The 97,329-nt window shown below is 40.7% G+C and carries 79 protein-coding genes, 3 tRNA genes, 1 rRNA gene, 1 pseudogene and 1 riboswitch (2 of these 85 running past the window's edge); of the genes and pseudogenes, 61 read left to right on the top strand and 23 right to left on the bottom strand.

Going from position 1 to position 97,329, the window contains the following annotated elements; translation table 11 throughout:
• From ACQV1I_RS21215 to ACQV1I_RS21165, 11 genes are all read left to right on the top strand, one after another.
• Positions 1–843 (top strand): 23S ribosomal RNA (locus ACQV1I_RS21215); it begins 2,086 nt to the left of the window's first position.
• Positions 844–898: 55 nt separating this feature from the next.
• Positions 899–975 (top strand) — tRNA-Arg (locus ACQV1I_RS21210).
• 9 nt (positions 976–984) lie between these two features.
• A tRNA-Pro gene (locus tag ACQV1I_RS21205) sits at positions 985–1,061 on the top strand.
• Positions 1,062–1,070: 9 nt separating this feature from the next.
• Positions 1,071–1,153, top strand: a tRNA-Leu gene (locus tag ACQV1I_RS21200).
• 162 nt (positions 1,154–1,315) lie between these two features.
• Positions 1,316–2,977 (top strand): dynamin family protein, encoded by a 1,662-nt coding sequence (locus ACQV1I_RS21195; RefSeq protein WP_116334668.1) that lies wholly within the window; start codon positions 1,316–1,318, stop codon positions 2,975–2,977.
• 11 nt (positions 2,978–2,988) lie between these two features.
• Positions 2,989–4,971 carry a dynamin family protein gene (locus ACQV1I_RS21190; protein WP_116334669.1) on the top strand — a complete coding sequence of 661 codons (1,983 nt, stop codon included), beginning with the start codon at positions 2,989–2,991 and terminating at the stop codon, positions 4,969–4,971.
• 168 nt (positions 4,972–5,139) lie between these two features.
• Positions 5,140–5,343: a cold-shock protein gene (locus tag ACQV1I_RS21185; RefSeq protein WP_018673725.1), complete on the top strand. Its 204-nt coding sequence runs from the start codon at positions 5,140–5,142 to the stop codon at positions 5,341–5,343.
• Between the two features lie 130 nt (positions 5,344–5,473).
• On the top strand, positions 5,474–6,673 hold the full coding sequence (locus tag ACQV1I_RS21180) for a M20 metallopeptidase family protein (RefSeq protein ID WP_116334670.1): 1,200 nt from the start codon (positions 5,474–5,476) through the stop codon (positions 6,671–6,673).
• 56 nt (positions 6,674–6,729) lie between these two features.
• The gene (locus ACQV1I_RS21175) at positions 6,730–7,569 is read left to right on the top strand and encodes an alpha/beta hydrolase (protein ID WP_201747424.1); all 840 of its coding nucleotides are present in this window, start codon (positions 6,730–6,732) and stop codon (positions 7,567–7,569) included.
• Positions 7,570–7,802: 233 nt separating this feature from the next.
• Complete coding sequence (cimA, locus tag ACQV1I_RS21170) at positions 7,803–9,425, top strand: citramalate synthase (RefSeq protein WP_094700803.1); 1,623 nt, start codon at positions 7,803–7,805, stop codon at positions 9,423–9,425.
• A 118-nt stretch (positions 9,426–9,543) separates the two neighbouring features.
• Positions 9,544–11,661 (top strand): S9 family peptidase, encoded by a 2,118-nt coding sequence (locus tag ACQV1I_RS21165; RefSeq protein WP_116334671.1) that lies wholly within the window; start codon positions 9,544–9,546, stop codon positions 11,659–11,661.
• 78 nt (positions 11,662–11,739) lie between these two features.
• On the opposite strand, the gene ACQV1I_RS21160 is transcribed toward ACQV1I_RS21165, so the two are convergent.
• The 4 genes from ACQV1I_RS21160 to ACQV1I_RS21145 all read right to left on the bottom strand — a co-directional run bounded on the left by ACQV1I_RS21160 (position 11,740) and on the right by ACQV1I_RS21145 (position 17,818).
• On the bottom strand, positions 11,740–11,970 hold the full coding sequence (locus ACQV1I_RS21160) for a DUF1128 domain-containing protein (RefSeq protein WP_018673720.1): 231 nt from the start codon (positions 11,968–11,970) through the stop codon (positions 11,740–11,742).
• Between the two features lie 32 nt (positions 11,971–12,002).
• Positions 12,003–14,495 (bottom strand): DUF3656 domain-containing U32 family peptidase, encoded by a 2,493-nt coding sequence (locus tag ACQV1I_RS21155; protein WP_116334672.1) that lies wholly within the window; start codon positions 14,493–14,495, stop codon positions 12,003–12,005.
• Positions 14,496–14,992: 497 nt separating this feature from the next.
• Complete coding sequence (ade, locus tag ACQV1I_RS21150) at positions 14,993–16,753, bottom strand: adenine deaminase (RefSeq protein WP_094700800.1); 1,761 nt, start codon at positions 16,751–16,753, stop codon at positions 14,993–14,995.
• A 156-nt stretch (positions 16,754–16,909) separates the two neighbouring features.
• Positions 16,910–17,011: riboswitch (purine riboswitch) on the bottom strand.
• Between the two features lie 201 nt (positions 17,012–17,212).
• Positions 17,213–17,818: a TetR/AcrR family transcriptional regulator gene (locus tag ACQV1I_RS21145; RefSeq protein ID WP_094700799.1), complete on the bottom strand. Its 606-nt coding sequence runs from the start codon at positions 17,816–17,818 to the stop codon at positions 17,213–17,215.
• A gap of 169 nt (positions 17,819–17,987) precedes the next feature.
• Between ACQV1I_RS21145 and ACQV1I_RS21140 the strand changes: the two genes are divergently transcribed.
• From ACQV1I_RS21140 to ACQV1I_RS21100, 9 genes are all read left to right on the top strand, one after another.
• Positions 17,988–18,476, top strand: a complete 489-nt coding sequence (locus ACQV1I_RS21140; protein WP_094700798.1) for an N-acetyltransferase — start codon at positions 17,988–17,990, stop codon at positions 18,474–18,476.
• 189 nt (positions 18,477–18,665) lie between these two features.
• Entirely contained in the window at positions 18,666–19,415 is a 750-nt protein-coding gene (locus tag ACQV1I_RS21135; protein WP_116334673.1) for a GTP pyrophosphokinase, read from the top strand.
• A complete protein-coding gene (pepV, locus tag ACQV1I_RS21130) occupies positions 19,402–20,853 on the top strand; it encodes a dipeptidase PepV (RefSeq protein WP_116334674.1) in 1,452 nt (483 codons plus the stop codon). The genes ACQV1I_RS21135 and pepV overlap by 14 nt, the downstream gene beginning before the upstream one ends.
• A gap of 151 nt (positions 20,854–21,004) precedes the next feature.
• A complete protein-coding gene (locus ACQV1I_RS21125; RefSeq protein ID WP_094700796.1) occupies positions 21,005–22,486 on the top strand; it encodes a DEAD/DEAH box helicase in 1,482 nt (493 codons plus the stop codon).
• A 149-nt stretch (positions 22,487–22,635) separates the two neighbouring features.
• Entirely contained in the window at positions 22,636–23,394 is a 759-nt protein-coding gene (locus ACQV1I_RS21120; protein WP_026315325.1) for a hypothetical protein, read from the top strand.
• Positions 23,395–23,581: 187 nt separating this feature from the next.
• Positions 23,582–24,019: a MarR family winged helix-turn-helix transcriptional regulator gene (locus ACQV1I_RS21115; RefSeq protein ID WP_018673711.1), complete on the top strand. Its 438-nt coding sequence runs from the start codon at positions 23,582–23,584 to the stop codon at positions 24,017–24,019.
• A complete protein-coding gene (locus ACQV1I_RS21110; protein ID WP_116334675.1) occupies positions 24,016–24,675 on the top strand; it encodes an HlyD family efflux transporter periplasmic adaptor subunit in 660 nt (219 codons plus the stop codon). Before ACQV1I_RS21115 ends, ACQV1I_RS21110 begins: the two co-directional genes overlap by 4 nt.
• A 10-nt stretch (positions 24,676–24,685) precedes the next feature.
• Positions 24,686–25,909, top strand: a complete 1,224-nt coding sequence (locus tag ACQV1I_RS21105) for an efflux RND transporter periplasmic adaptor subunit (protein ID WP_116334676.1) — start codon at positions 24,686–24,688, stop codon at positions 25,907–25,909.
• Between the two features lie 12 nt (positions 25,910–25,921).
• Positions 25,922–27,556 carry a DHA2 family efflux MFS transporter permease subunit gene (locus ACQV1I_RS21100; RefSeq protein WP_094700793.1) on the top strand — a complete coding sequence of 545 codons (1,635 nt, stop codon included), beginning with the start codon at positions 25,922–25,924 and terminating at the stop codon, positions 27,554–27,556.
• Between the two features lie 192 nt (positions 27,557–27,748).
• Here ACQV1I_RS21100 and ACQV1I_RS21095 read toward each other — a convergent pair whose 3' ends face one another.
• A complete protein-coding gene (locus tag ACQV1I_RS21095; protein WP_116334677.1) occupies positions 27,749–28,528 on the bottom strand; it encodes an AIR synthase related protein in 780 nt (259 codons plus the stop codon).
• A 31-nt stretch (positions 28,529–28,559) separates the two neighbouring features.
• Positions 28,560–29,261: a class I SAM-dependent methyltransferase gene (locus ACQV1I_RS21090; RefSeq protein ID WP_116334678.1), complete on the bottom strand. Its 702-nt coding sequence runs from the start codon at positions 29,259–29,261 to the stop codon at positions 28,560–28,562.
• Between the two features lie 185 nt (positions 29,262–29,446).
• On the opposite strand from ACQV1I_RS21090, the gene hppD reads away from it, so the two are divergent.
• The 4 genes from hppD (at position 29,447) to ACQV1I_RS21070 (ending at position 34,727) form a co-directional block, all read left to right on the top strand.
• Positions 29,447–30,538: a 4-hydroxyphenylpyruvate dioxygenase gene (gene hppD, locus ACQV1I_RS21085; RefSeq protein WP_116334679.1), complete on the top strand. Its 1,092-nt coding sequence runs from the start codon at positions 29,447–29,449 to the stop codon at positions 30,536–30,538.
• Between the two features lie 229 nt (positions 30,539–30,767).
• The gene (locus ACQV1I_RS21080; protein WP_104033237.1) at positions 30,768–32,852 is read left to right on the top strand and encodes a carbon starvation CstA family protein; all 2,085 of its coding nucleotides are present in this window, start codon (positions 30,768–30,770) and stop codon (positions 32,850–32,852) included.
• A gap of 315 nt (positions 32,853–33,167) precedes the next feature.
• Complete coding sequence (locus ACQV1I_RS21075) at positions 33,168–33,380, top strand: CstA-like transporter-associated (seleno)protein (RefSeq protein ID WP_018673702.1); 213 nt, start codon at positions 33,168–33,170, stop codon at positions 33,378–33,380.
• Positions 33,381–33,881: 501 nt separating this feature from the next.
• A complete protein-coding gene (locus tag ACQV1I_RS21070; RefSeq protein ID WP_035312295.1) occupies positions 33,882–34,727 on the top strand; it encodes an inositol monophosphatase family protein in 846 nt (281 codons plus the stop codon).
• 303 nt (positions 34,728–35,030) lie between these two features.
• Here the strand turns inward: ACQV1I_RS21070 and ACQV1I_RS21065 are convergent, their stop codons facing one another.
• Positions 35,031–36,146 (bottom strand): FUSC family protein, encoded by a 1,116-nt coding sequence (locus ACQV1I_RS21065; RefSeq protein ID WP_116334680.1) that lies wholly within the window; start codon positions 36,144–36,146, stop codon positions 35,031–35,033.
• A 357-nt stretch (positions 36,147–36,503) separates the two neighbouring features.
• On the opposite strand from ACQV1I_RS21065, the gene ACQV1I_RS21060 reads away from it, so the two are divergent.
• The 5 genes from ACQV1I_RS21060 to ACQV1I_RS21040 all read left to right on the top strand — a co-directional run bounded on the left by ACQV1I_RS21060 (position 36,504) and on the right by ACQV1I_RS21040 (position 39,933).
• On the top strand, positions 36,504–36,923 hold the full coding sequence (locus ACQV1I_RS21060) for a hypothetical protein (RefSeq protein WP_018673698.1): 420 nt from the start codon (positions 36,504–36,506) through the stop codon (positions 36,921–36,923).
• A 66-nt stretch (positions 36,924–36,989) separates the two neighbouring features.
• A complete protein-coding gene (locus tag ACQV1I_RS21055; protein WP_236645867.1) occupies positions 36,990–37,646 on the top strand; it encodes an AEC family transporter in 657 nt (218 codons plus the stop codon).
• Positions 37,603–37,938, top strand: a complete 336-nt coding sequence (locus ACQV1I_RS21050) for an AEC family transporter (RefSeq protein WP_236645868.1) — start codon at positions 37,603–37,605, stop codon at positions 37,936–37,938. Before ACQV1I_RS21055 ends, ACQV1I_RS21050 begins: the two co-directional genes overlap by 44 nt.
• A 327-nt stretch (positions 37,939–38,265) precedes the next feature.
• Positions 38,266–38,892, top strand: a complete 627-nt coding sequence (locus tag ACQV1I_RS21045) for a YitT family protein (RefSeq protein WP_018673696.1) — start codon at positions 38,266–38,268, stop codon at positions 38,890–38,892.
• A gap of 171 nt (positions 38,893–39,063) precedes the next feature.
• Positions 39,064–39,933 carry an ABC transporter ATP-binding protein gene (locus ACQV1I_RS21040; RefSeq protein ID WP_018673695.1) on the top strand — a complete coding sequence of 290 codons (870 nt, stop codon included), beginning with the start codon at positions 39,064–39,066 and terminating at the stop codon, positions 39,931–39,933.
• Positions 39,934–40,089: 156 nt separating this feature from the next.
• Here the strand turns inward: ACQV1I_RS21040 and ACQV1I_RS21035 are convergent, their stop codons facing one another.
• Positions 40,090–40,851, bottom strand: coding sequence for a DUF3050 domain-containing protein (locus ACQV1I_RS21035; protein ID WP_094700785.1), 762 nt, complete (start codon positions 40,849–40,851; stop codon positions 40,090–40,092).
• A 306-nt stretch (positions 40,852–41,157) separates the two neighbouring features.
• Between ACQV1I_RS21035 and ACQV1I_RS21030 the strand changes: the two genes are divergently transcribed.
• The gene (locus tag ACQV1I_RS21030) at positions 41,158–41,979 is read left to right on the top strand and encodes a stalk domain-containing protein (protein WP_094700784.1); all 822 of its coding nucleotides are present in this window, start codon (positions 41,158–41,160) and stop codon (positions 41,977–41,979) included.
• Between the two features lie 61 nt (positions 41,980–42,040).
• Here the strand turns inward: ACQV1I_RS21030 and ACQV1I_RS21025 are convergent, their stop codons facing one another.
• Both ACQV1I_RS21025 and ACQV1I_RS21020 read right to left on the bottom strand, forming a co-directional pair.
• Positions 42,041–42,172 carry a DUF418 domain-containing protein gene (locus ACQV1I_RS21025; protein ID WP_268878076.1) on the bottom strand — a complete coding sequence of 44 codons (132 nt, stop codon included), beginning with the start codon at positions 42,170–42,172 and terminating at the stop codon, positions 42,041–42,043.
• Between the two features lie 95 nt (positions 42,173–42,267).
• The gene (locus ACQV1I_RS21020) at positions 42,268–43,464 is read right to left on the bottom strand and encodes an MFS transporter (protein ID WP_116334681.1); all 1,197 of its coding nucleotides are present in this window, start codon (positions 43,462–43,464) and stop codon (positions 42,268–42,270) included.
• 154 nt (positions 43,465–43,618) lie between these two features.
• Here ACQV1I_RS21020 and ACQV1I_RS21015 point away from each other — a divergent pair, with 154 nt between their 5' ends.
• The 7 genes from ACQV1I_RS21015 (at position 43,619) to ACQV1I_RS20985 (ending at position 51,666) form a co-directional block, all read left to right on the top strand.
• Positions 43,619–44,014, top strand: a complete 396-nt coding sequence (locus tag ACQV1I_RS21015) for a hypothetical protein (RefSeq protein WP_116334682.1) — start codon at positions 43,619–43,621, stop codon at positions 44,012–44,014.
• The gene (locus tag ACQV1I_RS21010; RefSeq protein WP_018673690.1) at positions 44,015–44,230 is read left to right on the top strand and encodes a YqgQ family protein; all 216 of its coding nucleotides are present in this window, start codon (positions 44,015–44,017) and stop codon (positions 44,228–44,230) included.
• Between the two features lie 183 nt (positions 44,231–44,413).
• The gene (tkt, locus tag ACQV1I_RS21005) at positions 44,414–46,420 is read left to right on the top strand and encodes a transketolase (RefSeq protein ID WP_116334683.1); all 2,007 of its coding nucleotides are present in this window, start codon (positions 44,414–44,416) and stop codon (positions 46,418–46,420) included.
• Between the two features lie 329 nt (positions 46,421–46,749).
• A complete protein-coding gene (locus tag ACQV1I_RS21000; RefSeq protein ID WP_116334684.1) occupies positions 46,750–47,646 on the top strand; it encodes an EamA family transporter in 897 nt (298 codons plus the stop codon).
• A gap of 166 nt (positions 47,647–47,812) precedes the next feature.
• Entirely contained in the window at positions 47,813–48,382 is a 570-nt protein-coding gene (locus ACQV1I_RS20995) for a DUF4269 domain-containing protein (protein WP_116334685.1), read from the top strand.
• Between the two features lie 116 nt (positions 48,383–48,498).
• The gene (locus ACQV1I_RS20990; RefSeq protein WP_116334686.1) at positions 48,499–51,054 is read left to right on the top strand and encodes a transglycosylase domain-containing protein; all 2,556 of its coding nucleotides are present in this window, start codon (positions 48,499–48,501) and stop codon (positions 51,052–51,054) included.
• Between the two features lie 264 nt (positions 51,055–51,318).
• Positions 51,319–51,666 (top strand): hypothetical protein, encoded by a 348-nt coding sequence (locus ACQV1I_RS20985; RefSeq protein WP_003334785.1) that lies wholly within the window; start codon positions 51,319–51,321, stop codon positions 51,664–51,666.
• A gap of 182 nt (positions 51,667–51,848) precedes the next feature.
• Here the strand turns inward: ACQV1I_RS20985 and ACQV1I_RS20980 are convergent, their stop codons facing one another.
• The 3 genes from ACQV1I_RS20980 to ilvD form a co-directional block, all read right to left on the bottom strand.
• Positions 51,849–52,181: a hypothetical protein gene (locus ACQV1I_RS20980; RefSeq protein ID WP_018673684.1), complete on the bottom strand. Its 333-nt coding sequence runs from the start codon at positions 52,179–52,181 to the stop codon at positions 51,849–51,851.
• Between the two features lie 466 nt (positions 52,182–52,647).
• Positions 52,648–53,322 (bottom strand): tRNA (guanosine(46)-N7)-methyltransferase TrmB, encoded by a 675-nt coding sequence (gene trmB, locus ACQV1I_RS20975; protein ID WP_116334687.1) that lies wholly within the window; start codon positions 53,320–53,322, stop codon positions 52,648–52,650.
• Positions 53,323–53,475: 153 nt separating this feature from the next.
• Entirely contained in the window at positions 53,476–55,149 is a 1,674-nt protein-coding gene (gene ilvD / locus ACQV1I_RS20970; RefSeq protein WP_018673682.1) for a dihydroxy-acid dehydratase, read from the bottom strand.
• Positions 55,150–55,378: 229 nt separating this feature from the next.
• Here ilvD and lepB point away from each other — a divergent pair, with 229 nt between their 5' ends.
• The 9 genes and pseudogenes from lepB (at position 55,379) to ACQV1I_RS20925 (ending at position 68,696) form a co-directional block, all read left to right on the top strand.
• Positions 55,379–55,897 (top strand): signal peptidase I, encoded by a 519-nt coding sequence (gene lepB, locus ACQV1I_RS20965; RefSeq protein ID WP_094700776.1) that lies wholly within the window; start codon positions 55,379–55,381, stop codon positions 55,895–55,897.
• A gap of 308 nt (positions 55,898–56,205) precedes the next feature.
• Complete coding sequence (locus tag ACQV1I_RS20960; RefSeq protein WP_438769752.1) at positions 56,206–57,189, top strand: DMT family transporter; 984 nt, start codon at positions 56,206–56,208, stop codon at positions 57,187–57,189.
• A 204-nt stretch (positions 57,190–57,393) separates the two neighbouring features.
• Positions 57,394–57,876: a PaaI family thioesterase gene (locus tag ACQV1I_RS20955; RefSeq protein ID WP_116334688.1), complete on the top strand. Its 483-nt coding sequence runs from the start codon at positions 57,394–57,396 to the stop codon at positions 57,874–57,876.
• Positions 57,877–58,022: 146 nt separating this feature from the next.
• Complete coding sequence (locus ACQV1I_RS20950) at positions 58,023–58,232, top strand: ATP-binding cassette domain-containing protein (RefSeq protein WP_236645869.1); 210 nt, start codon at positions 58,023–58,025, stop codon at positions 58,230–58,232.
• On the top strand, positions 58,232–58,579 hold the full coding sequence (locus ACQV1I_RS20945) for a hypothetical protein (protein ID WP_236645870.1): 348 nt from the start codon (positions 58,232–58,234) through the stop codon (positions 58,577–58,579). Before ACQV1I_RS20950 ends, ACQV1I_RS20945 begins: the two co-directional genes overlap by 1 nt.
• Before the next feature lie 475 nt (positions 58,580–59,054).
• Entirely contained in the window at positions 59,055–66,071 is a 7,017-nt protein-coding gene (locus tag ACQV1I_RS20940; RefSeq protein WP_116334689.1) for a non-ribosomal peptide synthetase, read from the top strand.
• Positions 66,072–66,308: 237 nt separating this feature from the next.
• Positions 66,309–67,178 (top strand): annotated as a pseudogene (locus ACQV1I_RS20935) (ABC transporter transmembrane domain-containing protein).
• Positions 67,165–67,908, top strand: coding sequence for a UMP kinase (gene pyrH, locus ACQV1I_RS20930; protein ID WP_094700773.1), 744 nt, complete (start codon positions 67,165–67,167; stop codon positions 67,906–67,908). The pseudogene ACQV1I_RS20935 and the gene pyrH overlap by 14 nt, the downstream one beginning before the upstream one ends.
• A 179-nt stretch (positions 67,909–68,087) precedes the next feature.
• Positions 68,088–68,696 (top strand): HD domain-containing protein, encoded by a 609-nt coding sequence (locus tag ACQV1I_RS20925; RefSeq protein WP_116334690.1) that lies wholly within the window; start codon positions 68,088–68,090, stop codon positions 68,694–68,696.
• Between the two features lie 59 nt (positions 68,697–68,755).
• On the opposite strand, the gene ACQV1I_RS20920 is transcribed toward ACQV1I_RS20925, so the two are convergent.
• On the bottom strand, positions 68,756–70,108 hold the full coding sequence (locus tag ACQV1I_RS20920) for a hypothetical protein (protein ID WP_116334691.1): 1,353 nt from the start codon (positions 70,106–70,108) through the stop codon (positions 68,756–68,758).
• 328 nt (positions 70,109–70,436) lie between these two features.
• On the opposite strand from ACQV1I_RS20920, the gene ACQV1I_RS20915 reads away from it, so the two are divergent.
• The 3 genes from ACQV1I_RS20915 to ACQV1I_RS20905 all read left to right on the top strand — a co-directional run bounded on the left by ACQV1I_RS20915 (position 70,437) and on the right by ACQV1I_RS20905 (position 74,829).
• On the top strand, positions 70,437–73,472 hold the full coding sequence (locus tag ACQV1I_RS20915) for a DNA translocase FtsK (protein WP_116334692.1): 3,036 nt from the start codon (positions 70,437–70,439) through the stop codon (positions 73,470–73,472).
• Positions 73,473–73,510: 38 nt separating this feature from the next.
• Positions 73,511–73,915, top strand: a complete 405-nt coding sequence (locus ACQV1I_RS20910; protein WP_094700769.1) for a hypothetical protein — start codon at positions 73,511–73,513, stop codon at positions 73,913–73,915.
• Positions 73,916–74,085: 170 nt separating this feature from the next.
• Positions 74,086–74,829, top strand: coding sequence for an IclR family transcriptional regulator (locus ACQV1I_RS20905; protein ID WP_094700768.1), 744 nt, complete (start codon positions 74,086–74,088; stop codon positions 74,827–74,829).
• Between the two features lie 70 nt (positions 74,830–74,899).
• On the opposite strand, the gene rsgA is transcribed toward ACQV1I_RS20905, so the two are convergent.
• From rsgA to moaD, 4 genes are all read right to left on the bottom strand, one after another.
• Entirely contained in the window at positions 74,900–75,964 is a 1,065-nt protein-coding gene (gene rsgA, locus ACQV1I_RS20900) for a ribosome small subunit-dependent GTPase A (protein WP_094700767.1), read from the bottom strand.
• Positions 75,965–76,338: 374 nt separating this feature from the next.
• A complete protein-coding gene (gene acnA / locus ACQV1I_RS20895; RefSeq protein ID WP_116334693.1) occupies positions 76,339–79,056 on the bottom strand; it encodes an aconitate hydratase AcnA in 2,718 nt (905 codons plus the stop codon).
• 159 nt (positions 79,057–79,215) lie between these two features.
• Positions 79,216–80,244 carry a ThiF family adenylyltransferase gene (locus ACQV1I_RS20890; RefSeq protein WP_116334694.1) on the bottom strand — a complete coding sequence of 343 codons (1,029 nt, stop codon included), beginning with the start codon at positions 80,242–80,244 and terminating at the stop codon, positions 79,216–79,218.
• 39 nt (positions 80,245–80,283) lie between these two features.
• A complete protein-coding gene (moaD, locus tag ACQV1I_RS20885; protein WP_094700764.1) occupies positions 80,284–80,988 on the bottom strand; it encodes a molybdopterin converting factor subunit 1 in 705 nt (234 codons plus the stop codon).
• A gap of 255 nt (positions 80,989–81,243) precedes the next feature.
• Between moaD and moaC the strand changes: the two genes are divergently transcribed.
• A complete protein-coding gene (gene moaC / locus ACQV1I_RS20880) occupies positions 81,244–81,732 on the top strand; it encodes a cyclic pyranopterin monophosphate synthase MoaC (protein WP_116334695.1) in 489 nt (162 codons plus the stop codon).
• 84 nt (positions 81,733–81,816) lie between these two features.
• Here the strand turns inward: moaC and ACQV1I_RS20875 are convergent, their stop codons facing one another.
• The 3 genes from ACQV1I_RS20875 to ACQV1I_RS20865 form a co-directional block, all read right to left on the bottom strand.
• Positions 81,817–83,457, bottom strand: a complete 1,641-nt coding sequence (locus ACQV1I_RS20875) for a YcdB/YcdC domain-containing protein (protein ID WP_116334696.1) — start codon at positions 83,455–83,457, stop codon at positions 81,817–81,819.
• Positions 83,441–83,980 (bottom strand): RNA polymerase sigma factor, encoded by a 540-nt coding sequence (locus ACQV1I_RS20870; protein ID WP_116334697.1) that lies wholly within the window; start codon positions 83,978–83,980, stop codon positions 83,441–83,443. The genes ACQV1I_RS20875 and ACQV1I_RS20870 overlap by 17 nt, the downstream gene beginning before the upstream one ends.
• Before the next feature lie 76 nt (positions 83,981–84,056).
• Positions 84,057–85,529 carry a YcdB/YcdC domain-containing protein gene (locus ACQV1I_RS20865; RefSeq protein ID WP_116334698.1) on the bottom strand — a complete coding sequence of 491 codons (1,473 nt, stop codon included), beginning with the start codon at positions 85,527–85,529 and terminating at the stop codon, positions 84,057–84,059.
• 391 nt (positions 85,530–85,920) lie between these two features.
• On the opposite strand from ACQV1I_RS20865, the gene ACQV1I_RS20860 reads away from it, so the two are divergent.
• From ACQV1I_RS20860 to ACQV1I_RS20830, 7 genes are all read left to right on the top strand, one after another.
• Positions 85,921–86,391: a MarR family winged helix-turn-helix transcriptional regulator gene (locus ACQV1I_RS20860; protein ID WP_018672695.1), complete on the top strand. Its 471-nt coding sequence runs from the start codon at positions 85,921–85,923 to the stop codon at positions 86,389–86,391.
• Positions 86,366–89,497: an efflux RND transporter permease subunit gene (locus ACQV1I_RS20855; protein ID WP_116334699.1), complete on the top strand. Its 3,132-nt coding sequence runs from the start codon at positions 86,366–86,368 to the stop codon at positions 89,495–89,497. The genes ACQV1I_RS20860 and ACQV1I_RS20855 overlap by 26 nt, the downstream gene beginning before the upstream one ends.
• Positions 89,498–89,518: 21 nt before the next feature.
• Positions 89,519–90,760, top strand: coding sequence for an efflux RND transporter periplasmic adaptor subunit (locus ACQV1I_RS20850; RefSeq protein ID WP_438769746.1), 1,242 nt, complete (start codon positions 89,519–89,521; stop codon positions 90,758–90,760).
• A 155-nt stretch (positions 90,761–90,915) separates the two neighbouring features.
• On the top strand, positions 90,916–92,091 hold the full coding sequence (locus ACQV1I_RS20845; protein ID WP_116334701.1) for a pyridoxal phosphate-dependent aminotransferase: 1,176 nt from the start codon (positions 90,916–90,918) through the stop codon (positions 92,089–92,091).
• 190 nt (positions 92,092–92,281) lie between these two features.
• On the top strand, positions 92,282–92,518 hold the full coding sequence (locus ACQV1I_RS20840; protein WP_018672699.1) for a helix-turn-helix transcriptional regulator: 237 nt from the start codon (positions 92,282–92,284) through the stop codon (positions 92,516–92,518).
• A complete protein-coding gene (locus ACQV1I_RS20835; RefSeq protein ID WP_018672700.1) occupies positions 92,512–92,805 on the top strand; it encodes a hypothetical protein in 294 nt (97 codons plus the stop codon). The genes ACQV1I_RS20840 and ACQV1I_RS20835 overlap by 7 nt, the downstream gene beginning before the upstream one ends.
• A 260-nt stretch (positions 92,806–93,065) precedes the next feature.
• Positions 93,066–93,539 (top strand): hypothetical protein, encoded by a 474-nt coding sequence (locus ACQV1I_RS20830; protein WP_116334702.1) that lies wholly within the window; start codon positions 93,066–93,068, stop codon positions 93,537–93,539.
• Between the two features lie 175 nt (positions 93,540–93,714).
• On the opposite strand, the gene ACQV1I_RS20825 is transcribed toward ACQV1I_RS20830, so the two are convergent.
• Both ACQV1I_RS20825 and ACQV1I_RS20820 read right to left on the bottom strand, forming a co-directional pair.
• Positions 93,715–94,557 (bottom strand): family 1 encapsulin nanocompartment shell protein, encoded by an 843-nt coding sequence (locus tag ACQV1I_RS20825; protein ID WP_094700754.1) that lies wholly within the window; start codon positions 94,555–94,557, stop codon positions 93,715–93,717.
• A gap of 26 nt (positions 94,558–94,583) precedes the next feature.
• Positions 94,584–95,231: an IMEF encapsulin system ferritin-like cargo protein gene (locus tag ACQV1I_RS20820; RefSeq protein ID WP_116334703.1), complete on the bottom strand. Its 648-nt coding sequence runs from the start codon at positions 95,229–95,231 to the stop codon at positions 94,584–94,586.
• A 288-nt stretch (positions 95,232–95,519) separates the two neighbouring features.
• Between ACQV1I_RS20820 and ACQV1I_RS20815 the strand changes: the two genes are divergently transcribed.
• From ACQV1I_RS20815 to ACQV1I_RS20800, 4 genes are all read left to right on the top strand, one after another.
• Positions 95,520–95,807 carry a DUF2325 domain-containing protein gene (locus tag ACQV1I_RS20815; RefSeq protein WP_003334818.1) on the top strand — a complete coding sequence of 96 codons (288 nt, stop codon included), beginning with the start codon at positions 95,520–95,522 and terminating at the stop codon, positions 95,805–95,807.
• A 110-nt stretch (positions 95,808–95,917) separates the two neighbouring features.
• Positions 95,918–96,067, top strand: coding sequence for a hypothetical protein (locus ACQV1I_RS20810; RefSeq protein WP_176452410.1), 150 nt, complete (start codon positions 95,918–95,920; stop codon positions 96,065–96,067).
• Between the two features lie 322 nt (positions 96,068–96,389).
• The gene (locus ACQV1I_RS20805; protein WP_116334704.1) at positions 96,390–96,878 is read left to right on the top strand and encodes an Lrp/AsnC family transcriptional regulator; all 489 of its coding nucleotides are present in this window, start codon (positions 96,390–96,392) and stop codon (positions 96,876–96,878) included.
• A gap of 110 nt (positions 96,879–96,988) precedes the next feature.
• Positions 96,989–97,329 carry the 5' end (the start) of an ABC transporter substrate-binding protein gene (locus tag ACQV1I_RS20800; RefSeq protein ID WP_116334705.1) on the top strand. It continues 1,207 nt past the right edge of the window, so only the first 341 of its 1,548 coding nucleotides appear in the window; it begins with the start codon at positions 96,989–96,991; its stop codon lies off the right edge, out of view.

Genomic DNA, 97,329 nt, shown 5'->3' with positions numbered 1-97,329 from the left:
GAAAGACCCCATGGAGCTTTACTGTAGCCTGGTATTGAAACTTTGTGCATCATGTACAGAATAGGTGGGAAGCTGTGAAGCGAGGGCGCCAGCCTTCGTGGAGCTGTCGTTGGGATACCACCCTTGATGTACGGAGTTTCTAACTTGCCGCCCTTATCGGGTGGAAGGACCATGCCAGGTGGGCAGTTTGACTGGGGCGGTCGCCTCCTAAAGAGTAACGGAGGCGCCCAAAGGTTCCCTCAGAATGGTCGGAAATCATTCGTAGAGTGTAAAGGCACAAGGGAGCTTGACTGCGAGACCTACAAGTCGAGCAGGGACGAAAGTCGGGCTTAGTGATCCGGTGGTTCCGCATGGAAGGGCCATCGCTCAACGGATAAAAGCTACCCTGGGGATAACAGGCTTATCTCCCCCAAGAGTCCACATCGACGGGGAGGTTTGGCACCTCGATGTCGGCTCATCGCATCCTGGGGCTGAAGTAGGTCCCAAGGGTTGGGCTGTTCGCCCATTAAAGCGGTACGCGAGCTGGGTTCAGAACGTCGTGAGACAGTTCGGTCCCTATCTGTCGCGGGCGTAGGAAGTTTGAGGAGAGCTGTCCTTAGTACGAGAGGACCGGGATGGACGCACCTCTGGTGCACCAGTTGTCACGCCAGTGGCACAGCTGGGTAGCTATGTGCGGACGGGATAAGCGCTGAAAGCATCTAAGCGTGAAGCCCCCTTCAAGATGAGACTTCCCATAGCGCAAGCTAGTAAGACCCCTCATAGACGATGAGGTTGATAGGTTCGGTGTGGAAGTGCAGTAATGCATGGAGCTGACGAATACTAATCGGTCGAGGACTTATCCACATTGCCTTTATGCTGACTTTCATTATCTAGTTTTGAAAGAACAATTATTTTTTTTGTGCCCTTAGCTCAGCTGGATAGAGCGTTTGACTACGAATCAAAAGGCCGGGAGTTCGAATCTCTCAGGGCACGCCATATTACTAACGGGAAGTAGCTCAGCTTGGTAGAGTACTTGGTTTGGGACCAAGGTGTCGCAGGTTCGAATCCTGTCTTCCCGACCATTTAAATATGCCGGTATGGCGGAATTGGCAGACGCGCGCGACTCAAAATCGTGAGGGAAACCGTGGGGGTTCAAGTCCCTCTACCGGCACCATACATAATCAAAGCCTCGAGACGATGTTATCATCTGTCTCGGGGTTTTTTCCATATAGACGAACTGTATACTTATAAAAATATTCGCACATATAGATTGAACCTGTGGTGGTAGTATGGTACATTCGGTCATGGTAGAGTCATTAAGATGGAGGAATTACACGTGATTGGATATACGGAAGATATAAAACAAGGAAATAAGAAAGCATTACAACAACGAATGGAGCAGCTAGGTCATGTGGCATTGCTGATGCGCCGAAATGGCGATGAGGCGCAAGCACTAAAAATAGAACAACTTGTAGCAAAAGGGAATGCAGAGGAGATGAGCATTGCTTTTTGTGGGCATTTTTCTGCGGGAAAATCTACAATGATTAACACGATACTTGGACAGGAACTATTGCCTTCTAATCCAATTCCAACAAGTGCAAATGTAGTCAAGATTCGTGGTGGACAGCCTGCTGCTAATGTTTATACCCGACATAGCGGAATCCTTCATTTTGATCCACAAACGAACTTAGAGGAGTTAAAAAAATTCGCTGTAGATGGTGACCAAGTAGAATGGGTAGAAATATGCTATCCGGGATTGTTTCTTGATGAGAAATCAAGCTTATTGGATACACCTGGCATTGACTCCACAGATGCCGCACATAAAGTAGCCACAGAATCTGCTTTGCACTTAGCAGATGCAGTTATATATATGATGGATTACAACCATGTGCAGGCAGAGGAAAATTTTAACTTTACTAAAATGCTTACAGATCGCAATAAGCCTGTCTATCTTGTCATCAATATGATTGATAAGCACGTTGAATTTGAACTGGATTTTGATGATTACAAGGAGAGCGTAGAAGAAGCATTCGCTACATGGAATATTAAGCCAGATGGAATTTTCTATACAACGCTAGCTGAACTAGATCATCCTGAAAATCAATATGATGAATTCCGAGAAAAATTGATTAGCCTATATCATCACCGTACAGAATTGCTGATAGACAGTATTATACATGCGTCTCTTGCTTTAATTGAGGAGCATATTCGCTTTTTACGTCATGCTAATCAAGCACAGCTTGAAATAGTAACGGAGCAAATAGATAAAGGCTTATCAGCTCTAGAAGAGAAGGGGTTCCATGTAACAGATGAAGAGGGCCTGATACAATTACTTGCCTCGACTGAAAAAGAATGGACTCATTTACAACAAAATAAAGAACAAGCTTATGAGGAAATGGAAAAGGAGCTAAGCAGCTTATTACAAAATGCTCGCTTAACCTACTATAGTACTAATCAGGCAGCTGAAGCTTATGTAGAAACACGCAAACCAGGCTTTAAGATAGGTCTCTTCTTCACAGCTAAAAAAACGGAAGAAGAGCGACAAGCAAGGTTACAAGCTTTGTTTAATGACGTAGCAGAAAAGGTAGCAGGTAATCTAGACTTCCACTATAAACAACTGCTATTAGCCTTTGCTGATCGTTACAACGTTCGTGACGAAGCTTACAATCGTGCTGTTCATGCTAATCAGATCGAGCTTACCACCGATTGGCTTTCTTCTCTAGTAAAAGAAGGAGCAGGAACTAGTGAGTATGTCATGAATTTCTGTCAGGATATATCCGATAGCATTAAAGCCAAGTATCGAAAACAAGGCCTATCATTCATAGATCAATTACATTCAAAACTGGCAGAACAAATGATTGCTGAGGAAGGCAAGGTAAAAGAACGATTGGATGAATTAAGGATATTGCAACAAGCGTTCAAGCAACAGAAATCTTACTTCGACCAAGAAACGAACACAAAACAAGAACTCACATCGTTGTTATCAGGGGACATATAAAGGAGACCATTATGAACCAAGTAAAACAGATGTTACGTGCAGGTGCAGGTCAATTACGTCATGCAAGCGAGTTAATCAATCAGATTACTGGGTTAAAACAACAAGCGCAAGCAATGACAGAGCGTGCGCAACGCATGGAGGAAAATCGATTTACAGTTGCTTTATTCGGTGCGTTTAGTGCAGGTAAATCCTCCTTTGCCAATGCATTAATGGGAGATATGGTATTACCCGTTTCTCCCAACCCTACTACAGCAGCTATTAATAAAATTATGCCACCGACCGAGGTATATCCACATGGAACCGTGCGTGTTGTACTAAAATCACAGGAATCGATTGAACAGGATGTTCTGCGCTCGTTAGCAGTGTTCGGTAAGCATGCGCATGATTTGACTAGTGGATGTGAAGCGGTGTCTTCCATCGATGTATCAGACATAGCTCCAAATGCCAAGCCCCATTACACCTTTTTGAAAGCGGTAATAAAAGGCTTACCAGAGATCGAGAATCATCTTGGACAGGAGCTGTTGGTAGATGAAAAAGAGTTTAAAAAATTTGTTGCTAAAGAGGAAAAAGCCTGCTTTGCCGATTATATTGAGCTGTATTACACGTGTCCGCTGACGGAGCAGGGAATGGTATTAGTAGATACACCAGGAGCTGATTCTATCAATGCCAGACACACAGGCGTGGCCTTTGAATACTTAAAAAATGCAGATGTAATTTTATTCGTGACGTATTACAATCATGCATTTGCTCAAGCTGATCGAGAATTTTTATTGCAGATGGGGCGGGTAAAGGATACGTTTGAGTTAGATAAAATGTTCTTTATTGTCAATGCAGCCGATTTGGCACAAAATGATGAAGAATTGCAAGACGTTCTTACGCATGTAGAGAAAAACCTGTTATCCTGTGGTATTCGTCATCCGCGGATTTATCCGGTATCGAGCCAGACTGCATTGCTTGCACATATGCATAAAAATGGGAAGCTCACCTCCTCGTCGGAGAAAATTTATCGACAGCGTTCAGGTGTTGGTGAGAGTGAAGCATTACCTGATTTTCAAACAGGGTTGAAATTATCAGGTCTGGACAAATTTGAACAGGATTTCTTACACTTTACGATAGATGGTTTAGCTCACATGGCTGTAGCCGCAGCTGAGGGAGAGATTAACCGTGCTCGCACGATCTTAGCAGAGTTTCTAGACTTATCACAACAAGGAGAGACTGTCAGGGAAGAGCGACGTGCACATCTTGAAGAGGAAAGATCGACTGTAATACAACGCATACAAGCGGCCCAAATAAGCTCAATTTCTCGTTATATGGAACAGGAGAGAGTTGAACTTCTATACTATGTAAAGCAACGACTATTTTTACGGTTGCCGGAGTTATTTAGTCAAGCATTTAATCCCTCCGTCTTAAAAGATGACGGGCGCAATCTAAAGAAAACCGCTCAAGCATGTATGGATGACCTGCTTCGTTTCATTGGATATGATCTAGCACAAGAGATGCGTGCTACTTCTCTTCGCTTAGAAAAGGTATTGCACAAGGAAGGAAATAAACGCGTCCAGGCTTGGCAGCAGGATGTGAAGGAAACCTTTCATGGATTGTTACTTGCTCCATATACTCAACAACAGATTGAAACACCAGTAGTACCTGAGAAGATGAAAGAAGTATCCGTTCAGTACTTTCAACCTGCCTTACAAGCTTTTAAAAACCCACGTGACTTCTTTGAAGGGGAAGGCAAAGGGAAAATGCGAGAGATGTTAGAAAAACTATTGCAGGAACCAATAGATCAGCAACTTGCTTGGGGAAACCAGATTTTAGAAGCTGTGTTCACCAAAGCTGTAGAGGATATGTGGCAAAAGGAGCAGGCCAAAGTGGAAGAGCAAGTGGATGAATACGTGAACGGTTTGCTGGCAGCGCTAGATAGTAATATAGATATAGCCAAGCTTCAAGCGGTACAGGCAGAGCTTCTTAGCATTTCAACAGAGTCTGCAAGCTAACCGGTATTTATCAGGTAGAACATTAAAGTTCAACCCTAAAGAATACTGTTCTTATAAAGACGTGATAAAAATTCTTACTTTCCTACAAGCATTTGGGGAGATGCCTGCATAACATACCAAGAAAGCATTTGTTGCTTTACTGATTGATGGTAAGGGAGGCATCTTTGTATGCAAGGGAAAGTAAAATGGTTTAACAAAGAAAAAGGGTATGGATTTATTGAAAGGGAAGACGGTACGGACATTTTTGTTCACTATACTGGTATTAACGGTTCAGGATTCCGTAATCTAGAGCAGGGTGAGCAAGTAGTGTTTGATATCGTAGAAGGCCAGCGGGGTCCACAAGCTACCAACGTCGAAAAAAATAATCAATAATGCTACACATAAATCACGACTACTTTTGCCTTTCCGGGCTTAAGTGGTCGTTTTACTTTTTTATAAGTCTTTCCCAATGTTCTTTGGTTTGTTATCATCAGAAAAAAGAGACAAAAGAGGAGTAATTGCTATGACCAATCAAGTTGTAATGCCTTTAGGTGCATATTTGAAGGAATGCTTTACTCAAATGGTGGATTGGCGCCGTCACTTACATCAATATCCTGAGCTGTCGTTTAAAGAAGAGAACACACCTGCAATGATTGCTCGCATATTAAGAGAAATTGGCCTAGATCAAGTGCGTGAAAAAGTAGGAGGTCGTGGTGTCGTCGGAACTCTGGTTGGAGGAAAGCCAGGTAAAACCGTTGCGATTCGTGCTGATTTTGATGCATTGCCGATTCAGGATCAAAAAGATGTCGAATATAAATCAAAGATTCCAGGTGTCATGCATGCATGTGGACATGATGGTCATACGGCAGGTTTGTTAGGACTTGCTAGTGTTTTAGCCCAACATCGTGAAGAGATTCCTGGTACTATCGTATTCTTGTTTCAATTTGCTGAGGAAGAGAACCCAGGTGGGGCAACCTATATGGTGCAAGACGGAGCTATGGATGGGGTAGACGCAGTATTTGGTGCGCATCTTTGGGCGGATTTCCCATATGGTAGTGTGGGGATTGCACCAGGTCCAGTTATGGCTAATGCTGATGATTTTACTATTCAGATTCAGGGTAGAGGTGGGCATGGTGCTATTCCACATCAAACAGTTGATTCTATTGTAATCGGATCACAGATTGTCAATAACATTCAAACGATTGCTAGCCGCAATGTGGACCCATTAGAAAGTGTTGTTGTGACGATTGGAACCTTCAACGCTGGAGATAACTTCAATGTGATCGCTGATTCTTGCAAAATGACCGGAACCCTACGTACGTTTTTACCAGAAGTCCGTGATTTGAGTGAGCGACGGTTAAAAGAGATTGTGGAAGGTACAGCTGCTATGATGGGAGGAACAGCCGTTTTAGACTATGACAGAGGATATCCTGCCGTTATTAATACAGCAGAGGAAGCGGAGTTGGTACGACAAGCGGCTATGTCCGTTGTTGGAGCGGAGGGCCTTATACCTTTAAAACCGACTATGGGTGGAGAAGATTTTTCGTACTACTTGCAAAAGGCACCAGGAGCTTTCGTTTTTATTGGAGCAAGAAATGAAGAGATTGGAGCTTGTTATCCGCACCATCATCCGCGTTTTGATATTGATGAGAGAGCCATGCTTGTAGCCGCAGAAGTATTGGGACGGGTAGCATTAGCTTTTTTACACGATCATCAGGCGTAATGAGGTAGGATGGATAAAAAACGTTTTATATAACAAAAAGGCGGGTGGGAGTTATTATGCAAGAAGCTTTTGTGTTACCTCTTGAAGACTCTTTTGTGATACGTGGAGATGTGCATACTACAGCGGCACCAGGAGAAAAACAGCCTGTACTGATATTTTGTCATGGATTTAAAGGTTTTAAGGATTGGGGAAGCTTTCCTTATGTAGCAGACGCCCTGGCCACAAAAGGAGTGACAGTCGTCCGCTTTAACTTTTCAGCAAACGGAGTCGGGGCGAGCCTGACTGAATTTGACGAGCTAGAAAAGTTCGGAATCAATACCTATGCCAGGGAACTCGCTGATCTACAGGTACTTATGAACGCGATTCGGGGCCGTGAACTACCTTTGGCAGAGCATTTTGATACAGAGCAAATCTTTGTGATGGGACATAGTAAAGGTGGGGGGGATTCTATTCTATTTGGTGCTGATCATCCAGCTATTAAGGGAATTATTACATGGAACGGTATTGCCAACGTAAATTTATTTGATGAAGAATTACGACAAGAATTAAAAGAGAACGGCATAGCTTATATGATAAACGGACGAACTAAACAAAAAATGCCGATTACGTCTGAGGTAATTGAGGATGTCGATCAGAATGTAGAAGCTTATGATTTGGTGAAAAAAGTCTCTCAGCTTGATAAATCTCTCTTGATTATACAAGGTGAGAAGGATTCTGGACGTTTAGTACACGGAGCTAAACGATTAAAAGAAGCTTATCCGAAAGCAATTTTGCACTGGATTAGGGAAGCGGACCATGTAATGAATACGAGACATCCGTTTACGGGAACGAGTGCAGAATTAGAAGAAGCGATTGAAGTTACTTCTCAATTCGTGCTTCAAAATACTCAACAGTAATGAAATGATAGGGGAATCAGCGTTACATGTATTGTTCGCGGGTTCCCCTACAAATTTCCTTGCATTTTTAAAAATCTTGCTCTATTCATTCACATGTCGATGATGTTTCCGATAAATGCCTTTTGTTAGCTCTTTTGCTTATGATATACTGATAGGCAAAATAGAAGGCTTGGATTGGAGATTGATTTTTTAGAAAAATCAAAATAAATATAGAGGATGGAGAGGGATTAGTCATGAAGGTGAAAAAAATCTATCTGTACGATACAACCTTACGGGATGGTACCCAAGGAGAGGGAATCAGTCTATCTGTGGAGGATAAAGTTAAGATCGCTGTACGTCTGGATCAGTTTGGAATCGACTATATTGAAGGTGGTTGGCCGGGGAGTAATCCTAAAGATATGGCTTTTTTCCATCGGATGAAAGAGGTAGGGCTAACGCATACAAAACTGACAGCCTTTGGTAGCACTTGTCGACCAAATATACAAGCTTCTCAAGATGATAATTTACGCGCAATTCTGGAAAGTGGTGTGTCTGTAGCCTCGATTTTCGGAAAAGCCTGGGATTTACATGTTTACGAGGCCCTAAAAACCACGTTAACTGAAAATCTACGTATGATTCATGATTCTGTGAGTCATCTACATGAAAATGGGCTAGAAGTTATGTTTTTAGCAGAGCACTTTTTTGATGGATATAAAGCAAATGCTACATATGCATTGGATGTACTAAAAGCAGCAGAAGCAGCTGGTGCAGACTGGATCGTTTTATGTGATACAAATGGTGGAACGCTTCCTCATGAAATGAATGAGATTGTTACTCGGGTAAAGGAGGCCTGTAGTAAGCCGATTGGAATTCATCCTCACAATGATTGTGAGTTGGCAGTGGCAAATGTGATAGCTGCAGTTCAAGCAGGTGCAGAGCAAGTCCAAGGAACAATGAACGGGATTGGTGAGCGATGCGGAAATGTAAACTTAGTTTCTGTTATTCCCAATCTACAGTTGAAATTGGGATATCATTGTGTACCTGAAGATCGATTAAAGCAATTAACCGGTATTTCTCGCTATGTCGCTGAAATTGCGAACATTACGTTGCCAGTCAACCAACCGTTTGTAGGTAATAGTGCTTTTGCTCACAAAGGTGGTATTCATGTAAGTGCGGTTATGAAGAACACAAGTACTTATGAGCATATCGAACCGGAAGTTATCGGGAATCGCAGACGAATTCTTGTTTCGGAGCTATCAGGACAAAGTAATCTAATAGCAAAAGCAGAAGAATTACAAATATGTTTTAATGGAGAAAAATCAGTGTCAAAAGAAGTAGTACAGCGTCTGAAGGACAAAGAGTACGCTGGTTACCAATACGAGGGTGCAGAAGCTTCCCTTACCCTCATGCTTTTACAAGCATCGGGAGAGGAAGCTGAGCTGTTTCAGTTAGAATCCTTTAAAGTATTTATGGAAAAAAAGTCTGATAAATCAATTGTCTCTGAAGCGATGGTCAAGTGTAATATCAATGGTCAAACCGTACATACGGTAGCAGAAGGAAATGGACCGGTTAATGCACTAGATAATGCATTGCGAAAGGCATTAGAGCAACACTTCCCGACTCTTAGCCACATGCATTTAAAGGATTATAAGGTACGTGTTCTCGATGAGAGTGAAGCGACATCAGCTAAAGTACGGGTGCTGATTGAGTCCATTCATCAGGGAGAGAGCTGGAGTACAGTGGGAGTATCAACGAACGTGATTGAAGCTAGCTGGGAAGCACTTGCCGATAGTATTCGCTATTTATTGTGGAAACAAGGGGCAGAAGCTCTTGAACTGGAACGGGAAGAAGTACGGGTAGGCATTGTTAATCATTAAAAAGACATCTAAGACACGGCCTATTGTTTTTGCGTATGTCGTGTCTTTTTATACATAAGATGTTTGAAAAGTAAATGTGTGGCGTGTAACTAAATAGGGGACATGAGGAGGAATGAATATGGTGACCAAAAAACGAAAGATGACTGCGGAAGATTTGTTGCGTTTTGAATGGTTGGAGGATCCACAAATATCTCCTGATGGGAATAGTGTAGTATATATCCGAAGAACAATTGATTCTAACGGAAAATATATTTCCAATTTGTTTATACGTTCTCTAGTAGGTTCAGAAGAACAGCAGTGGACTTTTGGTAACCATCGGAATTCTTATCCGCGCTGGTCACCAGATGGTAATTGGATTGCATTTGAGTCAGATCGTTCTGGAGAGACACAGGTTTGGTTACTTTCCATAAATGGAGGAGAAGCACGTCAATTAACAAATAACAAACACGGTGCTGCAAAGCCGATTTGGTCACCAAATAGTGAAAAACTGTTAGTTCAAGTAAGGTTATCTCCAAATGAAACGCTACATGAAACACAGGAAAATGTGGCTACATCTCCTGATACTTCACCACATAGCTCTTCTCATGCTAAAACACCATACATAGCTACCTCATCGACGATTACAGATAAAGGGAGCAATAGTAAGTCTGAACCAGAGAGAAACGAAATCAGCTCGTCACCTGTATTACAAGGTAAGCCAGTCCTACAGGTGGATTATATTCGATATAAATCAGATGACGCTGGCTTGTGGGATGGAAAGTATAGTCAATTAGTATTATGTGATCGAAAAAGCGGTCAATTACGTCAAATCACTAATGAAGAGCAGGATCATTCAATGGCTGCCTGGTCACCAGATGGCAGGCAGATCGCGTGTTGTGTTACGGAGCGCAAAAGTGAGCGATTTTATCCTACCTGCGATTTATGGATTCATTCAGTAGAAGACAGCTCTTGGCAGAACTTGTCTGGTTCAACGGGAACGTTTATGTTTCCAACCTGGTCACCAGATGGCAAAATAATAGCGTGTGTAGGCTACGAGCGGGTGTTTGAACAGGAAAAATTAATGCATGTTTGGCATTTTCAGTTAGATACAGGAAATCGACGTTGTTTGACTGAAAAGTGGGATGTACACTTTTCAGATGCAATGGTTGGTGATATGCGTAGTGGACATATCAATCCAGGTGCTGTTTGGCGTGCAGATGGTCAAGGCAACTATATCACTGTTTCGGAACAAGGTAGAGTGAGTCTTCATTATATATCGATCACTGGAGAGAATATTCCCCTTGTAAGCGGAGAGCATCATGTGTATGGATGGACTCTTCATAGCAAGAGCAGTAAGGCTGTCGTGGCGGTAAGTGATCCTTTGACTCCTGGAGATCTATTTTGCATTGATATGAAAAAAGGAGAAAGCAAACGGCTAACAACAAGTAATCAGTGGTTAAAAGAAGTGGAGTTATCCAGTCCTGAGATGATTACCTACCAAGCGGAAGACGGATGGGAGATTCAAGGGTGGATGCTAAAACCGGCTTTTTACAAAACAGGTGAAACCTATCCACTTCTATTAGAAATTCATGGTGGACCACATACGATGTATGGTTATACATTTTTTCACGAGCTTCAGTTCTTAGCAGCTAAGGGCTATGCTATTTTGTATACGAATCCGCGAGGGAGCCACGGATACGGTCAAAAGTTTGTCAATGCGGTTCGTGGTGATTATGGAGGAAAAGATTATCAAGACTTGATGAACGGGGTTACTTATGTGTTAAGTCATTACGATTATCTAGATGAGCAACGGATGGGGGTAACTGGTGGTAGCTACGGTGGATTTATGACGAATTGGATTGTTGCACATGATAAGCGTTTTAAAGCCGCGGTGACTCAACGCTCCATCTCAAACTGGGTTAGCTTTGCAGGGGTAAGTGACATTGGATATTATTTTGCAAAATGGGAAGTCCATGGTGATTTGGTTACGGACCCAGATAGGCTATGGCAGCATTCTCCTTTGCGCTATGCTCAAAATGTTCAAACTCCTTTACTTATTTTACATGGTGAACGTGATTATCGATGCCCGATTGAACAGGCAGAGCAATTTTTCACTGCTATTAAACAGCATAAGAAAGCCCTTGTACGCCTTATGCGTTTTCCAGATGCAACACACGAATTATCACGAAGCGGTGACCCTGGGCATAGAATTATCCGGCTACAAGCGATTGCCGGATGGTTTGACGAATATTTATAATGTATACAAAAGGACCACATCACTCGGAATGTGGTCCTTTTGCTGTGTCATAATGTGTCAGCACTATTTTGCTACATTCTAATCTGTCTTACGCATGCTACCTAACTCTTCGACAATCGCGGTCATTTCGTTAACGCTAAAGCTGGTTTTCTTTTGCACCATGTTATATAGATATAACAGGTCTTCATAGCTATCCATTTTAAAATCCTCAGGACGCATTACTTGGGTATTCGCCATGTTTAGTTTGCTTTTAATTCCCTCGATAATGACAGTCAGGTTTTCTAAAGTCGCTTCTTGCAAATTGCTCATGCTCTACTCTCCTTTGTTTTCATCTGTTTTGTCTATTTGGTTAGTTGTCCGCGTGTTACACCAAGCTGGTTGGTTGCTTTTAATGTCTTCCATACTTTTGTGCCGGAAATCTCCCCGCGTAGAGCTTTGCGGTATAAGTGAATCACTTCTTGTACGCGAGAAGGTTCTTCCTCTAAAAATTCTATGCGATAAGCCCCTACTCCTAATCGTTTAAATTCTGGCAAATATTCGGCGCCGGATTGGTCAATCGCATTATAGACCGTATTGCGGCAACCCGTATCTACACGGACTGGGTGAGAGAAGCCAACGCGATCTCGCAAGGAAGCACGTGATGTTTCACAAGGAGTACCACAATTCGTGTGATCTGTTCCTTCACTCATTAATGTACAATAAATGCAATGCTCGGTATGGAACATTGGCAAATGCTGATGAATAACTAGTTCTAGTGGCGAGGCATCTGTATGTTCAAGCATGTCGACCATCTGTTGAATATTTAAGTCATAGGATGGTGTGATGCGCTCAAGTCCATAGCCCATGAACAACTCAACAGCTTTATGATTAGCAATATTCAAAGAGAAGTCACCGATTAATGGGATATCTATTTCATCACGACGCGAAAGATAGTAGTACAAGGCTCCTGTGTTACGGACTAGAATCGCATCAGGCTTACTTTTTGCAATAAGAGCCAGTACGCCATTTTCATCCGGCATATGAATACGCATAGTAGCAAGCGCAATTTTTTTCCCGTATTGATGTGCCAATTTCACTGCCTGCGGATATTGCTTTACAAACTCGAAGTCTGCATAAATAAAGTCAACATCGGTCTGTGCTGCTGCTTCTATCTGTTCCAATGAACGACAGAGCACAGTCAGTAGTGGATGTGCTACTGGTTGATTGTTTGACACGGTAGCATAAACGTCTACTTGACTTTTTTGATAAACAGGCGGTTTACGGCGAAGATAAAGCAGTTGCTCGCTTGCTTCACGGCGCATCCGGTTCAGTTCGCTGACAGGAATGATAACCTCGCCTTCCAAGTCTAATGAGAGACGATCCTCCGGCAGATGGAACAAGGTACCTCCTAGTCTGCTAAATTGATCATATAAAGAGGCCTGAGTCATTGGTCGCTTCATCGCTTGTTCTAAAGGCATAGTAGAAGCAATCGTTACCGCATGATTAGCTTGCTCATCAATCCACACGGTTTGCAGTGGTTCTCCTACACGTCCAGAAACGTGGAGAGCCACTGGGAACGTAGCATAAGGCTTTTCAGTCTCAAAGGTTTTACGCAGACGTTTGTTCAATTCAGGATCATTTGTTTTCCACACTCGATCGCCTACATGGATACGACCTAGCTTCACATCATTTCGACCCATGACAATTTCATATAAACCTTCCTGTACCTGACCTTCTACTTTATCACCATGCACTAAAATATCGTAGACCCGACCACCCTCTTCTTTTTGAGTCGGATCACCTGCATCAAATACGATGCCATCACCACGTTTTAATGGAGAAGTGACTTCTACTAGGAGTGCGTGCTTTAACACCTTTTTTACTGTACCCAGGTAAACACCGCGGCTTTTCGGGAAGCTTCCGTCTAATAATAGGCGGTTATTTGTTCCTTCCAGAAAACCATGGGTGAATCCTCGTGAAAAGCTTTGTTGTAGCTCACGGATCTCATCCTTGTTTGGCTTAGCGTTGTTTCCAGCGAAATATCTGTCGATTGCTGCTCGATATTTGCTAACTACATTGGCCACGTATTCTGGTGTTTTTAGACGTCCTTCAATTTTAAAGGAAGTGACTCCTGCCTCAATTAATTCTGGTATGATTTCAATCGCGGCTAAATCCTTCGGAGAGAGTAAATAAGCGATGTTACCCATCTCTTTTTGGACTCCATCTACCATTAAATCATAGGGCAGACGACAGGCCTGTGCACATTCACCACGGTTGGCAGAGCGACCGCCCCACATTTCTGAGGTAAGGCATTGACCAGAGTAAGAGACACAGAGGGCTCCGTGTACGAATACTTCCATCGGTAGTTTTGCCTTTTCACCGATTTTCTTAATTTCTTTTAGAGAGTTTTCACGACCCAATACAACTCGCTCCATGTTATATGGTTTGGTAAACTCTACCGCTTCTGGAGAAGTGATGGTCATTTGAGTAGAGCCATGAATAGGGAAGTCGGGGCTGATTTCCCGGATTAATTTTACCAACCCTAAATCCTGCACAATTACAGCATCTACACCGGCGTCGATACAGGCATCGATTAATTCTTTGGCATCTTGTAATTCATTTTCAAAGACAAGAATGTTGAAGGTAAGAAAGCCCCTCACCCCATACATATGCAGATAAGCCATAATCTCAGGTAATTCTTTCATTTGAAAGTTTTCGGCACGAGCACGTGCATTAAACTTCTCTACACCAAAAAAGATGGCATTTGCTCCGTTGGCAACAGCGGCTTTTAGACAATCCCAATTACCTGCAGGTGCTAGCAATTCAATATCTTCTCGTCTAATCTGATTCTTCACGAATGGTAACCCTCCAAACAAATATGACGCTCTTTTTAATAGGATGTAGATGCTTCTTTATAAAAGAGCAATTATAATAGCAAAACAAGTCATGTAGTAAAAAACAGACATTTGCTTTGTAATCGTAAGGCAAATGTCTTTGAGTCTGCGATATTATCGTTTCTTCAATAGGTAATAGATTTATTTTGCCCACATTCTAATAGGGCTTAGACAGGCACAAATCTAGTAATATAGAAAAAATCTCTATCCTCCATCATAGGAGAAGATAGGTTGAGTCGCAAGAAAAAGATGTGCTAAAGAAGAAATTGGTCATCGTTACTTCGTGTGATCATGAACTCTACTGATTCATTCGGCAAAATATAACATAAATTTACATTTTATTCACTTTTTTGTTTGTAATTTGTGGTAAACTTAGTATGTTGATGGTATATAGTAAAAAAGGAACAACGGCTCATAATCACCTATTGTTCCTTCATCTATTCATCCTACTTTATTTATTACTTCATCACTAGTTCACGTTCATCAACAGATACGTCCATGTGTACAAATTGCTTCACATCAAAAAGTCCCATGTCAGTCAGCTTCAATGTAGGGATGACTGGTAGAGCTAGAAAGGAAAGCGTCAGGAATTGAGAGAACTCCTGAGATGCACCAATACGAAGTAATGCTTTGTCTAACTGATCGAGTTCTGCCATTACACGTTCAGCAGGACGTCTTGTCATTAAGCCAGCAATTTCTAGAGAAAGGGAAGCTAAAACCTTTCCATTTTCAACAATGACAAGCCCACCCTGCATCTCTTCTAGTGTTTTAATCGCAGTTAGCATATCCTGATCGTTGGTTCCAACGGTAATAATGTTATGGGAGTCATGGGCAATCGTGGTAGCCATTGCACCTGATCGTAGGCCAAAGCCTTTAACAATTCCTACTCCGATATGACCTGTTTGGTGATGGCGCTCCACCACAGCCATTTTCGCTAAATCACGGTCGATCGATGTCTGGAAGAATCCGTTGGCGATGTCTACGTCTTCAATCAGATGCTCGGTTACAATGCTATTAGGAATTACACCGATGATATGGGCTTTTTTCTTAGTAATAGGTAGTTGAAGCTCTCGTTCGGTCACTGGTGTTATACGTACACTATTGGTGATCGTAGCTGGTACATTTGCAGGAGTAGAGATATTTCCTTCGTAACGGCCGTTTTTTGCTACCTGCTTACCATTTTTCCACACATCGGTAATACTTACTTGTTCTAGGTTGTCCATTATAACTAGATCAGCTATATAGCCAGGAGCAACGGCACCTTTTTCTGTAAGACCATAGCATTCAGCAGCGGTAAGTGTAGCCATGCGAATTGCCGTAATTGGATCAACACCACATTGGATAGCCAGACGTATGCTGTAATCTATGCTTCCTTCTTTAAAGAGATCATCTAAATGCTTATCGTCAGTACAGAATAAGCAACGTGCTGCTGTGCGTTCATTAACTACTGAAATAAGATTCTTCAAGTCTTTGGCAGCAGATCCTTCACGAATGAGTAGATACATACCTAATTGAAGGCGTTCCTTAGCATCTTGTAAGGTTACCGCTTCATGATCTGTCCGAATTCCTGCTGTCATATATACGTTAATAGCGTCCTTGGAGAGCCCAGCGAGATGTCCATCCAATTTTTTACCATGTTGTCTGGCATCAGCGATTTTTCGAACCATATCATCACTACCGCTCATGACAGCTGGATAATCCATGACCTCAGCTAGGCCAAGCACACGGGGGTGATGATAAAAGGGAGCAAGATCTTTGGCATACAGCTTCGCACCTGAGTGTTCAAAGGAGGTAGCAGGTACACAAGAAGGAAGCATCACATACACATCAAGGTCAAGTCCTTCTGATGCATCTAGCATGTATGAAATACCAGCGGCACCTGATACATTGGCAATCTCGTGAGGATCGCAGACTACAGTAGTAACTCCATGAGGGAGAACAATTTCGGCGAACTGAGTAGGTGTTACCATAGATGATTCAATGTGAACATGCCCGTCGATGAAACCCGGGGCGATGTATTTACCTCTAGCATCCCAGACATCTTTACCTTCATAGGCTCCGATTCCAATGATCATACCATCTGTAATGGCTACATCTGCCTCAACAATCTCTCCAGTAAAGACATTTATGATTTTACCATTCTTAATAACCAAATCAGCTTTAGCGTGTTTGGAGGCTGCTTGGATACGTTTTTGTAGGGCAGAAGGTTGAATGTTCATTTGAATCGCTCCTCTAGTAGTTATAGTTATACATAACGAGAAAAACCCCAGGAATCGACCTGGGGCTCTATGAACACGAAAACACATGATAAGACGTGAAGGAAGTAGTGTATTTTGTTATAGGTATAACAAAATACACCGCTACATAATTCGCAGTCTTACTTGTATCATCCGCGTAGTCAGGTTATTTACGGTAACCCGGTAGAGACTTATAGGCCATATTCCTATGATTATACGTGGCTATCATTTTTATTTTCATAAGGGTGTTGATGTCTTTTTTAAGAAAGATATTGTTTTGTATTGTAGTAGCACATGAAAGATAAGTCAATATAAATTATGATTCATTTGAACAAGAGAGCTATTGGAAGGGGGTGTAACTATTTGGTACCTAAAATGTAGAACATAAACAAACCGGCTACTAGAAGGCTTCGGTAACCGGTTCACTAGAAAGAACTATTCTTATGATTGCGTAGACACATCTAGACCTTCAAATACAATTGAGACCTTCTCTTCCATGATTTCTTCCAAAGGCCAGCCACCATCGCTACGTACCCAATCATATAAGGCATTGTAATAGATGTTTTCCAGCATATTGGCTGCAATTAATGGATTAATTTTACTTTTCAGTCTCCCTTTCTCTTGAGCATCTTCAATTAAATCAGCAAATAATTCTCTTAGCTCAAAGTACATATTTTTCTTTTCGGATTCCAGAACTTTACGATGCTTCATAGAGGATTCAAGCAGTACTTTCAAAAAATCGTAATTCTGTATATTTACTTCGTTTAAGATTTTATAAATGCGTAGGACGCGTTGTTTACAACTCTCGCCAAAATCCCACTCTTCGCGCCTATCTTCAATTTCCTGTAAGCGTTCATAGCCCCAATTGGCAAGAATCGCTTCTTTTGAGGTGAAATGTAAAAAAATGGTTCCGCGTGCCACATCCGCTTCCTCGGAGATCATATCAATCGTAGTCGCTTCAAAACCATGTTCTTTAAACAATTTAATAGCAGCATTAAAAATACGTTCCTTTGTTTCGCGCTTCTTGCGCTCTCTGCGAGTAATCAAGCTAACACCTCCTGGTAGAAGTATATCATAATCTTGCTAACTCACTAGGGAATCGTCAAGAAAATTGTGCCATTATTTAAATAAAAAACACTTTACGAGTGGCTTAGTTAGAATGTATATTTATTATTAATAATGAATTTTTATACATTATGAGTGGAGGAGTAAAACCATGAGTATGACAGGTACACTGGTAATTCGCCATGCAACTATACACGATGTAGACCAAATGTTAGAAATTATCAATCATTTCGCCGCGAAAGGATTAATGCTCCCCCGTACCAAGCTGTCCATTTGTGAACATCTACAGTCCTATATCATCGTGCACGATGGGCAAGGAGTAATGGGAATGGGTGGCTTGCATATTTTGTGGGAGGATTTAGCAGAGATTCGCTCACTTGCTATGGCTGAACGTGCGCAGGGAATGGGGATTGGCAAGAAGCTTGTTCTCGCTTTGGTGGAAGAAGCAAGAAAATTAGGGATACGTCGAGTGCTGTCACTAACGTATCAGGTTGAGTTTTTTCACAAATGCAGCTTTCAAATTGTTCAAAAAGAAGCCTTGCCGCAAAAGGTATGGAAAGATTGCATCAACTGCTCCAAATTACCGATGTGTGATGAAATTGCTATGGTACGCATCTTAGAACCAGCTGAATATGAATAAAAAAGAAGTAAAGCGGGAAGAATGTGCCAGACCTTATGGTGGCAGCGTTTTCCTGCTTTTTCACTCTTAGGGTGAGAGTGAATAATTTTATGGGTTTACATAATGTTGAAAGGGCTTTCAAAAGCAGGATATTCCGTAGTACCTGTTGAATAAATATAAGGACAAGGAATCCAAGTCGGAGGGAAAAACGTGCAAAAAATGGATTGGGACTTGTATCTAATGCCTTATGAGCAAGCTGTGGAGGAATTAAAAGTTAAATTAAAAAATATTCGTAATGAATTTAAAAGACGGAAAGTTCACTCGCCAATCGAATTTGTTACCGGTCGAGTCAAATCAATTAATAGCATTTACAACAAAGCTACTCGTCTACATTTTCCTATCAACGAAAATATTGCATGGGAAATTCGAGACATTGCTGGATTAAGGATTATTTGCCAGTTTATCGATGATATATCGTTTGTCGTAGATATGCTACGTGAACGCAAGGATATGAAGATTTTTCTGGAAAAGGATTATGTGACACAGCCTAAAGAGACGGGATACCGTGGCTACCATCTAGCAGTGGAGTATCCGATCATGACCATAGACGGACAAAAAACCATACCTGTTGAAATACAAATTCGGACGTTAGGCATGAATTTTTGGGCCACGATTGAGCATTCCTTACAATATAAATACGAAGGAATTATTCCAGAAGACATCAAGCTACGTCTTGTCGAATCAGCCAAAGCTTCCTATACGCTAGATAACGAAATGAATAAAATTCGTGATGAGGTTAAAGAGGCTCAGATTGAATTTACTAGGAAAAAGGAGTCCCCGATTGATCCACTACTTAGCATTGTTGAACTTGATTTAGATGTAGACACCGAATCGGTCTATTTTGATGAGAAGCAAATCGCGCTACCAGAAGACAAGGAGGAAGAAAATGAGCACAATTAATTGGCAAAAAGAAGTAGAGAAACGAAAAGACGAATTAATTGCCACTACACAGCGATTTTTGCAGATCGATAGCGTGCTGGACCCAGATACGGCGGGGGAAGGAGCTCCATTTGGCAAGGGAGTTCAGGCAGCATTGCAATTCGCATTGCAAACATGTGAGGATGCAGGTATGACGATCAGGAATATCGATGGATATGCTGGTCATGCTGAATTTGGACAGGGTGACGAGTGCATTGGTGTTTTAAGCCACGTAGATGTAGTACCACCGGGGGATGGTTGGACTATTCCACCGTTTGCAGCAGATATCATCGAGGGAAAAATAATGGCTCGTGGAGCTTTGGACGATAAAGGCCCCGCTATGGCAGCTATTTTTGCCGCAAAAATGATCAAAGAGCTTGAGCTACCACTTCAGAAACGGATTCGACTTATTTTTGGAACGGATGAGGAGTCGGGCTGGGAATGCGTGAAACGTTATTTTGAATCAGAGGAAATGCCGACAATGGGCTTTACTCCTGATGCTGACTTTCCGCTCATTTATGCTGAAAAAGGATTAACTCATCTGGTTTTACGCCAAACGAATGAAAACTTTGAACAATTGATGAATCAGTCCCCTCTGAAAGTTAGCCAAGAAGGAACCACACAGCTTCTCTCCTTCCATGCTGGTATGCGTGTGAATATGGTACCAGAGATGGCAGAAGCAGAGCTAGCTTGCCCGCCCGAACAAGTAGCGGCATGGACCGAAGCATATCAAATTTATTTAGAAAAAGAACAGCGTCGAGGTCATATTACTCAAACGGATACAGGTGTAGTGTTCAGTTTGCAGGGAGTTTCGGTTCATGGTATGGACCCAGCAAAAGGGGTAAACGCAGGAGCCTATCTAGCTCAATTTTTACAAAAATGCGATTTGGACGTGCGAGGACGCGCATTTGTTGACTTTATAGCGACTTATTTGTTTGAGCAGCATGATGGCGAGGCATTTGGGATTAACGCAGATGATCAGGAGATGGGATCACTTACGTTGAATCCTGGTATTTTTCACTATGTAGCTGGTGAGGACGTACGTTTCGATCTGAACATTCGCTATCCACATTCCATTTTGTTTGAACAATGGAAGCGGAGGCTTGAACAAGTCGCAGCTGAACATGGCTATCTGTTAGAAATCATTACTCATAAAAAGCCACATCGTGTAGACCCAGCTCATCCCCTAGTAACAACTTTACAGCGAGTCTATACGGAACAGACTGGTGAAAAGGCTGAATTGTTAGCAATCGGCGGGGGGACATACGGGCGCGCTTTAGATGTTGGTGTTGCATTTGGTCCACTATTTCCTGGTAGACAGGATACAGCTCATCAACGAGATGAATACCTATTAGTAGAGGATTTATTGAAGGCTACGGCAATATACGCACAGGCAATTTTTGAATTAGCGAAAAACTAAGCCATATCTTTCTTGTCTTTTAGGAAATACTTATATTACTATAGAGAAAGTGTCTTCTAGGACAAACATGAGCGAATAGGCTGGTAGATCCAGAAATTAGGTAGTAGACTGGATTAGACAGTACGGTTTTCGTTAAGAAGGAAGTGAAAAGATGGCTAAGTTCGAACAATTTGGTTTACGACCGGAGATTATGCAGGGGATTTCCGACCTGTTTTATAAAGAGCCCACAGCTATTCAAGAAGAAGCAATTCCATTGATTATGGAAGGTAAGGATGTCATCGGACAAGCTCAAACTGGTACTGGTAAAACAGCAGCGTTTGTATTGCCGATCCTCCAAAAGCTACAGGATGGGAAAAAGGATATTCAGACATTGATCCTTACCCCAACCCGTGAGCTATCTATTCAGATTGCAGCTGAAATTGAGAAGCTAGGCAAACACCTTAATGTGAGTGTTTTATCCTTGCATGGCGGTACAGATATTGAGCGTCAAATGAATAAGTTAAAAGGCACTGTTCATATCGTAGTGGGAACTCCAGGGCGTGTGCTTGATCATATGCGCCGTGAAACACTACACTTTGGTCGCATCCATACTTTGGTATTGGATGAGGCTGACAAGATGCTAGAGATGGGCTTTTTAGAAGATGTGGAAAAAATTATCGTCTCCACGCCAAGTAGCCGACAAGTTCTGCTATTCTCTGCGACAATGCCGGATTTGGTGAAAAAGCTGGGACAACGATTTATGAACCAACCGCCACATATCAAAATTGAATCAAAGCAAAAAACCGTTGCTAATATCACACAAGAGTACTATGTAATCAACCAAACAGATAAAATAGATGCACTTCTTGATCTTATCGAGGTCACTAAGCCATTCCTAGGTATTATTTTTGCTAACACACAACAGCGTGTAAAGATTTTAACGTCACGTTTACAAGAGGCTGGCTATGATGCCAAGGCACTATATGGTGATTTGTCTCAAAAGAAACGCGAAACCCTGATGAAGGATTTTCGGAAGATGAAATTCCAATTCCTTGTAGCTACCGATATTGCTGCCCGCGGACTTGATGTTGAAGGGGTTACTCATGTATTTAACTACGATATCCCGAGCGATGTAGAAAGCTATATTCACCGTGTTGGACGTACAGGTCGTGCCAATCAGCTTGGTAACTCTATTTCTTTTGTGACTCCACGCCAAAAAAGCGTTATGGCTCGCTTTGGTTCTGCGACAAAGGCGGATATTGAGGAAAAATTACTTACGCATACTCGTCACTTGGATGCAGGTCGCAAAGCTCGTGCAGCGGAGCGAGAAAAGCATTATACAGAGCTGAAAACAGAGAAGAAGAAACAGGAGCAAATTGAGATAGCAGAAAAAGAAGCTCCATTAAAAAAGGCTCTTGTGAAAAATAAACAAGTAAAGCCAGGTTATAAACGCAAGCTGAAGCGTGAAATGGAAGAGTGGAAAACACAATACGAACGGAATCAAAAGCGTGAAGAAGGAAAGAAATCTGCTAAAGCAAACAAAGGTAAAGCAAAGGGTCGCTCAGGAGGACAGTCGTCGGCTGGTCGTCCGGGGCAAGCGCCAAGCAGACCAGGACAAGCACCAAACAGACCTGGTAAACGATTTAGCAAATAAGTTTCTTTTGCAGATCAGATAAAGTAGGAGAACGTAATAGAGAAGCTCTTTTCCTATTTATTTAATGGGAATAGGGCTTCTTTCTGTTACAGAAAAGGATTTTGACGAATTGTGGCGAAATCTATCGGGTGTAGAGTGAGGTGAAAAGCATGAAAAACTCCCGATCAGAAAGACATCGAATGCGCCGCCGAGCTGATCGAGATGTAAGCCGATTTTGGATTATGGGCTTCATCTTTAGCTTAATAGTGTTATCCGTCGAATTTTTTGTTACCATACCTGCTGAAGCAAAGTGGCTGTTAGAAATGGAAATGGTATTGTTTAGCGCCAGCTTTACATTACTTGCTTTTTATCTGCTGGGTTTAACCTTTGTTTTTTCAAAACAAGGTGAAGCTGGTGGTGTTAACCATCAAGTAATTATTTATGTGTGGTTGGGAGCTATTTTGTACCATTTGTTTGTACTAGTAACCAATATGACCAATCAGCATGTATATAAAGCAGGGATTATTCTTTTTTTAGGCCCTCTATTTTTAACGATTTACCATTTTATTACGTACCTGTCTGCTTTGCTTCAAGCACGACGTGATGAAGAACAAACATCGGTAGCCGCTTTGGAAAGATCCGCCTATCAACTTATCAGTGAAGCAACTAAACTGTATGAAGAGATACGAAAGCTCAAAACTGAATTTCCAGAAGTAGAACAGATGCTTAATGCCAATCAATTTGCACACAAGCTCGAAAAATATACGCTTGAGATGCAACACTATTTACAAGTTGATTCGTTCCAACGAAGAGATTTGGAGTTTCTGGAAGGGCATTATCTATTCATCGAAAATATTTTAATCATTGTGAAGCAGCACCCTGGTATTGCAGAATCACGTAAATATCTAGCACGAGAAAGAGTGCTATAACCCGAAGAATGGACCATGTTCATGAGGTCCGTTTTTCGGGTTTTTTTATTGAAACTCGGTAAAATGCATTTTTATTAAAAAAATTTGTTGCATAAAAGTTTTCCCTATCCTATATTATTTCGTGTACGAAATTTTCGAGTGCGAAATAATATTAGTGATCGCGAATATATGTAAGAGGTGATATGAGGTGCCTAAAGGGCTGATCATACGTGATGGGGTAAGACAACTTAATAAAATCATCGGGATGATGATTACACAGGAGCTTAGCGAGGTAGGAATTACAATGCCTCAGATTAGTGTGATGCGCAAGATTAAGGATGGACCTATGACGATTGGCCAATTAAGCAAGGACCTCTATCTCTCTTGCAGTACGGTTTCCGGGATAGTCGATCGCTTAGAGAGGGAGGGGTACATCGAACGTGTGCGAGATACTGCTGATCGGCGTGTAGTCTGGATACACATCACAGATAAATTTGAGGAGATGGCTAATTCCATCCCGGTGATGCAAAAGGAATATTTTACAGAACTAATAAAGGACTTATCGGAAGAAGAGATAGACAAAATCACCGATGCCCTGCAACTGCTCATTAGACAATTTGAGAAGAGGATTGAGGAGAGAACATGAAAAAGAAATTTATTCTATATACCATACTGCTGCTTATGGTTGTAGCAGGTGGAGGAATCGGTTATTACTACTGGTACCAAGGTACTCATTACGTTACTACAGAAGATGCTCGTGTTGCAGGTGACACGTATCGTGTGATGCCACGGATATCTGGCAAAATAACCTCGTTAGACTTGTCAGATGGTCAAAGCGTACTAGCTGATCAAATTGTGGGTCAACAGGATACAACAAATATCGCTGGCAACATGTTAGATAATGCTACTCTGCGTGCTCCCATTACTGGTACGGTGTTAAAAGTAACGGCTAAGAGTGGAGAAGTGGTAGCCCCTGGTCAGTCCGTTGCAACTATTGTTGATATGAATAAGCTCTATGTGTCAGCCAACATTGAAGAGACTGATTTAGGCCGTATCCACCTGGGGCAAAGCGTTGAATTTACCTTAGATTCATTTAAAGGTCAGACATTTACAGGACAGGTCTCAGAATTGGGAACAGCAACAGCCTCTACGTTTTCCTTATTACCTGCAACTAGCACAAGCGGTAACTTTACGAAAGTGACACAGCGAATACCAATTAAAATTTCTATTGGCGATAAACAAAACAGCCGCATTTTGCCAGGTATGAGTGCTGTGATTAAAATTCATTTGAAAGGGAATTAGGGTGAAGAGTATGAATAAAACACAAAAAGGGATAGCAGGTACTTTTGCCATTATGGCGTTGTTGCTCGGTGGCTGTAGCAACAATAGTGACAATGAAGCAGCAAATGCTCCAATTGTACAAACGATGAAAGTTGTAGGTACTACGAACTCGTCTGGGTTGATGGCATCGGGCAAGATTAATCCCGATCAACAAGTTCAGGTGGTTTCCAAATTATCTGGTCGAGTAGCAAATGTCAACGTAAAAGAGGGCGACCGTGTCAAAAAAGGAACGGTGTTAGCGACTCTCGAAAACGCTGAGCTAGTACAACAAGTACGTCAAGCAGAAGCTGGCATTGTAGCGTCTCAAGCCAAATTAAATGATACCAAAGCGGGTACACGCCAACAGGATTTAGATCGACTAAACAGTGCCTTACAACAGGCAAAAATGGGCTGGGATGTCGCCCAAAAATCATATGATCGCATGAAAGCTTTATTTGATACAGGGGCTTTGCCTCAAGCTGATTTGGATAAAGCAGCACTTGCATTAGAACAGGCTAAATCAGGGTATGAACAAACAAAAGCACAGCTTGATTTAGCGAAAGCAGGCGCAACCTCCAATTCTATAACAGCTTTGCAAGCGGATGTAACACGTCAAAAAGCTGGTTTGGATTTAGCTAAAACAACATTATCTAATTCAACGATCACATCACCAATCGACGGAATGATTGCGATTCGTAATATCGAGCCAGGAGAGATGGCAGCGCCTAGTATCCCACTAATGACCATCGTCAACATGGATACAGTGGTAATAAAAGCAAGCGTTCCTCAAGAACAAGTAAACCATTTGAAAAAGGGACAGACGGTACAGGTTGTAGTAAATAAGGATAAGAAAATGGAAGGAACCATTGATTTTATCAGCCCTGTTTCTGATACAAACAGTACGACGTTCCCTGTTAAAATCCGAGTGAAAAATGATGGTTCGCTATTAGCTGGAATGATTGCTGAGGTCTATTTTGGTACAGATACTACACAAGTAGCCACAGGGGTGGAGATTCCAAAAAGCTCTGTTATTGAGCAAGCTGGTAAAAAATTTGTTTATAAAGTAGATGGAAATATTGTTCACATGACTCCTGTTGAAGTAACAGAAAAAAATTCTGATTGGTTATATGCGAAATCAGGTGTTACCGCTAACGATCAGATTGTTACACAACCAGCTAACGATCTGCAAGACGGTAGTCAGGTTCAGGTAAACTAGGAGGCGATCAAATTGTCTGCTTCTAACAACAAGGAGAATGCTTCCTATAAATGGTTGGCATTGGCTGCTATTGTAATGGGTACATTCGTGGCTGTCTTGAATAACAGTTTAATTAACATTGCCCTACCTAAGTTAGTAGCTGTATTTGGTTCTACTACTGACACCATTCAATGGGTTCTAACAGGGTATATGCTTGCTTCTGCGGTTGTTATCCCGATGAGTGGTGCACTTGGAGATAAATTTGGCTATAAGCGAGTATTTGTAACCTCACTTGCTTTATTTACGATTAGCTCTACGTTTTGTGGATTTTCATGGAACGATAGTAGCATGATTTTCTTCAGAGTGGTGCAAGGATTAAGCGGTGGTTTCATCATGCCGATCGGGATGTCTATCATCTACACGATTATGCCACGAGAACAAATCGGGACAGCACTTGGTTTGTGGGGGATTTCTGCGATGGTAGCACCTGCTGTCGGCCCTACGCTAAGTGGGTACGTCATAGAGTATTTCAACTGGCGCTTTCTCTTCTTCATGGGTGTACCAGTAGGGGTTTTAGCGGTAATCATGAGTAGTATTATTTTAAGAGAAACACCGCTGAAAAAGGATTTAAAATTTGATTTTCCCGGTGCCATCTTGTCTATCATTGGTTTTGCTTCGTTATTGCTCGCCTTATCAAAAGGGCAATCAGAGGGTTGGACGTCATTGTATATCGTTAGTCTATTATTTGTGGCCGTGTCCAGCTTAACATTACTGGTCTATGTAGAGTTAACTACTGAGCAACCGTTGATCGAGTTCCGTATTTTAAAGAATGGAACATTTTCGCTTAGTTTGTTGATTGTTAGTTTTCTTACGATGGGAATGTTCGGTGGTATTTTTATGATGCCGTTGTATATGCAGAACATCCAAGGCTTATCCGCCATGCAGACAGGTCTTCTCTTGATGCCACAGTCAATTGCCATGGCATTAATGATGCCGATAGGTGGTAAATTATTTGATAAATTTGGTGTTGTCCCACTTGGATTGATTGGATTGACGCTTGCGGGTATAACTACCTTCGAGCTTCAGCAATTAGCTCAGGACACCCCTCATCGTTGGATTGATGTGTTATTAACCATTAGGGGATTGGGAATGGGACTATGTATGACACCTCTTTCTACGGTTGGGATGAACGCCATCGAGAAGTCGATGGTTGGTCGTGCTTCTTCCTTATCTAATCTGATTCGTCAAGTGATGGGCTCCTTTGCCATCGCTATTTTGACAGCACTAATGAGTAATCGGCAAACCTTCCATGCTGTGCGAATCAGTGAAAATGTGCAAGCGACCAACGATACAGCTAATCAAATGATGAGTATGCTATCAGGAGTATATGCACAAAGTGGAGTGGATTCTGCTACCTCAATGGGAGGCGCCTCTGCTATACTGGCAGGTTTGATTCAAAAAGAAGCCTTCACGAGAGGGATTGCAGACACCTTTATGGTATCAGCGTTACCAATCCTTCTATCCATTCCATTGGTGCTGTTTTTCCTAAAAAAGCGAAAAGCACCAGATGATGTAGTGGTAGCAAAAAGAGCTCCTATTGATAAGCCAGAAGGAGAGTCACCACAAAACGTTTCATCTACAGCAGGTACCTCACCAGTGGATGGATAAATGTACATGCTCTCTACCTCAGTTAGCCTTGGCTGGCTGGGGTCTTTTTTTGTACAAACGCAAGGAGAGAACAGCCCCTTCTAGAGTAGAAAGTAGCTGTTCTCTCCTTGTGTTTGTTACAGTCCATTGCTCTGTACTTGCTGGACACTTGTTTTCTTACATATACAATGCCTTCACGCTGTCCCTTTTACTTTATTCAAGAATAGCTAAAACATGTACAGGACAACGTAATTGGTTTCGAAATTCTTCAAGTAGGTCAGCTGAAGCTGAAAAAATCACACATGTAGAAGGTCCACCGGATTCCTCTAAATCAAGAGCGGGAGGAGTGGTGAGACGATATGAAAGCGAGGCACTTTTTGCTAGCTGCTCCATTTCATAAGCAATGCCTTTTGAACCAACGGGCAATAGATCATGAACACCGGGATGAGCACGTAGGTGGATCAGGTCAGCTAGGGAAAGCATCTCGGGATCGTCTAATCTAACCTCATGCTTAGGGCCGCTTTTTGGAAGGCCTGCACACATGATAGCTTCTCTCGGTTGGGCTGTTCCTGGGGAAAACTGTGATTGCTGTACTAGCCCGAGCACGGTTATTCCAACTCCTGTCTGCATGGTTGGAATGTTCTCCTCCGTACTTCCTGTAAACTGGATATCCTCTGTGACGCCTGCTTCTTTCGCATATTCCTTAATACCACGGAGAATTTCTTCACCGTAGCCCTCGAACTCTACTGATAGCGTATCGCATATCATAAACGGAGAGGCTCCACAAGCAATCAATTCAAATAGTGGCACACGAACAGCAAACCGTCCCAACATATCAGGTGCGATTTGGACAATATCTTGTGGTTTGGTGCCGATGCCGCCATCTGAATCGCATGCGATAACAATGCTTTGTGCTTCATTGATCCGAAATAGCGTCAGATCACGTACCTTTTGCAAATGGTGTAATGGATTTGTGAGATAGGGTACTCGCATAGCTGGCTCCTTTACAAAATGGATTATCTGTTTATTGATGTGAGTGCTTACGCAAAGCAAGTAAGGTTACAAAACTGACTGCTTCACGTAATTCCATGCTCAGGGAATCGGCAAGGTCAGGAGGAAAATCATCTTTATACACATGTGATTCCTTTTGTAAGCAAAATCCATTCTCTTGCGCTAACTGTTTTGCTTCCCAGGGCATGATTGTATTCTGGATAGCGGCCTTTCCATACAAACGTGGATAGCTATGTGCCCGCGGGCCTGCTGTGGGTCCCAATACCCCCAGTAGTAACAATCCGTTTGGTTGCAGGATGCGTTGAAATTCCTGAAGGACAAGTAAGGGAGAGGAAGTGAACTCCATCGCGTTAATAGACAGGATGCCTGCAAAGGTTTGGTCTGAATATGGCGTAGCAGAAATATCTCCCTCCATAAATTGTAGCGAGGTAGAATCAGAAAGTCGTCTGGTTTGCTGTGTGGCATAGGCTATCATTTCTGAGGAAATATCCAAACCTGTTACGTTATACCCTACAGAGGCTAGCTTGAAGCTAGCATACCCATCACCACAGCCAGCATCCAGTATTGGACCTGTGTGGTGGGCAGGAAGAAGCTCTGTAAATAAAGGCAGGATCGTTTTGCGACTGCCCTGATCCCACATTCCCTTACTACGCTCATGCCAATCACCAGCCATTTGATTCCACTGTTGTGAGACAAACGTATTCCACTCTTTCATCGCACTTCGCCCCCTTCAAATATCCCTGTTACTATCATAACTGATGGAGTAGGTAGACAGAAGACTATTATTGATACTACATGAAAGCGTTTAAGCGTTACTTCATATTCTTGCATGAAAAAAACAGAACATGTAATCTCAAATAAATAGGTTTAAAAATTCAGAATAATCGGAGGTTGAGCGGTGTGAGCGTAAAAGACTTTTTCCCCATTCAGGATTGGGACTATGTTGAGTTGTATGTAGGAAATGCGAAGCAGGCAATGTACTACTACGCAAAGGCATTTGGATTTGAGCCATATGCTTATCGTGGTTTGGAAACAGGGAGTCGAACTCAAGTCTCTTATGCGTTAAAGCAAAATCACATTCGTTTGGTGTTGACAGGAGCATTAGAACCAGATCATCCGATTACTGATTTCATTAAGCTTCATGGAGAGGGAGTTAAAGACATTGCCCTTCGCGTAGAAAATTGTGAAAAGGCTTACCAGGAGGCTATTTCTCGCGGAGCTACATCTGTAATGGAACCTACTGAATGTAGCGATGAACATGGAACGATAAAAAAAGCAACGATTGCTACTTATGGAGAAACCGTTCATTCCTTTATTGAACGTAAAGATTACAAAGGAGTATTTTATCCAGGCTTCCAACCTTATCAAGCTCCGTTTGCCTGTCAGGGTGCAGGTCTAATTGGAATCGATCATATGGTAGGAAACGTAGAAGTTATGGACGAATGGGTTGGGTTTTATGAGAAAGTCATGGGCTTTACGTCTTCCCAAAACTTCAGCGATGATGACATTTCTACTGAATACTCTGCGCTCATGTCCAAAGTTATGCAAAACGGTACTGGGCGAATTAAATTTCCGATTAACGAGCCTGCGGAAGGAAAACGCAAATCACAAATTCAAGAGTATCTGGAATTCAACAAAGGGCCAGGGGTTCAACATATTGCTGTATTAACCAATGATATTTTGACAACTGTTTCGCAATTAACGGCAAATGGTGTTGACTTTTTAAGTGTACCTGACACGTATTATGAGGATTTAGTGGAACGTGTAGGGGTAATTGAAGAGGATATAGAAAAATTAAAAGAACTAAGAATTTTAGTAGATCGTGATGATGAAGGCTACTTATTGCAATTGTTTAGTAAGCCAGTAGTAGATCGTCCGACACTATTCTTTGAGATTATCCAGCGTAAAGGTAGTCGTGGTTTTGGAAATGGTAACTTTAAAGCATTATTTGAAGCACTAGAGCGAGAGCAGGAGTTGCGTGGAAACCTATAATGATCCGATAAATGAATAAGTAAGGAAGCCAACTTCTCATTACATATGAAAAGTGGCTTCCTTTTTTATAATCAGCTATTTTTTGAAAAAAATGTATATTATGCTAAAAAAAGCTTTCCAGCCGATCTACAAGTAAGGTATCATAAATAAAGATTCTAGTTATTTTGTTAAAAATCAGATAATTTAGATTATTAGTATGCGTCTTATATTCTGAAAGGAGGAGCACTTTATGAAGCGAAAGATACTATCCATTATTATGTGGACAGTTATTTCTGCATTAGGAGGCATTGGATTTGGTGCGTTGGCTTTATCAAAAGGGGAACAAGTAAGTTCCTTCTGGTTATTAACGGCAGCTTTATGTACATATGCAGTAGGTTATCGATTTTACAGCCGTTTTATTGCCCGTAAAATTATGGGGTTGGATGACAGACGAGCTACTCCTGCTGAATTACATAATGATGGCAAAGACTTTGTGCCAACGAATAAATGGGTTTTATACGGACATCACTTCGCGGCGATTGCGGGTGCAGGACCATTAGTAGGACCTACATTGGCAGCTCAAATGGGGTATTTACCCGGTACAATTTGGATTATTGTTGGGGTTGTATTGGGAGGAGCGGTACAGGACTTTATTATTTTATTTGGTTCGATGAGACGAAATGGAAAATCATTAGGTCAGATTGCTAAAGAAGAAATTGGACCTATTGGGGGCGTCCTGGCAATGATTGGGATACTAGCTATTATGGTTATTCTCATTGCCGTATTAGCACTTGTTGTTGTTAATGCTCTCACTCATTCACCGTGGGCAACCTTTACGATTGCCATGACGTTACCAATTGCTATCCTGATGGGATTGTATATGAGGTATTTCCGACCTGGAAGAGTGCTAGAGGCCTCTGTTATCGGAATTGTACTTTTGTTTGCATCCCTGTATTTTGGACAAGCAGTAGCAGAGTCACCAACCTGGGCACCATTGTTTGATTATGAAGGAACGCAACTTGCTATCATGATTATCATATATGGTTTTATCGCATCTGTTTTACCGGTTTGGTTTTTATTAGCTCCACGCGACTATCTCAGTTCCTTTTTAAAAATCGGTACAATAGCTTTTCTTGCCATTGGTATCATCTTCACATTACCTAATCTACAAATGCCAGCTTTAACAAAATTTATTGATGGCACTGGCCCAGTATTTACTGGAAACCTTTTCCCATTCCTTTTTATTACGATAGCTTGCGGTGCCATCTCCGGCTTTCATGCCTTAGTCGCTTCTGGTACAACACCAAAAATGATTATCAAGGAAAGTGATGCACCATTAATTGGCTATGGGGCAATGCTGACTGAATCTATGGTTGCTATTATGGCGTTGATTGCAGCCTGTGTATTAACACCAGGACTGTATTTTGCAGTGAATGCACCTACCTCAGCAATAGGAGCTGATGCAGTAACAGCGGCAGCTACTATTACCAACACGTATGGATTCCCTGTTACACCTGAGCTATTAACGGAAACAGCTAAAGATGTAGGCGAGACGAGTATTTTATCTCGAACAGGGGGAGCTCCTTCCTTCGCTTTGGGAATGGCACATATCTTTTCAGGGTTTATCGGTGGAAAAACCTTTATGGCCTTTTGGTATCATTTTGCTATCTTGTTTGAGGCAGTTTTTATCTTAACTACCATTGATGCTGGAACGCGTGTTGGACGCTTCATGGTACAGGACATGCTGGGTAATGTGTTTCCGAAATTAAAACGTATGGATTACCTCCCCGGTAACCTAATCGGGTCTGCTGCTGTGACAGCTGGATGGGGCTACTTTCTGTATCAAGGGGTTATCGATCCATTGGGTGGCATTAAAACACTCTGGCCATTGTTCGGTATTGCTAATCAAATGTTAGCGGCAATTGCTTTTGTAGTTGGTACCACACTCATTATTAAAATGGGCAAGGCTCGCTATGCTTGGGTTACGCTATTTCCAATGGCATGGCTTTCATCAGCTACCTTATATGCGGCTTGGCAAAAAATTTTTTCTAATGATATTACGATTGGATTCTGGGCGCATGCGAATAAATTTAAGGAGATTTTAGCGTCAGGTTCTTTGCCAAAAGGGGTAACATCGGTTGAAGCGGCAGAGAAAATGATTTTTAATGATAGGGTTGATACCATTGTCTGTGCGATCTTTTTGATTATTACAATCGCCATTATAATTGATGGGGTACGTCTGTGGCTCTCTATTGCGAATGGAAAGAAATACGAGCTAAAAGAGGAACCCTTTGTGTTAACCAAGCGTGATCATAAAGGAGATCTACTCGCTTAGCTAGAAAATAAAAAAGCCGAAAACCGCTCACGGGCTGGTTTTTGGCTTGTACTTGTCTTCAAAGGCTTGTTGCCAGTCCGCTTTCAGAACTGTTCAAAAAATGTTGTGAAGGAGAACTGTAGGGGTGCGTTTTAACGCAGTTTGGGATAAAGTTCTACACTTTAGGAACACGAAGCGGACTGACAACAAAACTAAGAGATTGTTCAATCTATATCATAAAACAGTCTCAATAAAGAAATCTATATTTTTAACCAAGAAACTTTAATTCATATAGAGAATTGTTTTTAATCTGTTGAAAAGGTGAGGGGTGTGGCAATGCGAAAGAAAATAAGACACTGGAAACGCCGATTCAAAAAAGTTCGTTCCATCATTAAAACGATTTTTGGTATGCCAGATTATGATCGTTATCTGGAGCATTGGTATAAGACACACGGTGCTCCCGGAATCTTTCCTATGACAGAGAAGGAATTTTATCTTTTTGCTTTAAAAAACAAATATGAGAGCGGCGAAATGAATCGTTGTTGTTAATGGAACAAAGGCTATGTAGCAAAGGGGGTGCTACATAGCCCTATTTAATTTTATTCCAGAAAGAATTCAGGAAGAGATGAGCCTGGATCTCATCTTTGTTTAATACTTCTACATAGGAAAATCTATTGTTAGTAAGTAGATGGTTATCGCCAAACCAATTGGAGGTTACGCAATTACGGATTCGACAGCGAATACCCTGCTGGTGTAAAAACGTATATAATTCAAACGCTTCCCATTCTGGCCCCTCGTAGACCATGTGATATCGATAAGAACCTATCATGTCCGTTATTTTCAGGCTACTAAATAATACGACAAGCAAAATAAAAAAGGTCAAATGTACATCACTTCCGTTCTTATTATGTCGAGGATTTGAGATGATATGACTAGTGTAGCATTTGTGATAGATAAACTATTCGTAGTCGCTGTTTTGGAATGTAAGGTGTAGGAGATAATGAAATATGATACACTAAAGAAAATTGGATGGGTTGGGTGGCGATATCTTTGCAACCGAATGAACTGGAACAGTGGAAAGAATTGGCGATCGCATGCGCCAAAACAGCCGGTAAGTTAAGTTTAGAGAAAATGAATCAGCCCTATGAAGTGAATTATAAAACCTCTGCCTCTGATTTAGTCACAGCTGTAGATGAAGAAGTAGAGCAGATGGTTATTGATATGATCCTCAAGCAATATCCTGAGCATGGTATTTTGGGAGAAGAAAATCGTTTTCAGGGCAAGGCCCCTTCTGAATATGATACCTTGTGGATAATTGATCCTATTGATGGAACAACTAATTTTGTTCATCAGCAAATTAATTTTTCTGTTTCAATTGCGGTGTATCATAAAGGAGAGGCAGCTGTAGGCGTCGTATATGATCCATCCCGTGATGAGTTGTTTTATGCAACCAAAGGTGGAGGGGCCTATTTAAACGATCGACAGTTACGTCTACACCGACAAGTAAAATTAGAGGAAGCCTTACTTTGTACCAGTGTATTTTGGAATAAACGAGCTGAACAGATAGGCATCGATGTTATTTTCAAAGAGTTGGCTGGTAAAGTTCGTGGGATGCGCTTGCTAGGAAGTGCGGCTTTAGAGCTATCTTACGTGGCAGCAGGAAGACTGGATGGTTACGTCAGCTTGCAATTGAACGCATGGGATTTTGGGGCAGGCAAGCTCATCATTCAGGAAGCGGGCGGTACTGCTACAACTATGGAAGGCAAAGAACTTCCATACGATGCCAAAAGCAGTGTAATGGGTTGCAACCCGACCTTTTATGAAGAATTACAACAATTTATTCGTAGTAATATGAACCTTATTCGTTCCGCACAAGATGTGGAGGATCATACATAGGTATTTTTCCTTAGCAATCTGCCTTTTTTTCGCTTTTCTACGCTCTTATCCAAGCATCACATGACCAAAATTCATAGGGTACTAGCAGGAGTTTGTGAGTCCATGCATTCTCCGCTACTAGACCGTGAGAAGGAGGAAGGATCATGGGATGCGGTAGAAGAGGTGGTATATTTGGCTTTGGTGGCAGCTTTTTATGGATTATCATTTTTATTGTAATATTGGTGTGTTTCTGTGACGATTAATCACACGTAGTTTGCAGAAATAATGAAGCCTTACCCGTTTTGGGGTAAGGCTCTTTTTCTACTATGCTTTGTATGCGTACATTTGTTGACGGCGCTTGTCATCGCAGTCTTTGGAAGCGGTGGATGACTCCCATACATGAGCAGAATACTCCATCTCAACGATCATACGATTTATTTCTGCGTACAGACAGCCAACCTCTCGTAAAGAGGAGATACCAGCTGTCTCTATCGATGTGACGAACTGTTGAGATTGTTGTTGTTTTATCCTGTATAACAGACTCATTAACTCCTGATGAGCCTCTGTGGACGGATTTGCAACAAAGGCACCATATGTCGAAATGGCGGCACTAGCATCAAGCAAAGGTTGGTCAAGAGTATGACGGAGAGTGGGGAGATATTTTAATTCCTGAGCAGTATATAAGATACTACATATAGAGATCAGCATCTTTTGAACGGAATCAATTTGTTGTTCCAGATGATAGAGTGTGTTAAGGTCTTTCCGACAAAATACATTATATTTTAGGCTTTTTTTTGCATGTACTAATGAAGCTTCGAGTTCATTATTCCATTTTAAAAGAGAGGCAGGTTCTACTATGGGAGTATCTGTTTTACCAGAGTGACTATTTAATGCAGTTGCCATTATTGCTAATGTATGAGCTAATTGCTTACATGACTCGGCGTGTTTCCTTTGAACTGTAGGAACATAGTTCTCCGGCCGAATAACCATTTGAATAAAAACGGCCACGAGCGCTCCAATAATGGTTTCTAAAATCCGGCCAGTTGAATAACCTTGCATTTGCTGAAAGGTCATTACCATCACAGAACTAACGCCGATTTGTGAAATAATCTGTGGATTCAGGCGTAGAGCGGTAGCTGTGCCCATACCTACCAATAGAACAAGAACGAGACCTAGTATCCCATTTTCAAAGTGAGGAAGAATAATAATACTAGAGATAACTCCTCCAATGATGCCAATTACGCGATAAATCCCCTTCTCCAGAGTATCTGCAATGGTAAGTTGCATGGTTAATACCGCAGCAAGCGGAGCAAAGTAGGCAAAATGATTGCCAAACAATAATGAGGCGATCAACAATGACAAGCCGGATGCTAATACGGTTTTACACACATGAAACGTGAGACCAAAGCGAGCGCACCAATTCAAACTGCGCTGCACCATGGAACTCACCTCCTCGTTTTTTCTAAGCTGTTTTAGGTGTTCATTACAACCATCATGGTAAACCAAAAATGTTGATAGGAAGGCTTATAATTTTGACAGATTTCCGATAAAGTTCTTTTTTTCACAATTATAAAGGTTTGTTTATAAATGAAAGCGAATACATTTACAAACAAGTGACACATTCACATTTTTGTACAGGAGAGCTTGTTCTGATATGCTAAAATGAAGGATATCTTTTGACAGCTAAATAGATGTAAAAATAGGCAAAGTAGAGTTATTATCTTTTACTGATGTTGGATTATTTTGAACAATATTATTTTTATAAGCTTGAACATAATTGAAAAAGGGGCGAGGCGATTGAACGATTGGCGCATGTACACGGATGAACGCAAAGAGGAAAGAAAACATGTGTCTTGGCATGAGGTACTCAGAGAAATTGCGAGTTTGGATGGGAAAATGAGAACGTTGGTACATGCTGCCTATGGTGACCATGTTGATTTGGTTGTGTCAGGCGGTGATGAAGGATACGTCTTAGTTCAATGGAAAGAGTACGCACGTGACATCAGACATTATGTACTAACGACGAAGCAGGTTGATGTGGAAGTAACGGGCCGAATCATAACAGTAGAAGGAGAAGGGCTCCCAGTACCGGCTGATTGGGCTATTTCACTTGAACAAGCCATACCCTTGCTTGGGGATTTATTGCAAACCTGCGAACAAAAAGAAAACGCAGATTTGCAATGGTTATTACTTGAGACAGAATCTGGGCAAATGTGATGGGGGAATCAGGCATAATCTTTGATTTTCGCCATACTATTGTAGTGTAACAGGAGGGAAATTCGATTGGCCCTTGCACCGTTATTCTCATCTGTGGGTATGATGGCTGTCATTATTGGAATAGGGGCAATGATCGGTCGGATGAAGCCAGTCACTGCTGATGCTCGTCAATTATTGATTACCATTATTATCAACGTAGCTGTTCCATGTATTATACTCAACGGAATTTTTCACACTCAGTTGAACCAGCAACTCTTGAATCATATTTTCCTCATCTTTTTTATTGCTGTTGGTCTAAGCTGTTTTGGAATGCTTCTTGCTTTTTTATTTGCAGTCCTATGTAGCGTGCCTATGAATAAGCGGAAAGAATTTTCCTTTATCGCTGGACTTGGCAATACCGGATTTATCGGTCTTCCTTTGTGTGTTGGGTTGTTTGGGCCGACAGGAGGACTGCTAGCGGCAATCTATGATGCTGGTCTTGATCTGGTACTCTGGACTGTCGGAGTTATGGTTCTAAAGGGAAAAAATGGATTTACATGGAAAGATCTGAGTAGCATCGTGAATATTCCAATGGTGGCTATTGTAGTTGGAATGGTTTTTGCATTGATGGAATGGCAACCGCCAGAGATGGTTAAAAATTCTTACCGCTATGTTGTCTTCTATAGCTGCACCCTTAGCAATGCTGTACATCGGTTTATTAATTCCAGATCTGGTAGTACGTAAGCAACAAACGACGCGAGCACTCCCGATTTTAAGTCTATCTATGATTGTTAAGCTTTTCTTGTATCCAGTCATTGTTGCTGGCCTACTTTGGAGCTTTCACTTAGCGACAGAGATTACCCAAGTAACTTTGGTGATGGCAGCAATGCCTACCATGACGCTAGCCTCCATGTTATTTGCCAAATATGCGGCTGATGAAGATTTAGGAGCGATGGCGACGGTTAGTTCAACGATTATCAGCTTGGTTACCATTCCTTTAGTCGTTATGTTAGGTCAATTTATCTTGTCTGTATAACTTTTTTAAAGTACGTAATCATGAATAAAAAATATAAAAAAAGAGCCTAAATTACCACCTGCTTGATTCATGAAGTGATTTTTATGTTATAATGGAATTGTAACTTTACAATGAAAGGATCGGATAGTGATGTTACCGCGAAGGACAATCTGGAAACGGTTTGATCTCTCAGACACGTAGCGTAGTAGTTAGAGCGTTCCACTCTTGACCTGTGAACACTAACTACGAAAGAGAGATGCTTTATGATACAAACAAGCGATCCTGACAGGACCTGCTTCGTAGTTAGTGGAGAAAGTGACTAACTAACTACGAAAAGGGGAAGCCTCGATGAGGACAAAACCATACCAACAAACCTTCATGATTTTACTGGGAACTTTTTTATTGGCCTTTAGCTATTACCACATCAACTTTCAGAATAATTTAAGTGAAGGTGGATTTGTGGGGTTATCATTACTTGGAAAATACGCTTTTGATTGGTCGCCGTCTATTACCATGCTAGCATTAGACATTCCAATCATTTTAGTTGCAATGATGATCAAAGGACGTAAGTTTTTGATTAATACCATTGTAGCAGCGACATCTTTTTCCTTTTTCTATGAGCTATGTGAGCGTTTCTCGCCGCTAGTATTTGACTTTAGCAATGCCATGTTGCTCGCAGTCTTATTATCTGGAATCAGCACGGGCTTCGGTCTGGGATTGGTTCTTAGATTCGGGGGAGCAACAGGTGGAGATGATATTTTATCTCTATTCATAAGTAAGTGGACGGGTATGTCAGTAGGTACCGTTTTATTAATATTTGACGTACTTGTGTTGCTGCTTTCGTTATTTTTCTTACCAGTACCTCAAGTCCTGTATACACTTTTAGCAGTCTCAATCGCTGGTAAAGTGGTTACATGGACCTACGAATACGGTACAAAAGAAAAACAAACCAAGCTGGCGCACAGTGCAGCGTAAAGAAAAACCAGTTAATAAGGTGAATGTTAGTCTGCTAGTCAGATAACAATGACCCTGTTAATTGGTTTTTTTATAGAAAATGTTTGACAATGATAATGAGAACCAATATCATTTTAAGGGAAGGTATTATATTTCAGGATATTATAGCGTGACATCGAAAGGAAGATGATCATGGTTCGCTTACATACACAGCAGTTAAACATAGGTTATAACGATAATCTAATTGTAGAAGACTTAAACATATCGTTACCAGATGGAAAAATCATTGCTCTGGTCGGTGCAAATGGATCAGGTAAGTCTACCATTCTAAAAACGATGGCACGTCTTTTGAAACCGAAAAAAGGCGGAGTATTCTTGGATGGTAAATCCATTCACCAACAGGATACCCGTAAAGTAGCCAAGGATTTAGCTATTCTGCCGCAAAATCCAGTAGCTCCTGATGGACTTACTGTAGAAGAATTGGTTTCTTATGGACGCTTCCCTCATCAGAAGGGCATGGGAAGTATGACGCCTGAAGATAAAAAAATTGTGCAATGGGCATTGGGAGTTACTGGTATTGATGAATTTGCTACAAGAGGAGTCGATCAGTTGTCAGGTGGTCAACGTCAACGTGCATGGATTGCTATGGCGTTAGCGCAACAGACGGATATCCTGTTCTTGGACGAACCGACCACGTTCCTTGATATGGCTCACCAATTAGAAGTATTACAGCTACTAGCTAAATTAAATACAGAAGAGAAGCGTACGATTGTTATGGTTGTTCACGATCTGAACCATGCTACTCGTTATGCCGATCATGTTATTGCTATTAAAAAAGGAAAAGTAATGGCCCAGGGAACTCCCGCTGAGGTCATGACGCATCAAATGCTGTGGGATGTATTTGGTATTGAAGCTGACATTATTCCAGACCCTCGTAGTGGTGTGCCGCTGTGCATTCCCTATGGGTTGGCTACTGGAAGTGCTTCTGGTAAGCCAAAGAAAGATAGTGGTATTTTAGAGCATTCAAATGAAGAGAGCTCTACCTTGGCTGTAGCTCGTTAAGATAAAAGTTCATCAAGAGAATATAAAAAGCAAAGAGCTTGTTACCTCGAAAAAGTGAAGAGGTGGCAAGCTCTTTTTTAGTGAAGGGATTATCCTTTAGGTCATTTTCTCATGACACCGTTGGGGAGTACGAGAACCTTTTTAGGATTTTTTTCATTATTTTTGAATATCTGCTAGGACACCATCCCATAAGGAAATGCGGCTGTTGAGAGCTTGTATAGCTGTTGCTTCTGCTTCTTTCCATTTTTGGTCATCTTCTTTACAAAGAGAAGCTAGAAGTTTTTCAGCTAAAGGTCCATGTTCATCTCCATCTAGTTCAATGTGACGGTTTAGATAATACAGGAGGCAAGCAGGAGCTTCTCCTTTGGCAGTCAGTTCTTGTACAAGTACCTGAAACATGTCTGGTATAATATCTTCACGACCAAAGAAAAAAGCAGCACAAACCTCGTGAGTTCCTCCCTCTTTAGCCAAGTGAAGGGTTTGTTTTACAAAATGCTGTACACTGTGAGGAGCGTTGCATAATGCTAGAGCTTCGTCAGGAGTGGTACCACTTTCAAGCAACGTAAGGAAACGCTCAATTTTAGATGTATCAGCTCCGACTTCCTTCATAGCTTGCAGGTACAGCTCAAAATGGCTGGTAAATCCGCCATTGCCATCTTCATCAGTCTCTTCCCCGAGCACAATTTCGTTTATGAAACGAGCATATTCAGCATGAGGAGCAGGAAGCCAAGGGACACTTGTGCAAGTTACGTCCAGTTGTAAACGTTTTAATAAACTCATAAAATCCCATACAGCGAACACATGGTGTTCCATAAAGGTACGAACGCGTTCAGGTGTTTGCATAGCAATAGAGATTGGATGAGAAATTAACTGTTGGCGTACCACGTCAACCTGTGGCATAGACATAAGTGTAGTCATATGAAAACTCCTTTGTTATCGAGCTTATTTGGTCAAATCTTTTTTGGTACTATAATTATCTCATAAATAAAAATTGGAAAAATAGCCGTGTGATAATTGTCACTCATTTGCCTTATTTGCGTAATGATTAGGTAAAAATTGTGGGTAAATACTAAATATCAGCTTGTAGAGAAGAAAAAAGATATTGATAAGTAGGAAAGAAAATGAAACATTATGGGAAATCTGTAAGTCAAACAAGTAACAAAGAAAAATGAACAAAGTAAAAATGACGTAAACGATGAAAAAAAGCGAAGGGATTGAGTACAAATGTTACGAAAAACGACAGTAGTAGCCGTGATGGGGCTTGCACTTGTAGGATCAGCTATACCAGGTATGGCTCAAGTAACAGTGAAGCCGGTAGCCACTTCTCTTATGATAAATCAGCAGAAGGTAATCAAGCACTCACCATTGATTAGTGTTAACCAACGAACAATGATTAGCCTACAGGAATTAAGTAAATTAACAGGCGGTCAGTTAACAGGAAAAGCAGGGGCTTATGAATTGAAAGTGAAAGAAAAGTCATTGGTCTTTCAGACGGGAAAATCTTCTGTTTTAGTAAATGGAAAAGAACAAAAAGTAGAAGAAGGAGCCGTGGTATATCAAGGCAAGGTGTATGTGCCTCTACGCTGGACAATGGAATCCTTATCTGCACAAGTAAAGTGGGATGGAAAAACGGATGAAATCCAGGTTACAAATCTACCCGTGGTTCAGGGAGAGCAACCTGCTTCTGCATTTCAGACACTGACGGAGGAGCAATTAAGTGTAGAGGAAAAAGCCTTTGTAGAAAGCGTTAAAGGAGAACGTGGGGTTCATCAACAGGGTGATTTGTACGTGATTGCATATGGTGAAGCTCCTAATCCTGGATATGGTTTAGTTATCGATCATACTGAACAAAGCTGGGAAATGTTAAAAGTATATGTAAAACAGACCAAACCAGATGCTAATAAAATGTATCCGATGGTCATTAGCTATCCGTATGTAGTGGGTAAGATCAGTACGCCACCTTATACAACGGTCACGTTCTGTGATGTAGATACAGGTAAATTGCTATTTGAAGGAGAAAAGAGCACCCCTCAGAAAGGAAAGTAAGATATGTCTGAGGGTAACGTTTGAGAGAAACTTTATAATAGTCAAAAACGCATCCGAATTCTCAGGATGCGTTTTTACTGTTACGTTTTATCAGTGATGTAAATTGTCCATATGTCAAGACACGCCAGCCCCATTCCAGTGGACCCATAGTAAAGATCGACAGCCATAGGTAGCTTACAAAATATCGATCCAGCTTACCTTAAGCTTACAGGTTTGTAAGCATAAAAAAGGAACCAACTGGTTTATTCCAGCTCGTTCCTTTTTTTATGTATACACGATATGAATCGGTTACTGAGAGGCGGGAGAGTACGCGTCGGCTTCAGATTCGGGCTCTGGTTCTGGCAGGTGATGCACTCTTCCTAAATAAACCGCCAAAAGACCAAAGCACAATATGCCACTGATTATGAAGGGCATGCTATGTGAGAAAGTAAAGAGCCATCCAGCTAAAATGGGACCTGCAATTCTCCCCATAGTATCCATGGCGCTCATGTTACCAGATGTAGCTCCTTGACCGTCGGGTGTACGTTGCGAAATCATAGCGGTATTGGTGGTTCGCATCATCCCTTGTCCTAGACCAAATAAGCAAAGGGTAAGCGCAAATTCTAGGAAAGTAGAAGCTAGCAGCACACAGAAGAATCCTAAAACGTAAAAGAATATCCCTGTAGCAAGCAATTTTGATTCACCAAATCGCTTTACTAATTTGCCAATGCCGCCTTGCAAACTAGCAGAAATCAAACCCATGATAAGGAACATATAGCCCATGTCTTTGGAGGTCAGACCAAATTCATATGATATGTATAAGGCAAAGACCGTCTCCATAGCTGCAAACGCAAGCGATGTAACCAGCATGATCTGATACAATAATCCTAGGTTACTAAAAATAGCTCCCAATGAGCTGGTAGGTTTTTTCTTGAGGTATGTACCTCTCTTTTCTTTTGGTAAGCTCTCAGGAAGTAAAATCCATGTAAAGATCAGAGTAATAAAAGCTAGTACACCTGAAACGAAGAATGGTAGTGACAAGCTAATATCTCCTAGGATACCGCCAAGTGCTGGACCGAATACGAAGCTTAATCCTACACCTGCTCCTACAATTCCCATCCCTTTAGCTCGTTCCTTAGGAGGGAAAATATCAGCGACCATTGCAGTAATGGTTGGGATACCCGCAGCAGAAGTAATCCCAGCAAGTACACGATAAAACAGCATTTCGTAGTAGTTGGTTGAAAATCCAAACAGGATAAAGCTAGCGGAAAACCCAAATAAGGCTAAAAGGATAAACGGCTTTCGTCCATGTCGATCCGATAAGCGTCCCCAGATGGGAGCAAATATAAATTGCATGATATTGTAGCTGGCAGACAATATCCCCAATTGCGTCGTGGTCGCACCAATTTTAGTAACGAAAAAAGGTAAAATGGGGATAATAATTCCAAAGCCAAGCATCATTAAAAAGATAATGCTAAAGAGAAGGAAGAGATGTTTCTTTTCCACAGGAAAAACCTCTTTTCTATACAATCAAAAAGTTCAAGCTACTCTCCACCATACGAAATGGAGGGAAAGAAGTCAAGGCGAGAACTGGGGGCTGATGCAGTTGACATGTTATAATGAAGGTACCTGTAAGTAAGCAAAAGGAGAATGAATATAAATGGCCAGTAAGATGTTATATTATCTCGCAGCAGAAGAGGACCATTGGTTAGATGAGCTGTTAGATTATTTCCCTGTTATGAATGCAACGGTACCTACTAAGAAGACGCTTCAAATGATAGAAGAGCAAATGAAGGCAGGCGAAATTACTCAGTCTGTTCTTGTTATCAATGTTACCGGATTAGAAGAGCGTCTACCTGCTTTACTGGAAGAATATCGAAATCTTGACTATGTGCAAAAGCAACCTCTTTACTTAGTAGGCATAAAAGAGGGAGAAGAGGAACAGTGGAGAAATAATTACCCACAGGCGAAAATCATTGCTATCACCGGTTTCTTGGTCGAATTTGACTTTGAAGCGGTATGCCGAGAAATGGAAGCTGATTTGGGAGGGAAATAAATGAGCGATAGGAATACTTTTAATCTTCCTGAGTTTTTACGTCGTTTTCAGATCATGATTTATACCGGAGATCCGCTGGGAGATTGGTTGATGATTGAAGATGAGGTACGTGATCTATTGACATCTAAAGTCATTGATAAAGAGGAGTTTTCTCTTGCGATGAAAGAGATAGATAAGCGTAAAAGAATATATGCAGATGAAAACCAGTCAAAATAAGAAGGAGCGGCCTGATTACCTTCTCATAAAATAGCTAGTTATGCAACACACTAACCTAGCATGTAATTATAGGTATTGTTACGTTCATAGAAAATACTCTGTTTTTGTAAAGCGCTTTTACTCTATTAGCTTTTCCTATGTTATAATCACACTGCAGTTACTTGTAGGGGGGAATTAACCGTAATGACTACTCAACAAATGAATGTAGATCAATTGGCAATCAATACTATTCGTACATTATCAATCGATGCTATTGAAAAGGCGAATTCTGGACATCCAGGGATGCCAATGGGATCAGCGCCTATGGCACACGTGTTGTGGAGCCGTTTTATGAAAGTAAGCCCGAAAAATCCATCATGGATTGATCGTGATCGCTTTGTATTATCTGCTGGTCACGGTTCTATGCTGTTGTATTCTATGCTACATCTAATGGATTATGGCGTAAGCATGGATGATTTGCGCAACTTCCGTCAATGGGGAAGTAAAACGCCTGGTCACCCTGAATTCGGCCACACTCCTGGTGTAGATGCAACAACAGGTCCATTGGGACAAGGAATTGCGATGGCTGTTGGTATGGCGATGGCTGAGAGACATTTGGCGGCGACATACAACAAAGATGACTATGAGCTAATTAATCATTTTACATATGTTATCTGCGGAGATGGAGACTTGATGGAAGGCGTTTCTTCTGAAGCTTCTTCTCTTGCGGCTCATCTTAAACTAGGTAAGATGATTGTACTTTATGATTCTAATGATATTTGTCTAGATGGCGATTTAAGCCAATCCTTCACGGAAGATGTAGCTGCACGTTACAAAGCGTACGGCTGGCAATATATCCGTGTAGAAGATGGAAACAATGTAGATACTATTGAAAAAGCCTTGGCTGAAGCACGTACAGATTTGGATCGTCCAACACTGATTGAAGTGAAAACAACAATTGGTTTCGGTTCTCCAAATAAAGGCGGCAGTAGCTCCAGTCACGGTGCTCCACTTGGTACAGACGAGGTTGTTTTAACAAAACAAGCGTATGCTTGGGAGCATGAAGCATTCCACGTACCTCAAGAGGTAAAAGAGTACTACGCTTCTCTAGTAGAGGCGGGTCAACAGAAGGAAGCAGAATGGAATGAGCTACTATCGGCTTATGAAAAGGCTTATCCGGAACTAGCTGCTCAATTTAAAAAAGCAAGTAATGGTGAGGTATCCGAAGATTTTGATGCAGACCTACCAACTTACGAAATCGGTAGCAAGCTAGCGACTCGTGCGGCTTCCGGTAACGCAATCAATGGTTTGGCAAAACGTATGCCTAACTTAATTGGTGGCTCCGCTGACTTGGCACACTCCAACAACACTTTAATTAAAGGTGCTGGAGACTTCTTGCCAGGGTCTTATGAAGGGCGTAATCTTTGGTTTGGTGTTCGTGAATTCGCTATGGGTGCGGCTCTAAATGGAATGATGCTACATGGTGGTGTGAAAGCTTTCGGCGGTACGTTCTTTGTCTTCTCTGACTATGTTCGTCCAGCAGTGCGTCTATCTGCTCTAATGAAACTACCTACCACATATGTATTTACTCATGACTCTATTGCAGTTGGGGAAGATGGACCAACTCATGAGCCTATTGAACATCTAGCTGCTTTCCGTGCCATGCCGAGCCTTACTGTTTTGCGTCCTGCTGATGCACATGAAACAAACGAGGCTTGGCGTTATGCGGCTATTAGCAAAGACGAGCCTATTGTACTAGCTTTAACTCGTCAAAACCTGCCTATCTACCAAGAGACCAAAGATTTGGCTCGCGAAGGTTTAGCTAAAGGTGCTTATGTTTTAAAAGAGGCATCTAACGGTGAACCTCAGGTTGTATTGATTGCTACAGGTTCCGAGGTATCCTTGTGCATGGAAGCACGTGAAAAATTAGAAGCGGAGGGTGTGCCAACTCGCGTAGTTAGTATGCCTAGCTTTAATCTATTTGATCGTCAACCTAAAGAGTACCGCGACTCTGTTATTCCTCCGCATGTTAAAGCGCGCGTTGGTGTAGAGATGGGTTCTTCACTAGGTTGGGAACGCTACACAGGTGATCATGGAGCAATTATTGCTATTAACCAATTTGGTGCTTCTGCTCCTGGTGATATCATCATGAAAGAATATGGCTTTACTGTAGAAAATGTAGTGAAAACAGCACAAAGCTTAGTAAAATAAGAAAGATCCTCTCGTTACTAAAAGCCTCCTCTATTTGACTAGAGGAGGCTTTTGACGTGATTCTGCCCATTAATTTTAAAAGTAGTGAAAGCTTTTATCCGACTTTTCGCACCTTTTATCATTGACTTTTATTCATACTCTTCTTAAAATAAGTGAGGAGCTTTTTATTACATTGATGAGAAACTTGCTTGTAGAACTACATGTAAGTGGCGAAATTTTCAAAAGAGATGATAATAGCTGCATTTCTTTTTTTCGTTCGCCCCCTATCCGTTGGATGGGGGGTTTTGTGTTTGCCAAAATAGATGTAAGAAGAAAGGAAGGCAACAAGAATGCTTAAATATGCTCTGTTGGTTTTTTTAGGAGCTTGTAGCTATGGAGGCTTGTCGACCATTATTAAGTTAGGTATGAAGGAAGGCTTTCAGGTAAGTCAGCTCGTAGGAAGTCAATTTTTTATTGGATGGTTACTGCTAATCATTCTTACACTGTTGTTTAATAGAAAGCGTGTGTATTTACGCTCCATTTTGCAATTGATAGTAGGTGGCTTCGCCTTAAGTGGTACCACAATCTTTTATAATTTGTCTGTAGCCCAATTACCTGCGTCTATCGCGGTTGTCCTATTATTTCAGTTTACTTGGCTTGGTGTTTTATTAGAAGCTATTGTTGATAGGAAAAAACCTAGCAAGGAAAAGGTTTTTTCTATTGTTGTATTGCTTACGGGAACAGTTCTTGCAGGAGGATTACTAGATCGTGGATTTGAATCACTTACGTTAGCGGGTACAGTATATGGCTTATTATCGGCGATTACTTTTGCACTCTATATTTTTGCGAGTGGTCGATTGGGGCTGGATGTTCCTGTTTTTACGAAAAGCTTAACTATGGTGACAACAGCTGTGATTGTTGTATTCTCAGTTTTTTCACCAACTTTTTTAGTAGATGGAACTTTGGGACAGGGTTTGTGGATGTATGGCTTGGCATTGTCTTCATTAGGTATTATTATTCCCGTTGTCTTTTTCTCTGTAGGTGTACCAAAAGTCGGTTCTGGATTGGGGACGATTCTTGGTGCAGCAGAATTACCTGCCGCAGTTATTGCTTCTGTAACCGTATTAGGAGAACATGTAAGCATGTTACAATGGAGCGGTATTTTGCTAATTTTACTGGGAATTATTGTTCCTCCCATTATGCTAAGTAAGCAACAGACACGGCATGCTAAGGCTGCTGTTCATTAAAAGAAAGTAAATGATATATTCTGAAGCTTTTTTTCTTCACTAGATGAGCCTGTAAATGATCTTCTTTTGGCAGGAATTGTTTGGTGCAAAACAGCCACTTTATACTATCATGGTAGAGTGGCTGTTTTGTATCTGTGGTTCAATTTTGGAAAGCAGGTGAATATACATGATACATCTAGACAAGCCAGACTATTTACAAACAGGCACTGAACGACAAAAGCAAGCATTTATTGTGTTACAGGAGCTTGATTTGTACAATCAGTTATCTATTTACGATCCAGTGCTAACAGGGACGATTCCACTTGGAATTGATATAGCGACAAGTGACCTTGATATTATTTGTCAGGTGGATCATTCTGAGATTGATCAGTTTACTCAGCAGGTTGTAAATATGTATGGAGATTGTGCAGATTTTCAACTGGAGTTTGTAGATGAATTACGAGGAGGAAGAGCCATCGTTCTATCATTCTCATATCAAGAGTGGCCAATTGAAATCTTTGGTCAATCTATCCCCGTACGATTGCAGAATGCGTATCGACATATGATTGTTGAAGGACGAATGCTACAGTTGGCAAAGGATTCGGCACGTGCTGATATTCGATTTTTGAAGGAGCATGGATATAAGACGGAGCCTGCTTTTGTTCACTATTTTCAACTGGGTGGCAATGATCCCTATGAGCGTTTGCTACAGCTTTACGACTGCACAGACAGCCAACTATTGGAGATAATGAACTGATCAAAAAGAACCGAGGTCAGGTACTAATTAGATGCTGCATATTTTCGGGTCAGAAACTTTTTTTTGACTTAATCGTCTAAAAAGGTGGAGAGAGGAAAGAAATCTGGAGGTAATGTATGGCTCAAGCCAAGAAGAAAAAAAAGAAAAAACAAGTAAATAAATGGATATTGCTTATCATTGGATTTGCGGTCTTTTTAATTTTATCCGTCATCGGAGGTTACTTCGCCCTCTTATATGCGGGTGGTAAAATGGTTGATATGGATGAAAATAAATTAAAAGACATTAAACTGGAAGCAACCAAAATTATTGATGTGAATGGTAAAGAACTATCAAAATTGTATGTTCTAGAAGATCGTGAATACGTCACAATCGACAAAGTGCCTGAAAAGTTGGTGCAAGCATTTGTGGCTGTAGAAGATAGACGCTTTTTTGACCACAATGGTGTAGATATGATCCGAATCGGTGGAGCGATTTGGAAGGATATTCGAGCGGGTAGTGCAGTAGAAGGAGCAAGTACAATAACCCAGCAGCTAGCGAAAAATGTGTTTCTCTCCCACGAAAAAACATTCTGGCGAAAAACGAAAGAGGTTAGTATTGCAATTAACCTAGAGAACAGATTCACGAAAGATCAGATTATGGAAATGTATCTAAATAAAATTTATTTAGGTCATGGTGCTTATGGAGTAAAGGCTGCTGCTAATCTGTATTTTGGCAAGGAAAAGGCGGAACACTTAGATACTCTAACTACGGCTGAAATTGCCCAGCTAGCAGCGATTCCGAAGGGCCCTTCTATCTATTCACCATTTAAGAATCCGACGAAATCAAAAGAACGTCGTGATACAATTATTCGCTTAATGGCGGAACAAGGAATCATTACAGTGCAGGAAAAAGAAATGGCTCAACAAGAACCTCTTCCTGTTGAGAAGTCCATTGGGGGAAATAAGGCGTATCAAGCTTTTCTTGATTACGTAGTTGATGAGGCCGAAGAACGTTACGGTATTGCTGAAAATGAACTATATAGCGGAGGATATCAAATCTACACTACGCTAAATACGAATGTACAGGATGCAATGGTGAAGAACTTTGCTAATGCTAAGAACTTCCCGAAGGATGGGAAAACGAATCAGGTCGAAGCCGGAATGGTAGTCGTCGATGCTAAAACTGGTGGTATTGCTGGTATTGTAGGTGGTCGTAACTATGTGCATAAGGGCTGGAATAATGCGTTAAGCTTGCATCAGCCTGGTTCATCCTTTAAACCACTAGCTGTTTTTGCACCAGCATTAGATACGGGTAAATGGCATGCAGGCTCTATGTTGAGTAACAAGCGTCAAAGCTTTAATGGCTATGAACCAAGAAACTGGAATAACCAATACAGCGAGTCTATACGTTTGGATAAAGCTGTCCAGATGTCACTCAATGTTCCTACCGTCTGGTTGTTAAATGAAATTGGAATCGATACTTCATTGAAGTATATCAAGGATTTCGGGATTTCACTTGATCCAACCGATCGTAATTTATCGATTGCATTGGGTGGTTTGCATAAAGGAACGTCACCATTGCGGATGGCACAAGCCTATACGGCATTTACAAATGGCGGTAAGGTAAAAGAAGCTTATGCCATTGATAAAATTAAAGATCTCAGAACAGGAAAAGAAGAGACTAGACCTGTAAAAGAAACACAAGCTATTTCACCTAATGCGGCTTGGGAAATGCACGAGCTACTACGTAATGCTGTTCAAAGCGGTACAGGTACGAGTGCGAAAATGAAAAATTGGCCTGTAGCAGGTAAAACGGGAACCACACAATCAGCCTTAAGCTCAAAGGCAAATAAGGATGCTTGGTTTGTTGGTTACAACCCAAGATATATTGGCTCGATTTGGATGGGCTTCCCGAAAGAGGATGAAGGCCACATCATGTATGATGGAAGCAGTAAGACGGCACACATGTTTAGCGTCATTATGCAAGATGCATTAAAGAATGAAAAACCAATGGATTTTGAACGACCAAATGGAGTAAGCGACCGCCAAGAGGTTGAAGAGAATCAAGAAGTAGAAACCACGCCACCTGCTCTTTCCGTTCGACTTACAATTGAAGGATCTCAACCAGTAGCCTTATTAATGTGGGATGATGCCAACGAAAAAACGACGGGTTATGATGTGATGCGCTATTTGAATAATCCTGAGTCTGCTGAAAAGGTATCATCTAAACAAGGTGGCAAAACCTTTGTTGATCCGGTTAAGGAAGGTGTCTTATACAAATATTTTGTTGTACCTTATGATGAAAATGGTAACCCTGGAAGCCCATCTAATATTGGTGAAGTAAGTACCAAACAGTTAGAAGAGCTTCTGCAAAATGGTGAAAATCAGCATGAGGAGAACAATAACGGAGATAACAATAATTCAACGGATGGTGATCAATCTCCGAATAACGGTTCAAGTGGATCTGCTGAGCAAGAAGGCAATGGCAATGGCAATGTCGATAACGGTGAAAATAGTAATTCGACACCTCAGGGTTTACCAAATGGTAATAACGGAGGAAATAATCAAGACAACGGACAAGGAAATGGTTCTTCAGGCAATGGTGTTGATCCCAATGCTAATAATCAAAGACCAGCCGATATTCCAGATCCTAATCAATCAGTTGATCCCTATCAACAAGGAACGGGTAATTAACAAGAACCCTGGAATTAACTTATATAGAAATATGAATGTAAAAAGGTAACGAACAAAGATCTGAAAAAGGCAACCGGAACATAGGTCGGTTGCCTTTCTTCATAGGCAGGATATACTGTTGCATTTCATATAGTTAGATTGACAAGATTATGACTATTTTCACAGACTACAGTGCGTGTTAGAATGGTGATATAAGTTTTGTTGGTAATTCGGATGATGATTTACATACAACGAAACTGTAAATGGAAAACTGGAGGGATTCATGTGTCTACCTTTTCTCAAAAGGATTTGCAATCTTACTTCCAGGAAAAACTGGAACACGCGAAAGTTCACTTTGAACGGGCTCTTGACTGTAAACATACAGAGTTTGATGATTTGTATCCATATATGAATGAACAGCCGCAATTTTTCTGGTATAAGCGATATGTGGCTTGGTCAGAGCTGCTAACGGTGGTGAAGATGGCTGAAGAGCTTCATGTAGAATGGAAAACCTGTTTTTCAGCCAATCAGATCGAGTTTATTGAAGGGCGTGTCCTTCAAGGCAAAGTATTGGATCATTGGCACCCGGAAGAGGAAAGAGAAGTTGAAGAAGTAAGTCAGCTAGAAGAATAAGCAGAATAGCTGTACAGCTCATAGAGGAGTTATATAAAAAAACGCGTAGAAATGATGCTATGCGTTTTTTTATTTTTTGTATGGTGGTACATATGATAAAAAAGAGCCCCCAACAAGTGGGGGCTAATGACCAGTTTTTATTAAAAAGAGGGTGAAAAAGAGAGAATATTTACAGCATGTAATTATCCGAAAATTACTGTGCTATTAAAAACTTCACCTTTTGTTTCAGTTTGATTACCGGTTGCTGGCGCATTTGTTTCTGTTACTTGAATAGGAGCAGAAACTGGAGCAAAGATAGAGAAATTTACTACTTCACCTTTTGTAGTGCTACTAGTAAATTCAGTTGGCATAATAACAGATGCAGGTGCAACTGTTTGTGGTGCTACTTGAACGTTAAAAAATGATTGTGGTGCCATTGTTTCGTTTTTTGTTGCGTTCTCCTCAGCAGCGAATACAGAAGACGCAGAGAATGCACAGGCTAGTACAGTCATACCTAAAATTAGTTGTTTTTTCATAGAGTCCACCTATCCTTCCAAAGTACATATATTTTTGTATTGACCAGTCAGCACAAAAGTCCTTCAGCAATTATTATTTTACTCTTTTTATTTGATTTGTAAAGTAGTTATCTGCTGAAAAAGTGCTGTTCAATAAATTTCAAAATTTTGTAAATTATATAACTCGTCATATATTATAAGTAATTAATGGAAAATATATACTATATAAAACTAGATAACAAATAAATACTTGGATTTTTATTGCTTACTTAGGAAATTTTACACTAATTTTGAGAAAATGAAACAGTTTTAATGCAAAAAAGTGTAAGCAACTATTCCCAATTTATTAGTTGTTTTATTTTTCAGATAAATAGAATCGGTATATCATTATATGTGGAATATTTTTGACATTATGGTGATCATATACAAAAAAGCAACCATTCAGAAGAATGGTCGCTTCGTTCAGTGATTTATACGGTAAGTCAAGCTATTCGTCTGTAGACAGGCGATTCGTGGGTGCAACTGGTTTACAAAGAGCCTCCGTGCGGAAGATACGTTGTCCACGATTGGAAAAACGTTCTTCATATTCTGTCATCACATTAGCTGCGGCTTGTTCAGATGAATGAAGATCAAATGAGATATGACGTAATTGAAACAATTCGTTAGCGAATTGATTTAGAGAGAATTCAAACAGATTTTGATTATCCGTTTTTAAATGGATTTCTCCGTCTTGTTTTAGCACAGCTCGATATTGACGCAAAAAGGAAAAATGCGTCAGGCGGCGTTTACTGTGGCGTTTTTTAGGCCATGGATCACTAAAGTTTAAATAAATCCGGTCTAGTTCTTTTTGCTCAAACAGTTCTGTAATTTTGAATGCATCAAATTGAACTAATTTTAGATTAGGAATTTCCTTTTGTTCCGTACGTTGGGCTGTGCGATACAGCACTTCTGCTTTTAACTCGATAGCGATAAAATTGATTGAGGGAAAGCGAGCTGCTAATGTGTTAATAAAACGTCCTTTACCACTACCAATCTCAACATGAATAGGATTGTTATTGCCAAAGCAGTCTGACCATTTCCCCTTATATTGGCTAGGATTATCTACATAGGTTGGAAATTGGCGCAGCATATCTTCTGCACCTGGGATATTGCGTAAACGCATAAAAACCTCCTTGCGAGCATTTGCGATCATCTGGGGTCTAACTCTTCTACTTTATTATGCATGGACGTTGGTTTCAAGTTAATTTTGTTGCCATTCTGTTTGTTTAGGATAAAAAGAAGGCCCCCTTTTGAAAGGGGAGCCCGAGTATCAACGTTAGATTTTTAATACTCCACCAGTTGATGCATTGGTGACTAGCTTAGAATATCGAGCTAGATAGCCCGTTTTTACTTTTGGTTCAAATCCTGTCCAGCTTTCTTTGCGTTTTGCCATTTCTTCGACAGAAATTTCTAGCTGTATGGTACGTGCTTCCATATCTATGCTGATGATATCTCCGTCGTGGACAAATGCAATCGGTCCTGCTTCAGCAGCTTCGGGTGAAACGTGACCAATACTGATACCACGAGAAGCACCCGAGAAACGTCCATCTGTTACTAGAGCAACCTTAGTACCAAGCCCCATCCCGACAATCTGAGAAGTAGGTGCAAGCATTTCTGGCATACCTGGACCACCCTTTGGTCCCTCATAACGAATAACTACAACATGTCCTTCTTTAATTTTTCCATTCGCGATGCCTTCTAAAGCTTCTTCTTGAGAGTCGAAGCAAATAGCTGGCCCCACGTGCTTTTTAATGGAAGAATCCACGGCTCCTGTTTTAATGATGGAACCTTCTGGGGCTATATTGCCAAACAGAACAGCAAGTCCACCACGTTCACTATATGGTTGCTCAAGAGAATGGATAACAGCTTCATCTAAGATTGCTGCTTCAGCTACATTTTCACGTAGTGTCTTACCTGTTACAGTAATGCGATCAGGATGCAAAATTCCTTCTCGTTTCATTAGTTCCCGTAAAATTGCGGACACGCCACCAGCGTTATGGCAATCCTCGATATGATAATCGGAGGCAGGGGCTAACTTGCATAGATGAGGAGCGCGTTCAGCTACCTGATTGATTCTTTCAATCGGATATTCAAAGCCAGCTTCATGGGCGAGGGCTAATGTGTGCAGAACGGTATTTGTAGACCCACCCATCGCCATATCTAAAGCGAAGGCATCATCTAGTGCATCCAGTGTCACAATATCGCGCATTTTGATGTCATGTTTAATCAAATTCATCAGCGCACTTGCAGTAGATTTAACTAGTTCACGACGCTCAGGTGAAGTAGCCAAGATGGTACCATTTCCTGGTAGGGCAATTCCCAAAGCTTCAGCCAAGCAGTTCATCGAATTGGCTGTAAACATGCCTGAACAGGAGCCGCAGGTTGGGCAACCGTATTGTTCTAATTCCAATAGCTTATCATCATCAATTAGGCCTGCTTGGTGGGCTCCTACGCCTTCAAAGACGGAAGACAAGGAGATCGAGCGTCCATCGCTCGTTTTTCCTGCTTTCATTGGACCACCTGTGACGAAAATCGTTGGAATATTAACACGTAAAGCTCCCATAATCATACCTGGTGTAATTTTGTCACAATTCGGAATACAAATTAAACCATCAAACCAATGAGCCGAAACTACCGTTTCTAAACTATCAGCGATCAATTCTCGGCTTGGTAAAGAATAACGCATCCCGATATGACCCATGGCAATTCCATCATCTACTCCAATTGTGTTAAACTCAAAAGGAACACCGCCTGCCTCACGGACGGCTTCTTTTACAATCTTACCAAACTCTTGCAAATGGACGTGGCCAGGAATAATATCTATATAAGAGTTGCAGATGGCAATAAAAGGTTTATCGAAATCCTCTTCTCGTACACCTGCTGCTCGTAGTAAACTCCGATGTGGAGCTCGGTCAAAACCTTTTTTGATCATATCGCTTCTTTGTCTCATGTCGCCTATCCTCCAGTATGGTTCAGATATCGTAAGAGTTATTTTAATGTGGGAATGAAGCCCTACGACAACACCCTATCCAAGTATTTTCACTATTGTAGCACTACACGAAAGCATGAAACAAGCAAAATGATCTGAACATTTGTTCATTTCGGACATGAGGAAAAGTGACAAAGAGTGAAATCGACTGAGTCTGTTTCACGTATACTTAAGAGGAGGGATATTTATCATGAAAAAATTACCAAAATGGATTAGAGAGTGGTTACCCATAATAGCAATTGCTCTAGTGCTGAGTTTTACAATTCGTACGTTTGTGGTCCAAGCAGTTTATGTTCCATCTACGTCCATGGTTCCTACTTTGCAAGTGAATGATCGTCTTTTCATTGAGAAAATATCCAACCCAGAAAATTTCCAATATGGCGATATTGTTGTGTTTGCTCCCCCTATACAGGGAAACAAGGATTTGTTTATTAAACGCTTAGTTGGAAAAGGGGGGGATACCATCGAGGTGAAACATGGTTTCTTGTATCGTAATGGTGTAAAGATAGAGGAGCCTTATTTAAAGGAAGCAATGAATTATGATTTCGCTCCTGTGCATGTCCCAGCAAATCACTACTTCTTTTTGGGAGATAATCGGAATGGTAGTTTTGATTCTCATTTATGGCCAACACCATTTGTTGAAAAAAAAGCAGTGATAGGTAAGGGTATCTTTTTATACTATCCGTTTAGTCATATGCGAATCATGTAAAAAAACATGTTGAAACAGAATGGAAAGCTCGTGAAACAGTAACTTATTTCGCGGGTTTTATTTTTGTTATTTAGGTATAATTATTCATTATTATGTATATATAATTCACTTAAATCTTATTTTATACGTGCGTAAACGTTGTAATAACTCAATACACAAACGCTTTTGTGTATGAAAGCAATGAATAAACGCCTAATTTTTAAAAAATTCAGATATACCTAAAACAGCGTTTCTTAGTGATACAATAACAACGGAACAAACATGATTGTAACAAGTTCTACATATTTGATGGAAGGACGGGAATCAGATTGGGTACTCAAGGTATAAAAATTAATCGAATCGTCTATTTGATTCCCCTGCTAGCTACTTTGTTATGGGGAAGTAATTTTTTAGTTGGAAAAAATATTTTACATCATGTACCGCCGTTTACCCTTGGATTTTTACGTTGGTCTTTTGCTCTTATCGTACTATTACCTTTTACATGGAAATCATTGTGTGAAAATTGGGAATTTTATCTGAAATTTTGGAGAGAAATATTGATAATGGGCTTTTTGGGAATTGCTTTATTTACGGGACTGGTATATTGGGGCATGGAGCATACCAACACGGTAAATGCATCTTTACTTTCATCTTTATCGCCAATCTTTATCACTATCGTAGCTTACTTTATGCTACATGAAAGAATTAATAGCAACCAAATAATTGGCATTCTTTTATCGTTGCTGGGAGTTTTGTGGATTGTTAGCAAAGGACACATTGGAACCTTTGCTGACATACGACTAAATAATGGCGATATCGTGTTGATATTGAGTAATGTCTTAATGGCCATTTATTCTGTTATGTTGCGTAAAACAGCGGATCGGTTACCAGGCTTGATTGGGTTTACTCTGATTGTCTTTGCTGGTGTACTTACTTCCGTACCATTGATGATGGTGGAAGTAAGCTTTCGTCCCGTTCAATTATTCCTATGGGAGAATCTATGGTCAATTGCATACTTGGGTATCTTCTTCATCGGTAATTGCTTTCTTTTGCTGGACCAAGACAGTCCACTTTTTAGGACCAACAAAAGCTTCACCGTTTATGAATTTAGTACCGGTTTTTGCTACTATGTTTGCTGTGTTGTTTTTGAGAGAGGAACTGCTCTTTTCTCAGATTGTAGGTGGAGTGCTCGTGCTCTTGGGTGTCTACTGGTCATCGCGCCCGAAAAAGAGTCTTGTACCAATTTCAAGCACGAATCCGCAAGTTCAGGAGTTAAAATATTAACCTTGCATGCATATAGGCAATGCATTTGAAACTATAATATAGTTATCCCAAGGAGGCGGTCTTGATCCGATTCATATCGGAAACAGATTGCCTGTTTTTCTTTTCAGGGATAGGATTACCCATGTTTGGATATGTCAGCTTTTGTTTCTACTTCTTTTTTTGTATGATCGTAGAAGGTTATTACCCTATATTTCAAAATGTCAGGATAGTATTAGTAAAGGGGGCTTTATTAGATGCAGGAAGAGTGGCAACAAATCATGACGGAGGGCACGGATGAGGAACGAGAAATTCTTCGTTTAGCCATACAAGCAATTAAGCAGAAGCGTGAGCGGAATAGTGCTTATCTATCCGGTTTCTTAGGATTACAAGGAACTTTTATTGATGAAAGAACCTATCAATTTGAAATTCCGATCACTCCATATATGCATAACTCCCTAAAGATTGTTCACGGTGGTGTTACGGCAACGTTAATTGATAACACGATGGGGTCTCTGATAAATAAAGTAATGGCCAAAGAGGGGAAGGCTGCTGTTACGAGCGATCTGCAAATACGGTATGTACGCCCCGGTAAAGGTAAGAAGCTAACATCAGTTGCTAAACTGATTCATAAAGGTGGATTAATGGCCATAATGGAGGGATCTGTCTATGACGATCAGGAGCGTCTCATTGCACATGGTACTGGAACCTTTGTCATTATTGATCGGGGAAGAATCTAGCGAACCTAAGGTGAAATCGGGACATATTACATCGTAATGGAAAAAACCATTGGATGATGTCGTTTTACAACGCGGGATGGACAAGGTATTAAATCATGTCACTTTGTCAGTCGGGGTTGGGCAACTAGCCGCTGTAGTGGGAACAAGTGGTTCTGGGGGAAAGTACGTTATTAAAAGCGCTACTAGGGTTTTATCCCCCTGCGGAAGGCGATATATATTTCTTTGCTAAAAATGCAAAAACTCACACTCTCACGCAGGTGAGAGAATTGATAACATACGTTCCACAAGATCCGCATTTATTTGAAGGAACGATTGAAGAGAATATTAGATTTGGGATTTATTCTGGGGTTGCCTGATGGATACAAAAGCTCCTATCGTTTTATTTGATGAGCCTACGTCTGCTCTAGATTCACATTCTGAATCATGTGTTCGTGACGCGATCCGCTCATTAAAGGATCAACGTACCGTCATGATCGTAACGCATCAAATGCAAACAGCAGAGATAGCAAATGTCATTTTCGTGATGGAGCAGGGTTCTATCGTGGATCATGGGACACCTGATGAGATGAAAGTGAAAGAGGGACCATACCTGCGTTTATTTGCAGGGGAAACCACTTCTGACAAAGCAATCTCTATTCATTATTATAGTACGGTCAATAGCATCTTGGACTTTTTTAGCATGAATTTACAGAAATACATATAAAAGTTCACAAATTTTACAAACACTTAAATGGAAGAATAATGCTAATATGTTATAGCGAGTCGTAAATGTTTATTTTTTCATAAAATATATTATTGTGGAATATGTGATTTAGCTTTTACAGTGAGGTCAAAGGTTTTTTGCTGCAACAATATGTCACTCACATCGAAAAGGAGGCCAAGTATGATCGCATACAACCGCTTCAATTATCCTTGAGTAAAAGAGGTGATGGTAAAATATTTGATAGATTCATAAACAAAAAATCTTTTCTCACATCATGCTGATTCCTCTGCATAAAGTACCGTCTTTCCTCAAGCGACTCCCTACATCTCTAGACATAACTCTCATAAATCTTAGATTAACGTCATCTATCCTAACATACAGTCAAACCTTGCAACATGCCGATAGCATCTACATAGTAAGCAATCATAGTATTTTTTTATAATAAACTATAATTTCTAACAAGAGGTGCAGCAATATGAATAAGGATTTGCTTCAATTATTTTCGTTGACTCAGCCTCAACAAAGGATTTGGTACTCCGAATTACTTTATCCAAATACGGGTGTATCGTCGATTTCATTGACAATTAAAATGAAAGGTAATATAAGTCTAGGTGCCTTGCAACAAGCTCTAAATATGATTATGTTCCAGCACGATGCCTTTCGGATTAAATTGACAGCTCAAAATGGCTATCCTCAGCAATATGTGGAGGAATATAGCGAAAAATCGTTCGAATGTTTAGACTTTTCAGGTGTTGATGGAGAAGCTCAGGCATTAAAGTGGCTGGACCAGCACAATCGTACACCATTTGAACTTCTACATTCAGAATTGTATCAATTTATCATTTGCAAGATTAGCGAGCAAGAATATTGGTACAATGTCAAAATTCATCATATTGTCTGCGACGGAATCTCTGCAAGAATGTTCATCAATCAAGCGAACAAATACTATTCTCAGATTGCAAATGATGAGCTTCCAGAAATAACAGAAAATCATACTTATTTCGACTTTATACAAACGGAGCAGGACTATGAAAAATCGGATCGCTATCAAAAGGATAAATCGTATTGGGTAGATAAATTTAGCACCTTACCCGAAGTGATAGGGTTTAAATCATATAATCCTCTTACCTTAAGTACTGCTGGAAAAAGAAAAAATATTATCTTAGAAGACCGTTTGTATTATAACCTGTATGAGTTTTGCAAACAAACAAACAGTAGTATGTTAACAGTCTTTATGACTGCGTTGTACATCTACTTGCATAAAAAGACAACACAGAACGATGTTTCAATTGGTACATTCTATGCGAACAAAACAACCAAAAAGGAAAAAGAAATGCTAGGAATGTTCGTTAGTACAGTGCCAACACGGGTATTCGTTGATCCTGAGATGGATTTGCTTTCATTATTGAAAGTCGTATCAAAAGAGCAGATTTCGATCCTACGCCATCAAAGATTCCCGTACAATCAAATGATGGAAGATTTACGAGAAGCACATCAGTATAAGGACCTTCAACGTCTCTTTGGTGTTTCTGTACAGTACCGTGCTATGAATTATTCGCAGTATGAAAATGTTGAAATTGAAGTTGATGAGAATTTTTGTGGAGACGTCATTAATGATTTTGAAATGAATGTGATTGAATTAGATAATCAAAAAATTCTGTTTCAACTAAATTATCGAGCACAGTTGTTTACAGAAATGGAGATGGAACAACTAATTCAACAGTTCTTTACCATTATTGAAACAATCATTCATCATCCTACATCAAAAATAGCGGACATATCCCTGCTTCGAGAAGAAGAGAAAAATATGATTATATCTGAATTTAATAATACGGTAATGGAATATCCGTGCGAAAAGCTGATTCATCAGCTATTTGAAGAACAAGCAGCACGTATACCAGATCAGATAGCTGTCATTTGCGAGGGGGAACAACTTTCTTACCGGGTACTGAATGAAAGAGCGAATCAGTTAGCGCGAAAGCTACGTTCTGAAGGAGTAGTAGCTGATCAATTAGTTGGAATCATGGCAGAACGTTCATTAGAGATGATGATTGGAATTTTTGGGATTTTAAAGGCTGGCGGTGCATATATGCCGATTGACCCGGAATTTCCAGAGGAAAGAATCCGCTATATGCTAGAAGATTCAAAAGCAAAACTACTCTTGGCCCAGCACCATTTGTTGGAGCGAGTGACTTTTGCTGGGAAGATAGTAGATATAAATGACGCTCAAAGCTATCACCAAGATGGTTCGAATTTGGAAGCGATAAATGGTCCGAATCACTTAGCCTATGTTATTTATACATCAGGATCTACAGGGAAGCCTAAAGGAGTTATGATTGAACATCATTCAGTTATAAATCGACTGATGTGGATGCATGCAAAATACCCTATTTCATCCGCTGACACCATTATGCAAAAAACAGCGATTACGTTTGACGTATCAGTATGGGAGCTATTCTGGTGGTCGATGGTGGGCTCCAAAATGTGCCTTTTACCTGTAGGAGGAGAAAAGAACCCTGAGCAAATCTTAGAGACAATAGCCGAACATCGCATTACAACAATGCATTTTGTTCCTGCGATGCTGCACGCTTTTCTGGATTATGTTGAACAACAGCCAAGTAAGTTGGTAGAGGAAAAACTACAGTCTTTACGGCAGGTTTTTGCAAGTGGTGAAGCATTGCCACCACAGCATGTTGATAGATTCCGTCGAGCAGTTTCCTCCGTGTGTGAAGCTAGATTAATCAATTTATACGGACCAACGGAAGCTACTGTCGATGTTACGTATTTTGATTGTGATACAGATGAGGAACTAGCTGCAATTCCGATTGGTAAACCTATATATAATACTCAACTATACATCGTCCAGGCTGATTCTGAGAACCTTCAACCAATTGGGATAGCAGGTGAGTTATGCATTGCTGGTGTTGGTCTAGCAAGAGGGTACTTGAATCGACCGGATCTTACGGAAGAGAAATTTGTGAAAAATCCGTTTGTCGCGGGAGAACGAATGTATAGAACAGGGGACTTAGCAAGGTGGCTACCAGATGGAAATATTGAATATTTGGGCCGAATTGATCATCAAGTAAAAATCCGTGGGGTTAGGATCGAACTTGGTGAGATTGAGTCACAAATGCGTAAGCTTGATGGTCTAAGAGAAGTAGTCGTTGTAGCGAAGGAAGATCAAGCGAAGGAAAAATTCCTCTGCGCATATATGGTTACGGATAGAGAGGTAAGTACAGCAGAAATACGTGCCCATTTAACAACTCAGCTACCGATCGCGATGATTCCTACTACGTTTATTTCACTTGAAGCGATGCCATTAACTGCAAATGGAAAAATTGACAAGCGATCGTTACCAGATCCAGACAATTCTTTGCTTGCTAACACAGAATATGTGGCTCCTCGAACACAATTGGAAGTACAACTTGCTACTGTCTGGCAACAAGTTTTAGGGGTTGATCGAGTTGGAAGTAAGGACGATTTCTTCGCATTAGGTGGTCATTCCTTACGGGCTATGATGGTTATATCTCAAATGCACAAAGAGTATCAAATGGATATTCCTTTACGTGTCCTATTTGAAAAACCAACGATCGAAGAAATAGCCCAATACTTGGAGAGCGAGCGCACGAAGCAGATCATTTCGATCCGACCTGCTACAAAGCAAGATTACTATCCGGTTTCAGCAGCACAACGAAGAATGTTTATTCTTAACCAGTTTGATGGGATAGATATCAGCTATAACATGCCTTCTATCATGCTACTGGAAGGAAAACTTGATCTGGTAAAACTAGAAACCGCTTTTAAAGGTTTAATCAACCGTCATGAGAGCTTGCGTACATCCTTCGAGGTAGTAAATGGTTCTCCTGTACAGAAAATCCATGCAGTAGTTGATTTTGCAGTCGATTATCAGGTATCTGTTGAAGAAGAGCTGGAAGAAATCATTGATGAGTTTATCAAACCATTCCAGTTAAATATGGCACCATTGCTTCGCGTCAAGCTTGTTCAAACCCGATTGGATCGTTATTTGTTACTAGTAGATACGCATCACATTATTTCTGATGGAGTATCATCTGGGATCATCATCAGCGAATTGGTGGAATTGTATCAAGGGAATACGTTACCAGAGCTTACGATTCAATATAAGGATTTTTCTGAATGGCAACATGAACAGTCTCAGACGGATTTGTATAAAAAACAGGAAGACCACTGGGTTCAAACATTTGCAGATGAAATTCCTGTGTTAAATCTACCGACAGATTTTCCGAGACCAAATACACAAAGCTTTGACGGAGATGTAATCACAAGAGGAACTGGCAAAGAGCTTATGGAAGGCTTGTACAAGATAGCTGCAGACACAGGAACCACACTTTATATGGTCTTGTTAGCCGCATATAATGTACTTCTTTCCAAATATTCTGGTCAAGAAGATCTGATTGTGGGTACACCGGTTACAGGTCGATCGCATGTTGATTTACAGTGCACTGTTGGGATGTTTGTCAATACATTGGCCATACGAAATAAACCAGCTAGATCAAAATCATTTAGAGAGTTTTTAATAGAAGTAAAACTAAATGCATTACAAGCTTATGAGAATCAGGATTATCCATTTGAAGAGCTAGTGGAGAAACTGGAGCTACAAAGCGATGTAAGCAGAAATCCAATGTTTGATACCATGTTTACTCTCCAAAACAGAGGGGAAGATTCTATTGAATTAGATGAGCTACGGTTTATTGCCTATGAAAGGGAAAATAAATGGAAACACTCTAAATTCGATATCACCTTTATCGCTACAGAAGAAAGAGATCAAATCATGATTGGTGTGGAATACTGCACCAAATTGTACCGTCAGGAAACAATAGAACGCTTGACGACAAATTTCCTTCAGATTATAAAAGCGATCGTAGATAATCCTGAAGTGAAGCTAGCTACTATTGAAATATTGACGAATGCAGAAAAAAATCAGCTTTTACAAGAGTTTAATAACACAGAAAGAAAGTATCAGCAGGATACAACGATTCATCAGCTTTTTGAAGAACAGGTAAGAAAAACATCAGATCAGGTAGCACTTATCTGGAACAAGAAGGAGTTGACTTATCAAGAGCTAAATGAAAGAGCCAACCAATTAGCTCGTACGTTACGTAATAAAGGAATCGTTCCCAATCAACTAGTAGCTATTATGGTAGATCGTTCCGTAGAAATGATTGTTGGTATCATGGGTATCTTGAAAGCAGGAGCAGCCTATGTCCCTATTGATCCAGCTTATCCTACGGAACGTATTGAATATGTCTTAGAAGATAGCGGTGCTGTTCTTTTACTGACCCAGTCGCATTTGTTCAATGGATTAGCAGTTAATATGGTGAGGCTAGATTTAGATGAGGAGCAAAATTATGTAGTTGATGGAACCAATCTCACAGTTGTGAACCAACCAACTGACTTGGCATATGTAATCTATACTTCAGGTACAACTGGTAAACCAAAAGGGGTCATGATTGAACATCATTCCATCGTGAACTGCCTGCAATGGAGAAGAGACGAGTATGCATTTAATCCAAAGGATAAAGCTCTACAGATTTTCTCATTTGCTTTTGATGGATTTGTAGCTAGTTTGTTTGCTCCTATGCTTGGAGGGGCCACTTCGATCTTGCCAAGGGAAGAAGAGGCAAAAGATCCATTTGCACTACGAAAATTGATCGCCTCTGAATCAATCACTCATTACTATGGTGTTCCAAGTCTGTTTCATGCAATTGTGGATAGCGCTACAGCAGAGGATTTACACCAATTACGTTGTGTCACTCTTGGAGGAGAAAAATTATCACCACAAATTGTCCAAAAGATTAAACAAAAAAATCCTGCTATTGAGATTAACAATGAGTATGGACCTACGGAGAATAGTGTAGTTACGACTATCCAAAGAGCAATTGGAGTAGATCAAGAGATTACAATTGGTCGACCGCTAGCCAATGTAACTGTCTATATTGTTAATAATGAGCATCATTTACAGCCTATAGGAGTAGTAGGGGAGTTATGCATAGCAGGTCGTGGACTGGGTAGAGGTTATTTAAATCGACCAGAATTAACAGAAGAGAAGTTCGTTGCTAATCCATTTGTACCTGGGGAGCGCATGTATAAAACGGGTGATTTGGCCAAGTGGCGTCCAGATGGCACGATAGAATATGTTGGTCGGGTAGATGAACAAGTCAAAGTACGAGGTTTCCGAATTGAGATAGGAGAGATCGAATCTACCATTCTTCAGTATCATGGAGTTGGGGAGGTAGTGGTTACTGCTCAAGAAGATCAACATGCACAGCAATATTTATGTGCGTACTTTGTAGCTGAAAAGGAAGTTGTACTGGCTGATCTGAGAAAATTTGTTTCCAAGGAACTCCCAGCCTACATGGTTCCTACTTACTTCGTACAGCTTTTAGAACTACCTACTACTGCTAACGGAAAAGTAGATAAGAGAGCATTGCCAAAGCCTGAGAACGTCGGCGTTGCAGCAAAAGAATATATTGCTCCTAGAAACATGGTAGAGGAACAATTGGCTGCTATTTGGCAAGAAGTATTAGAAGTAGAAAAAATTGGCATCACCGATCATTTCTTTGAAATCGGCGGACATTCCTTAAAAGCAATGCTACTCATATCAAAGGTGTATGAGTACATGCAGGAAGAGTTGCCTCTACATTTTGTATTCCAGCATCCAACGATTGAAAAAATGGCAGAGTTTATTTTGCATAAGCAGTACGAGCAAAACGCGGGTCACCCGATTCTACTAAATAAAGAAACAAATCGACCTGTATTTAGCTTTACACCGATTGCAGCCCACAGTACCTTCTATCAAAAGCTTGCTGAAGAAGTCCACGACATTTCTTTATATAGCTTTGACTTCATAGAAGAAGACAATCGCATTGAGCAGTACGTCAATGCAATTACTCAGATCGATTCTGAGGGTCCGTATACTTTGATGGGGTATTCCTCTGGCGGTAACTTAGCTTTTGAAGTAGCTAAAGTATTGGAAAACCAAGGAAGACAGGTGTCCAGCATTATTTTATTTGACTCCTATTGGAAGGATAAAGCAATTGAACAAACGGCTACTGAAGCAAGAAAAGAAATTGGAGCCTATTTTAAAAAAATAGCAGAAAATAACGAGCTGTTTAATATGACAAAAGAGGATCTAGAGCAGTTCATAACTAACGATTTTATCAAACAAAGTTTTTTTCAAAACATGTTCAGTTATCTGATGTTCCATAATCAATTGGTAAATAGAGGTAATATAAAGGCCGCTATTCATCTCATCCAAGCAGAATGCGAGCAAGGAAACGTAACAGCCTATGAGGCTGAAAAATGGAATGAGGAAGTGTGGGCACGGGCATCTGAACGATTTATAAACTATCGTGGCTATGGAGATCATCCGAGGATGCTTAGCGGAGAACAAGTTACTAAAAATGGCTCCATACTCAAAGAGATTCTCCAAGAGTTTTTTGTCCTGAAGTAAATGTTGTACCGATGAAAGTTTAGTTTCCGTGATTTCCCCTATAAAGATTCTTGTTTGTAGGGGAAATCACTATTTATCTTTTCGAGAAGAGCAGCAGATGAATTTTCAAAAACAAGAGCAAACCCCCCCCTCAAAAAACCTGTATTCCAGTGGGTATTTACACGTGTAAGACCATATCGTTTTTGGGTTTTTCTCTGTATCGTTACTTCTCTGATCGTAGCGACAATCGAAATTTGGATGGGAATCTTAATTAGAACGATGGTAGAAAATACAAATGACTATCAAAAGCTAGTAAGCTTTGCTACCTTGATTTTAGGATTAACGATTGTCGGTTTTATTTCAAAATATTTCATAAAATATTCTGCTGTAAAATTTAGCGCAAATGCTCTACGAGATTTAAAAAATAATGTTACCTATCATATAGAAAAAATGCCTATTTCCGCCATTGAAAAATATCATACAGGAGATATTACCTCGCGTTTAACAAACGATGCCACGTTATTACAGAATTTTTTGCAACAACATTTCTATCAAATTTTTTATATGCCGGTTATTTTTGTTGGAGCCCTTTGTTTGCTAGTTTCCACTAATTGGAAGTAAGTTGTATTAAGTATCTCAATTTTGCCAGTAGCCATACTGATTATGGGTGTTTTGAGTAAACCTTTACGAAAATATACAGAAGAACTACAAAAGCATTTAGGAAAAGCTAATTCAATAGCCCAGGATACTGTTTCAGGTATACATATGGTAAAAGCTTTTAATCTAGCGGATGTGCTATTTGAGAAATATTCATCTACTATGGCTATCGTTTTGCAAAAAGGAATTTTGGTAATGGATGTGGCAGCTGGTGTATTGATTGCACAGGAGGCTGGAGCGAATATGACTGGTTGGTGTGCAGAAGCTTTTACATATGAAGCATACCATCCTGAACGTCTAGTTAGTATGATTGTAAGTGGGGGGACATTGCAAAATGAGCTATGCAATATGATGCGAGATTATTTGTTAGTTATTTTTTTCTTGAAAAGATTGCCAAAACCCCTAATTTCTGATTACAATACGAAAGGAATTCTTCCACAAACTAAGGGGGAGAGCTATGCCAAGATATAAGCGTGTATTGGTCAAATTAAGTGGTGGGGCTGTAGCTGGAGACAAGGGCTTTGGTTTTGAACCAAGTAAACTGACACACATTGCGGATGAAGTAGAGGCGCTGTTACAGTTAGGCGTGGAGGTAGCTATCGTCATTGGTGGAGGCAATATTTTTAGAGGGAATATGGCTAATGAATGGGCTATTGGACGAGTGGAAGCAGACAATATCGGGACGATGGCAACCGTTATTAACAGTCTGATGCTCCGAGGTGTGTTGAACAACAGAACAGATCATGAGGTACGTGTGATGACTGCTAATCCAATTAATTCAGTTGCAGAGCCTTATATTCGTCTGCGAGCGATGCATCATTTAGAGAAAGGACATGTCATTATTTTTGCTGGTGGAAATGGTCAGCCTTATGTCACGACAGATTATCCTGCTGTCCAACGAGCATTAGAAATGGAAGCAGATGCGATCCTAGTTGCAAAGCATGGTGTAGATGGAGTGCTCAATGGAGACCCGCGTATTTTGGCAAAAACAAAGCTGTATGAATCGCTTTCTTATGATGATGTGATTCGCCAAGGATTGAAGGTAATGGATCAATCTGCCATCATCTTGGCCCGTGACTATGCTCTACCTATCCATGTCTTTAATTTTGATAAAAAGCATGTAATGAAGCGGATTTGTGAAGGCGAAAATCTAGGAACACTGGTTTCTGACCAGGTTGAAACAGTACTTTCGTCTCATTAAAAAGGAAAGTAGGGACTTTTACCGAATCTCTCTTTAATAAAGGAAAGAAGAACCTCCTGTATATAACGGGAGGTTTTCCTACACTTCCTTTTAATGAATGATATTATAAGCAAGAAAAGTTTAAATCATCTGTAAAAAATACAGCGCTTACAACCAGAAAAGGTAGAGGGGAGAAGAACATGAATTTGAATCAAACAGGAGTACGAATTGAACAGCAGCTCCAATTTTTAAGAGAAATTGATCAAATGAAACATATCTACCGACAGACCTTACTATTGAATGGCTCTAGGCGTGAAAATGACGCCGAGCATTCATGGCATGTAGCGATGTTAGCAACAGTTTTACAAGAGCATGCTAGTGATACAGTGATGGATTTGTTACGAGTGCTAAAAATGCTATTATTGCACGATATTGTGGAGATTGATGCGGGGGATACATATGTGTACGATGATCCGGGGAATCTTGACAAAGAAGTACGAGAACAAGCTGCTGCCGAAAGAATCTATGCCTTATTACCTAAGGATCAGGAATTGGAGTTTAAGGGGTTGTGGGAAGAATTTGAACAAAGAATTACCCCGGAAGCCCGATTTGCTGCCGCTCTTGATCGATTTCAACCCCTGTTGTTTAATTACTACACAGAAGGGGCTACCTGGAAAACCAATCACATTACTAGGGAGCAAGTGATTAAGAGAGTGAAACAACCGATTCAGGAAGGCTCTGAATCACTCTGGACATATGCCGAAGAGTTGATTAACAGTGCGGTAGAAAAAGGATATCTACTTGCGTAATATACCAAGAAAGACCGTAGAGGAATGGCTCTACGGTCTTTTCTTACATAAGCTACTTATTATTTTGTTTTTGTTTCAGGAGTTTTTGGTTTTGCCTCAGGAGTTTTTGGTTTTGCTTCAGCAGCTTTTTCTTTAGCTTGTTCTGCTTTTTCTTTTGCCTCTAATGCTTCCATTTCAGCTTCTAATTTTTTCATTTCTTCTTCTTGTGCTTGTACTTCTTTAATGATTTTATGGAAGAAGCCTTTTTCATCAAAGTTTTTGAGCGCATCTTTATCTTTAGCTAGATCGGAGAAGTTGATTGCATCATTTTTGCCAGGAACTACGAATGGTGTTGCTTTACCAAAGTTCCATTGGTAGCTATCGCCAATAAAACCAAACGTAATTGGAGTTGCATCTTTATCAGTAGCTTTTGGATCTTTCATGGTAACATCAACTGTTACAGTAGAGCGTACCGGTAATTTATCTTTGTCGATCCAGTAGTCTAGTTTTAATTTCAGGCTTTGTAGTCCGCCTTCTGTTTTAGCTAGTTCTACTAGTTTTTCTGGGCTATTTTCTTTTTCGAAATCAGCAATGCCGACTTTTGCAGCAGCTACCATTAGGTCTACTTGATCTGTAGCTTGTTTACGATATTCTTCGTCTTTCAGAAGAGTTTTCTTAGCCTCAATAGCTTGATCAGAGAACTTGGTAGCCATTGTGGTCAAATCAATCGCGAAAGAGCGAACTTCTGGATTAACAGTTGCATCTTTTGCAATGTAGTAAGCTAATTCAATTAGGTTTTTCGTATCAAGCTCAACTGTCAAGTGAGTTGCTTTTAATTCCTCACCATTTGGTAATTTAACAGTTTCTTCGCCTTTGCTTTTTACAGAAGAGCCTTTAAAGTCAAAGCCTTTGATATAACTGTTAGCGAATTTCATTGAGAGTTTGTTTACATCTTCGCTAAATTTTTTCAATAGTGCTGGATCTATGTTAGCTGAATCAGCCAATTGCATATCTTGTGCATATTTCAAATATTTCTTATCGACAGGAGATTTCACGTAGATATCTTGCTTATCAACAATCATTTCAAGAGATGCCTTGTCTTTACTTTCCCATACTTTGTGGTCACGTAAAGCCTTATCATTGTTTAGAGTCATTGTTAATTTAGCACTTGTCGTGTCGGCTTGAACGCCTTCAAACGAAATGCCTTCTTTCACACTTTCCAGAATTCCTACTTGTTCATCTGTTAATGTCTTTTGTTTTTTCAAAACTTCATCAAAATTACCAGTTAGTTTAAAGGAACCAGCAAGATTGTAGCTTCCTTTATCCAAACTATTCACGGTTGCATCTCTAAGCATCGCTCCATCGGTTGAGCAACCTGTCATTACTAAAACAGATGACGCCAGTACAGCAGCTCCTACAGTTGTTTTCTTCATAAAAAAAAGCACCTCTTTTCAAATTGGGTAGTCTTGGATGAATATTCTAGGTTGGAAAATAATTTCCTTCACATGGTTATACGCATGAGAATCCAGATGGTTTCGAAATTTGTTCAAAAAATTGAATTGACGCCTCTCTTTGCACAATTCGTGATAAAATGGATAATGTACCCTTCTGTGCAGCATAGGAAGCAGAAGGATGAGGAATAAAGTGATTCCTCAATATCGCTTCTCTGAAGTTTAGCGGGAAAAGCAGCCAGTTACATAGTGGAAAAGGACAGAAAAGCCAGCTTTTCTAAATTAAGAGAGGAAGAGAGGACTAGTAGAGATGGCTAGTTTGTTTGAACGTCTAAAGAAATTTTGGCAAGAGATGATGGAAGTAGAGGTAGAAGTAGAGGTAAATGAGCAGGGCGATAATCGGGAAGCTAAACACGTTCCTATAGATGAAGAGCAACCGATAGAATTTGTTAGCCGTCAAGCGAGGCAGACTTCTTCTACGAAAGCGCGCACCAAAAATATTTACCCACGCAATCATAACGAGCAGGAGCTAAACGAGTTCATGGAAAGAACACGTCCGCGATTCTTCCGGTTTCCTGTAGTATCAGACGGTGAATTTGAAAAACAGAGGAAAAGCAAAAGGCATTTGACTGATATGGCTTCTGATAAAATGCCATCGCAGTATCAACGAAATCAACAAAAAAGTGAACAGGGCCTGTGGGATTCAAGAGAAAGTAAGAACAATACAGATTATCTTTTCACGCAACAGGAACGAATTGTTTCTGAGTCAGAAGGTCGTCAGAGATGGAAAGAAGATTCTTTAGAACAACCTATTACAGATAGCTACTCGCGCCGAGGGCAACAGAAGGAGCCAGATTCTCGATACAGTAGACCTGCTCAAGCTACTTATCAAGAGGGGCATACTGCTAGCTCTACTTTAAAGGAAGATTATAATCAGTCTGAGCCATACAGACCCAAAAAACCTTTTGCACCCACAGAGCTGTTCTCTCCGATCTACGGGAAGATTAAAGAGGGAGATAACACGGTTAAAAGTGAGCAGGTTCGACAAGCTCGAATTAACGAGGACGGGCAGATCGTGATTGTAACGGTGGGAGAATCGGTTCAGGAGGAAAACCACCAGGAGCAAGAAAAGCTAGAAATCGATTCTTTGAGAGAGCAGGCTGCTGCTTTGGCAGCTCAACGATTACAAGCAGCAAGGCAAGGGAGAATGCCTGAGCTAAGCGTAAAAGAGGAAGTACAGCGTACAGAGCCAAAAGCGTCAGAGGCTGTTAGTAAACCAGAGATAATGGAGCAAGCTCAGCCAGAAGCGTCAGAAGCTCCTGTTAAACCAGAGATAATAGAGCAAGCTCAGTCAGAAGCGCCAGAGTTTGCTGTTAAACCAGAGGTAATGGAGCAAGCTCAGCCAGAAGCGTCAGAAGCTGCTGTTAAACCAGAGATAATGGAGCAAGCTCAGTCAGAAGCGCCAGAAGCTGCTGTTAAACTAGAGATAATGGAGCAAGCTCAGTCAGAAGCGCCAGAGATTGCTGTTAAACCAGAGGTAATAGAGCAGGCTGAGCGATATAAGCCAGCTGTCTCTAACGAACTCGTAGATATAGAGCAACAGGAGCATGTACACGACTTTTCAATACCGGGCACGGAGAGAAAGGTAGAGGAAAAGAAACCAATCTTACCTATTCCATTTTCCTATGTGAAAGCGGGAGAGGGCAGAACCACTGATGAAGTAGAGATAGCTGGAGCGGAACAGGCACAATCTGTGGAAGAGCTGAAAACACCAACATCATACTCTGCCCAGACCGAAGAACCTGTTTTTCAATCATCGTACTCAGCAGAGTCAGAGCTAGTAGGGCAAGTAACGCAAAGAGTATCCCCCTATACTACTCAAAATCAATCGGAACAGCTCGCATCTGAGAGTGAGGACTTGTCCGAAGAATGGCCAATGTATGAATTTCCGACGACCGCTCTATTAACTCCTACTGTGGCTTTAAATGAAGATGATTACGAACACACATTGGAGCAAAAGAAATTACTAGAGGAAACCCTCAGTAACTTTAATGTAAATGCAAATGTAGTAAATATAGTCAAAGGTCCATCAGTAACACGCTTTGAGTTACAGCCAGCACCTGGAGTTAAAGTAAATAAAATTACTGGTCTCTCGGATGATATAAAATTAAATTTAGCTGCTAAGGATATTCGGATAGAAGCTCCGATTCCTGGACGAAATGCGGTCGGTATTGAGGTTCCGAATAGTAAAAGTGAGCCTGTATTTATTCGCCGGATACTGGAATCTGACAAATTTAAGAACCATCCTTCGCCACTCGCTATAGCACTAGGGATGGATATTGGTGGAGAGCCAATCGTAGCTGATATTAAAAAGATGCCACACGGCTTAGTGGCAGGGTCTACTGGATCAGGTAAAAGTGTTTGTATCAATTCGATTATTATTAGTTTGTTATTTAAGTCTACACCAGAACAAGTACGATTATTGCTTATCGATCCGAAAATGGTAGAATTGGCACCTTATAATAATCTGCCGCATTTGGTTACTCCAGTTGTTACAGATGCTAAACAAGCAACTGCTTCTCTCAAATGGGCTGTGGAAGAGATGGAAAAACGTTATACCCTGTTCGTTGAGGCTGGTGTTCGGGATATTGAACGCTACAACCAAACGACAGAGGATGAATTGCCGTATATTGTCATTATTATAGATGAGCTGGCCGACTTGATGATGGTCTCACCGCAGGATGTTGAAGACTGTATTATCCGTATTGCCCAAAAGGCACGAGCTTGTGGTATTCATTTATTGCTGGCTACGCAACGTCCATCTGTAGATATCATCACTGGAAATATCAAAGCTAACGTTCCGACACGCCTTGCTTTTGCGGTTTTCTCTCAAATTGATTCCCGTACGATTTTGGATCAGAGTGGAGCAGAACGATTGCTTGGAAGAGGGGACATGCTCTTTTTAGAAAGTGGAACGGCTCCGATTCGTTTGCAAGGAAATTATGTAAATGATGACGAAATTGATGCAGTGACATCTGTAATCAAGAAACAACGTAAGCCCGAATATATTTTTACTAGGGAAGAATTAGAGGCACAAGTCTCATCAATTGAGATGGGAGATGACCCACTGTTCCATGAAGCCCTCGTATTTGTAGCCGAACAAGGGCAGGCATCGGCATCAAGTTTACAACGTAGATTCCGTATCGGATATAATCGTGCTGCTCGTTTAATTGAAATGATGGAGGCTAGCGGTTACGTTGCAGGACAAAATGGAGGTAAGCCCCGTACGGTATTAATTACGGCAGAGGATGCCCAAGCGTTAGGGGAAGGAAGTAATTTATTTTAGAAATCCAGAAAAGCTGCCAACTACTAGGAGGTTGTAAAATGGAAGTGAATCATGATCGAAAGTCATACCAGCTTGTTACAGATGAGCTGGCGCTATTTAATGAAGAGTACTATCTTTCAGTATGGCGTATCTCGATTCCTACAACCCAAGAACTGACAACCTCTGAACGATTTGACACACTGTTTGCCTTTGAACATCCTGATATAGAGCTTTCGGTAGATGTATCGGAGGAAGCGAGGCGAACATGGTACTATCAGCTGTTGGTACCTGCCATGCTGACGACTCCTGACGCCGCTATTCGCCGTATGGGAAAAGGAACAAAAGCTTTATCTGAATATCTTACGCAGCACAACATGCTAACTGAGCATAAGGTTTTACAAAAAGAGGAGATATTTTATTATCTCAAACGCTACAATCCAGGTATAACCATGGAGGTACAGTAAACAAGAGAAAGCTTAAAAGGTATACAACAGTGATCTGCTTACGAGGAGGAGATCACTGTTTTTTTTTTGAAAGGGAAAAAGGGTTACAGTGGTCAATAAATCGGTTATACTTATAAAAATAGAACATGGTTTCACTAGGTGGAACGACCGTGAGAAGGAAGGGAATAGTCATGGAAGAACCCAAGGCAACCGTTCGTAGCGTAGAAAGGGCGTTAGATGTCCTACTTTGTTTTACGGATGCAACGGAATTAGGATTAAGTGAAATCGCTTCTCGGATTAGTTTGCATAAAAGTACTGTACATCGGTTGCTGGCCGCACTTGAAAGCAAGGGATTTTTACAACGCAACGTTCAAACTGAAAAGTACCGTTTGGGATTTCGAGTATGGGAATTATCAGCTAATTTGACCCGTGAGGATGATCCAGCAGTTATTTTATTGCCAGAGATGGAGAAGCTTCGCGATCTATTAGGAGAAACGGTGAGCCTGTATGTCATAGACGGGCTGGAACGAATTCGCATTCAGGCAGTTCAAAGCAACCAACCGATTAGAAGAGTTGCTCCTGTGGGGGCTAAAATGTCGTTGACGGTAGGAGCCTCCAGTAAGGTGCTGGTGGCGTTTGCTGATCAGAGATTGTTACAAGAACTATTAATGGCTCCAAATTGGCCTGATTCGGTAGAGAAGCATCAATACCAAGAGCAGCTACAGCAGATTAAGCAAGTCGGATTTGCCACCAGTAGTGAAGAACGGGAGGTAGGGGCGGCCGCTGTATCTGCCCCCATTTATGACAAGCAGGGAAAAGTATTTGCCGCTTTGTCTGTTTCGGGGCCGTCTAGCCGATTAACAGAAGAGAAGATGAAGGAAATTGCTGCACCCATCATGCATGCGGCATTTCGAATGGGCAAAATGCTTGTGTAGGAATAAAAAAAGACTCGAGTGAATTGACTCGAGTCCTTTTTCTTTATTTAAGACAAAGAATCGTACAGGGCTATCGCTTTTTAGGCGCATCACGCATAGATTTCGTTATCTTCTTCCAGCGATTCTTTTCAGCAGTTTGTGCTTGTCTGTTCTCTTTACGTGCTAGAAAGGCTAGCTCGCGTTGTAGCTTTACATAGTTTTGATAGCGCTTGTCTGTGAGCGATCCATCCTCTAGCGCAGTTTGAATGGCGCATCCTGGTTCTGTTGTATGCTTGCAATCGTAGAAGCGACAGCGTTCTGCCAGCTCCTCTATATCTTTAAAGGTATCTGCTAAACCTTCATTGGAATCCCAAAGTTGGAGCTCACGCATCCCTGGAGTATCAATCATTAGCCCTCCAGAAGGTAACAAGAACAACTCGCGGTGGGTGGTCGTATGCTTTCCCCGATCATCACCGCTACGGACTTCCTGTACAACCTGGAGCTGTTGATTGCTTAATGCATTGACTAATGAGGACTTTCCAACCCCAGATGATCCAAGTAAGGCAACTGTTTGCCCAGTTTGAACATAGGGAAGAATCTGCTCCAATCCTTGATGAGCTATAGAGCTAATCGCATAAATCGGTACCCCAAATGCTACGGATTCCACTTCAGCAATCTTGCTCTCAACATCCTCACATAGATCGGCTTTGCTAAGCACAATAACAGGAGTAGCTCCAGATTCCCATGTGACTAGCAGATAACGCTCAATACGACGTAGATTAAAATCCTGATTAAGAGCATTAACTAAAAATACGGTATTTACGTTGGCTGCTACGATCTGTTCTTCGAGAGCATTACCAGCCGCTTTACGTGAAAACTTACTTTGTCGTGGTAAAATAGCATGAATCGTAGCTTTTTGCTCTTCCCATCGAGGTTGCATTACGACCCAATCTCCTATTGCTGGATAATCTTCTCGATCAAAAGCTTGATACCGCATTTTTCCACTAATTTCAGCGAGTAGTTCGCCACCTTCAGTCATGACGCGATAGATACGTTTATGTTCTAATGTAACCCGGCCCACAATAAATGTAGGATCAGAATATGATGCAAAATGTTGTTCAAAATATTGATTCCAGCCTAATGTTTTGAGATCCAAGGTAGGACTCCTCCTCTAATCATGTATAAAGCTCAGACATGACCACAGAAGAATCCAGTTTTAGGAAATATGCCCGTGTTAACAGGATTCTCTGTGATCTCCACCAACAATTAGATTTTCGACAATGATATTTCTCATAAAACACATCCCCTTTCTAGTACAAGCCGTTTTGTTCCAACAATAGTTTACTACATTTTTCATAATAAAGGAAAAAGGAAGTTATGCATTTTTTCAGACAGTTGTTCTGGTTTCTGTATAGCATATGCTGCAAGCTTATTTTCTCTACTCCTTAAAGACTTATACGAAATCCCCCACTTATCAGCAGGGGATTTCGTATAAGTCATATCAAATGAAGAAAAAACGATTCTCAAACATTACTTGCTTTCGTCAAACAATTGGCGAAGAACTGTTTGAAGGATACCACTATTTCGATAGTAGTCGATATCAACTGTACTATCTAGACGAGCGATGGTTTCGAATTCAAATGTAGAGCCATCTTCGCGGGTACCTACAACTTTCAAAAGCTGACTTGGTTGAACATTATCGCTTAGACCAATAATATCAAAGGTTTCACGACCTGTTAATCCAAGCGTTTGCCAGTTAGTACCTTCTAAGAATTGAAGCGGAAGGACCCCCATACCTACCAAGTTAGAGCGGTGAATACGCTCAAAGCTTTCAGCGATAACAGCTTTGACACCTAACAGGAATGTACCTTTCGCAGCCCAGTCACGGGAGCTTCCAGTACCATATTCTTTACCAGCAATAACCACCAGGTTTTTATTGTCCGCTTGATATTTCATAGATGCATCATAGATTGACATCACTTCATCGGTAGGAAGATATTTTGTTACTCCACCTTCTGTACCTGGAGCTACTTGGTTACGAATACGGATGTTGGCAAACGTACCACGCATCATGACGTCATGAGAGCCACGACGAGCACCATAGGAGTTAAAGTCTTTACGTTCTACACCGTTTGCTTGCAGATAGACACCAGCAGGGCTAGTCGGTGTGATGTTACCAGCTGGAGAGATATGGTCGGTTGTTACGGAATCACCAAGGAGCGCTAAAGTGCGAGCACCTTTGATTTCTCCGATATGACCAGCTTCTTTTTCAAGATTTTTAAAGAATGGAGGCTCCTGAATGTAGGTAGACTTGCTATCCCACTCATATAGATCTCCAGTAGGAGCGTCAATTTTATTCCAGCGTTCATTTGCTGTAAATACATGCTCGTACTCAGCACGGAACAGGTCTGGATTCGTTGCTTTTTTCATAGCTTCCTCCAGTTCAGCTGGAGTTGGCCAGATATCCTTTAGATATACAGGCTTACCGTCGTTGCCAATACCGATAGGCTCTGTGGTTAAGTCGATATTTACTGTACCAGCTAATGCGTAGGCGATAACCAATGGAGGTGATGCTAAGTAGTTCGCTTTCACCTGAGCATGAATACGACCTTCAAAGTTGCGGTTACCAGATAGTACAGCCGCTACCGTTAGATCGTTATCAGCAATAGCCTGGCTGGTCTCCACAGGCAATGGACCAGAGTTACCAATGCAGGTGGTGCAACCAAAGCCTACAATATTAAAGCCAATTTTATTTAAAGAATCGATTAGCCCCGCATCTTCTAAGTATTGAGCTGCTACGCGAGAACCAGGTGCCAAAGAGCTCTTAACGAAAGCTGGTTTGGTTAAGCCACGTTCTACCGCTTTTTTCGCTACGATACCAGCAGATAGCATTACGCTAGGGTTAGACGTATTTGTACAGGAAGTAATCGCAGCAATCACCACGGAACCTGTTTTCAATTCAGCCTTTTCTCCGTTTGCGTAGGTAACTTCAGCAGAAGTAGAGATCTTCTCATCACTTAGTCCGAAACCACCTTTTTCAATCGGAGTACGGACGATGGAGTTAAAGGATTCTTTCATATTAGTTAGTTCAATACGGTCTTGTGGACGTTTTGGTCCAGCAAGGCTTGGTACTACTGTAGACAAGTCAAGAGAGAGCGTTTCGGAATAAACAGGCTCTTCTGTGTCATCTGTGCGGAATAAGCCCTGGGCTTTGGTATATGTTTCAACTAGTTTGATCAAATCTTCGCTGCGACCTGTTTGACGCATATAATCTAGAGTCAGATGGTCAACTGGGAAGAAGCCCATTGTTGCCCCATACTCTGGAGCCATATTGGCAACGGTTGCACGGTCAGCGAGAGAAATACTAGATAGACCGGAACCATAGAATTCAACGAACTTACCTACAACGCCTTTTTTACGAAGCATTTGTGTGATGGTAAGAGCTAGGTCAGTTGCGGTAGATCCTTCTTTTAAAGTACCAGTCAATTTAAAACCAACGACCTCAGGAGTAACGAAGTAAAGCGGTTGTCCAAGCATACCAGCTTCTGCCTCGATACCGCCGACACCCCAACCAAGTACGCCTAATCCATTGATCATTGTAGTATGAGAATCCGTACCTACCAAGGAATCTGGATAAGCAAATGTTTCGCCATTCACTTCGCGATTAGCAACAACAGATGCTAAGTACTCAAGGTTAACCTGGTGAACGATACCTGTAGCAGGTGGCACGACGCGGAAATTATCAAATGCCGTTTGTGCCCAACGTAGGAAGCGGTAACGCTCCTCATTGCGTTCAAATTCTAAATCCATGTTTGTTGCCAAAGAATCTGCTGAACCGAATGAGTCAACCATAACGGAGTGGTCAATTACCAAATCCACTGGGACAAGTGGGTTGATACGGCGAGGATTTCCACCATTGTTTTTCATTGCCACACGCATAGCAGCCAAGTCTACAACCGCAGGTACACCGGTAAAGTCTTGAAGAACGATACGAGCAGGCATTAGTGGAACCTCTTGATTACTGTCACGGCCCTTCGTCCAGTTTGCGAGAGATGTAACATGCTCCTTTGTTATTGCACGATTATCAAATTGGCGAACTGCAGCTTCCAACAAGATTTTAATGGAGAAAGGTAATTTAGATACCTCACCGATTCCTTGCTCTTCCAAACCTTGCAAACGATAGTACTTGTAGGTTTTGTCACCTACTTGCATGGACGATTTTACTTTGTACTCATCTTGAAAAGCCAAAAGAATAACCCCCTTCGAGCAAATAAATTCAACTGTTACATAATTCCTTACTCGTTTGTTTCACTAGATGAAACCACGTTTCGTTTCCGTTGCAAATTTATTATACTCGAAAGCGTGTTACTCTTCCACCCTATTTTCACAAAATAGTAACAAAATTACCTAATTACCGATAAATTTGGCGAATAAGCCACGTGCAATGGCAATATCTTCTGTATTTTGAACGAGCACACGCCCGTCTGGGAAAATTACTAGAGTGTAGTAGTCGATGTGGAATCGCAGTAAGAAACGATTCTGTTCCACTGTCCCTAAGGGGGCGAGCCGTTCTGCTAGTTGAGATAAATCAAGTGTAATTGTTTCACGAGGACTCAGTTGTACCGTATCTCGACCACATAAGGCTGTAGCTAGCTCATCATCAGGGCTAGTCTCCAGAAACTCAAAATTTCGTTGTCCACAAGTAGGACAGTCAGGCCGTTTTGCCTTGAGGACTTTGACTTGTTGATGAGTATTATTCCATAAATCGAAATGCTCTAGATGAGGATTGTAGGCATTTGTTGCCTGTAAAAGGATTTTAAAAGCTTCTGTCGCCTGATAGGAGGCAACAACATGTATGATTGGGCCAATTACGCCGGCTGTATCACATGTGGCGGTTGTGCCTGGCTTAGGCGCTTCGGGAAATAGACACCGTAGGCAGGGCGTTTCACCAGGTCGAATAGCAGTATATGTCCCAGTTGCGCTGACAGCTCCGCCATAAATCCACGGGATATTGTGTTTAACCGCTACATCATTAATAAGATAGCGTACCTGAAAGTTATCGGTAGCGTCTAAAATAAGATCAACATCTGATAAATATTTTTCGGCTTGAAAAGCAGTAACATCTCCTACAATTGGCTCCAATGTTACATCTGAATTTATTTTAGATAATTTCTCATAGGCGGCTATCGCTTTTGGCAAATGTTGTCTCGCATCTTCTTCGTCATATAGCATTTGACGCTGTAGATTGCTTGGTTCTACAAAATCTCGGTCTATAAACCGTACAAACCCGACACCAGCACGAACGAGATGATTGGAGAGCACTGTTCCCAGCGCTCCCATCCCAACAATGACAACACGACTGTTGCGTAAACGTTCTTGTCCAGCTACACCGATCGGGGCGAATAAGATTTGTCTCGAATATCTTTTCTCATTCATGGTTGTTATACTCACTCCATCCTAGCAATAAGAAATACACTATTTTTTCTCACTATCCAAGTCAGTAGTTGGATTCCAAGGTCCTAGCTGATGACCCTTCCACTCGTTTCCATCCTCCCATATTTCCTTTTTCCATATAGGGACGATTTGTTTTAAACGCTCAATCGCATAGCGACCAGCTTCAAAGGAATCATTACGATGTGGAGATGAAACAGCAATTACTACCGCGATCTCTTCAATTTGAAGATCACCAATTCGATGGTGGATGGCAACACGTATATTTTCCCAGCGTTCATGGATTTCTGCCTCCACTTGTTTAAGCTTTTCAATGGCCATTGGAATATACGCTTCATATGAAAGATAGACAGTACGCTGACCCTGTGTCATTTCACGTACAGTACCGATAAAAGTTAAAATAGCTCCACAGTTACGGTGAGAAACTAGTTTAATTAACGGTTCTACAGAGAGAGGAGCTTCTGTAATTACAAAACGTGGCTCTTCGCCTCCGCTTACAGGGGGAAGAATCGCTACTTCGTCGTTTTCCTTTATAATAGTATGGTGATCGGCATATTCTTGATTTACCGATACAAAGCAACTGGACAAGAGTTCCTTCAAAGCTGGATACTCATGTGGTAGCTTATCGAGTAAATCTTGTACGGTACTGGAATCAGGCAATTCGATCTGTACGTTATTTTGTCCGGCGCGTTCTGCTAAACCGGCGAATAATAATAGGGTAACCTGCATGTCATTAGCCTCTTTTCTTTCGTTCTGCTTACTATTTTCCGTTTCTCTCTTGAACATACCATATCACTATAGCGAAATGAAGGGAGGAAGCTAAGTCGTGTAGCAATCTCTACCCGTTCTCTTTATGGATAAAGAGGAGTGTAACGCGGAAGATAGGCATTAGTGGCAGTGGATGGATTATTTGAATAGTCAGGTCGTATACATTAACATAAAATAAATGTAGAAAGAACGTTTGTAAAAAAGGAGAAAACGATTATGTCTACACAAGATCAACTAACACATTTTAATGAACAAAATAGGGCTCGCATGGTAGATATCTCATATAAAGATGTTACGCGACGTGAGGCGGTAGCTAGAAGCCGGATTGTGATGAAGCCGGAGACCTTGCTACGCATAAAGGAAGGGAAGATCAGTAAAGGGGACGTACTGGCTGTAGCACAAGTAGCGGGCATTATGGCAGCCAAAAAAACCTCAGATATCATTCCAATGTGCCATCCTTTAGCCTTAACGGGTGTAGATGTTACTTATGAATACGAGGGTGAGGATACCATCGGGGTATGGGTCAAAGTGAAAACAACGGGGAAAACAGGAGTAGAAATGGAAGCCTTGACGGCTGCTAGTGCTGTGACACTCACTGTCTATGATATGTGTAAGGCAATGGATAAGGAAATGATTATTGGTCCTACCTATCTGGTGAAAAAAACGGGTGGCAAGAGTGGGGACTATGAACGCATAGAGGGATAGATTTAATTTTGTATGTAGATTAGCCACAGATTAACCTATAAAAGGAGCCACCTTTCCTAACAGATAGAGAAGGTGGCTGATTTATTATTCGTCTTCCATTTTTATTTTAAGAAGCCGCCCCGTTTTTGCATCTATAGTATTTGCGTCGGTGTTTTCTGGTAAGACAGTATATACCAAACGGGGGCTGCCGTTTTTGGTAGGCAAGATATAAGCTAACTGAAACGGATAGGTCTGAATATAGGTCTGTGTAGCCTCTTTAATCGACAGGATGCTGGATTTTTTAGGTAACGATTCTGGATCAAAAGGGCTACCCTGATAATTCGTGATCATACCTGTATCCATATCAACTGTGACATGGTAAGGATGACTAATCACAGGAACTCCTTCATAGCTAGGATATAAGGTAAAAGTAATAGAAGATGTAGTAGTCATTTCCTCACTGGTGTCCAGATAAAGTTCTTTTATTTGCCCAGGGACGATATACTTGAGTAAAGCTATCGCCTTTTGCTGAGCTTCTACCTTATTGATTTGAGATGAAGTATGATTTATTTCAGGTTTATAAGCATATTCAAGAAGCTGGCCACTGAACGTATTTACTTCAATACGGCCACGCTTTTCCGTGTCATCTTCCCATTGATATATTTGACTTTGTTTATTATAGGATGAGCTACTCTGCATGCTAAGTTTTTGTGTGTCCACAGTAAACAAATCAGCTAAGATTGTCTGTATTTCTTCTTCAGACTTAGCAGAAAATTGCTTTCTTGAATCAAGGGGGATAATCTTTCCACTTGATTTATCAAGCAATCTATATGAAGAATCTAACCATTCACCGCTCTTTGCATCGATATACCCATAGATAGCAGGTTGGTATCCCAATACATACTGATTTTCTCCTGTTTGAAAATAAATAAGTCGCATTTCTTTTTCCAAAATTTCGTCCACTTTCGCTATTGGCAATATATCTTTAGGGAGAGGGAAGTGAAGTGGATCAATATCTTCCGTAATATTACCATTGATAGTAGAATATACGTCTTTCGTTTGGACATCTATTGATAGATTTATATTTTGATCGAGAATAGGAGTATTATGAACCATCCGATAATATACTACTCGGCTTGTAGCTTTTCCTTTAGTACCACCAAAGCTTTGGAAGCTATTGATAGAATCCCCAAGCCTTGGTTTTAGAAAATCGAACGCAATTTGTTCAAACTCAGTCATTTGATTTTGTTTTACAATAGGCACCTCTTTTTTATCGACAACCGACTCTGATATCTTTTCTTTGATTGGATCAGGATCAGGAGTTGGTACTGGTTTTTGATCTCGATCTGATACTAAAGGTGGTGCTGGCACTCGATCTGGCACCTGGATCGGAGTGGGAGTAGGAACCGGAACAGTTGGACGAATCGTTGGACCTTTTTTCTCTATAGGAGGTTTGGGAATAGAAGGTGACGGTTCGTTATGTAACGGTTCTTTAACAATAGGCTCTGTTTGTGACCATTCCATTGGCTGATGACGTAGAGGAGAGCCAAGCCATATCACTAACATGACAGCAACACCAATACAGGATATTTTTGCAGTTCGAATATACCAGATGTGAGCTCGTTTCTTTTTTGCTAGCCTGTTGATAATCGCTACTTCACACTCTTCCACAAATTGAGACCGTGGCTGTAAATCTTCTCTTTGCTTTAAAGCATGTAAGATCTCTTTTTCACTTGGCAAGTTCATCGTATAATCCTCCCATCGTGGGAATAAGACATTTCTTTTGCATAATCTTCAGGGCACGATGGTAATCGACTTTTACTTTTGCCTCACTACACCCTAAAATTTCCGCCGTTTCTTTAATCGAAAGCTCTCGTAAACCGCGGAGGATGATGACCATTCTATGTTTCGGCTTCAGTGACTGAAAGATTTGCTGTAGGTTCTGTTGTAGTTCTTTTTGCTGTAGTTCTTTTTCAGGCAGTCCAAATGTTGCCGGTATTTTTTTTATCCAATAGTCTGAAAAGACATATTTAAACTTTTTTTTACGATAATGGTCGATTGCTGTATAACGAGCAATAGAAAGTATGTATAGCTTTAGTGGAGAACGTCCATCGTAACTGGACAAAGAGCGGAATAGACGAATAAAGACCTCCTGTGTCAAATCCTCTGCTTCGTTTTGATCGCCTGTAAAAAAGACTAGAAATTGATAGATGTCCTGATAATGAGTACGGTATATATGCTGGATATGTTCCTTTTCGTCTTCCGTCAAGGCATAATTCCCCTCCTGGATAAAAGCCATCCTCAACAACAAGGATGGCTTTGTGGAGTGACAGGTTAATTAAGAATTATTTTTCTACTGGTTCCCCTGTAATTCCATTGATACGCACGTCATTGTCTACTGTATAGGCGATATATGCGTCGCCATCGTTTCCAGTTGTGTTTGCAGTTACGTAGACAAGCTTAAGTGGAGTTTCTTTTAGAAAAGCTTTTGTAGCTGTTTCAGCGTCAATAATTGAATCCTTGTCTGGTAGCTTTTCAGAAGTTTCACCTAGTCCGCTAATTCCCGTCACTTTACCAGTAGCACGGTTCACTGTTACTAAATATGAACGGTCAAGAACCAAGATTCCTGCATGGGCTTGATTGATCTGATAATGAATTACAATATCAGGATCTTTATTTGTTTTCCAAGATTTGTTAATCAATTCCTCTACATCGTCTCCCAAATACTTTTGAATTGTTTCGACAGCTAGCTTTTGACCTTCTTCCGGAGAGATTTTAGCTTTTGTAGCATTCTTATTTTCATCCTCGATTGCTATATCAAGTACTTGATTATCTTTTGTCTCAACCAAAGCAACTGCTTCTTTGTTTTTATACCATGAATATATTTTATTTCCTTTGGATTCTTTTTCAACTAAGGTCAAACCTGTTACATCAAAACCCAATACGGATTGTAGAGCTTCAGCGGCCTCATCAGCTGATTTAGCTACCAATTTTTTACCACTTTGATTTGCCTGATATGGATCAGAGTAGGACGTGTCCTGAAAGGTGCTAATCTTTTCTCCTGTCTCAGCATTCACATAAGGAGTAGCAGGGAAGAAATAAACGACTCTTCCATCATCTGCTGAAATGAAGGGGAAAATTATGTTAGCTAACGCTTCTTCCGCTTGTTCCTCACTGATTAGTTTTTGAGGATTTGGAAGATCTTCATCAGAACTAGCTGGGGTTCTCTTTTCCATGCCAATAATATCTCCATTTGGATTTACTTGAAGATAATATTGATCATCTTTAAGTTCAATGCCGTTGAGTACACGATTAAAGGAGATATTAATCCAAGCGTGTCTATCACTAGCGCCATCTCCTCCTCCAATTCCAATTCTTTCTCTGACTGTATACTGATCAGCGTCATCACCAAGAAGCTTTTTCAGAAAAGCTTCTCCTTTTTCCTTGGCCATTTCTTTGTCAGCGGGTTCATCAGAATAAACGTCTTCTTTTCTTATATCGAATTTTTGAATAACTCCTGACTCAGAATCAAGTATGATAACAGCCGATGGGAATTTCTTACCTTTTACTTTAGAAAGAACAACTTTTGTTTTTCCTTCAGAATACGGTAAAACCTCAATTCGAGTTAACTCTTCTAATTCAGGAAGTATTTCAGTCAATTGCTGTACTGATTTTTTTATTACTTTATTTAACTCCTGTAAGGTTTGTACTTTTCCTGTTTCATCTGAAACGGTTTTGGCACTAGCCCATACCGGAGTTGATGAAAGCATAAGGGCTGCCATAAGACTAAGGACTGTTTTATTCGTAGTTTTTTTCATAATTATCTTCCTTTTCTTTTAATTTTTCTTGCTCACATACAAGGTCGAGAATAAAAAAAGAAAAGTTACATTTTTTTTGGAGAGGATATTTTTATAAAAACCGAAACTTTTTTCAGCCGAGTGACAATATAGGGTGTACGCTTTCACTCCCGCGATTGTCGACAGTCTGATGAGAAAGAATGGAACTTTCTATAATTCATACAAAAAAAACAAATCAATTTTTTGAAAAGGGAAATTTTTTATAAGGAGTTACGTATTATCAGATAGACCAATGGCAGAAACTGTTTTTAAGCATATGTAGCTTTGGAAATTTCTTGATACAAGATAACCATCATGACATAATGTTTCGTATAGCGAAATAAAAACAGTAGGAGGAGGTTGCCGTGATTCTATGAATGAGCTCTCTGATCGATTGATGGACATGTGGAATTTATACATCGGGATTTTTACGCAAGAGCTGGTGAAGAGCGGCATTACTAAACCTCAGATTATGGTGATTCATCAAGTAAAAGATAATCCGAAGACGATTGGAGAAATCAGTAAAAAGCTAGAATTATCCTATAGCACGGTTTCCGGTATCATCGATCGTTTGGAAAAAGCCAACTTGGTGACTCGCAAGCGGGATCATAATGACAGACGCATGGTCTGGGTTTTTCTCGCTCAGGATTTTTCTCAGCTTCAAAATCGATTTCCTCTAATGAAAGAACAGTATTTACCCGAATTATTTGTGGGAATGAAGGAACACGAGCGAAAACAAATTACTCAATCTTTAGAATTGCTCAATCATTATCTAGAGAAAAAATATCATTCCTTATTAAAGGAGAGAGGGAACAAAGATGAACATTTCAAGGTTTGCGATTAATCGACCCGTAACCATCTTGATGCTGGCAGTAGCCGTCCTCATTTTTGGATTCGTGTCGCTACCCAAATTGGCGGTAGAACTCTATCCTAACCTTAACTTGCCGGTTGCTGTTGTAGTAACCTCGGTTGAGGGCGGGACACCTGCATCAGTGGAAAAGCTAGTGACAAAACCTGTGGAGGAAGCATTAGGGACTGTTCCTAATGTAAGTAAAATATCGTCGTTTTCCATGAGTGGAGCCTCGCAGGTTATTGTCCAGTTTAACTGGGGCACAAATATGGACCAAGCCACGTTAAACATGCGTGACAAGGTAGATCAAGTGCGCGGAGCATTACCGGATACGGCTAAATCTCCACGCGTTCTTAAGCTAGACCCAAATAGTGAGCCAATTATGACGTTTGCTTTAACGGGTAGTGATGACATTACGAAGTTAAAAGAATTAGCTGACAATGTTATTAAATCCCGGATTGAACGCATTGATGGGGTTGCTTCCGTTGGTGTCAATGGTGGGAAGGAACGTATCATAGAAGCAACGCTTGATGCTGACAGAATCACTGCTTACGGTATTACTTTGGAACAAGTACAGCAAGCTTTAATGGGTACTAACCTCTCTGGAGCAGCAGGTATGGTGCGTGAAGGGGATAAAAAGCTTAGTATCCGCGTCCAAGGAGAATATACAACGATTAAGGATATTGGTGAAACACCAGTAGTGGTTGGTCCTTCAACCATTCCGCTAAAAAATATTGCCTTTATCGAAGATACGTATAAGGAACAAACACAGTTTAGTTATTATAATGGGAAACCAACTGTAGGAATTTCTGTTACAAAAGCTTCCGGTGGTAACACCATCAAAGTTGCAGATTCGGCAAAAATAGAGATTGAAAAGCTAAAAGAAAATCTGCCACCAGGTACAGAGATTTCTATGATCACAGATTCTTCCCAGTTTATCAAAGATTCAATTTATACAGTTGCGGAGCATGCCTTGATAGGGGCGGCATTCTCGACTATTATCCTGCTATTGTTTTTAAATAGCGTTCGTTCCGTTTTAATTATTGCGGTTGTAATACCAATTTCTGTTATAGCTACCTTCTGCTTGATGTATTTTACGAATCAGACAATCAACCTGATCTCTCTTAGTGGTCTAACACTTGGACTAGGTTCACTAGTTGACTTCGCTGTCGTTATTTTAGAAAATATTTTCAGACATCGTCAGGAAGGCAAATCGATGTTGCAAGCTGCTCGCTATGGTTCTCAGGAGGTTGGAACAGCAGTCATGGCTTCTGCTCTTGCGCAAATTTGTGTATTCTTGCCGATCATGTTCGTTGAAGGATTAGCATCTCAATTATTCGGACCATTGGCACTAACGGTTGTGTATTCACATATAGCAGCTCTCTTAGCTTCTATTACGCTTGTGCCTATGATGTCTGCACGAATTTTGAAACGCATCCCGGATGAAGAAATCTATCATTCTGGAACGTATCGCGGCTTCAATCCGATCACTTGGTTTAACATTGGCTTTACGAAAATCTCCAATTACTATGGAGGTTTCCTAAAATGGGCGATCAAGTGGCGTAAGACCGTTTACCTAGCTGTAGCTCTAATGTTTGCCGGTGCTGTGGTTTTGACACCATTTATTGGAGCGGAATTTATTCCATCCATGGATCAAGGAAAAATTACTGTCGCTGCTAAACTAGCTAACAACACGCAGATTCAGGAAACGGAAAAAGTGATTAGTGAACTTGAAGGTATAGTGAAAAAGGTACCAGAGCTAAAAGAATTGTATGTATCCATTGGGAGTGCAGGTGCATCTGTGTTAGCGAATAGTGCTACCAACCGTGGAGAACTACAGCTTACACTAGTAGATACAAAGGAACGTACACGTACAACAGACCAAGTCATTGAAGATTTACGTAACCAGGTCAAAGGTATACCTGGTGCAGAAATTACTGTCAAACATTTGGATGGCAATGGTGGTATGGGCGGTACACCACTTGAAATAAGCTTACGTGGTGATGATTTAGAGGTTCTAGATGATATCAGTAATATCATCTTGGGTGTTGTCAGCAAAGTTCCTGGAACAGCAAACGTAACCACTTCTTTAGAAGAAAAAGATCGGGAGTTCCAAGTGGTAGTCGATCGTGAAAAAGCAAGTCAATATGGCCTAAGTACACAACAGGTTCTATCATATGTACGGACGGCTTTTGAAGGGCAAACCTTAACTCGTTATCAAACAGGTGATGATGAGGTGGATGTAAAAGTTCGATTGCCAAAAAGCATTCAGGATGAACCAAAGCATTTAGAACGTCTAACCATTACAACTCCTAGCGGGGCACAAGTATCAATTGGTGCTATTGCTAAAGTGGAAAAAGTGGAAGTAGCACAAATGGTTAAACGTGCGGATCAAACTCGTGAGGTTTCAATTACTGGTGATACTAGTGGTCGTGACCTGAACTCGATTATGACTGAGGTACAAGGAAAACTAGCTCAATTAAACCTTCCAGACGGTTACCATATCGAATATGGCGGTCAGTCTAAAGATATGGAAGAATCCTTTGGTAGTTTAGGTCTTGCCATTCTCTTGTCTATTGTTCTTGTTTACATGGTTATGGCAAGCCAGTTTGAGTCTCTATTTAGTCCGTTTATCATTATGTTCTCTGTGCCGCCTACTTTTATCGGGGTTGTGGTTGGATTGTTTGTGACAGGTCAACCATTGTCAGTACCAGCCCTAATCGGTTATATCTTGTTAGTGGGTATTGTCGTAAATAATGCGATCGTTCTCATGGATTACATTATTACGGCTCGTAAAGATGGTTTAGATCGAGATGAAGCTATCTTAAAAGCAGGTCCGATTCGTCTGCGTCCGATTATGATGACTACGTTAGCGACTGTGCTAGCGATTACTCCACTAGCATTTGCGGGTGGTTCCGGTAACGAATCACAAGCTCCAATGGCAGTGGTAGTTATTTTCGGTCTAACATTCTCCACGCTAATCACTCTTGTACTTGTACCTGTCGTATATGTCACTTTTGATAACTGGGGTCGTAAGTTCAAGAATCGTTTTAATCGGAAAAAGAAGAATAATACGCCAACTGTAGTAGAAGAAGTGTAATGAGGTAAAGGAGGATTAACAATGATAAAAAGTAAATGGGGCTTACCGCTTATACTCGTTGTTGCTTTGACAGCAACGGGGTGCACGGGCGAAGAACCCGCTACAGCTCCTCAAGTTGCTGAGGCGGAAGCGCCAACTCCGGTGCAAATAAGCCCAGCAATAGAAGATTCAATTGCTTCAGGAGCAGGTTATACTGGTAAACTGGCACCGAGCCAAGAAGTAAAACTTTCGCCAAAAGTTCCGGGTAAAATTCAAACCTTACCTGTTAAACTGGGGCAATATGTACAAAAAGGATCTGTATTATTTACGCTAGATCAAGATGACCTCAGAAATGCGGTTCGTCAGGCGGAAGCCCAGTATCAGGTATCGGTAGCAACTCTCAGCCAAAGTGGTACTAGTACCACACAATCTGTTGAAACAGCAAAGAATGCAATGGCGCAGGCAGAGCGTGCTTATCAGGACGCTAAGCGTGAGGCCACTCGAAGCCAAGAGCTATTTAATCAAGGAGCTCTCTCCCAGCAGCAGAATGAACAAGCGCAAGCAGCATTGAAAAATGCGGAAACTGCTTTTAATAATGCAAAGGTGGAATATAATTCAGCTTCCAAAAAAACAGGAATCGTGGTTTCAGAAGCAAATGTTAACCAAGCGAGAGTTTCACTTGCCAACGCACGTGAACAGCTGAGCAATTCAACTGTTACAGCACCAATCTCTGGTTACGTATCTCAGATAGGCGGACATGTGGGAGAAATGGCTACAGGGCAAGCTCCAGTAGTTGTTCTGGTTAATACCAATCCACTCTTAGTAAAAGCAAACTTATCAGAGGATGAAATTACTAAGATAAAAGTAGGGGATCGCACAACGGTTGAATTAACTGCCTTGAATAAAAAAATCGAGGCTACCATTACTGCTGTAAGTCCTACAATGGATCAACAATTAAAAGCATATCCAATTGAAATTACCGTGCCAAATCCTAAGAATGAATTAAAGGCAGATATGGTTGTAAATTTAAAAATCCAATCTGCTTCTAGTAAAGTTCAGAAGGCTGTTGCAATTCCACGCAAAGCTGTATTCGATGAAAATGGCAAAAAGTATATATATAAAGTGGAAGGCGATATAGCTAAGAAAGTAGCTGTAGAAACAGGCGAGGAATCAAGCGAACTGATTGAAATTAAAAAAGGTGTTTCTTTGGGAGAAAAAGTTGTAATCAGAGGTCAGTCCATGCTTAAAGATGGAGGAAAAGTTGAGATTCAAAAAATGGATTGACAGAACCAGCCACACTAACTAGTATAAAATCATTGTTACACAAACGACTCCTTTCTTTGCTTACAAAAGAAAGGGGTCTTTCTCTTACAAATCAAAAGGTTGTTTTTACCTACATAAATGTCTGTTTACTCTGAAAAAAGAAAGTAGGGAAAGCGATGCGTATCACGCCTGCTTCCATGATGGAACAGTTACCCACCCAATTTTTTTCAACATTGGTAGCAAAGGTTAACAAGGTGATTAGTGAGGGGCATGATGTTATTAACTTGGGACAAGGAAATCCTGATTTACCGACACCTTCACATATTGTAGAAGAACTAGCAAAACAAGCGAAAAACCCTTTGCATCATAAATATCCACCTTTTCAGGGACGGTTGGAATTAAAGCAAGCCGTAGCCCACTGGTATAAGCAGGAATTTGATGTAGACCTTGATCCAGAAGAGGAAGTAGCGATTTTATTTGGTAGTAAGACAGGACTAGTAGAGATTTGTCAGGTATTGATGAATCAAGGGGATGTCGCCTTGGTACCTGATCCAGGCTACCCGGATTATTGGTCAGGAGTAGCTGTGGTAGGCGGACGTATGGTGCCCATGCCCTTGAAAGCAGATAATCAGTTTTTACCTGACTACGGTCAATTAAATGCGGCTGATTTAGAAAAAGCAAAACTGATGTTTTTAAACTATCCGAACAACCCAACGGCAGTCACGGCACCTTACGAGTTTTATAAGGAAACCATCAAGTTTGCTCGAAAGCATGAAATTGTCGTTTGTTCTGATTTTGCTTATGGGGCCATTTCCTTTGATGGAAAGAAACCAGTAAGTTTCATGCAGGTTCCTAGTGCTAAAGAGGTAGGAGTTGAGTTTTATACCCTGTCCAAAACCTATAACATGGCGGGCTGGCGTGTAGGAGCAATGGTAGGAAATCGCGAGCTGGTGAAGCTAATCAACACTTTGCAAGATCATTACTTTGTAAGCTTATTCGGAGCTGTCCAAATGGCAGCAGCTAAAGCAATGACTGATTCTCAAGACTGTGTCCGCGAGTTGGTGGCTACCTATGAAAGTCGACGAAACGCTTTGTATACAGCGTTGCATGAAATCGGCTGGAAGGCGAAACCATCACAGGGATCGTTCTTTGCTTGGCTTCCGATTCCGGCGGGCTATACATCTTCTGAATTGGCGGATGAGCTCTTATTTAAAGCACATGTAATGGTTGCCCCTGGGATAGGCTTTGGAACACATGGTGAGGGATACGTACGTTTAGGACTGTTGAACACGGAGGAGCGCTTGCGTGAGGCTGTGAAACGTATTGAGAAGCTACAATTGTTTACGAAATAGGCTTCTAAGCAAAAGACAGAAAAAATAATAGAAGATCATATACCAAAGCTCACATGGCGATAAAAATATCGCTAGTGAGCTTTTTGTTTAGGTTGATTTATTCAGACATACATATATTTTTTACTTTTAGATAAATATTGTTTACATTATGTCAAAAATATATTACATTTAAACAAAAGGATGTGGTTTCTTGGAAAAGGAAGGAAGAATTCGAAATGAATTACTTGTGCTACGTGCAAAGAAACGATGGTCGCAAAAAGAGGTAGCAGACAAATTAGGAGTTAGTAGACAAACGATTGTTTCATTAGAAGCAAACCGCTATAATCCTTCTCTTATGCTAGCCTTTAAAATTGCTCAATTATTTGAGGTTGATATAAATGAAGTTTTTCAATATGAAGTAGATAAGGGAGATGTGCCAGAATGTTAGAAGTTATATTTGTTTTACTTGTAATTACCTATGTAATTTCGGTTTCATACACCGTTGCTTTTACGAGATCAGAAGGAAAAGATGAACGTGGTAAACAAATTCTGACCAATGGATATACATTAGGGTATTCCATTGCAGTGATCGGAATCCTTCTTTCCTTTTTGACAGCAAAGCTATCATTTATTTCCGTTGGATACAAAGTTGCTTTAGATTTTGCTTTAATGTCTATTTGGGTCTCTGGCATTTTTATTGCTGTCTATATTTTCTATAAAAATAAAACTGCCTAACAATAAGATCCTATGCCATGTTTTTATTAAGATGGTTTTATTTGTATTAGGGTACAAAGATGTTTCACTGTTGATAGATATTGGAGTATTTTTACAGATTAAACCTGATGTATTGGGGAGAAACTGCATTGTAAGTAGATAAAAACGTTAATTACAATCTCAATATTGACTAATAATGATTTTCATTATACGATACAAATAAAGTTGATAATGAGTCTCATTAGCAGATAAGATAAGATAAGAATAGGAGTGAATTTTCGATGACGAGATACCAAATTAACGGTTATACCGATATGTATACGGTTGTATCCAACGAGCGTAAAATAGGTGGCGCAGTAGAAGCTGATACCATCAAGCTTCGCTCTGGAGAAGAGTATAAACATGCGGTGATTACTCGTCTAGAAATGTCCGACTCTCAGTTCTGTTCGTTGGGATTTGTTACAGAAGAGGGAAAACGTCTAATCGTTCATATTCAGGATATCAGCATGGTGATAGATGCCCGTCATGTCAATGTTTGTGAGTTAGCAAATCAACATATGCGCGAACAAAAAGTGGGCGAACGACTTAAACATTTAAAACGTCTGTGTGAATTAAACGAAGGAAGCTGTACCTTGCCTTTCTGTGAAGAGGTAGATGTCTTAGTCTGTGATATTGGTTATGAAACAGCGACTAGCCACGTAGACATCCCGTTCTTACATACAACTGATCTTCAAAAAATCGTTCGGATTGCGTAATCAGTTCCAAAATATAAGAATTTCTACCTTAGGTCGTACCTAAGGTTTTTTCACCCTTATTAAAAACTGAAAATTCAAACTGAAAAACATATTGTTGATGAAGAAATAAAAAGAGAGATAGCCCCGACTACAACCAAACGGCTATCTCTCTTTCTTGTATACATCGTATATTTGTTTATTCTTCTGTCGTTTCTAATGTGCAAATTGCACTTGGACGCTTAATACGGAGGACAGCACACTCATAAACGCGCATTAGGCTGTTCATTTGTTCGTCTCCTAAGAAAGCTGAATCAAAATCCTCAGCAATTGCAAGGTCTAGGTTATGTCTTCCTGTTGCTACTAGAGCACCACCTTTGATTACCGGAGATTGGAAAACACCATCTGTAACCAGGTTGCGAATGTGGTCTATTTCAAGGACATTAGTACCTTTGTGTACACGATGGAGCAATGAATACAGCTCTGGAGATACAACAAGGGCATATGGACCGCTGTGCCCCATTTTTAATAGCTTGTTACGAGCTTCTACGATATCAGCAAAAGCATTTCCTGATTCCATCCAGTCGCTCTTAATATGCGTAAGACGCCCTTTTACATTCATAATACCTGGGAGGTCAAACTCAGGGTTACCATTAAAGATCAGATCATCTTCCATAAGAGCGCAGCTACTGGCAGCATTAGCAGCAGGGCTAAGATCAATTGGCATACCCAATGTGCGCGCTTGTGCCATATCACGCCAGTATAGCATGAAATCTTTGTATACGATCGGAATCGTTAAGCTAACTCGTTTACTTGGTTGCGTTAATTCTAGTGATTCGCCACGCAAACTCATATTTCCAAAACGAGATTCATCATAAATATCGTTAGTAATGGTTTGAATACCTTCTCCTAGTGGGCCATAAATGTCAATGAATCGACGGCCTACGAGTTGACGACGAGCCATTTCAACAATAGTTTCATCTAATTGACGCCATTCTTCCTTAGACAATGGGGAGTCTGGGAATTTCTGTGATTTATCCATAAAATCCTCCAATCTTAACTTTTCTTTTATACATGACGATTGAGATGACGCAGACTTCCAACTGTAAGTCCTTTTTTCACAACAGCGCTATCTGCTGAGTGGCTGTGAGTGTCGGCATGTACAGCTGCTGACTGCTTAGCGCTGCCAGAATCTTGCAATGCAGACGAAGCCTCAAAGTGATTAACCTGGTGGATATCATGGCCATGGTCATGATCATGTGTGTCTACTTTTGCAGGAACAACATCGGAGAATTTTTCACTCAACTTCACCATGATTTCTTTGGTTGCTAAATAATCTTGATGTGTGTTTTCACGCATGTTATCTAGCTTTAAACGACTAGGCTCGTCTGTAAATTCATACAGGGCTAATTCCAAATGCTCACGGAAATTGTGTAGACCAAATCGTTCTAAATTTAGGTCAGAGAGCAAATGAGACAGTTCGCGATCACTCAGTTGGTCTAGATTTTTCTCCTGAATAAGTAAAGACAAACGCGGGACGAGATCATGCAAGCGTTCTTCCCGTTGTTCTTCTTCTTCGGAAATGTGATGATAGTAAAGCTTCATATGTTCATCCCTAGCATGATCGATTAAAGGCTGAACCATGGTGCGAAAAACATTGATGCCTTCTAATGTGCGGGTAAAGATGGTGTGGAGCTGCTTGATTTCTTGCAACATTAACTCCCACCTCCTTTTTTAAGAATTAGTGATAGCCTGATTATAACCGTGGGAAAACCATCCAATCAAGGACGGAGCTGTAGCTTGTAAAAATAGTGTGAACAAACGAGAAAAAAATAGTACAGAGTATTGTCAAACTTAATTGGGAATGATAATATTTATCAATAAGAATGATATTTATTCTCAATTAACTTTTTGCTTCAGAGACATATAACGAATAAACAGTGAGCGAACTGTTTTTGACCATCAGAGTCATATGAACATATTATCTAAAGGAGGATTTTTATTATGTCTATATTAATTATCGGTGGGGATAGGTTAGGTAACATATTACAAATACTTGAAGAGGTTGGGTATAAAAAGATCCACCATATTACAGGTAGAAAAAGCTCAGAGACCAGTTTAAAAATCCCATCTGATGTGAAAATGATTTTAGTCTTAACCGATTTTGTTAATCATAACTTAGCGAAAAAAATCAAATCCAAAGCCAAAGATAAGCAAGTACCTATTTGTTTTTGTAAACGTTCTTGCTCGGCTGTATCTCAAGTGCTTCAGATGCAAACCGTCAGTGCTTAATTGATCAAAATAACCACCCAATCTTTAGACATTACATACGTGCGCATGTTTACCTCCCTATCAGGACATAATAAAAAAGAACTTGATAATCGTAGGAGGTGGGTGAGAAGATGGAACAGGATAAATATCTTAGTGAGATGCCATTTGCAGAGTTAGACTCTGCTCAGTTACAACAATTAAAACAAATCGAACAACAGATAAACACTGAAAGCAATCAGGAAGTCTATCTGATTGCGTTTTCTAAAAACCAGGAAGTGTAATTAGTAGCTTCTCGTACTATGAGAATGGATATTAACATGAGAAACTCATTTTTTATAGAGAATAAAAAGCAAAATGGATCGCAAATGGTTCCATTTTGCTTTTTTTTTTGAAAACGCTTTTTCATAGTAATACTGTGCTACGTTTCAACTGTAGTATGATTGATTTTATGATTTTTTGTTTAGAAATGAAAAGAAATTCAAAAAAATTAATTGATTATAAAGATAAGATGGATTATTATAATAAAAAATTAAATTCGTCTCAAAAATCTAAAAAAGGTATGAATTAAGGAGAAAAAAGGCAACACTTAGACGAAATTAGGTGATGAACAGGGTGGAAGAGGTAAAAGCACAGCGATCTTTATACTCCGATTTAGACGACCTAGACTATCAGATTGTAACCCAGCTACAGGATAATGCTCGACTTCCTTTTACACAGATTGCAAAAGAGCTAGGCGTAGCTGAAAAGACAGTGCGTATCCGTGTCCAGCAAATGCAGGAAGAAGGTATTTTGAGCTTGGTAGGAGTAGTTAATCCGATTAAGGCTGGCATCCGTGTACAGGCGATGATTCAAGCGGCTGTTGAGAATAACATGCTAGAGCATGTCATTGATGTCATGGAGCATACGCATGAAATCCGGCTTGTAATTTTAACATCTGGTGACTATCAACTGCTGCTTCAAGTATTTACAAGAGATCATAATGAATTGTCTGATTTTTTAGTACAAAAGCTAAACAAGATCAAAGGGATTACAAAAACGAATGTAATTGTGGAGCTTAAAGTGCTGAAGTCTAAATTGAAATTTATTCGGTAGGAGTAGAAGCAATACAGCAATTTTCTCAGCTTTATGAAAGAGAGTTGCTGTTATCTTAAAAAGACAAAATATTTCGTTAAAATGAAACATCTAGAAAAGGAGAGAATATCATGGGTTCAAGAAAACTTTTTCAAAGTGTAGCTCTTGTTCTGTTAGGGAGTACCCTGTTGCTCACTGGCTGTGGAGGGGCTGGCAATTCAGCTACGAAAGAAAGTGTTCAAGCTAACAAGACGGCTTTGAAAACACTGACAATCGGTTTAAAGGCAGACCCGCCTAGTCTTGATCCGATGAGTTCAACCTCGCTGTATGATCGTTATGTTCAGAATAGTGTGTATGATAAGCTGTTTGACCTTGATGAGAACGGAAAGATTATTCCGATGCTGGCTACCTCTTATGATGTTTCGCCAGATGGGCGTATGTACACATTAAAAATAAAAGAAGGGGTAACGTT

Origin of the sequence: Brevibacillus sp. JB24b, assembly GCF_051713385.1 — a bacterium.
In the GTDB taxonomy this organism is placed as follows: domain Bacteria; phylum Bacillota; class Bacilli; order Brevibacillales; family Brevibacillaceae; genus Brevibacillus_B; species Brevibacillus_B laterosporus.
Note: the sequence above shows the minus strand (reverse complement) of the source record. Positions and strands in the feature narration are given on the sequence as shown.

Excerpts from the sequence above, each read along its gene's own strand:
- ACQV1I_RS20980 (WP_018673684.1), bottom strand. The coding sequence starts at position 52,181 with ATGAAAAAACAACTAATTTTAGGTATGACTGTACTAGCCTGTGCATTC.
- ACQV1I_RS20820 (WP_116334703.1), bottom strand. The coding sequence starts at position 95,231 with ATGTTGCAAGAAATCAAGCAGCTCCACACCATCTTTACCCGCACATTA.
- ACQV1I_RS20810 (WP_176452410.1), top strand. The coding sequence starts at position 95,918 with ATGGAACAGGATAAATATCTTAGTGAGATGCCATTTGCAGAGTTAGAC.
- ACQV1I_RS20905 (WP_094700768.1), top strand. The coding sequence starts at position 74,086 with ATGGAAGAACCCAAGGCAACCGTTCGTAGCGTAGAAAGGGCGTTAGAT.
- ilvD (WP_018673682.1), bottom strand. The coding sequence starts at position 55,149 with ATGAGACAAAGAAGCGATATGATCAAAAAAGGTTTTGACCGAGCTCCA.
- ACQV1I_RS20990 (WP_116334686.1), top strand. The coding sequence starts at position 48,499 with ATGGCTCAAGCCAAGAAGAAAAAAAAGAAAAAACAAGTAAATAAATGG.
- ACQV1I_RS20940 (WP_116334689.1), top strand. The coding sequence starts at position 59,055 with ATGAATAAGGATTTGCTTCAATTATTTTCGTTGACTCAGCCTCAACAA.
- ACQV1I_RS21175 (WP_201747424.1), top strand. The coding sequence starts at position 6,730 with ATGCAAGAAGCTTTTGTGTTACCTCTTGAAGACTCTTTTGTGATACGT.
- ACQV1I_RS20865 (WP_116334698.1), bottom strand. The coding sequence starts at position 85,529 with ATGAAAAAAACTACGAATAAAACAGTCCTTAGTCTTATGGCAGCCCTT.
- ACQV1I_RS20995 (WP_116334685.1), top strand. The coding sequence starts at position 47,813 with ATGATACATCTAGACAAGCCAGACTATTTACAAACAGGCACTGAACGA.
- ACQV1I_RS21160 (WP_018673720.1), bottom strand. The coding sequence starts at position 11,970 with ATGAGCAATTTGCAAGAAGCGACTTTAGAAAACCTGACTGTCATTATC.
- ACQV1I_RS20955 (WP_116334688.1), top strand. The coding sequence starts at position 57,394 with ATGCAGGAAGAGTGGCAACAAATCATGACGGAGGGCACGGATGAGGAA.
- ACQV1I_RS20945 (WP_236645870.1), top strand. The coding sequence starts at position 58,232 with ATGGATACAAAAGCTCCTATCGTTTTATTTGATGAGCCTACGTCTGCT.
- ACQV1I_RS21045 (WP_018673696.1), top strand. The coding sequence starts at position 38,266 with ATGAGGACAAAACCATACCAACAAACCTTCATGATTTTACTGGGAACT.
- ACQV1I_RS21065 (WP_116334680.1), bottom strand. The coding sequence starts at position 36,146 with ATGGTGCAGCGCAGTTTGAATTGGTGCGCTCGCTTTGGTCTCACGTTT.
- ACQV1I_RS21125 (WP_094700796.1), top strand. The coding sequence starts at position 21,005 with ATGGCTAAGTTCGAACAATTTGGTTTACGACCGGAGATTATGCAGGGG.
- ACQV1I_RS20815 (WP_003334818.1), top strand. The coding sequence starts at position 95,520 with ATGTCTATATTAATTATCGGTGGGGATAGGTTAGGTAACATATTACAA.
- ACQV1I_RS20860 (WP_018672695.1), top strand. The coding sequence starts at position 85,921 with ATGAATGAGCTCTCTGATCGATTGATGGACATGTGGAATTTATACATC.
- ACQV1I_RS21050 (WP_236645868.1), top strand. The coding sequence starts at position 37,603 with ATGCTGTACATCGGTTTATTAATTCCAGATCTGGTAGTACGTAAGCAA.
- ACQV1I_RS20920 (WP_116334691.1), bottom strand. The coding sequence starts at position 70,108 with ATGAAGAAAACAACTGTAGGAGCTGCTGTACTGGCGTCATCTGTTTTA.
- ACQV1I_RS20845 (WP_116334701.1), top strand. The coding sequence starts at position 90,916 with ATGCGTATCACGCCTGCTTCCATGATGGAACAGTTACCCACCCAATTT.
- ACQV1I_RS21080 (WP_104033237.1), top strand. The coding sequence starts at position 30,768 with ATGAAGCGAAAGATACTATCCATTATTATGTGGACAGTTATTTCTGCA.
- ACQV1I_RS21075 (WP_018673702.1), top strand. The coding sequence starts at position 33,168 with ATGCGAAAGAAAATAAGACACTGGAAACGCCGATTCAAAAAAGTTCGT.
- ACQV1I_RS21035 (WP_094700785.1), bottom strand. The coding sequence starts at position 40,851 with ATGACTACACTTATGTCTATGCCACAGGTTGACGTGGTACGCCAACAG.
- ACQV1I_RS21105 (WP_116334676.1), top strand. The coding sequence starts at position 24,686 with ATGAATAAAACACAAAAAGGGATAGCAGGTACTTTTGCCATTATGGCG.
- cimA (WP_094700803.1), top strand. The coding sequence starts at position 7,803 with ATGAAGGTGAAAAAAATCTATCTGTACGATACAACCTTACGGGATGGT.
- ACQV1I_RS21185 (WP_018673725.1), top strand. The coding sequence starts at position 5,140 with ATGCAAGGGAAAGTAAAATGGTTTAACAAAGAAAAAGGGTATGGATTT.
- ACQV1I_RS21110 (WP_116334675.1), top strand. The coding sequence starts at position 24,016 with ATGAAAAAGAAATTTATTCTATATACCATACTGCTGCTTATGGTTGTA.
- ACQV1I_RS20855 (WP_116334699.1), top strand. The coding sequence starts at position 86,366 with ATGAACATTTCAAGGTTTGCGATTAATCGACCCGTAACCATCTTGATG.
- ACQV1I_RS20890 (WP_116334694.1), bottom strand. The coding sequence starts at position 80,244 with ATGAATGAGAAAAGATATTCGAGACAAATCTTATTCGCCCCGATCGGT.
- ACQV1I_RS21010 (WP_018673690.1), top strand. The coding sequence starts at position 44,015 with ATGAGCGATAGGAATACTTTTAATCTTCCTGAGTTTTTACGTCGTTTT.
- ACQV1I_RS20830 (WP_116334702.1), top strand. The coding sequence starts at position 93,066 with ATGACGAGATACCAAATTAACGGTTATACCGATATGTATACGGTTGTA.
- ACQV1I_RS21165 (WP_116334671.1), top strand. The coding sequence starts at position 9,544 with ATGGTGACCAAAAAACGAAAGATGACTGCGGAAGATTTGTTGCGTTTT.
- ACQV1I_RS21190 (WP_116334669.1), top strand. The coding sequence starts at position 2,989 with ATGAACCAAGTAAAACAGATGTTACGTGCAGGTGCAGGTCAATTACGT.
- ACQV1I_RS21030 (WP_094700784.1), top strand. The coding sequence starts at position 41,158 with ATGTTACGAAAAACGACAGTAGTAGCCGTGATGGGGCTTGCACTTGTA.
- ACQV1I_RS21140 (WP_094700798.1), top strand. The coding sequence starts at position 17,988 with ATGAGTATGACAGGTACACTGGTAATTCGCCATGCAACTATACACGAT.
- ACQV1I_RS21000 (WP_116334684.1), top strand. The coding sequence starts at position 46,750 with ATGCTTAAATATGCTCTGTTGGTTTTTTTAGGAGCTTGTAGCTATGGA.
- lepB (WP_094700776.1), top strand. The coding sequence starts at position 55,379 with ATGAAAAAATTACCAAAATGGATTAGAGAGTGGTTACCCATAATAGCA.
- ACQV1I_RS20825 (WP_094700754.1), bottom strand. The coding sequence starts at position 94,557 with ATGGATAAATCACAGAAATTCCCAGACTCCCCATTGTCTAAGGAAGAA.
- moaC (WP_116334695.1), top strand. The coding sequence starts at position 81,244 with ATGTCTACACAAGATCAACTAACACATTTTAATGAACAAAATAGGGCT.
- ACQV1I_RS21180 (WP_116334670.1), top strand. The coding sequence starts at position 5,474 with ATGACCAATCAAGTTGTAATGCCTTTAGGTGCATATTTGAAGGAATGC.
- ACQV1I_RS20805 (WP_116334704.1), top strand. The coding sequence starts at position 96,390 with ATGAACAGGGTGGAAGAGGTAAAAGCACAGCGATCTTTATACTCCGAT.
- ade (WP_094700800.1), bottom strand. The coding sequence starts at position 16,753 with ATGAACATTCAACCTTCTGCCCTACAAAAACGTATCCAAGCAGCCTCC.
- ACQV1I_RS20850 (WP_438769746.1), top strand. The coding sequence starts at position 89,519 with ATGATAAAAAGTAAATGGGGCTTACCGCTTATACTCGTTGTTGCTTTG.
- ACQV1I_RS20835 (WP_018672700.1), top strand. The coding sequence starts at position 92,512 with ATGTTAGAAGTTATATTTGTTTTACTTGTAATTACCTATGTAATTTCG.
- pyrH (WP_094700773.1), top strand. The coding sequence starts at position 67,165 with ATGCCAAGATATAAGCGTGTATTGGTCAAATTAAGTGGTGGGGCTGTA.
- ACQV1I_RS21040 (WP_018673695.1), top strand. The coding sequence starts at position 39,064 with ATGGTTCGCTTACATACACAGCAGTTAAACATAGGTTATAACGATAAT.
- ACQV1I_RS20910 (WP_094700769.1), top strand. The coding sequence starts at position 73,511 with ATGGAAGTGAATCATGATCGAAAGTCATACCAGCTTGTTACAGATGAG.
- ACQV1I_RS21015 (WP_116334682.1), top strand. The coding sequence starts at position 43,619 with ATGGCCAGTAAGATGTTATATTATCTCGCAGCAGAAGAGGACCATTGG.
- ACQV1I_RS21120 (WP_026315325.1), top strand. The coding sequence starts at position 22,636 with ATGAAAAACTCCCGATCAGAAAGACATCGAATGCGCCGCCGAGCTGAT.
- ACQV1I_RS21095 (WP_116334677.1), bottom strand. The coding sequence starts at position 28,528 with ATGCGAGTACCCTATCTCACAAATCCATTACACCATTTGCAAAAGGTA.
- trmB (WP_116334687.1), bottom strand. The coding sequence starts at position 53,322 with ATGCGTTTACGCAATATCCCAGGTGCAGAAGATATGCTGCGCCAATTT.
- moaD (WP_094700764.1), bottom strand. The coding sequence starts at position 80,988 with ATGCAGGTTACCCTATTATTATTCGCCGGTTTAGCAGAACGCGCCGGA.
- ACQV1I_RS20875 (WP_116334696.1), bottom strand. The coding sequence starts at position 83,457 with ATGAACTTGCCAAGTGAAAAAGAGATCTTACATGCTTTAAAGCAAAGA.
- pepV (WP_116334674.1), top strand. The coding sequence starts at position 19,402 with ATGAGCACAATTAATTGGCAAAAAGAAGTAGAGAAACGAAAAGACGAA.
- ACQV1I_RS20915 (WP_116334692.1), top strand. The coding sequence starts at position 70,437 with ATGGCTAGTTTGTTTGAACGTCTAAAGAAATTTTGGCAAGAGATGATG.
- ACQV1I_RS20925 (WP_116334690.1), top strand. The coding sequence starts at position 68,088 with ATGAATTTGAATCAAACAGGAGTACGAATTGAACAGCAGCTCCAATTT.
- tkt (WP_116334683.1), top strand. The coding sequence starts at position 44,414 with ATGACTACTCAACAAATGAATGTAGATCAATTGGCAATCAATACTATT.
- ACQV1I_RS21090 (WP_116334678.1), bottom strand. The coding sequence starts at position 29,261 with ATGAAAGAGTGGAATACGTTTGTCTCACAACAGTGGAATCAAATGGCT.